The sequence below is a fragment of the Paenibacillus glucanolyticus genome, assembly GCF_037333485.1.
In the GTDB taxonomy this organism is placed as follows: Bacteria; Bacillota; Bacilli; order Paenibacillales; family Paenibacillaceae; genus Paenibacillus_AQ; species Paenibacillus_AQ glucanolyticus.
Window position 1 is genome coordinate 4,218,157 of the sequence record NZ_CP147845.1, and the last position, 114,342, is coordinate 4,332,498.

Below are 114,342 nucleotides of genomic sequence, written 5' to 3' on the forward strand. Positions count from 1 at the left end.
CAGTTCCCGAAAGGCTTCTTGCTCACCCTGCAGGATGCGCGTGATTAACGTTTCCGCATCAATAGCTCTCCCCTCCTTCCCAAATACAATAGACGTCAGCTTTGGCGGCTGCCCCTGCACTTTTTCAAAAAAATATTTATATCATCAAAAAACGAAGTCCAAATGGCTAAAGCTGGTCCGCTTAGTCTTCCCAAATTCTCCAAACAAAAAAGAACGCCCATCGACGCCCTTTTTTAGAATTGATGATATAGACCGCAACCAGAATGTACAACTTCAAGTTACAGGATCATGCCGCTAAGCACAAAATAAAACGTTCATAACAACGTGCATGACCGTTACGGGGATCATTCCCTGTGAACGGGTAAACACGCCACCCATCATAAAGGCCACGCTATGATTTTATCATACGCCTCTATCATGATGGGATCAACTGGACATTGATTGATTAGTCCACCGGCTGAACCACATTCAGCAAAAATGAACTCCCGTTCAAAAAAGCATGAATATAGGCTAAAGCATAGATCTGCTCACCCTTCAAGCCATCCGTCTCCCTTGGATTGGAGGCGTGATGGCTATAATTCTCCATCATAATCATAATGAAAAAACATTCCAAAGTCCGAATGAAATCTGACTCCAGCTTCCGCACGCTCTTATAACCTTCAATCACCTTATATCGCTGCTTCGGAACTAGTGACAGCATAACCGCCGCCAGATCATAAAGAAAATAACCGAAGCCACATCTGCCAAAATCAATCGGTTGTGGACACTGTCCTGCAAACACGATATTCCCCAAATGTAAATCGGCATGAATGAGACCATAACTTCCATCATGAGCGGTCATAGCGTTAAGCTCTGATAAAACCTTCTCAGCGGCACGCTGATACAGTGCCCAAGAAACTTCTGACATAAAGGTTTCTGCGTATCGCTCCAGCTTGGCAACAGCTGTTCTATAGCTGTCTATCCCCCATGTGGGCCTAGTAAAAGCAGAAGGCCAATCAAAACCGATGGCTGCTTCGTGTAGTCCCGCAATCATGGCCCCAACCTGAAAAGCTTGAACCTCTGTAAGTTTATCGATGACATGCTCACCATCCATCCACCTCATGATAGTGACATAGGGAGATCGGAATCCTCGGTCCGTGTCGATCTTCATCACTCTTAACCCATTGGAAGCGACTACACCTGTCGGTACTGTGATTCCTGTTGCAATAAGGACATCCAGAAATTGAAGTTCCGATTCGATTTCATTCCTGCTCCATCGGTCTGAATGAATCCGCAACAAATATGTTTCTTCCAAGTTAGTCCGGATTTGATATGTAATGGTATCCGATAGGCCGATAAATCTAATGCCAACCCATTGCAAGTTATAGGACTGAAGTGCAGACATGGCAACCTTCTCAGCTCTTGCAAGCAGTCTACCCCGCTGCTCTTCGTTTTCAAATCGAAAAAAATCATCCACGGTCTCACCTCTCCTTGATTCGTTACAACGTTCCTGACTTATTATACTGGCGCAGTCCTGCCAAGCCTATATAACAAATGGATTGAAAAGATTTTTATTGGCATAGCAAAAAGCCACATCAGAATCGAGTCCAATGTGACTTGTCATTACTTGTTTTTGGTATATACGATTTTTTTGATCGAATCGCAGGATAGACAAAATTGAGAAGAAAGCTCATCGATCGTGGTACCCGAAGCAAACTTTTGCCGGATTTCCAGGTTTCTCGTTTTCAGATATACCCGGCTGCCGGAATTTTCTCCCCATTTCTTGCGCAATCCTTCAGGTTTCGGGATGTACACCATCCCGCCCTGTACATATTTCTGAACTTCCTTTAGCAATTCTTCTGGAAGTATAATATCCGCGTTTATATATTTCATGGTAAGCTCTGCTCCTTAAAATTAAAATAAAGGTTTTAAGGATGCAAAGTCCATTAGATAAACGGCCTCTCTACACGAGGTAATCAGGCGGCAACTTTCTTATCGCTCCATGCAAACAACCGCCGTTGTTCATCAAATAGACTTTGCATAGAGCTCATCTGCAATCTTCCCTTCATAATCATGCCCCTCCCTTCAAAATAATGACATTCCGACTGGTTATGACCATTATAACCGATCATACGCCGAAATCGAAATGAAGTTGTTCAAACCACTATACGTGTAAAAGATTGCATCAGCTCTTTCACCGTTTTGACATAATGGGTTGGCTGGCATGCCGTCAGCTTGTCCTCTGATCCATATCCATAACCAACAGCCATACTGTGTACCCCGCAGTTAAAGGCACCAGTCAGATCATGCTTCCGGTCTCCAATCATCACGGCGTCCGAGGTTTGGATATGGCATGTATCCAGAACGTACTGGATAACCTCGGTTCTGTCGGATCGGGTTCCGTCAAGCTCAAGTCAAATCCTTGATCTGCAGAAGATCACTGATGATATAAGAAGGACGATGATGATCATGCAAAACTTTGCCTCGACGATTATAATAGCAAAAATCAATGCCGGCACGCACAGCTCCTTCATAATCATCCGTGAGTGAATCCCCTATGTACAATACCTCACTCGGACTTAACGCCAATTCCCTCAAGGCCATCTCAAAAATCAACGGATCCGGCTTCCAGCACTTCACCTCGTCCGAGATGATAAAGGAGTCAAAATAATGAAACAAGCCCCCTGTCGTAAGACGCTGGCGCTGTGCTTCACCTATGCCATTGGAAATCACTCCAAGCGCAAATTTTCCATGCAGATGCTCCAGAATCAAATCGGCGTTAGGCTCCTTATGATCAGAACCGCAAAAGAATCCCCAGTATGTTTCCGAGATCTCCCTGAACTGATTGAAATCCCGCTTCAAACCCAGAAAGGTGTCCGTGAACGAATGCTCCAGCACCTGTCTGATGTCGTGATTATTCCGGGTGCGGTTCATCCAGTATTGGAAGTTAATCGGACCAAAGACACTCCAGAACTCATCCCAAGTCAGATCCTCATGCAGTCGGTAATGTTCAAGCGCTTGCTGCATACACGTCTGCTCGCTCTGATTGTAATCCAGCAGCGTGTTATCCAGATCAAAAATAATGGCTTTATATTTCATGTCTCTCTCTCCTCACATCCGGTTGCAGTAAATAGATGAATTCGCTGATGCAGGAATATTCTCCTGCTTCTGATAGCTCCTGTCTGCACATCCCATTTTCAACTATATAAAAAAACAGCCATCAATCCAATCAAATAGCGGATAACAAAAAAAGCACGTCCATATGGACGTGCTTCATCTATCTTCCGATATTCCTGAATTTCTGCGTATAAGCTTTGGCATCCTGCGCGGTGCGTACACGATTGCGGCTCCATTCGAGCAAGATACGGTCGATATAGCGGAAATGAAGCTTGCCCGCAAATACCGCTTCCTTCAGAGCTAACAATATCAACTCGTCCGGATATCGGTCCGCATCGACCCAACCGGAGATGGTCTCCAGCTCCATGGGCGATAAGGGACGGCCGAACTCTTTTTCGAATATCGAGAACAAATTTCGTTCTTCCTTCTCAGGCGTTGACTTCTCCGAGTCCGTTCCTTTGCCCGAAACCGGACGGGCATTTAATAGCGGGGACGCAAACGTGGTTCCATCAGCGCTCATCTCCTTGCCCTCTTCAGCCAGGCAAGAAGCGAGCCTCTCATACAATCCATTCAGATTGTAGCGCTCATAATGAATCCCCTGTGTCTCGTCCACATACTCATCAATGCCGAGCAGCCCTTCCTTCATCAAGCGCTGCAGGCTTGTGGCGATGAAAGAAGCCGGAGCTCCCGTTACGTCCGAAAGCTCCTCCAGCGAAGGAAACGTCTTGAACTCCACCTGCTGATATCCGATCAGATGTATGAGAAGCATTGCTTCACGGTCGCTTAAACCGATGGAACGATAATACCGAAGCAACGCGTAAGGGATAAGGGTCATCCCTTGGCTCATGCCGGCAGCTGCGCCCGCTGTCCACCCTTTCACGCCGGTGTCAGCGTTGCCGTGGTCCATAGACTCACCTCTCACAGCTTACGGATACAACCGGTACAAGGTCCGTGGGAACGGAATAGTCTCACGTACATGATCCAAACCGCAAATCCAGGCAACGGTACGCTCCAGACCTAAGCCAAAACCGGAATGAGGGACTGTACCGTATTTACGCAGATCCATGTACCATTGATACGTTTCCATCGACAGCTCATGCTCCTTGAAGCGCTCTTCAAGCAGCTGCGGATCGTCTATCCGCTGCGAGCCGCCGATAATCTCGCCATAGCCTTCCGGTGCGATCATATCCGCACACAGCACCACTTCAGGACGATTCGGATCCGGCTTCATGTAGAATGCTTTGATCCCTGCCGGATAGTGTGTTATAAAGACCGGCTTATCATATTTCTCCGCGATAGCCGTTTCGTGTGGTGCTCCGAAGTCCTCACCCCAAGGGATATCGAAACCTTGCGTATGCAGGAATTCAATTGCCTCGTCGTACGTAATTCGAGGGAATGGTGCCTGTATCGCCTCAAGCTTGGAAATGTCGCGACCGATTGCCTCAAGCTCCTGACGGCAGTTCTTAACTACGGATTGCACCACATAACTAATGAACTGCTCTTGTACCTGAAGGCTCTCCTCATGGTCTGTGAAGGCCATCTCAGGCTCAATCATCCAGAACTCAATCAGGTGACGACGGGTTTTGGATTTCTCGGCACGGAACGTAGGACCGAAGGAGTATACCTTACCGAGTGCCATAGCAGCGGCCTCCATGTACAGCTGTCCGCTTTGCGTCAAATAAGCATCCTCTTCAAAATACTTCGTATGGAACAGGTTTGTTGTCCCCTCCGCCGAAGTTGGTGTCAAAATCGGAGGATCCACAAGGGTAAATCCGTTCGTGTCAAAATATGCTTGAACCGCACGGATGATTTCGGCGCGGATCACCATAATTGCCCGTTGTTTCTGTGTGCGAAGCCACAGATGACGATGGTCCATCAAATAATCGACACCATGCTCTTTAGGGGTAATCGGATAGTTTTCCGTAAGATGAATAATTTCAATGCCGGTAACCGTCATCTCGTAACCCGACTGACTGCGCGGCTCTTCACGTATCACACCCGTCACATACAAAGAGCTCTCTTGTGTCAGGCTTTTCGCGTCATCCCATACCTGCTCGGATACTTCGCTCTTCACAACAACACCCTGGATATATCCCGATCCATCGCGAAGCTGCAGGAACTGAATCTTCCCGCTGGAACGCTTGTTGTTAATCCAGGCGCCGATCGTGACGGTCTCACCGACATGCTGGTTGACGTTACGAATCACACTTTTGGTGGCCATGCTTAAATCTCTCCCTTATATCACTACTATTTAACGGTTAGAAGCTTGTACGATACGATGCGTATCCCGAGCAATAACCAATTCCTCGTTGGTAGGAACCACGAGAACCACTACCTTGGAATTCGCCGTTGAAATACGACGCGGCTCGCCGGAACGAATGCTGTTCAGCTCCTCATCCAATTCTACTCCGAGATAGGTAAGCTGCTCAAGCACTCTTTGACGAAGAACGATCGAATTCTCGCCAACTCCCGCGGTAAACACGATAACGTCCACACCGTTCATTGCCGCAGCATAAGAGCCGATGTATTTACGAACACGATATTCATACATATCAAAAGCCAATGTCGAATTCGGATCGCCCTTCTCCATGCCTTCCGTGATCTCGCGCATATCGCTGCTGATTCCGGAAATCGCCAGCAGTCCGCTGTGCTTGTTCAGCATCGAGTTTACTTCATTGACCGTCAATTCTTCCTTGTTCATGACAAACGGAACGATTGCAGGGTCCAAATCACCGCTGCGGGTACCCATCATCAGACCTTCCAGCGGGGTCATGCCCATGGAGGTATCGATAGATTTTCCGCCTTGAACAGCTGTCAGGGAAGCGCCGTTGCCGATATGACAGGTAATGATCTTCAAATCCTCGAGCGGGCGGTCCAGGAACTCTGCTGCTGCCTGGCTGACATAAGCATGGGATGTTCCGTGCGCACCGTAACGACGTACTTTGTATTTATTATAAAGAACTCTCGGAATAGCGTATAGATACGATTTTTCCGGCATGGTTTGGTGGAATGCCGTATCAAATACAACCACCTGCGGCACGCCCGGCATATTCGTTTCTGCAGCCTTAATTCCCATCATGGACGCCGGATTATGAAGCGGAGCCAAGTCAAACAAACGGCGAATCTCGGCTTTTGCATCGCTATCTACAAGCGCGGACGCTTTGAAAGATTCACCGCCATGGACCACGCGGTGACCGACAGCCTGAATGTTCTCGATGGAGTCAATAACACCATGTTCTTCATTAGTCAGCATGCCAAGCACCTTGCGGATGGCCGTTGTATGCTCCAGAATTTCGCTAACCTCGGTTACGTCCTGTTTTCCGGTCGGCTTATGGGTCAAAATGGAGGAATCCATACCGATCCGCTCAACGAGCCCTTTGGCCAGTACGGATTCATCTGTCATGTTGTACAATTGATACTTCAGTGAAGAGCTGCCTGCGTTGATTACGAGAATATTCATACCCGGTCACCATCCTTGTCGTACTTGAAAAAGCCTTCTCCGGTTTTGACGCCCAGTTGTCCTGCGCGAACCATTTTCTTCAAGACAATCGATGGACGGTATTTCAGCTCGCCATACTCGCGGAACATCCGCTCCAGCGCCGCAAGAATGGAATCGAGACCAAAGCGGTCTGCCATCTCCAGCGGCCCGTGCTGGAAGTTATAACCGATTCTCATCGCATCGTCGATATCTTCTGCCGAAGCCACACCTTCTTGAAGCAGATGCATCGCTTCATTGATGAGGAGCGTGATCATGCGTGTTGTAACGAAGCCTGGGGATTCATAAACCATGATGCCTTTTTTATCGGACACTTCCTCGACAAAGCGTTTCGTTTCCGTGAACGTATGATCGGAAGTTTTCAGACCGCGGATAATTTCAACCAGATCTACCTTGGAAACAGGATGTATGAAGTGCATGCCAATAACACGCTCAGGATATTTGGTAGAGCTGGCGAGCTCCGTCAAACTAAGCGTGGATGTATTACTTGCTAATATCACATGGCTGGGACATACTTGATCCAGCTGTGTAAACACTTCTTTTTTCGCTTCCAAGTCCTCTATAATGGTCTCAATCACCATATCGCAGGTGCTAAGCTCGGCAAAATGAGTTACTTTTTGAATCCGGTTCAGTATCAGTTTCTTCTCTGCTTGGGTAATTCCCCACTTCTCCAGCTGTTTATCTAGACTGGTCTCAATCATTCGGTATGAATAGTCCAGTTTCTCTGGAGTTTTCTCTACGAGCAGTACGTCAAGACCCTTTGCAGCCAGCATCTCCGCAATGCCCTGCCCCATAGTCCCGCCGCCTACAACGCCGATTTTTTTGAAGTACATGGTTTCTACTCCACCCTTTCCTTATCTCTATACTTTATTGTACCCCATTTGTCGAAAAATACAGTTTAGAGCACAAAGTATAATAATATCTTAGCACGACAAAAAAGTAAAAAAAAATAACCAGCATAACAATTTATGCTGGTAAAAGCGCGTTTTCACGAAATTGACAACGAAATTGTTCTCCCGAGAGGATTTCTTCCTTCAACAGGATGTCAAGAGAATTGTCGAATATTGGCCGATTCTGTTCCAAGAGGCTTTTCGTTCGGTTCATTAACTCTTCCAGAATCATATTATTCTCTTTCATTAACTCTTCCGTAGTTACCATATTCATATTGATGATGCCGAGCGCCGTCAGTCCTGACTTCATCATCGTCTCTACGATGTTAAGCGATTGCTCAAAGTCATTGCTGGAGCCCGTGCTTCGGCCCCCGTAATAAATCTCCTCGGCGGCGGCACCGCCAAGCGCTATCATAATCTGCTCTTCCAGGAACGCCTTGGTATACAGGTATTGTTCCTGTTGCGGATTATGCCTAACATAACCAAGTGCTTTACCACGCGGACTCAATGCTACTTGCTTGACACTGCCGGGACGCACAAGCTCTGCCATAATAGCATGTCCCAATTCATGGATGGCAACGCGCTTCTTCTCTTCGAAATTCGATTCTCGGTCCGAGCGTTCACCCATCATCACTTTGTCAATCGCCATGGATAAATGGCGCTGATGGATAAACTGCTCATTCTCACGCATCGTATAGATTGCAGCTTCATTCATGACACTCTCCAGCTGTGCGCCGGAAAAGCCATAGGCTTCCTCCGCGATTTTGTCCAAGTCGACATCCTCATGCAGCGGCTTGTTACCCGCATGGAGATTCAAGATATGTGTACGCCCCTTCTTATCGGGCAGATCCACCTGAATATGGCGGTCAAATCGTCCTGGACGCAGCAGTGCACTATCCAGCATTTCTTTGCGGTTCGTAGCAGCTATAACCAGTATACGCGGAGTATCCTGAGAATAAATGCCGTCCATTTCAGTTAACAGTTGATTCAGTGTCTGGTCATATTCACGCTGCTGGCCGCCTTCACGCTTGCCGCCAATCACATCAATCTCATCTATGAAAATGATCGCATTTTGTTTGTTTTCTTTTGCAGCGCGGCTTCTGGCATCCTTAAACAGATCCCGGACACGACCGGCACCAACCCCGACATACATTTCAACAAACTCACTGCCGGATGCAGCAACAAAGATAGAATCCGTATAATGGGCAGCGGCTTTGGCCATCAGGGTCTTCCCTGTTCCCGGAGGCCCGGTAAGAAGAATGCCCTTCAACGGACGAATGCCAAATTTCTTGATATCTTCATGACGAATGAGAAAATCCAGAGCCTCGCGGAGTTCTTGCTTGGCATTATCCTGCCCGCCGATTTCTTCGAACGTCAGTTTGGCCGGTCCGCTCTTCTTTCGCTTGCGTTCATTACCAGCCCCCACCGCGATGCCGCCCTTCATCTTTGCAATAAACAGCAGCGTACCCACGAGTGCCGCAGCAATAAACAGAGGCACAACGTTGACGCCTACAAACACGAGGAATACCAACAAAACCGGGATAAAACCCAGCATGATCTCTTTAGCCAGTTTAGGCATGGTTCCAAACCCCCATTTTACCCGGTTGACGCGGCAAGATAATAAATTTACCAGACTTCCCATCCGACAAGCTGACATAAACATTGGTGTCATCAATGGTTGCTTTCGCTTTTAAGTTTGTGGACTCGCCAGCCAATTGCTCAAGCGAAGATTGGATATCGGTGTACTGCTTGTTGTCCATCGCTTCTGCAACGGATAACATCGCCTGCTCCCACCATTGGTCCAGCGCTTCCGAGGAATGCTCCTCCACCTGGATTTTCAGCTCACGCTGCCCAATTACAGATTTGCCTTCTTGCTTTATATGCTGCACAAGCCCCTGCAAATTCGTTTCCGGAGCCAGATCAAGTTTCAAAGTAACCGTATCCTGTTTAATATCTATATGAGAACTCTTCACACCATCATACTGCGAAACAACATTTGCTAGCGGGTTATGCTGTGCCATCTGCCGATACAGAAACCATCCACCAAAGAGGACCGATGCTGAGATCACGACAGTCAGCACGATAGGTACAATGCGTAGTTTCATGAAGTTCCTCCTTAAAATCTTATATAGTTTTTGTCTATCATTTTCTTTGTATATAATGACATGTAATAACGATATAATACGATGCATGTAGTTTGTATGCTTAATTTGTACAAATATGAGTATATCACATTTTATATACTTTTTCATGCGTATCTGTGAAAATATTTAGAACAGTTTTTCCATTTTATTTATTGTAAACGTTGTCAATTGATGTGAAAAAAAGAGGCATCCCGAAATTGATAGGGATGTCTCTCTTTACTTTTCTACTATTGATTTGGAAGAATAATGTCATTGCCGATCGGATTTCCATCTTGGAAACGATAGAATCGATAGCCCCGCTGACCATTGCTTTCGTACTGGAGCTGCCATACAAACTCATTTTCATACATACCCGGCAGCAATCTCTTAATGGTTGCTCCTGGCAAATCATTGTGAATCTGATCCAGTATCTGTGCTTCTGACATTCCGGAACTCAATAAGACTGACTGCACCGCATCGGCACCATCAACCGGTACATTATCATCGGTGAATTTCACCCAGACCATTCGGTCCTGATTGTCTTTATCCTTGCCGCTGACAACCCAGTAATTGTTGTCCTCGCCCCACACCGATTTATAGGTCTTTCCTGTCGAAACCAAACCGCCATGCTGTTTGGAAGCGTTGATTGCCATTCTCTCTTCATTCCAAGTGTCCTTCATGACATGCGAATAGTAGAGCTGCAGACCTAGCAGCAAGAGCAGCACTCCGGATACACTTAGCAATATCCACTTCGTTTTTTTCTTCAATCCGTCTTCCTCGCTCCCCTTGATTATTCCCTAGAGGGTTGTAAGACGCTCAAATGCAGACTGGGCTTCCCGGCGAATACGTTCCTCGTCGAGGGTAAGGCTGGCGCCATTTTTCACTACCTGCTTGCCGTCAACCCATACATGCTCTACATCCTTTGCACTGGCTGAATAGATCGCATGGGACACATAATCGGTTCGAGGAAGGAAGTGCGCCTGATCTGTATTCAACGCGATCATATCCGCCTTCATGCCGACGGCAAGTGTGCCTATATCTTCAATGAAAGCCGATTTGGCTCCATTCTCCGTACCCATCCGCAGTGCTTCGGCTGCTGGAATGGCCGTAGGATCACCGCTTACCCCTTTATGGATCAATGCAGCCAGACGCATCTCTTCAAACATATCCAGATTGTTATTGCTCGCTGGTCCGTCGGTACCCAGGGACACGGTAACGCCGGCTTTCAGGAGTGCAGGCACGCGCGCTATACCACTGGCAAGCTTCAGATTACTGCCTGGATTATGAGAGACCGCGACTTGATATTTAGCCAAAATCTCGATCTCTTCATCAGTCAAATGGACGGCGTGCGCCAGAAGTGTAGGACGAGAGAACATGCCCAGCTTCTCCAGATGCGCAACGGGACGGAGTCCGTAGTCATTCACATTCTGGGCCACTTCCGTGTCCGTTTCCGACATATGTGTATGCAGCGGCAGATTCAAATCATGGGATGCTTGGACGAATTTTTCAATTAGATCCGGTGGACACGTATACGGTGCATGCGGCGAGAGCATCGTTGTGATTCTGCCATCGGCTTTGCCGTGCCAGTCCTTCGCAAATGCAACCGCCTCATCCAGTTTTTGCTGCTGAACCTCAGGCGGACATAATCCGATAACGCCACGGGTCAGGACACCGCGCATTCCTGAATCCTCTACCACTTTAGCAACCTGGTCCATGTGATCATACATATCCACAAAAGTTGTGGTTCCGCCCTTGATCATCTCCAGCACGGAAAGAGAGGCTCCCCAGTAAACATCATCGGCCGTGAATTTGGCTTCCATCGGCCACATTTTTTCCTGCAGCCATACTTGCAGCGCCAAATCGTCTCCATAACCGCGGAGCAGTGACATGGCAGCATGTCCATGGGTATTTACCAAACCAGGCAGGAACAACAGATGTGTGCCGTCGATAATCTCGGTTCCTTCCTCTACCGGCGGCTGTTCCTCACCAAGATAGGTAATGCGGTCATTCTCAACAACCATGTATCCACGAAGAACGGATCTTCCATCCTCAAGCACAGCAAAAGTACCGTTCTTAACCATCCACTTCGTTGTCGTCATGTGAAGCTTCCTCCTTACCGTTGTCCAAATAATAAGCCAAGCTCTGCAAATCGGTTGTAAAATCGGCCGTATGAATACGGATATGAGGTGGAGCTTTCAGGATGGTTGGCGCAAAATTCAGAATCGCTTCGATGCCTGCTGCAATAAGCTGATTAGCTACGTTTTGCGCCTCAAAATCCGGAACGGTAATAATCCCGATACGAATGCCGTATTCATGTACGGTTTTCTCAAGCTCTTCCATCGGCTGAACCGTCAAGTTGTTGATTTTCATACCAACTTTGGGGGAATATGAATCGAAAATAGCCACAATCTTCATATTATCCTTCAGGAATGCATTGTAATTGGATAATGCATGTCCAAGATTACCGGCTCCAACCAATGCTACATTAATCTTCTGGTCCAGCTTCAGAATCTGGCGAATCTTCTCAATCAAATAGGAAACATCATATCCGATCCCTTTCCGTCCAAAATCACCGAAATACGCCAGGTCCTTACGAATTTGAGCAGGATTCAGATCCAGTTTCTGCCCCAGCTCCTGGGATGAAACAGTTGAGACCTCCCGCTTCTGAAGCTCATTCAAATAGCGCAAATATACAGGTAATCTGCGGACCACGGCTTCCGAAATTTTTTCCGATTTCATGCATGCTCCCCCTAGTAAAGGTTAATAACTACATCTCTTGCATTTTCATTCTTCGTTTAGCTATCATTCATCGGATTGGTTATCTGCCCCAACCTCGACCTCTTCCTGAAGCCATTCCGAGATGCGTGGAACAATTCCCTCTGTCGGCATATGCTCCATCTTAGGTCCTGGCAAGGAATATAAGAAATATTTCCCGTAATAGGATTCAATCACCCGGGTATCGTATACAATCACGATCCCTTTATCCTGTGCCGTCCGGACCAGGCGGCCAAACCCTTGCTTGAACCGAATAACCGCTTGCGGAACGGAAAGCTTCATGAAGGGGTTCTTTTTCTGCTGCTGCAGCAGTTCACTCTTGGCTTCCACCAGCGGATGATTCGGCGGCTGGAAAGGCAGCCGTACAATAGCAAGACAGGTCAACGCCTCGCCCGGAATGTCGACCCCTTCCCAGAAGGAGCTGGTGCCAAGGAGCACCGATGCGCTGCTCTCCTGGAAGCGTCGAATCAACTTGGTTCGACTGGTCCCGTCCATTCCTTGCCCCAGCACCGCAATGTCGCTTAATGCCAATGCTTCCTTCAGTGGCTCATGCACCTGACGCAGCATCCGGTAAGAGGTGAACAGAACGAGCATCCTTCCATGGGTAGCGATCGCCGTTTCGGCCAGTGACTGCACAAGTGTGTTCACAAAGAGGGCATCCCCGACCGATCCCTTCACGCTCGGAAAATCACGCGGAACGACAAGCAGCGCTTGTTCTCTGTAATTAAACGGAGACGGCAGCTGAACCGTGTTCAGATTACCGGCGTCAGCCGCTTCCTGAAGACCCAGATTCTCGATCATGAACTGGAACGATTTATCCACCGACAAGGTAGCCGATGTCAGAATGACGCTTTGTTTTTTATCAAAAAACAATTCCTTTAAATGAGTGCTTACATCAACAGGCACTGCATAGAGCTGCAGCGATTTACTGCGGAAATTGCCATTAGCCTCCATCCAGTATACCGTACCCTCATCATTAAGAGCCATGAAGGAGCGCAAGTCCTCACGGTGAGCGGCCAGGTCTTTAAACAGTCCGGACAGATCCGTAAGCAAGCTGTCTGCACTGTAATCATCCAGATCTTCCTTCATTTCAGCAATCAGCTTGTCACCCTTGCGCACAACGTCACCCAGGGTCACATGAATCTGATGCTCCAGCTCCGCCAGCGATTGCCAATCCTTCGGTTTCTTGAGAGGCGATAACCGAAGTGAGAATTGGCCCGCGTCTCCTGGAGATGCATCCCCGCGTTCCGGCAGCAGTGCAAACAGCTGATCGCTAAGACGATCCCAATTTTCTTTGGCCGTGATGAGATCTGGATACATACGGTCAATGACAGAAGACCATTCTACGGCCTTCTCATGCGGTGAAGCCTGAAGCAGCTGGCGAAGCGCGGGAAGCTGTCCGCTGCGGCTGTCCTTGTACATCCGGGTCAACGTATGCACAACCGTAAAATATTTCATTTGCAAGCCAAGGTGCTTGCCCGCAACGTCCTCAAGATGATGTGCTTCGTCAATGACGAGGCGTTCATAACTCGGCAGCAGCTGATGATTGGCTTTAACGTCAGTGAACAGCTTCGAATGGTTCGTAATGACCACGTCGGCAACGCTCGCTTCATGTTTGGCCCTGTGGTAGTAGCATTTGCGGAACCATGGGCAGGCACGTCCAAGACAGGAATCCGAATCGCTGGAGATCGTCTCCCAGAAATCTCCGCCACGGCCGCCGAGGTTCAGCTCTTCATCGTCGCCGTTTTCTGTCTGTGTCAGCCAGACCAGCATCTGTGCTGCAATGATCACATCTTCCTTCGGCGAATGAAAATCTCTTCTATTTATTTTATGTTCAAATTTTCTCAAACACAAATAATGTCCTCTCCCCTTAAAAATAGCTGCTTTAAAGGGAAAAGGAACAACCTGAGTGAGCAGCGGTATATCCCGGTCACGCAGCTGTTCTTGAAGATTGATTGTATGCGTGCTGACCATGACCTTCTGTTCCTGCTTCACACTTTGATAGATCGAAGGCAGCAAATAGCCGAGGGACTTCCCTGTTCCCGTGCCTGCTTCAATCAACAGATGTTTATTATCATCCAGTGCCTGCATCACTTCTTGGAACATCATATCCTGAGCGTCTCTGCTCTCGTAATGAGGCAGCGTTTCCTTCAGACGGTCCCGGACATCGCTCATGTACTGTTCGAAGCTCACATCAGCCAGTGGGTTCGGCTCCGATTCGTCCCTTGCGGGTGCAATATCGTTCCAATCATCAACAGCCAGCGCAAACTGGCGATAATACGTATGGGTATCTCCGCCCTGTACAGCTTGGAATTCCCGTTCCGCCCGGATTCCGTCAAAGAACCAGGCCAAATCGCTATCCTCATCAGCAAAAAGATCACTTAACCGTTGAATGGTCAAGAGCGGAAGCTCATCGATCTCCTCCAGACATTTCAGCAGCGCATAGGCCGTTGCAAGTGCATCGCTGTCCGCTTGATGCGGACGGTCATGCTCCAGGCCGAAATGGGAAGACACCATTCCAAGCTGATATGAAGAAAGCGAAGGGAAGCATATTTTCAAGAAGTGCATCGTATCTAGAATCCGACCGCTGAACGGTAAATAGCCACAGCGATCGAGTGCATTTTGCAAAAAATTAAAATCAAAAGCTACGTTATGCCCAACCAATACCACATCGTCGAGCATGGGCACAAGTTCCATCATCATTTCCTCTAGGGATGGAGCGTCCGCTACATCGCTGTCAGAAATACCGGTCAAACCGGTGATAAACGGAGGGATTGGAATCCCGGGATTGACATAAGTGCCGTACACGCGGGATATACTTCGATCCTCTTCGATGATGGCCAGTCCGACCTGAATAATCTCATCTGCAGACTGGTTGCCCGTGGTTTCAAAATCCAATACGGCAAATTTCATTCGACTAAATCCCTTTCCTCCAGACTAATTAACAGCATACCAGAAGTTGCGGGTTTTGAACATTCCGGGTAAAAAATCCCCTCACCCTCCCCTTCCTGCTTCACACGGCAAAAAGCGATGCCAAAGTCTCTTTAGAATGAGCTCTGGCATCGCTTCTTGTTAGGCTTTTTCTTCTACAGCAAAGAGATCAGTTGGCTGCCGTACTGAAGTTCACCGCGGTTCTTCTTGCAGACCTCCAGATTAATAATGGGATCGGGCAGAGTCGGATCGCTGTGAATTGCCAGTGCGAAATTTTCTTCGGCCTTCCCTTGTTGTCCATTCAATACCTCGATGCATCCAAGTGCATTGTAGATCATCGCCCGGAGCTTCTTGTTATCTGCCAGCGGCAGAATGGACATCAATACATCAGATGCCTGAGCTGTCTGCCCCATATAAAGATGGGACATCGCAATGTACAGCTTGATCAGAAGGCTCTCCGGAAATACCACAGCGGCAGCCCCAAACTGCTGTATTGCCGGCTGGAACATCAACAACTTGTAATAACCTTGGCCACGGATAAAAGCATCAAGCTGCAATTCAGGCGCTTCGGTCGGCGGAAAAACCGGGGGTGATACGGCATTTTCGCGGAAAATGGCCATCTTCTCTTCAAATTGGAGCCACTCCTCGATAATTGCTTCACTCATGCTTTTGAGCATGTTCCAGTTTTGTACCAGCGCCTGTTTTTGGGGACCTTGTGCAGAAGGGTAATGCTTCACAATTTCATCTAACATGTTGTTCATTTCAGCGAATACATGTTGAAACATAGCTGCATCCCACCCTTAGCGGAAAAATGAGATCAGTGCATCGACCTGAACTCATTTTCTGTAGAAGTCGGTCTTTTCATCCCTTTGGGCTTCCGTCACATTTTGGCTCTTAGAGAACCGCCGCGTGGACTTCGCGATACTCCGTCGTAACCGGCTTATTCATTTCGTCGACAATCACAACCGTAGGCGTATGATGGTCGTATTCCTCTTTGGACATCATGGCATAAGAAATGATAATTACATTGTCTCCAGGTTGAACAAGCCTTGCTGCGGCGCCGTTCAGGCATATAACCCCGCTACCGCGTTCGCCTTTGATAACGTACGTTTCCAAACGGGCGCCATTGTTATTGTTCACGATTTGAACTTTTTCATTCTCCAGCAAGTCTGCAGCCTCCATTAAATTTTCATCAATGGTAATGCTGCCCACATAATTCAGATTGGCTTCCGTCACCGTAGCCCGGTGGATTTTGGATTTCATCATCGTTCTAAACATGGGATCCCCCTACTTTTGGTTGGATTAGCGCATTGTCAATGAGACGAGTTCTGCCGAAGCGCACAGCCAGCGCCATAATTACCGGGCTGTCTCCATCAACCATACGATAAGAATCTTCCACTGGAACAAGTTCCGGGAATGTGAGTAATTCTGCATATTCAATATCGGCCAGTGGGGAACGGGATATATATTCTCGAAGATGTGCACGGATCTCTCCTGCCGTTGCCGCCTGCCCTTGCTGGATTGCCTCCTGAGCCGTCCGCAGTGAACCTGACAGCACAAGAGCCTGTTCCCGCTCTTCCGGCTTCAAATACACGTTCCGCGAGCTCAGGGCCAGACCGTCGGCTTCACGGATGATGGGACAGGGCACGATGGTGACATCCATGTTCAAATCCCGTACCATTTGTTCAATGACAGCCACCTGCTGCGCGTCCTTCATCCCGAAAAAGGCGTAATCCGGTTTTATGATATTGAACAGTTTACTGACAACGGTGGTTACGCCGTCAAAATGCCCGGGGCGGGATGCTCCGCACAATAAAGACGTTATTTCCGCTACGGAAATCTTGGTTTTTGTTGGCTGCGGATACATTTCCTGTACAGCTGGAATGAACACCACGTCTACGCCTTCCGATTCCGCCAATGCCACATCACGCGCTTCATCTCGCGGGTAGGTTTCGAAATCTTCACCGGGACCGAACTGTATCGGATTGACGAAGATGCTGATGACCACCGTTCCTGACATTTCACGTGCTTTACGCATCAGACTGGCGTGTCCTTCATGCAAATAGCCCATCGTCGGCACAAGACCTACCGGTCCGTAACCGGATTGCTGGCGATCCTGAATTTCGGATCTCAATTCCGCAATTGTGCGAATCACTTTCATGAAGTCGTGCCCACCTTTTCCTTGGTACCGCCATATAATGTCGTTTCTACCACTGCTTTAGTCTCTGTTTTGAACACATGCTCTTCGGCCGGGAATGAGCGGTCCTTCACTTCCCTAACATACTGTGAAATGCCATCGCGGATGATGGTTCCGACATCAGCGTAGGTTTTAACGAAGCGTTTGTCCCGATAAGGGGACGCATATTTCAATATATCATGGTATACCAGTACTTGACCGTCACAATAACGACCGGCACCAATGCCAATGGTTGGTATGCTCAGCGCTTTGGAAATTTCAGCTGCTGTTTCTTCCGTCACCAGCTCCAATACAACTGCAAATGCACCTGCGGCTTCAAGTGCCTTCGCGTCATTCATGAGCCGCTCGGCATCACGAGCATCCTTGCCTTGTATGCGATAGCCGCCAATCTGATTCACGGATTGAGGCGTCAGCCCGATGTGCCCAAGTACCGGAACACCGGATTGTACAATACGTTTGACGGTATCGGCGATTTCTTCGCCACCCTCCATTTTCACGGCATGCGCATGGCCTTCCTGCATCAACCTCCGAACGCCTCGCAAGCTTTCATCAATGCCCCCATGGTAGGTCATAAACGGCATGTCGGCTACGATAAAGGTCTCTTCCGCCCCCCGAGCAACCGCGCGAGTATGGTATACCATATCATCCAGCGTTACAGGAATCGTTGAATTGTAGCCCAGCACTACGTTGCCAAGCGAATCGCCTACCAATATCATATCGATATCTGCTTCCTCCGCCAGCTTGGCAGAAGGATAATCGTACGCGGTCAGCATCGTAATCGGTACGCCCTTCTTCTTCATGTTTTTCATTTTTACAATGTTTAGTGCTTGTTTGCCTGCCATTGTGACACAGCCTCCCTGTGTAATTTAGTTAAACACAATAAAAAAAACCTTTTAGCACGACCGCTAAAAAGTCCGAAAGGCAAAAAAGAGTCACTCGCGATCGTCCCTTCTGTCTCGGTCCTTTCGGCTCAGAGCAGAATCCAACGTAACCGGCATAACAGTTATGAAGGTGTTCTATAACATGTTTCTTGCAAAACTTGCGCAGAGTGCAATTCGCTGTTCACGATACCGCCTCTGGCTATAGTATAACAAAATGCCGCTGCAATTTCACCATGTTTGATTTACCTGGTATTAAAAAGAATATCTCCAGAATAAACAGGTATCGTCTCATTCTCGTTATTCCGCACCAGCAATGCGCCGTCCTTATTGAGGCCTGTGGCGATTCCAATGAAACTGTCTCGCATCGTCTGGACACGCACCTCCCGACCGATTGAGCCTGACAATGCTTCCCAGAGCGATGAAATCGGTTCAAATCCCTGCTCGTTGTACAGTTCATACAGAACTTCCATCTCCGCCATGATGGTTTGAATCAATTCGGTTCGATTGATGGTTTTACCGCCAGCCATTCGAATCGAGGTTGCAACGTCACGCAGCTCTTCCGGAAAATCCGTCTCCTTCAGATTGGCGCTAATTCCGATTCCTGCCACGCAGTAACGGACTCTTTCATCTTCCGTAGCAGACTCCAGCAGAATCCCGCAAACCTTCTTACCCTGAAACAAAATATCGTTAGGCCACTTGATATCCGTCTTTATTCCAGCGGATTTCATGATGGCTCGGCAAACCGCCACGCCCGTCAGCAAGGTCAGCTGCTGGGTTAAATGCAGCGGCTGTTTCGGCCGTAGTACGAGGCTCATCCATATTCCCTTGCCCCGCGGGGAATGAAATCTCCGCCCCATTCGGCCGCGCCCGCCCGTTTGTTCTTCCGAGATGACTAAAGTGCCTTCCGGTGCTCCCTCTTCAGCCAACTGCCGGGCGTCCTCTTGAGTAGAGGTCGTTCTGTCCAATAACGTTACTTGCTTGCCTAGGATTTTACTGGTCATCCCCGCTTCCAGTTGATCCACACTCAGCTTGTCCGGCGATTCCATCATGCGATAGCCGAGTCTCGGGAGAGCTTCAAAATCATAACCCAAACTTCGCAGTTTATTGATCTGCTTCCATACAGCCGTCCGACTTATGGACAGCTTGCGGCTTATTTCTTCTCCTGACAAAAATTGACCGGAATACTCCTGAAACATACTCAGCAGCGAATTGTCTTGATCATGATCCTTCATTATTAATTACCACCCGCTTTGCTTCATTAATCAACGATTCCTTATCGTTGTTAATTAGACCTGCCGCCGCCTTCTCCAGCAGTTCCCCGAGAAGTTCGCCAAGCCAGGCTCCACCGCGCTTGTCCAGCGCCAGCAGCAGCTCGCTTCCCGTAATATTCAGATCCTTCAGATTTCGAATCTGAAGCTCCTGCAGCCAGCCCTCAAGCTGCTCCATCACGGCCGGCGATACGGTCGCCGCTCCGGTCCATTCCATAGCCGTCTGCATCTGCAGCCAGCTATGAGCCGCTTCCGCCCCGTGAGCAAGAACAAGCTTGATCCACGTCAGCCTGCCGCTCTGTTTTTCTTTTTCTTTTTCTTTTTCTTTTTCTTCATTGACCTGTGCATATGATTCGTGAAGCGCCAGCAATTTCACAATCGCTTCCCGCTGTTTATTGGAAAATGTCCATGATCTCAGCAGTCTCTCAGCTTCCTGGGCCGAAATGCCGCAGGCAAGCAGCAGCAGCGACCAACGGATGGACGAATGCTCCGGGGCCGTCCGATGGATGGCTTCCATGATAGGAACATCATGCCCCGTGTACGGAAAAGGGGCTTTCATTCGTGAGTAAAGTCCGCTGCGGAGAAACATTTCCAATCCCCGTAATGGGGATGGTCCGGTCATGATTTTCTCAAATTCACTGCGAATTCGCTCCATGGCAATCCAGCTTAGGGTATCTCTCTCCGATAGAATTCCCTTCCAGGTATGCAGGGCAATGGAGAAACCAAACACCGAAGCGAAGCGAATACAGCGAACCATACGCAGCGCATCTTCACGAAAGCGAAGACGGGCATCGCCGACACAGCGAATCACTTGTTTATCAATATCCTCTCGTCCGCCAAACGGATCCACCCAGGAACCGTCGATGCCTCTGGCCATGGCATTCATCGTAAAATCGCGCCGCGTCAAATCTTCCTTCACATCTCGGACAAAAGCGACCTCGGTCGGATGCCGATGATCCTCATACCCGCTCTCCACCCGATAAGTGGTCACTTCGAAAGCCTGACCTTCCATCAGCACTGTAACGGTTCCGTGCTTGATGCCTGTAGGAACCACTTTCGGAAAGACAGAGCAGGTCACTTCCGGCAAGGCCGAGGTCGTAATATCCATATCGCTGACCCTGCGCCCCATGTATTCGTCACGGACACAGCCTCCGACCCAGTATGCTTCATATCCATGCTGAAGCAGAGTGCGGATCACGTCCGCACTCCGCTCAGCCATATTCGGGTCTGCGTTGCGCCATTGTACTGAATTAAACATCTCTGCCATAGTATTCCCGTTCCTTCACCCGAAAAACAACGAGAGGGTAAGCTTAGCCACAGACCGGCTTCAGCTTGCCTACCTCCCGTCCCAACACTCGGTAATATATTTCTTCATATTTGCCGCGGATTAACTCATTACAGAACATTTTGCTGGATCGCTGCAAACATGCTTTCCGCAGACGTTCGCTCAGTGCTTCATCCTTAAATATCTCAAGCACATGCTGAGCCATTGAATGCGTATCTCCGATCGGAGCCAAATATCCTGTCTCACCATGCGTAACCAATTCAGGGATTCCGCCTGCTGTGGAACCCACGGTGGGTACCCCACAAGCCATCGCTTCCAGGGCAACCAGACCGAAACTTTCCTTTTCCGAAGGAAGCAGCAGTACGTCGGCCATGGATATTACGTGGGCAATCTCATCTTGCTTGCCAAGAAAATGGACCTTGCTGCTGAGTCCCAGCTCATTAATCCGGCATTGGATCTTCGGCAGCTCAGGCCCTTCACCGACAAGCAGCAGCTTACTTGGGACCTGTTCCTGTACCTGTGCGAATATCTCCAACACGTCGCCTACTCGCTTCACTGGCCGGAAATTAGAGATATGCATCACAATCTTTTCATCCGGATCGGCATAGTCTCTGCGCAGCGACTCCGAATCCCGAGGATAATACACCCTAGGATCAACGAAGTTGTAGGTCAGGTCAACATCCCGGCTTATATCAAGCAGTTCCCGAGTCTCTCGGATCAGATCCTGAGAAACAGCCGTAACCGCATCACTCTCATTAATCGCGAGCCGAATTAGATCCTTCAGCGATTCATCCTGTGCCAGCACGGTAATATCCGTCCCATGCAAGGTGGTCACGACTTTAAGCTGATCCCCGACCATCTGCTTCGCCAAGAAAGCACATACCGCATGCGGCACCGCATAGTGGACATGAAGGACGTCAAGCTGCTGCATTTTTGCCACCTGCGCCATTTTGGTTGCTAGCGATAGATCATAAGGCGGGTACCTAAACACATAATAATCGTTCACTTCAACTTCATGATAAAAAATATTTTTATGAAAAGTCCCTAACCGGAACGGGATGCTATGTGCTATAAAATGAACCTGGTGACCTTGCTCGGCCAGAAGCTTTCCAAGCTCCGTCGCCACCACCCCGGACCCGCCCAATGAAGGATAACAGGTAATTCCGATTTTTAATGGTTGTTGATTCATGTCAGGCCTCCTTTACCTACGCCTCTATATATTATGCCTGCTTGGAGCCGAATAGATGAACAACATATGGACTTTTACAAGCAAAACCTTCTGCATAAGGAATAAGCCTGCGCGCTCCAAGCAACGAATCCCTGGCCCGCACACGCTCTATGTATCCCTCTGTCAAAGGGGTAGAGACTGCATCCTCTTCAGCCTTCTGGAATTGGGAACGGTAACAAGACAAGGCTTGCTCTTTAACTCCGTAATAATCCGTAACGTCAACGACCAAATCCGCTCTTCCTATGTCATTGATGAAATAAAAATAAAGCTCGTCCACTTTGACCGGTGAGTGCTCCGGCATATAGCGTCGAAGTTTTGCATTGAACACCGCTTCTTCTACCAAACGACTGCAGGCCACATGATCGGGATGACGATCTTCCCAATAGGGTGCAAACACAACCGAAGGAGCAAACCTGCGGATTTCTGCTGTCACCAGCTCAATATGCTCAGGTGTGACGAATAAACCTCGATCCGGCAATCCCAGATTCGTACGGACCTTGAGATCCAGCACACTGGCAGCATGATCTGCCTCTGCTTTGCGAATGGAGACCGTTCCATTGGATGACATCTCTGCCTGCGTCAGGTCACAAATCCCGATAGACAGTCCTGCCGCCGCATGCTTCGCAATCGTTCCTGCCATTCCAATCTCGGCATCGTCTGCGTGTGCCCCGAAGATTAAAATATCCAGCTTGCTGTTCATTAGCTGTCCACGCCCGGTTTGTATTTATGCACAAGCTCTCTCCATGCAAAATCCCCGCGGTCCAGCGCTTTGACGAGAATTTCTGCAGTGGCTACATTGGTTGCAAGCGGAATTCCCTGCACGTCGCATAAACGAAGCAGTGCGTTAATGTCCGGCTCATGAGGCTGTGCCATCAAGGGATCGCGTAGAAAAATAATTAAATCCATTTCATTATCCGCTACGAGCGCTCCAATCTGCTGGTCGCCGCCAAGCGGGCCCGAAGCAAAGCGATGTATGCTGAGCTGGGTTTGTTCCATAATACGGGTACCTGTCGTGCCTGTGGAGTACAGTTTATGATCTTCAAATACACTTTCATATGCAATAACGAAATTGACCATTTCCTCTTTTTTACGGTCATGAGCGATAAATGCAATATTCATAGTCATTTCTCCCCTATGTTAGTCAATAAAATGATCAAATCCATAGACCAAGCCGGTATAACTCATTACCTTCTCCATTGCCATCTTTACACCTGGCATATAAGCTGCACGCTCATAGGAATCATGACGGATCTTCAGACTTTGACCGTATCCTCCAAAAATAACTTCCTGCTGCGCGAATACACCCGGCAAACGGACGCTGTGTATGCGGAAGCCGTTATAATAACCGCCTCTGGCACCTTCAATTACTTCCTCTTCCTTCGGATTGCCTTGGCGAATTTCCTCACGGTTCTGTGCAATCATTTCTGCTGTTTTTATCGAGGTGCCGGACGGAGCATCCAGCTTCTGGTCGCCATGGGTTTCAATAATCTCAACATGTGGCAAATATTTTGCCGCTTGGGCAGCAAACTTCATCATGAGGATGGCTCCAATGGAGAAGTTCGGGGCAATTAAACCGCCGATATTCTGCTCCGCACACTGCTTGTCCAACTCTTCGATTTGCTCCGGAGTGAAACCGGTTGTGCCTATAATCGGACGCACACCATGCTTAATAGCCAGCGCCGTGTTGCTGTAAGCAAATTGCGGAGTTGTAAAATCAACCATAACATCCGGTCTGTATTCAACCAGCGCCATTTCCAAATCGGATGTTACGCGGATGCCGCAGGCTGGCAGACCAACAAGTGTCCCTGCGTCTGCGCCTGCATCAGATTTTCCTACGGCTGCTACCAGTTCCAGTTCCTCATCACCTAGCACCAGCTTCACAACTTCTTTACCCATACGGCCGCCGGCACCGACGACCGCTACTTTCATTTTATTTGCCATCTACATTTCCTCACTTTCAATCCGATGCTGAATCCTGCAAATATGATCTCAAGCGCTGTTTAAGCTCCTCCATAATATACTGAAGACCACTTTCCTGAGGATACAGCGCAATGACTTCTTTAAGCGTGGATATGGCAAGCGCGTGCTCGTCGAGTTCACTATAGACAAGGGCCAGCCATACATACGCCTGAGCATATAAAGGGTCCATCGCTACGGCTGATTTCAGATGCGATATGGCCTGATACAGCTCCGTCTTGGTGACATCCTTGCGGTTCTCCACCATTTTTCGGGCTCGCTGCACCAGTTCTGCAGCCTTAATATGCTGTAAATGAACACCATACTCCGGTTTGTCAGGCTGCAATCTTACGGCTTCTTCCGCGTGAATGATCGCCATATCCAGCTTGTTGCTTCTGCCATAGGTGATGGAGCATCGGTAGTGGACTTCAGCATCTCCGGGATTAGCGGCAATCGCTTGCTCAAACCAACGCAACGCCTCGTCGAAATCATTTTGAAGGATGCATCGATATGCTTTTTGTATATAGCTTTCAGGTTTCACTGGCTGTCCCTCCCCACAGCGGGTTTGGTACAGCATATGTAGCAGCAGCCTAATCGGTGTTTATTTTCGTCCAACGATCGGCATCACGCGTCGAAAATTTATGCATGACTTTATTATGGGCCTCCGCCAGATCAATGCCAAGCGAATTGGCAAAACAGATGGTGATAAACAGGATATCTCCAAGTTCCATTTCAATGGAATTATCCGCTTCATCCGCTTTCTTCGGCTTCTCGCCAAACTGATGATTAACCTCTCTGGCAAGCTCGCCGACCTCTTCCGACATCCGGGCCATCATGGATAAAGGACTGAAATAACCTTCCTTGAACTGTGATATATATCGATCGACTTCCTGCTGCATTTCAGCCATTGATTTTTCCAAGATTCCGATAACTCCCTTCACTGCGCAGTAAGCTTCCAACATGAAGTCTTCAGCAGCTTTCACTTGTCGTCACGGCGACAGGTTTTAAACCTATGTTATCGTAAAGCCCATTTGAAAACAAATAATTTTTTATTGCTGCAACATTATCGGCACATACTAGTTAGGGATACGAGTTAACCAGACATACGGATACAGTCCACTACAGGAAATTCAGGAGGTCTTATGAGAACATCCATGTTGATGCATCAGCTTCGAACGATGATTCCAATCATCATCGGTTCTGCCATATACGCATTCGGTCTGCTCTATTTCATCATTCCGAATGAACTCATGGAAGGTGGAGTCACCGGTATTACCGTCCTTCTCAATTACGCCTTCAACATTTCCCCGTCCATCTCGACCATGGTATTAAATATTCCGCTATTTTTGGTTGGAATGAAAATCCTCGGAAAGCGCCAGTCCATCTATACGGGTCTCGGTATCGCCTCACTAACCCTGTTCCTCTGGTTATTCGAGATGCTGATCAATCGGGGATATATTGTGCCGTTTCGGACAGAGCATGATTATATTCTCGCGTCTCTCTATGCAGGCGTAACGCTTGGGGCTGGGCTCGGCATTGTGTTTCGATTCGGCGGAACCACCGGCGGCTCCGATATTATCGCCAGAATCATTAATCGCAAGTTCGGCTTCAGCATGGGTCAGATCATACTGTCACTTGATATTTTGATTATCGGGCTTTCGTTATTCTTTATCCCGCTCGAACGGATTTTATATACCCTGGTTGCCGTGTTCATTGCTTCGAAGGTCATCGATTTTATACAGGAGGGTGCCTATGCTGCCAGAGCTTTTACCATCATTAGTGATCATGCCCCCGAGATCGCCGAACGCATCACCATCGATATGGAACGCGGGGTTACGCTTATTCCCGCCATCGGTGTCTACTCCAAACAAGCCAAACATATGGTTTACTGCGTAGTGTCCAGACAGGAGATCCGCCGACTGACCGAAATAGTCAAATCCATTGATCCTCGTGCGTTCATGATCATTAACGATGTCAATGATGTCCATGGGGAAGGATTTAAAGAGGAATAGCCCGGTTTGCACCGGGCTGTCTTCGAACTCATATCATATGTTGCTTACAGTTTACGCGGAAACATCGGTTTAGAGCTATACTGCTGACCGCGATATTTGCGATAGCCTACAAACGTTAAAGCTGCCAGGATGAAGGCACCGATGACCAGCTGCCATGTCCAAGGCTCCCTAACCTCTGCCAGAGGAGCAAGGGCCGGCTCATCCTTCTTCTTGCCAAACAGCATATTCATCATTTCCTCGCCCTGCGGCAGCACTCTTTGTACTTCGGATGTTTCTCCAGAGGTCACCAGACCACCCGCATAGGAAATCCAGGATTCAATCATGTTCACATCCTCAGGCTTTCGCTGAATAACGATGGACGGGCGTATGAGCTCATAATGTTCTTCCAGGCTGTCGTAAGCCCTTTTCATGCCGGGTTTATCCTGCTGCGCGGCATACTGCCCCATTACTCTAAGATCTTCACGAATCACCTTGAAGTACTGGAGCCATAATGCATCCCTCGAATGAATCAAGCTGTCTGATGCCATGCGGAGTTTACCTGCAGACCTCATCCAGTGCTGAGGTTCCTGCACGGCTCTTGCAGTAGCTTCTTTCATCTCCAAAATGCTCTCGGCCAGTGCATGAATACCTTCAACTCCGGTCAATCCCTGAAATGAGGAAGCTTCAAAAAGGCTGGATACCCGGCGGGTATCCTCAAGCACGGCTTGTACATTGCCTTCCTCCACATGACGGTACAGCTGCTCTACTTCCTTATTCAGCGCTTTGGCCTGAATGGAAGCAGCGGGCGAGGTTTCCGTATCTCCACTCGCGGGATCAGCCCATATAGGATCACTGATGCTGATGGCATGCAGCAGCAATAGTGCAGACAGGACTAGCAGGAACTTGCGAAAGGTTCGAAACATGGGACATCCCTCCTACCGTATATGTATGGCAGAAGGGATGTGCATAGAACTGTATTGCCGAATTGGCTATAGTCGTTTGGAATTACCGTATCTCATGAATATCCAGGCAGCAAAGCCGCTAGAAAGAGTCAGGAGGTAGGTAAAGAGCTCTACAGCGGAAAGATCATCATATAACTCCCCCGGCAGCCAAGGAAACACTCCATAAGTATAATCCACTGTATCATTCAATAGAGTCCATGCGATGGGCCCGGTAAGCGCTGTCCAGCGGTAATGAAACAACCGGACAAACAGCAGCGCCTCCACCGCCATCGCCGTATGCGAGGCAACCAGCATCCAATCCTGCCATGCCAGCACATCCCCTTGGGCTTGTCCTGCAAATATAATGGCAACTGCCCATACCCCGTACTTCACTGAGGTAACAACGGCCAATGCCTCAATGAACTGCTGAAACAAGGCACTGCCCAATCGCTTAGGCGGGTATAGAAGCAGCAGTAGTGCCAAACAGAAGAACAAACTCGCCGTCGGACTGTCCGGTACAAATATGACCTGCCATATGTAGCCGTGGTTCACCGTGTCAACCATTTGACCACCGTACCATATGTAGCCATAAATCGTTCCAAGTGCATTGCATATGAACAATAACCACAGAATCGATCGCTTACTTAAAAATTCCCGGCTCCACAGATGTGAAATTGACAAACTCCGTCCTCCTTGTCTCATATGACTGTATTCTAATTACATAGCTACAGCCGATTATACCTAAACGCCCGATACATTTCATCTAAACCCTTCCTATTTAAAAAAACCTGACCGCATCAGCGGTCAGGTTCCTCTGTGTATCATTACTCTCCAGCAGCTTCTGCTTTCTGGCTTGCAAGCCATTCAGCCAACTGATCAAGCTCTGCTTCGGTTACACCAGCACTTAAAGCCTGGTCTTTCATTGGAGGCATAGTACCTTGGCCATTTTCAATGATAGCCATGATCTCTTCCTTGGTGTGGGTATCTCCAACACCGCGAAGCGATGGACCGGATGCCCCTTTCAAATCTGCAGCATGACAGGAGATGCATGTAGCTGTCTTAAAGGTTTCCATTGCCGGATTATCCTTATCCACAATCGCTACAATACTATCTTCCGACTGCTTGCCGCTGGTCGTCGGGAGTCCCGCTGCATGTTTCTCTTCTGCTTCTTCTTCCCGCTGAATATGCTCAGGCTTCTGTCCCGTAGCTTCCAACTCATGCACATAGTGCGTCCATGCTGCATTCGTCAGATAAATGACGGCAAACAACGACAGAATCATAAGTGCCGAAGTAATCGGCCTTTTGTAGAAGCGCCGTTCTTTCCCTGTATCAAGGAAAGGAACCAGCAGCAATGCACCGAAGGCGACCCCTGAAACCCCAATTGTACCTAGAACGACATAATCACCGGAAGCGTAAGGAAGCTTCAAGTATTCATACAAGAACAGGAAGTACCAGTCCGGCATCGGGATTACAGAAGCCCCCGGATCTGCCGGATAACCAAGCGGAGCCGGTTCCGAGATGGTCAGCACAAGAAATCCGACCAACACAACGACCCCAACCATCCATTCCTTCAGCAAGAAGTTAGGAATGAACGCTTCTGATTTACCGGGATAAGCGGTGTAATCCGGCGGAGTAACCCATCCGCTGCCTTTTTTCACACGCGAATCGCCGACAAAAACTACTTTCTCATCAGATTTATGACCATGTGCCATAAATATGCGCCTCCCTTCTTCTTATAGTGGACCGGAAATACCTTGTCGGCGGATCATAATAAAGTGTCCTACCAATAGGGCAAGAAGGACAGCCGGAAGGAAGAATACGTGAATAGCGAAGAAACGTGTTAGCGTTTCGGCACCAACAATCGTACCGCCCTGCAGCAATTCTTTAATGATTGGTCCAAGCCAAGGTACGGAGTTCGCAATCTCCAATGTAACTTTTGTAGCGAAGTAAGCTTTGTTATCCCATGGCAGCAGGTAACCTGTCAGACCAAGACCGAGCATAACAAAGAAAATGAGCATGCCGACTACCCAGTTCATTTCACGCGGCGCTTTGTAAGAGCCTGTGAAGAACACGCGCATCGTATGCAGGAACATCATTACGATTACCAAGCTTGCGCCCCAGTGATGCATACCGCGGACAATCTGTCCAAAAGCAACCTGTGTTTGCAGGTACTCGACACTGTTGTAAGCGTTTATGATATCGGGCACATAATACATCGTCAGGAACATCCCCGACAGAATCTGGATGACTGTGATAAAAAACGTCAAGCCGCCGAAACAGTACACAAACGCGGAGAAATGATGCGCCGGGTTTACGTGTTCCGGTACCTCGTGGTCTGCAACGTCTCTCCAAATCGGCGTGATATCGAGACGTTCATCAATCCAGTTGTAGACATTCTTCAACATCTGAATCTACGCCTCCTATTTAACTACGGTATTTGGCACGATGGCGCCGAGGTAAATCCAGCCGTTATCAATTTTCGTCTCGTACTGGTCAAGCGGCTTCGGCGCAACTGCAAGATTCTTACCGTCCGGTGTATAACGTGCACCGTGGCAAGGGCAGTGGTACTCATCCGGGAAATTCTTGTTGTTATTCCATCCAACAAGGCATCCCAAATGCTTACAAATTGGTGAAAGCGCTACAATCTCACCTTGATCGTTCTTACGAATCCACGCCGTCAAAGTGGCTGTACTGTTGTACCAGCCGTCCTGCTGTTTGAGTTCAAAATGGAATTCTTGTGGATCGTTGGTAATTTTGCTCTCTTCCGCTACCTTTACAAAAGATCCTTCTTCTTTATTCTGAAGAATCGGATCAACGGCAAAGCGAAGCATTGGCAAAACTACCCCAGCAGCCATATAAGCTGTGGCACCGCCCAACGTGTATGTAAGAAATTGTCTGCGGGACATCTCTTTCAGACGGGGTGGATTGTGCGATTCTTCATGCTCGTCATTGTGGTTGCTGCTCATTCTGTGTTCAACCCCCTTTGTCAACCGTTCTTAAGTGTCATCAATGATCAAAATCACACGACTTACTAGGACATACTAATAATATATTAGGCACCCAAGACCGTCAAGAATTTGAACCCCAAATTTGGGTTCGCTTCCAATAGCCCTTTCATAAATTGTTGGTTTTTTGTCACATTTCGATACGGCTTTCCTGCTGCCACATTTCACTGATTTGTTCGGCAACAACGGCCGCCAAGGGGGTATCTCCATTGCCTTCAAACCTGCGCCGGGACAGCACCAGCGAACTTTCAGGCACATCCTCTTCAGAAAGCTCACGATCGGCTGTCATGACAACAACGTATTTGAACCCGATGGATTTGACATTGTGACAAACTTCATTTAGAAGCTTTATATCTTCAGTCTTTCCATATTGTATGGCTGGATATGTAACCAATCTGCCCTTAAACGGAATTTCTGCCAAATCCATAAAATCCCGAAGCCGCTCCAGTGCAGCAGTCACTTCCCACGGCGACTCCAAACCTGATAATCCGGTATACGGAATGAGGCAGGTATCATAGAAAGGCTTCAGTTCCTCCCAAGTTTGCTCGTCCACTTCACTAAATTTCATGCAGGGTACATCCTTTCTGCTCACTCATTATGATTTTTCTTCATTATAAGAGTGATTCTGCAGTAAGGCAAAAAAAAGAAGAAATGCGATAAAGCATTTCTTCAATTCAAAGTCCTCAGTTCATCCGTCAGGTTTCGGAAAGCCACTTCGTCGCCGGAAGCCAGCGCTTCGTCAATTTCTTTATACAGCTCTTCACTCCGATGCTTGCGCAATGCTTCGTCCCACACCATCTCGGCCGCCAGACCTAACATAACCTCGTAAGTAACCTTCATCTTATCCATTAGGATGCACCTCCAAACTAAATTTGCATATAGCTTATATTCTTTCCCATTAATTGCTTTACTCTCATAAAATCATTTTGGCTGTTTCGACTACCTAACCATGCTAGAGGATCAAATCGTTCGAATCGCTGATATGTATACTGGCTTCCGCAGCCTTTAAGCCAAGCGCGGTCATTTTGTACGAAGTTCCCATCGTTTGGCTCTCCCCTATACGGACCATCCCTAAATGCATCAGCATACGGATAATCCGATGCTCGAGCATATTTTGCGGGCTATCATAATAGAAAGGACGGATTAGCCAACCCAGCGATTCATAAAGAGATGCAGCTGTAACCCAATCTCTTGCACATTGACTGATCCAGTACACAAGAGAAGTGATATTGGGAATTGCGCCCTTATACAGTCTTAACCAAAAGCGGAATATCTGTATCACGCTAACTTGATTTCCTTCCTCAATAAACGAAGTTCCGCTTTCCGTCAAGATTAACCGTGCATTGCTTTCGGTGATCCATTTTCTTGCGTAAGCATAATCGTACAGCAGTGCAAATCGATCGGGATATTCAATGCAGGATCGGCCGTACCCAAAGCGCCATGCACCTTTCGTGATCAGCGGCTCCGTAATATGCAGCGTGCTCATCAGCTGCTGCTGGTTCCGCCTGTACATAAACCCTTCCTGATTCAATTCAATATCATGTCCACCGACATACTTAAGAATCAGCATCAAATCTTCCGCGGCCAGTCCCTGCTCGTCCCGATATACTTCCGGATCATCCGTCAATCGCTGCAGGTTTTCATGGAGACGTTCACGAAGCACGTCCCGAAAGCGCTCCTTCAAATCCGAAGGTACTTGAAACAAATATTTGGTGGAGTGGGTAAAACCGTTAAACAGCCACCCGCTTCGGCGATAGCGTGCAACAGCCTCACGCGGACTTTCCGTTTTCTCGGAAGCCTTCTTTTTCACAGGGGCCTTTGCACCCTTCTCTTCCACATCCGCCGTAAGGCGTATCGCAGCAGTCAATTCTTCCAGGCTGTAGCCTGTTCGAGTGTCAAAGACCAGGTTGTTCAGGAAACGCAAATCGCTTGGTGTCAAGCTGCTAACCTGCTCCTCGAAGAACTCTCTTCTTCCGAGCTTGGACAGGATGCTCTGAATCAACTCATGCTTCGAATTTCTCTTGGCGTCACAATCGTAATGATTCGCTATATTGCTAAGCTGTCCAATATCGGCATATGTGAGCATATCCGCTAGATTCATCTTCCATCGCCTCGCCGTTTTACAACCATTATGGGAAGGTTTTGAACATTTGATACCTGTTTGCTTCAGTTTACGAAATTATTTTTTTGTATATAAAAATGACTATGCTCTCTTATATAATGATAGAATGCCTATAGAGTCAAAATATAACATTTATGAAGCGCTCATCTAATAAAATGAAATGCACGTTGATATGAAAGTGATTTTCAAAATTCAGGAAGGGGAATTATTGTGAGAACACCAGAGCATGAAATATAACTTGGCACCCATAGAATTCGAGGGCCTCCATATCCAAAGCAATTTCAGATGCAGTTACAACTCATTATAAATTGTTATGGAGGTTGTCAAACCATGATTAAAGACAGACAGTTTATGGCCTATATCCAAGAAGTGGATCAGCATTTTTCTGGATGGGACTTTTCACATATCACGGCTTCAGGACGCATGCAGTCGCAGCTTCTTCCCTGGTCCTTGGGCAGTTTGGTCATTCCCTTGTTGCGGAATGCCAATACGCTGCTGGACATGGGTACGGGCGGTGGGGAGTTCTTATCCTCTCTTCAGCCCTTGCCACAGTCCGTCTACGCAACTGAAGGATATAAGCCTAATGTACCGGTGGCGAAGAAGCAGCTCGAGCCGCTGGGGGCAAAGGTTGTGTATTTCGAAGACGATGCTTCCCTTCCTTTGGAAGATCATTATTTTGATCTGATCATCAATCAGCATGAATCCTATTCCGTCTCGGAGCTGCGGAGAATTTTGAACGATCGCGGTATATTCATAACCCAGCAATCCGGGGGAACAGATTGCGCAGGAATCAACGAAATGTTTGGAGTCCCGCTGAATGAAGAGTTTGCTCATTGGAATCTGGAAACGGCGATGGAAGAGCTGCTCGATCATCGTTTCAACATCACTCTCAGCCGGGAAGACTTCCCGCTGCAGCGATTTTATGACATCGGTGCGGTGGTGTATTACCTGAAAGCCATTCCGTGGCAGATCCCTGATTTCACTGTGGAACGCTACCTGGAGCCGCTGCATCGAATCTATCTTGTCATCCAGTCCAAGGGCTACTTCGAGGTTCAGCAGCATCGATTCATCGTGAAAGCAGAAGTTTAAACGACAGTCCTTATAATAAAGAGGAGCCTCCCCCGGGGAAGGCTCCTCTTTATTATAATTCAATGTACTTACGACTGCTTTGTCAGCAAATGCTTGGTACAGTTAAAGAGAAGGGGCGACCAATCATCGTCTTTTCTCTCCAGGACGGTGAGCGACAAATTGCCAATGCGTTCACTCAGAACACCACGACATACCAGTTTGTACAATTGCGCCAAAAAACCGCCATGACTGACAACCAGAATGTTTGCATCCGGATGCTTATGCCACATATCGTCAAGGAAAACAAGCCCCCTCGACTGCAGCTCAATGTCTGATTCCTGCCCTAAATCCTGCAGATGCCAGTCGGCACCGAACCTGGATTCACGTTCTTCCGCTGTTAAACCCTCCACCTGTCCGTATCTGCGCTCACGCAAACGGTTATCCGGTGGTGCCAATGGAATATTCAGCATGGATGAGATGATCTTCGCCGTCTCCTCGGCACGGGAGAGACCGCTGCTAATCGCAAAATCCCATCGATAGGACTCCTGCAGGAGTCTTTCCCCTAGCAAACGCGCTTGATTACGACCTTCCTCGTTAAGTGGAATGTCCGTTTGGCCTTGTATTTTGCCTACAGCATTCCAATCTGTTAAACCGTGACGAACCAAGCCGATCTGCATGCCACATCTCCTCCATCCTCATGTATTTTATCTTCTCACCCGATTTAATCTCTTCAGGAAAAACAAGGCGAAGCCGATTCCCAGCAGGGACAGGATCATCCAGTATTCTGGCTGAGTTGGGCTCATATCAACCACAAAAGGATCAATAATTCCGCTGTTGGTTTTCGGAATGTTGTAATCGTCCTGAGCAGCCAGGCCTTGGGCTGTGTCAGCCACTCCCGTAGGCATTATTCCTGTAGTTACCGCTTCCGGTACGGGCTCCGGCTGATTGCCCATCGTTGCAAAATAGACAAAGCTGCAAACAAACAATGCCAGAAACCCTGCAATCATTAGAGTCAACCGTTTACGAGAAACCCGGCTTACCGCGCGGCTCTTGGATGTTTCCTCCACCAGCCACGGGAAATCACGATAGATCCGGTCCATTACATTGCGGTTGATTTGGTCAGCGTCCATATCCGGAATTTCATGCTCCAACGCATGGACCAGATCTTGACTCTCCACCCACATTTCGTACTCCTCTGCACATGAACTGCAGGTTTGAACATGTGCTTTCAGCCGTTGTCGCCGCAGATCATTGTCAGGCAAATCCCAGACACTTTCCATCAGCTCTTGGGCTTCATCGCAAGTCATCTGCTCTTCATCCCTCTCAGATCCTCAAAAACCGGCTCATGAAAATAAGGTTCGAGCTGAATTTTGACACTGCCACGGGCTCTGAACAACAACGATTTGACCGAGCTGACACTCTGACCCAAAATATCCGCGATTTCTTGATAATCCAGTTGATCGTACTCCCGAAGAATCAGTGCCGATCTTTGTTTCTCCGGCAAATTATTAATGGCTTCTCTTACCATATGTACTCGTTCGCTTCGCAGAATCGCCTGTTCCGGAGCAACCTCCAGCGGAGCCACCGGAACGACTCCACTCTCCTCAAGCGGCAATGTGCCGCTGCGATGCTTGCGGAGCTCGCTGAGCACGGTGTTCCGTGCAATGGTGTAGAGCCATGTTGAGAAGGATGCATCTACTTCTCGGAATGAATGCAAGCTTCGGAAAGCCTTGTAAAATGTTTCCGAGCATAAATCCTCAGCCATAAGCTCCATGTGCGAGCTTTTTAACATATGATAGACAAATGCTAATATTTTCCTCTGATAACGTCGCATTAATTCGGAATAAAGTTCGGTATTGCCTTGCTTGATTTCCTGGATCAATTGGGAATCCGTCATATGATTTTTCGTTCCTCCTTCACCCACCGGTGCCTCTTCCTTGTCCTGTACTTGTTCAAGGATGCAAAATCAAGGATTTGCAAAAGTACCGTCAAACCATATATAGTTACGCCTCATGTTGTCTGACTATTCTATGTATTTGGCAATTTCCCCAAATCTTCTACACTAGTACTCTAGCATTATAGCACAATTTGGAGAAAAGTTCAGGTTTGTGCCAGGAGGTTTACCACGGTTAGGAAAATAGACAAAAAAAATCCGCCTTCAAATTTGAAGGCGGTTGCACAAAGTGCAATATTTTGGATAGGAGTGGAGACTCTTATCCCGAGACTGTGTTTTTTTTTATGTTAATTGTCTAAGTTCTTTTATGAGTTTCAGGGCATCTTCGAAACCGAAATTATATGCGGTATATAATGAAGAATTTTTTTGTAAAAAAATATCTTCAAGCATATTTAGATCATCAACCATATGTAACGGAACATGTTTCTTTAACTTATTCAGAACCACGTTAAAGCGATCATAATATTCCTTATGCTCTTCTTCACAATGTTCAACGACTTCCCAAATTCGTCTTTCTTTTGCCGGTTCGATCCATTCGATTAACATGTCGTTCCCCCTCCAGAATCTAGATGATAAGTGACCAAGAGTGCTATAATGGTGAATATTCACATCAGAGAAGGTGATTAATTGACTCCCCGGATAGGGAAGAGTCGCCTACCCGAATGGTTTGCAAGGACTTCTACAAAACAAGTTGACCTGGCAAGATACCTGTCGGTCTCAGAGTCGTACATATCCCAAGTCATCAAAGGCGATGCTCAGCTGTCAGTCATTAAAATGAAAATGACTGCTGACTTCTTTGAATGCCATATGGATGAGCTTGTACATTGGATATATGACTAAGGCGACAAAGAGCATTTCAATATGCTCTTCCCATCCGGCTAAACTTAAGTCATGAGTTAAGTTTAGTTGTAAAAATCCGCTCACCCTCTAAAGTCGGAAAGTGAGCGGATACATCCTCTTCCTGAATAACTCAAATATGGGATATATTATCTCAGCAGTCAATCCGTAAAATTTGGTATTAACTTGCATAAAATTCCTTTCCTTAAACACTCCCTCAACTCCATGCTGTTTGTCGTATTGGCATAATGTTACTACGAACATTTGTTCCTATCAAGTCTTGTTTTCGTTTTTGTGTAATAGTAATATGGAATATATGTTCGTATGTGTATGGAGGCGTGTTAAATGAGAATGGCAGAAGCAATTACAAGCGAGGATATCTTTTATGTCAAACATGCTGTGATCCTTCCCCTTGTCATTACAGCCTTTGAACGAGATTGCCGATATTTGGGGTCAAATCTAAAAACACCAGGACCATATGTAGATACAATAAAACTTGCCATAGATAGAGCTTGGGTCGATTTAAGGAAGATAAAGAAACATTTATGGAAAAAGGGTTTGAAGGTATACGAGGAGAACCATACCAAGCAAGGCATTAAGGCTAAGTTTAAGTGTCGGGGATACACATCAGAGCTAGACTTACACTGGGAGTTTATAACAGCAGAAGCTTCTATTTTAATGAGGAAGTATTTGGGGCTAGATGTTACGATATATGAGGATCCAACAATACCAGAGCATTTAAGGGAGCGATATTAATTGTTGAGGGAAATTAAGATTGCCATCAACATGCAGCAGTCAGTATACATACGATTAACTGATGGAGAAGCAATTCAAGGTGTACCAGAATCTATATCCGACCGAGTAAAGATTAGACAGGACCAGGGGACAGTGTGGATCCCTATATCAGATATTGATCATGTCAGCCGAATAGTGCCATTACGTAAAAAAGACCCTACCAGCACTTAGCCTGTAGGGTCTTCAGTATTATCACGACTTTGTTAGTGTAGCTGTCTTCGTATCTTTATTCCAATCCACTTTAGCTCCGAGAGCATCACCAACTGCTCGAAGGGGCACATAGGTAACACCATTCTCAAGCTTCCCATCTGCGATTTGTTTACCATTTACGATGACATTCACCTTATCAATCACAACGGCAGCAGCCTCTTTCCTCTTCAACCCCAAATATTTAACGATCCCCATGACGTGCCCCGCGATTAAAGCATTAATAACTTCCTGGCGCTTCAGCTTAGCTGCATCAGCTGCCACATCGATAAATAGGTTTTCGGTCAGGACGGCAGGCATCTTAGATTCGCGGCACATGTGCAGGTTCGCCGCTTTCTGCCCACGATCGGTAACCCCAAATGACTTAAGCGCCGACATGATTTCGGAATGAAGCACATTTTGCAGGGTCCTTGAAGCAGCAGAGGCATTAGTATACCGGAACGACTCAAATCCACCAGCCCCGCCTCCTGCATTGCAGTGGATGGAAACTAGGAGATCCGCAACGGCTTTGTTAACTGCAGCGGTCCGATCTTTGAGCTCGTGAAACACATCTGTGCTCCTGGTCAACAAGACCTGCGCGCCTTCGTAATCTGACTCCAGACGTTGCTTGATACCTTGGGAGATCGTTAAGACAACATCCTTTTCCTGCAGCCCGTTCCCGACAGCTCCAGGATCCTTACCGCCATGACCCGCATCAATCCATATTTTCTTCATTTTCGGTCCTCCTCCTGATTCGACTCAACCTCAGGCAAACCAGCCAAACTCGTCAAAAAGCTAGTGAGAGTGGCCAGTAAAACCGTACCCCCTACAACATACCAATCAACTTCATTGAAAACCGATGTAGCTCCGATTACGCCGATCGCTGTTTGTGCTGCCGTCTTAATTGCTCTGATGCCTGCTGCTTTAAACCATTTCATTTATAATCATCTCCTATTCTTTCATCTCATCAATTCGTTTGTGTGCTTGCTTGGCCGACTCCTCGACTCGTGTCAAACGTTCAGCAAAACCTTCCATGCGCTGTCCATGGATACGGACATCCACTTTAATATCATCGATTCCGCGCTTGATGTAAGATACATCGGTATGAAGCGATGCATCTGCGGTTGCTTCCTGTACAACCTCTGCTTTAAAGGCCTTTGTCTTCCCAACCCATCCGAGCACAATGCCGCTGATGGCAGCGGCCACTGTGATAATTGCCATGATCACGCTCCAGTCCACCCTTCTTCCCCCTATCTGTATTCGAATAAAGAAAAGCCCTCAGGACCACCCAAGGGCAAAATAAAAACGCCTTACGGCGCAAAGTAAATGAGTTCAGCGAGTTACATTGGACACCACCTCCTATTTGTACGGTACCTTCCCACGAGCAAACTCGTTCCCTCTCTCAGCTATGGTGTTAATCTTCTCCTGGAGCTCTCGCAACTTATCACGCTTCGTCTTGTTACCCAGGCTCTTATCCTCCTGGACAGCGCGGATCTCTTTGCGAACCTCAGACATACTCTTGCTGAGCCGGCCCATCTCTTTCCGGAGCGGGTCACTATACCATGCTGGCACTTCTCGCAGATCACGGTCGGTGTAAGCCTGGTCCAGTTTCTCCTTGTAACGATAAAACTCTGTCGAGATGTCATTACTGAATACCGGATCTGCCGTTATCTGTTGAGTTAATGTGCTTCCAACATCCCCGCCTGGAGACAACAACGGCTGGCCAAGTTGACCGAGTACCCCGGTGTACTGCTTCACGAGGTAATCAAGCTTCTTCGGGCTCTGTTCAAATGGCGTCCCATACGTCTTATCACCAATCCATCGGGCAATATCTGTAGTCTTCGTGTCAGCCTGTAAGCCTGGAGACAGATTCTCTAGGTAACCCGGAACAATCGGCGCTCCTGAGAATGTTTGATTTGCAGCAAGGTCTGCAATTGGTCCGAGAATGGTATCTCCCATTGCTCCTAGCATACGATCGGTGAATCCTCCTTCTTTAAGCGCACCGGAAATACCCGGCGGAACAAATCTGGTTCGAAGCTGTTCTGCAAAATCTCGGAACGCAGCGGGATCATCCTTAGCGAATTTCTGCATCAAGCGTTCAGGCAGATCAATGAATAGCGTTCCGAGTTCCATTGGTTTAGCAATCCGGAAGAACGTTCCGTCACCTTTCGGGATTAACAAGAAGTTGTCCTTTATCCTGTTGCTCACCTTCTGGTAATTGGAATCGTCATGGTTCACTGCATACATCACAGCACCCGGAACAGTTAGAGCTAGGAAAGCTTTGGTTATTGCCTTTACAGGATTGTTTTTATATAGCCGAGCAATTTGGTCAACACCTTGAATCGCAGCGTTCATATAAGGAAAAATCTTATCGAGTTCATGAATCATTTTCCCTCGCCGCTTAAAGTTGACGGTTAAATCCTGTGCTTCAAACAAGGCACTTCTCAGATCGTCAGATAACCCACTCTTGGATGCCCGCTTAAACTCAGCCAAGCGCGGTGCAGACTCCACCGCATTCATAGCGTTTTCCAAACCGTAGAACAATCGTGGGCCTAAATCCTTCAGTAAACTTTTAGGCAATACGGACCGCTTACTCTGCGCTAACAGATTTCGATTTGCCGCTATTGAGGATGAGTGGCCGCCACCAATCCGCTTGTATTGCTTGTATAGCTCTCCATCGCGCATGATCTGGAAAGCCGCATCAGCCATATCTGCTACAAAGCGCAGCGGGTTATTGGTTGTCTTGGACGCAACGTAGGCGTGCGGAATATCCCGAAACAGGTTCCTGGTGATACTAAACACAGGGTTCGCACCCGTGGTCAGTGTCTTCATTTTGTTTGTCACCCATCCGATGGCATCCATGACCAGATTGCCGGCCTTAGGACCCAGCGCTGTAATGGCTTCCAGCAGCTGTGGATCATTTACTTTCAGGTGCGTCTGTTCACCATCAATCAGCACTCGAACGATGTTGTCCTTATCAAGCGCTGTCTTGCGCATCGCCTTATCAAAGTCATCCGAGAACCGGGCCAACACTTCATCGAGCCCGTCACCGTCAAGTGACAGCTTGGTCAGATCATCCACCCGTTCAGGTTGTTTAACGATCTCCAAATAATCAGCGAATGCTTCGGGATCTTTTTCGATATGCTTAACGGCCTGCTGCATTACCTGATTCCGCTTGGCTGTTTTCACGAACGAATCTACGTTCTCGATAATCGCCTCGATCGGGGAAATGATCTTCCGCTGGGATCCCGCCTTCTCATACTTTTTAACAGGTACAGACTGATTACCAAAACCTTTCTTGGCACGTCCCGTCCCGCCACTTCGCTTCTCCAGCGGTGTGAAATAACGCTTATTCGGAACATAGTAAGGGTTAGCGTCAAACCAAGCTTTGGCCTGCCCCGGTGAAATGATTCCGGTATCGACAAGCCAACTGTTCACCATCTGCTTATTAAAGGCATACAGTCTCTCTGCTGTCTCCTTAAACTCCGGAAACATAGCTTCATATTCAGCTGCCTTTTGTGCACCATATTCAGGTGTCCAGTTTAGCTTCTGATCAAAAACCATCTCGCCCCGATCGGCACGAGTAACCGCATGCTTATTAATTAGATAGTCTTCAAAATCCACATAGATGTCACTGCTTACTTTTCGGATCTGCGATTTCGTAGAGCTGTCTACGCCACCACGGACCGTCTTCGGCAAGCCTGAGAGAATCTCTTTCAAAGATTCGCCTACCACTTTACCATCGCTATCCACCAAAGCATCCGTTACTATTTGGCGCGCAGTCATGTCTGATCCACGAGTAGCCAAAGCGCGCTTATGAATACTTTCAGCGGCACTGAGCGGCTTCTCTAAAACATCCTCTACCAGCTTGTCAAACTGGTTCAGTGGATGAAGATCATCCACCAGATTCGTATAGAGCCGATCAGCAGCACCAGCTAAGTTAACCGGCTCCCGATCCAGACGAGTCACCAGTTGGGAGCGGGTGTCATTGCTCAGAGATTCGTAAGGCTTCGTTTTAGCGAATGCGGATATCCCAAGACCGCTGTTCTCTTCAAACTGGCCTGGCCGCAGAATAGGATCTGCGTTCGGATCAACTTTAACCGGAGTAGGTTCTGCAGGTGCGGTTGTCCGCTTAGCAGCTTGTCTTCTGAGCAGGAACTCCGGGATGTCCGAAGTGTCAATATTTCCTTTGCTTCCCGTTGGTGCGGTTTCTTGTACAGCTCTCTTGGGTTTAGTAGGAGTTCCTTCACGCCGTAAATCCTTTAAACGCTCTGCTACAATCGGTCCTTCAGTTACATTCAAAGCTGGGTCAATCCCTCTGAGACTACTCTGCAGGTTATCCTTTACACCTTGATAGGCTTGTAACTGTTCATCATACCCGACCTCTTGCTTCCATGAATGGACAAATCCACTCTCATCCTGGAACCCGTTATCCACTCGATCCCTGGCCAACTGGTATAAATCCTTGTTGCTAGGGACCTTACCATTTGCTTTGTAGAACTCCTGATACCAAAGTGGGTTATTGGACATGCGTCCGGTTCTGCCAACCACTTCACCTGCTGCGTCTCTTTTCAGAGCTCCCTGTTCGACGCCTTTTCGTGAGTCACGAGATTCCTTCAGGTACTTATATTCTTCGATGACTCGTTGCTCATACTGGCTTTCCAGTTCACTAAGAGTCTGGTTAATTTGCTTAACCTCAGCCCGTCCTGTTTGAGCGTTAACCATTTGGGATCTGAGTCCTGGTGAAGCCTCTGGAAGATCAAACGAGTATGGATTGACAATCGGATCTGCCCCATAGGTGTTCTGTGACCGTGCTTCTGCTCCCCGCATTCTGGTCTGTGATCGAGGTTCTGGAAGGGCAAGAATCTCAGCCACTTCCTTTTCAGGAATCCCGTTTCGCTTAAACAGGTTTGATAATGAACCTATCGCCATATCCCCCACAGCACCAAGACCGACACCAAGTGCAGCGTTCCGGACGATCTCCCCGCCGCTGTCCTGTCCTTGAACAAGCCCAGCTGCAACGCCGCCAATACCGCCTGTAATCGCACCTTCCATTCCTGTTCTAGCTAAACGGTCAGCGGTGGCGACCGACATCCGAGGTGCAGCAGAGTTAATTGCTCCTGATGCCGCTCTCTGAATTTTTTGCCCAGCATTAGTCCCCATCACTTTACGAGCAACTTCAAGTGGTCCACTTACTAGGTTCTGTCCTTTAACCCCCGCGGCCGCCGGGTTAAAGGCTAACCCAGCTACCCCGCCGATGGTTCCTGCAATGTCTGCTGCTCTGTCCGCAGTTGGATTGCCGGTTGTTGCTGGTCGGGCTGATGGAGATCCAAGGACCATACTGCCACCGGCTCCCACGGCCCGGGTTGTAAACTGACCAGCAGGATTGCCATACCAAAGCCAGTTGTTTGCTTTTGCGAATGGGGAAACAGTGAAGTCATAGACGCCTCCCCAGAATCCCTCCGGACGCTTCGCTTGAATCTCCTGCAGGCCCTTTTCGTATTCTGATAACTGTGGAGGTACTGGCGGACCTTGAACAGGCGCGAATTTCATGCCACTATTCTGCTCCCAAGTCGTCTGAGCTGCCTTATCTCCAAAGACCCCTCTCGTGAGCGACGAGTTTAATGGATTAAGATCCGAAGGCTTGATATCAAGTGTCGATACCGCAGACTCCGGTATTTCAGATTCAAGGGAACGATTGCGGATAGCGTCGAAGACAGACGTTGAGGATTTCTGATCTTCTATTTTTGGAGAATACACACGATCCAAGACACGCTGCTTTGCCTCCTCGCCTTGTCTTCTACGGTTACGTATCGAATCGAATTGACTTGCCATCATTCCACCACCTTAATACCATTTCTTCTTGTCCCAATGTTCGAGCGCTTTAACCGGATCCTTATAGCGATTCTTAATATATTTCAGTCCTGCCACAGCCTGCTCGTATGGATCGTCCCAGTTCACACTGCTTCCCCCGTAATCCTTCCTGGTCATGTCCAAAAATTGAAATAACCCAGCAGCGGATGATTTAGAATTCTTCGCGGCTGGGTTAAAGCTGGACTCACGAGCAATGAGCTCCAGCGTTGGCTGTAGCCAGCTATTCGGAAGGCCTAAATCACGAATCGCCTTGCTAACAGCTGTACTGGCCGTATTGTAGTTTTTCGGGTTGGCTTTGGCATCGCGCTCGGCCTTGTAGTAATTCTTGTATGCCCCAACACCATTCGATGCGGTGGTGGGGCTACTCAGTTTCCCGAGGAAGCCCCAAACTTTTTCATATACTTATCGATCTCAGCCTTGGTCATGCCGAGTGAGTTAAGGATCTGGTTCGTCTCCAAATCACTAACACCTGAATCAACCACATTCAAGAACATCTGTTCTCGCTTAGCAGGATCACTAGTGATTTGCGTTCCTGACTTGGTTTGATTGCCGAACTCATCAGTAGAGAACACAGGCTCCGTGTAAAGACTCTGCATGCTTTGAAGCACCTGATTAGCAGACAATCCTCTGTAGCTTTCTGGGGATGGGTTCGCCATTTGATAATCAAGCTGCGCCCAAGCACGGGCGCTATCGTCTTGACTCAGACCGATCTGCGCTTCTCGGTATGCTTGCTGGTTCTGTTCAGACAGCGATTGGAGAGCATAGTTCAGGCCGAATTGATTTACATCCTGGTCGAACTTCAGTTGCCATTGTTGATCGCTGATGGCGTCGCGTGCTTTCTGATAAGCAAACTGTTCCAGATTGAATTGGTTGTTGAATGCCTGCTGCTGCGCTGCCATCGTCAACGGAGCTTTGCCCGTTTGTGTTTGTCGGATTAGACCAGACCAATCTGATTGCGGACTGACCATTCGGCCTGTTGCATCCCATACGCTTCGAGCCGCATCCCAATTCGCTGTTTGACGCTGCATGTCCATTTGCTGGCCTTGCAGTGTTCTCAATGCCGGATTATTCTGGCTAGCTTTCGAGGAGTGGACATCGGCTCCGTAGAAGCTAGGATCAATCCCTAATGCCTGAAGCTGTGAACGAATACCATCAGCTTGTTGGCTGAGAGCTGCTCGATCTTCGCGGGACATCCCCTTAGTCTCCGCCTGGCGTTTCAATTCCAAAAGATTACTAATAGCCTGCTTCGCTTCATTTGGCAAATAGTTCCCGGTAAGCTGCGCCTCCTGGATCGGATTCTGGAAATACTCCTGATGCTCCAGGCCATATAGGTTCCCAAGATTCGCAAGCGTGTCCTGCTGAGTACTATAATTCATCTGCTGCACCTGCAAGGATCGGTTGGCATCATCGTTATAACGCTGATAGGCTTGGCTCATCAGCTGCGGAACCAATGTATCCGCTAAGCTGGCTAACGTCTTATCACCGATCTGATTCTGAACGAGCTCACTATATGAAGACTTGCCCTGCCCCTGCACCCGGAGTACAGCGTTCGTATCCACCTGCTGGTCTGCGATATTCCGCTTGGCTTCGGCAAGCTGAGAAAGATATGCAGGATCCGATTGTGGGTCATAGGTGAACGGATCCGGAGCTTTAAATTGAAAACCACTGTTATTATTAATGAAGTCCTTCATCCGGTTCAGCGTATTTTCTGTTGGGCTGGTGTATGGCGTAGGCGTATTGGTAGGCTGCGGGCTGCTCTTTACATTCGCCGCGGCCTGAACAAACGGACTCGTTGTCTTTTGCATATTCATGTTTCCTGCCGGACTGAAGCTGTTCCAGGCGTTATTGAAATTCTGCTGATTGGAGTAAGTTGTTCCCTTGTTGTTGTAATCAGCTTGCATGAATTTTTTGCCGTCTACCGTAACGTAACCATTGGAATAACCGATCCTACCATTATCTATGCCCTTGCTATTCAGCCCTTGCCTGATGCCGTAATCATAGGTTGCCATAACACACCTCCATTTCTTTGCATGAGAAAAGGACCCTCATGTGAGAGCCCTTCGAATAGTATTATTTATTTCTGCAGCTCAGTCAGCTGGGCTTCGAGATCGGCAAGTTCATTTTCTTTTGTGCTCAATTTTTCTTCAGTTTTTATCAACTGGTTGGCTATTACTTCATAATTGGTATTCGCCACACCGATAACACCCTGTTCATTATTTCGGTCTACCCTTTCTTTAAGTTCAACCGCCTGCTTATCCAATCCTGCAACTTCCGATTTAGCACGTTCTATTTCGTATTTCTTATCATCTATTTTCTTTATTAAAACATCGACGGAAGGATCAGATGGATCTTCCGGAACAGATGATTCTTCTGGGGTATTGTTTGTATCGGTCGGAGTCGTCAAAAAAATGTCCCCACCTTTCTGAATTTCTATTTTACTTCCGTAACCATCAGCGATCTCACGAACTGGCAAATAACTTTTGCCTTGGATTATTACCGCTTGCCCGATTGAGTTCTCATTTAAACTAACATTTTTAACACCTTCAACCTTTTCTCCAATTAAGTTACTAACTTCACTGGCTAATGCTGTGGTTGATAAAGTGAGAAATGCTCCTATTAAAATACCGAAAAATATTTTCTTCATTGATATCTTCCTCTCGCCAATTTTCTCCAATCTAACACAGCCATTCGTTAAAGTTAACTAACCACCCAATTTTCTCAGTCTTTGATCTAAAGCATCCAATTCTTGCTTCAATGTTTTGGATTCCCCATTACTCCATAAAGAGTTCCATCCAGATAGTCTTACCGAGTTTGCGTATAATTGAATATCGTTCTGAGTAGATATATCAATATTCGCGTAATTGCTAGTAATACTGAAGGTATTGTCTGCTGGATCATAAAATAAAAACGAATTAATCCCATTGGCTGTGAAAAGAACGATTGGGGATAGGCGTTCAACCGGACTGTAAATTTTAATCGCATTATTGGCATTCTTATACGCCCCGATCATATCATCCGTATCGCTCATTTCGACCTTCGGATATCCGTATCGGTTGGTAGATATATATGACCCGTATATCGCTATAGACTCAATGAGTCCTGAGATGATGTGTCCTAGGTTTGCCGTAATTGCAGAGAGTTCGTTAACAGTAATCTTATCTGCCGTAACAGCACCGGCTTGGAGTTTATCAGTTGTAACCGAATCGGATTTCAGGTTCTTCGTCTCAATGCTTTGAGCCCGGATATTGTTCGCATCCAGATTACCATTCACTAGGAACTCTAAATCCTTCGCCATCTTTGCAACCGTATTAGCCAAGTCTTTCACATACCCGAGTATCACGCCGATGTCCTGGGTATCCGGCGGTCCGCTTATCCGTGGAGTATCGCTCCAAATCGACACGCTATCAACCTCCTAATAAAGCGGCAGCTGCCGCGTTTGTCTTGTGAACTCATGAATCCTTGCCCAGCCGGTACCGGAGAATCTTACACGGATCCAATTTTCTCGAGCGAACTTGGATACCGGTATGATGACTCTGCGTACTTGCGGTGAGCTGCTGCCGGCAATCGACTGGACCAGCGTCCAATCCTCTCCGCCGATAGAAGAAGAGAGATGGATGTCCATGCTCCCTGTCAGCTCCACAACCATCCAAAGTTTATACCAACGCATCTTTTGAGCTATGGAGCCTCCATTGAAGGGCTTCGTAGTAGCCGACCAGCGAATCGGATCCCCACCATCGGTAGAGCCCTCCATACGTAAAATACGGCCGTGTGCATCACCGATATAGAGCTGATTTTGCATGGACGCAAACTGCGCGGCGTGAATACCTCTCCATAAACTCCAAGCTTGTACACCAGGCCGAGGATCATAGACCAGCATTCTGTCAGGGGTTAGGTTGAAATACAACTTCGTACCGTCAGAGCCGGCGACACTCGTATCCGTGACCCCTGTCACGAATTTCCCGATCACATCTGAAAACGATTTGTTCGGTAACACCCCGCCGCCATATTCGAAGATCCCAACCTTGTGGATGAAGCGCATAAACCCTTCCTGAGTAATAGCACTTTTATGATTGGCTACACCCATGTCTTCAGTGATCAGCTTGGTTGTAAAGTCTTCTGGCAAGGCGCCATAGAGCTCATGCAGGCTGTTCGGCATGCCGATCGTCAGCTTGGTCAGGCTCCCGGTCAGCATATTGATTTGCTCGCCTCTCGTGGACTCCATCTGACGCCGGTAGCTATCATCTTTATTCCCCGTAAACTTATCCCATCGATCGGGTTGATCCAGAGCACAAGCCCATAACTCATTATCCACCGCACACCAAAGCCGGTTCTGGTATGTGGTCATGTACTTCCCGTTGGAAGGGGCCCCGCTCAAGTTTGACACTGTGCTGCCGTCATACTTCTTCACAGGATCAACGCCGTTACAGCCAATCAGGTTCACGTCTGATAAGTTTCCCTGGAAGTTTGTGAAGGACCAATCCGCCCATGTACTCAGTCCGCTTGCCAGTGTAGTCCAAGACCCTCCGTTCCAGCGTCTCCATGTCCCATCGTTAAATACAGCATGCAGCTCCCGGTCTTTCCATACGCCCATCCCGAGCACCCTTGAACCAAATGATCCGAGAACAGAAAAACCCGGTCGCGTCGAAACGGCCGGGTAATCGTCACTTGTCATATTTTCAATATCCGTAAAAAAGTTATCCGGAATAGATAGAGCATCAAACGAATTCAAGCCCTTAAAATCACGGATCGGGATCGGCTGTGATAACCCGGGTAGAGCTTGGTAATTAGGCTGGTTATATTGAACTGGCTTCATCCTGAATCACCTGCTTGATAATTCTGTGCTGCCACATTCCACGCTGCCTTATACTGGCTCTCATAGTTGGCTGCCTTTACACTGTCGTCCTGGGTATGAGCCAGATAGGCAGCCAGTGCAGGAACATATGTCCAGTGATATTCTTCAGGTGCGTCTGGAACCGCAGCTAGATTGGCCGGAACAAAAACACTCACCCCAATCCGGCGATATCGCAAAAATCCCTGCAGATCCGTATAGGGTGCAGGGAATAAAGAAAGCGTATGGGTTTGGTCATCGAAGGAGTAAGCATTCTGCGCAGGCGTAACATCCTCCCGATCCAGGCTTTGATATTGGAACATCCCCACCAAGAGCTTATCGATATTCTTCAGCCGAACATCTGGTGGAAGTGTGTACTCCGATTGGGCCGCTGCACAGGAGAACTGAGCAATTTGGGGTATCTTCACCACATTGAAGAAATCCTGGTTGATGGCGTTCAGCTGCAAAACCTTATCTGCAGATGAGACCTCATTCGGAACAAGAATATCTGCCTGTTTGACGATTTCTCCTATATTCATGTTTAACCTCCAGTCATAAAGACACTCCTTAAATGTGCATTTTCACAAGTACATCCATTTTTTTTCATCAAGATGCCACCTTCTTCAGACTGTTATAAAAACAAAAACCATACATTTTGTGTTACTTTAAGTGTATGATTAATAAAAAAAAACATCCAGCTAAGGAAGGTATCAATGAAATTACTAGCCCCAGTCATAAACAAAAATAATGTTTATCTAAACGATATCGAAGCATTTCGTGGCATTGCAGCATTACTTGTATTTTACTTTCATGCTAACATGCATTACTTCCATTACTTTGACAGGCTTACAGATTACAACTTGTTATTGACATTATTTTTTGAAGGACATACCGGTGTATCATTGTTCTTTGTTATAAGCGGATTCCTACTATCTATGAGTTGGGTTAATAAGCGTGAAATCAACCTAAAACAGTATTATATAAATCGATTGATTAGAATATTGCCGTTGTATTACATATCTCTTGTGTTTTTCATAACAGTTCAAAAAGTGGGAGAATTAAGTGGTGTCATCCCCTACTTTCTGTTTTTGCACAACACCGGTATAACGAAAGCTGATCTTGGAGATGCAGCAGGGATATACTGGTCATTAGGTCCAGAAGTTCATTTTTATATCATCCTTCCTTTTTTGATGCTTTATTTCAACAACAAAAAGATTTTGTACGGCTTGATATTAATTTCGTTAATAATTAAATCCGTCTTCCCACTGGGGGACTCTATTTTCGGTAGAATTGATCAGTTTTTAATTGGAGTCTTGGCTTGCGATATTTACTTTAACAAGTTCAAAAAAATAACCATCCAACAATGGAAAGCGTGGACGGCATTTTTATTAGCGAGTATAGGTTTGATTATACTGTTAAAGTATTTAAGTTCATTAGGTGGTTACAAAGCTATACCAGCTTCTACTACGCTCTATACATTCTATAGAACGGGCGAAGCACTACTGTGGGCAACGATATTGGTGTCCTTCATGCTAATAAAATCCAAACTCAAGATTATTGTCACAAACCCTATGACGACTGTAATAGGATTATGTTCATATAGCGTATACATTTGGCATTATCTTATAATTTTCGTTTTAAAAGATTACCGAATGAATTTTCATTTGGTATTTCAAAATCTGTTTGGTGAACACCTGAATATAGAGTTCCTGGTGTACTCGACCTTTATTATTCTTCCTGTTGTCCTATTAGTTGCTTTTGCAAGTTATTTATACATTGAGCGTCCATTTTTGCTTTTGAAAAAAGGTCACTCAAAAAAAGTAAAAGATTCAAATTCCACAACACCAATTGCTCCAGAAAAGCCTGTCACATTCTAATGATTCGACCTAGCCACACTTTAAAATGGCTAGGTCTTTTTTTAATTTATCACCGCAAGCTTTCTACTTACTCCGTTAGAATCCTTGATTGTAATATACCCCACAACAGGCGCATCCGATCCAGATGTGAAAGACCCCATTCTTATTGAACCTGTTCCTTTAGGTAATAATGAAAGATCAATATCGTTTGATACGCCTTTAGCCTCTATTGATACACGTCCAGCAGTCAGGAAATTCAGCGATATAAAGTCCCTTCCAAAATCACACCCTGCCGTTAGTTGGGAAGGTGCAGCAGCAACTGCTGTTGAGATAGTTGAGGTTACGTCAACGGCACTACAACCAATAAATAAGGTATTATTACCTTCATTTCTAAAGCCTACATTTGAACTTTTAGCAATGCATCCTATATATCTAACGTTATTTGATCCTGTGCTATTACGATAAGCATAGTTTTTACTATTGATTACAACTAATTGAGAAACAGAAACATTATCAGCATTACCTTCCGTGTTTCCTCCTATGTTAACACCTGTGTAACACCCCTCAATAACTCCGCCTGTGATAGATATATCAGGGCTACCACAATCAACGCCTAGAACTCCTGTGTTGTCAGGGACATTGGAAGAAACATAAATCTCGGATAGTGAACTCCTTCTTGCCCATGCATTAGGTCCATCTGCTAGATTCTGGGCTCTAAATCTAATACCTGTTTGGTTAGCTCCTGTGCGTCCAACATTAACCACTTGAATACTGTTTGCTTTTACGATACCTCTCATATCTAAGCCGGTTTGGGAATCAAGACGTAGACCGAAGGTGTCTATAAAAATCCCTTTAACAGTGATACCTTTACTATCCACTCCAGATGTACTTCTGTTTTTAATGTCAATTCCATCTGCTCCAGTTCTGAAAGTGTGAATTTTTTCAATTACAACGTCAGAGTGTACACCGTTTTGTATGCCAATTCCGTAGCTACCAACATGATGGATGTACAGGTTTTTTAGCCGCGTTCCACTTACGAAAATATCTTTGTTATTTTCTGTTAAACACTGAAATATACCATGTCCTCCCCCTACGTCAACCCATCCTCCGTCAATCTCCAAATTGGCGATAGTTGAGTTTTTCCCATCTGCTAGGTATACACAAACATAATGCGGTGAAGACGGCTTCAAAACCGTAACTCCAATTCCCGACCCCACAAGCGATACACCATTACGCAACACTAAACATCCAGTATTGGTATCGATCGACACCCCGTAATTCCATAGTGTCATTCCTAAGGTGGATGCGTCTAATTTATAGGTTCCAGGGGGCAATGATACAATCCCTCTACCATTATTAAAAGCATCGTCTATAGCTGTTTGAATTGCGGTTGTGCTGTTGTTGACTCCGGTTGGGTCAGCTCCGTATTCTATGACATTATAGACTCGTGGTGTATGCACCTCAAGGGTAGCAAGACCCTCTACAGTCGCATCTAGAGAAATCTTATCGGCAGCGCTCATCAACCCACTCACGCTCACTGTTGCGTCGGGGATCGGATCACTTCCGTCTCCTGTATGCTCACTTCCATGAGGTCCCGGAGTAGTGGTTCCAGTAGCTGTAACCCTTACTTTCTTGTTTACTGGATCTGGTGTGATCGTAATGCCAACTCCGCCCTCGATATTTAAAGCATCTTCCTTCTCAGAAGCGGGTATGCCGTTTATTTTCGAATAGGCGTTTTGATTGACTTCAGCCCCAGGTTTAATACTGTTCAACTTAGCCTGGTCACTTCCGGATATAAAACCAGCATTTACGTTCGGTACCGCAAGAGCGTGTGCTGAACCGCCTGTTCCGATGTGAGCCGATAACTTAGAATCGGAATACTCCTTCGCGTTCTTCTCTGCCTTATCCGCTTTTTGCTGTGCCCCACCTGGCGTTTCCCATTGTGGATGTCCTTGCTTAGCAATATCTTCACTCGTGTCACGCCAAGGGAATCTACTTCTCATGATCTCACCATCTTTCCTTTACCTCGTATCGCTCCCAGCCAGAATTAGCTGATTGGTAACCGCTCAGGAGCTCCTGATACTTAGCGTCATATTCCTGTGCATCTCTACCACTTGTGATTTCACGAAGCACCCCGAAAACAAGCACCATGTCGTAATCAGGATCGAAGCCGGTTGGTCCGTTCATATCCGTTAATCTCAATTCAGGCAGCACCGGGATATGAAATATTTTCAAGCCCATTACACAGTCGTCTTCTGGAGTTGGAACCAGCCCCAACTCACCTGCTTGGAAATAGTAATACGGCTTAATTGACCGCTGATGGAACTGCCGAAGCGGGATCCTCCGCCACTCTTCGTCCCATATCATATCTACATCCACCACATTGCCAGGAGGGCAAGGAAGTACATACCGCGACTGACCCGCAGTTAAGTCAATAGCGGTACACACCGTATCAGCTTGCTGCTGAGCTCCGCCTGATTGACGAAGTAACCGATCCCGGACCTGTGTTACCTTCCGAACAATGGAAGCGGGAGACAGGAAGTTAGGAGCCTTTTCCGCGATCTCCTCCACTACGTCCTTTAGCAGCATTGCCGGCAGCCTCCTTTCCGGGCTTCGTTTGCCCTTGAAGCAAAGAGACCAGATTCCCCAATAACTCATTGGTTTTCTGCTGCTCCCGATTTATCGCGTTCATTGCTTCCAGTTCATCCCGATACACAAGTATCACCGCTTGTCTGTTCTGGATAATCGATATACTTCACCTGGATCCACGGAATAAAAGTCTGCTTGCCCTGATAGTTGGATATCACAACACCAAACTCATCCACGGTGTGCAGGGTTCTATTCTCAGCCGCGTTACCGTCTTTCGTCCATACAGTTACCTTACTTCCGATATGGTCAACTATATTTGCGTTCATTTCATCATCACCTTTCCTTCTTTTAAAAACTCGAACTCGAATGCTTAAAACAAGGAAAGGGAGCCGAAGCCCCCTCTGCTTGTTGCTATGTCCTACTGGACGTTATGGCCATAGATAAATGAGTAGTTTGTAAACCCATAACCCCAGCGACCGATTGCTTTGTGTTTAGTGGCTTCGGTATCGAAATCTGTCATCGTACCGTTCTCGACCTTTCGTCTCCACTGCCAAATGTTGAATTCCTTCATGCGGGCTGAGTCAGCTGCAAACCAGTTTTTGCGGTGACTAGCTTTAATAAATGTATCGACGATAACTTTGATATTACCCATGTACATATTGGCATCAAAGTTATTGCTTCCAGGTTCATACTTTGGCAGCTCTGAATCCGGCAAGCCTGCAATCTTAAATGCTGCACGAGCATTGTATGGTGCTACGATAAGCGTATCCGGAATGACGGCCATGGTGTTACCTTTATCGTCAACCCACTCCTGCATAGCGACCGCAGTCTCGTCCCACGAGTCGATGGTCAAAGGCTTGTCACCGAGGTTAGACTGAACATCCGTGCTGTTTTCAGGACTGTATGGGTGATCCGCAGCGCAAAGCGGTTTGCCATCTGGGCCTAAGTAGCTCTCGTTCCGACCGCGCCAGTTCGGACCAACTGCCGAAAAGGCATTCACCAAGAACTCGACAGCTTGAAGTTGCTGGGTTTTGTAAACAGAATCAGCAAGGGAAGCAATACGACGCTTGATTTCTGTCAACTGCAGATCATCAATGAAATCGCGTTCGATGATACGACCATCGGAGAACTTACGGTTTTTGATGATCTTCTGCCAGAGCTCATCGATATCTTCATAGTAGACCTGGTTATTCGAGCGGCTCCATTCTTCCATCAGGCCCTCGCCACCGATTCCTTCATAGGATTCCATTAACTTATTGGAAGTTGTTACGTTATACAGGAGTGGAATGAAGTCCTTTTTATCTTTCATCGCGAGTGAATAGAGTTCCTTAAATACAGGCTCCAATACTCGCGGATCCCAACGAAGTGCTGTTTGCATATGGTTTATGCCTCCTTATTTCAAATGGTTATATTAGTTGTTTAAGAAAATTGCCGGTTCTTGACTTTGACTCGTGCCGTTTTACGCTCGGTGTTCACCTCGAAAATAGCCAGTGGTCCACCGACAATTGTGGCGGCATCGGCCGAGAGCCCATCTGCAGCCAGTGCGACTTCTGAAGCACCGGAAACAAAGCCAGCATCTGCAATTCCCGTATAGGCTGCTTCGTACCAGTCACCCTCTCGGGCGAGAACGTACTCAGCTGGCTTGTCCTTTCCAGCTGTAACATTTGTCGTCAAGAAGCCGGCAATCGGATCTGTAGGCTCAGCTTTGGTTATTCGACCGCCAACAATTTTAATAGCTTGATTGGCAAAGCCCGCCTCTCCATCTGTCATCAATTGCTCAGTAATCCGTGTCGGATCCTTACCGTAATCGTTGTATACGTACTTAAATCCTTGAGGCATGCTAACCCCTCCTATTTATTTTCAAAGTTTTTAGCGTACTTCTGGGCGTTTTTCGGGTCAATTCCGAATGCTGCAAAAGCAGAAGACAGCTCTGCCGGAACTTCTGGCTGCCGTTCCCCGTTACCCTGTCCAACTACTTGCGCGCGCTTATTCAGCCGTTGATTCTTCAAAACGGACTGCTCTGTTCGCTTGCGTTCATCGGCCATGATGCTGTCACGGTGGACAAGTTCATAGGCGTCAATCGGATCATATCCGCGCTCAAGCCTTGAATGCATTTCTGGTGTCAACCAAGGTGCTGATCCACCATCCGGGTTCACCTGATCGGCCAGATGCGGGTATTTGCGGAAGAGGTCTTCCCACCCCTGCAGAAGCTGCTGCTGGCTTTGTTCCTGCTGCTTGAGCTGCTGTTCTTGCTCACTGCGCTGAATGACATCCTTGGCCTGTTTGATCAGCGGATGGTTATCCAGGTATCTCTCCATGGAATCCGGATCGATGCCAGCATCCTCAGCCTCTTGACGCAAATGAGCTTTAAGCTGATCGAATTGATTTTGCTGTTGCTGTACGGCTTCCTGCTCGATCTTGTCCAGGTTCGCAATCAGATCGGCGTGATCCTTGTACCCTTGCTGACGGGCAAGGCGATCCAGTGCGGTTTCATATTGCTTCGCCCGGCCTTCGATCTTGTCGTAATTCAGACCCTTACGGGCATGGGCCTCGACTTCTGTTTCCGGGATGAAGACATCCTGACCGTTATACTTGACCGTAATCCCTTTTCGTTGTTCTGGATCGACCGGTTCGCCGTCTATGGGTGGAGCAGCTGTCCTATCGTCCAGTTCATCTTCAGGATCATTATGGTCGTCTTCGTCTGTTGGATAATGAAGATCGAACGCCTCATAAACACTTCTCATTTCCTGTTGTTGCTCGTCAGCCTGTGGGTGGGTTGACTCGACTTGCTCACCTGGGTTGGTGGATGGGTCATTTACATCAAACATGGTAGTTCCTCCTATTCCGCTATGGGTGGCGGCAGATAATAAAAGGCCAGATGGATTCTCACCACTGGCCAGGTAGAACAGGTGAAACCGGCTGCTGACTCTTCATAATCTCATTTGCCGTCTTCGCTGCTTCAAGATTCATCTTCTGTTGTTTCAAAGACTGTTCAAATTCACGCTGTTGCGTCTCCTGCTGTACCCTCTGATCCATGAGCTGGGCCGTGGCTTGCTGGAGTTCCTGATTCTGCTGTGTGAGCTGCTGGACCTGCATTTGAAGTTGTTGCATCTGCTGTTGAGTACCTGCCTCTTGCTCAATCCGGCGCTTGATGACATCCATCGGCTCCATACGCCCTGTGCTGATGACATAGCGGACGCCCTCAGCATCGATCATCGGCAGCTGCGTAACCGGATCAATCGTTTGCAGCAGGTTAAAGGCAAGCTGTAGCCAATACTCTCGATCCTGTGGCTTGTCTACTCCGATATGAACAAGAATATCGAATTCTGGTACATACTCTTCCTGGACCGACCTTATGTCAGGCACAGGCTCCCCGGTAGAAGGATCCGGAACTTGCTCACCGGTATCGTACTCAGATGGCACCTTAGAGACGATCGTATCCCGGCTGATACTCAGCTTGCGGCCTGTGATACGGGCAATGCGTTCCGTTGTGTAAAACTGTGCGATCAGCTCCACATACTGGCTAAACACTTCTTCCAACGCATCCTGTATAAGATCAGAAGTTGTATTCAGCCTAGTACCTGCAGCGGCCATGAGTGCTTTAGCCTGCTCTCCCGATGTGACGTTGCTATTCGCTTGGCCGTTCGAACTATCAAACTGACCGGGAATCTTCTGCAGCATCTCATCATAATAAGACAGCATGTTAAATAAGCTCCCTGGGATGTTGATCCCCTGAAGCTCCTTAACGTCATTCATCCGACCTTGCGCAACCGGAAGCATAGCTCCAGGGAGACTACGACGTTCCTGCCATGTATTAGGTTTGGTGATTGCACCATCCTCATACATGATCCCGCCGTTACCTTGTTTAGCCATGGTTTCGATCGCAATCTCTGCATACTTGTTTTTCATGATCTGCGGCTTAATCATGTCACGCATGAAGCCCTTACCGAACACATTACCTTCATCCGGATACAACGTCCGTGCTGTAAATGGGTATTGGCCATGATCATACACATAAGCCTTGTGCTCCAAGAACACACCATCAGAGGAAATATAGATGCAGTGAACACCCTCCATATTGCCTTCTGCCTTGGCGATCAGCTCAGAAGGATCAACTCCCTGCAGCAGCTTTTCCTCGGCCAGATCCCGGAACAATTCCCGATCTTCTCGGGTAACCACCTTAGGCAATCCGCGATACCAGTATTCGATCAGTCCGGACGACTTCTGCCTAGCGTTAAGGTCTATTGGACCTGAGATGCTGTCGATGGAATCACCATAATTCCAGTCATCCCCGACTGACCGATCCGGCTGCACCTTCTCACCTTGTTTAGGCCAGCGCTTTTTGAAATACTCCAGTGTCTTTGGGTACCTCGTAATGATGGCGCCCATCTCCTGAAGATGAATGAAATCGGAAACTCGCGGATCCGGAAAGAAGCTGAATAGATCAACTGGCAAAATATCATTCCGGCCTGTATACCTGTTCTGACCTCGTCCACCTTCCACCGTTGGGTCAAACACCGTTTTATAGATAAGCGGCCCGTGAATAACCATCCGGCGTATCGCCCGAGCATGCTTCTGCTTGAACTTGATCTGCCTTAGCTCATACGGCATGAAGTCGTTAAGATCCCGGGCTTTCTGTTCGTCATTCTCTTCCTGGGCATCGTAATCCGGATATGGCATCCAACCGGTCAGCTTACCGACAATGCTCTCGATCTGCGAAAAAGCCACATTCTCCACGGCATCTGGTCGGAGCTTGGACACTGCTTCTGTCCGCAGGCCGTACCAGTGATCGCCCATGTAAAAGCGTTGCTCTTGTCGCCATATGCTGTCCATCTTCTGACGCGGCTCCTTGAATACCTCGAAGTCAGTCATAACTTCATCCACGATACTTTGTTGTTCTGGTGTGTTGGGGTTAACCGTTTGATCGTCACCAGATGAACCACCGAAGATGCCATTCACCTTATCGAGTAACCTCATTCATCATCACCGTCCATGATATCCGGATCATCGTACCAGCTGAGGGGCTTTCGACTCTTTACCTCTGGAGGCGGGTCTTCCCTTGCACGACTAGAAGCATACTCCGTAAAATTCCGAGCCATGAGCCGATCGTTCAGATCCTTAATGGTCCTCTGCTGAACAGTCAGCTGCACACCCTGGTATGTGATCACCATTAACAAAATAAATGCACAAAAATAGAACATGATCAGTCACACTCCTTCATGTATAGATGATGTATATCGTAACGAATACGATTAAACCAAAATCCCTCAACCATGCGGCTTCTCGGCTTCTTGCATACGCTATGCATAAACCATTTTCCACACAAAACAAATAAACCCTTATACATCAAGGGTTTGCGGTAACAGACTATTTCACAAAACCTTGTATTTTGTGCACATGTCTTGCATAAACAGTGAATAATCGGACTTACCAGAAACCTTGCACTATGGGTATGTCATCATCGTCATCGTCCTGGTCAAAGTCGTCATGGGATTCCCGGATCTCGTCGGGATTAGCAGACCAGGCATCCTTCACCTTGCCTGCGGTTGGTCGGCTCATTACCCAATAACGCAATGCATCTGGTATATGATCCAGCGCATGAGAGGCAACGTCCTCTACCTTGTTTGGATCATGCATTAAGGCCGGAATGGCTTCAATAGCTTTTACGCATGTGCTGAAGATCTTGAGCCTCGTATCTTTGTAAAGATTGCCTGTCACATGGTCAATCGCATCGTATACATGAAGCCATTCCCTCAGCCGTTTCCATCCGTTTACGCGTTCCTTCTTGGCCTGGATCAGATGTACACCCTTCTGGGCAAATATCTCAGCCGGAGTGATGTTCTCCGTCTTGGCCTTGTTCCAGAATGACGTATCTGCCACGTTGTATTCGTACCGTTCAGACACTGGACTGTTTAGCTTCGTGAGCTCTACCTGTTCTGAGGTGAGCAGCTTACTCTGTGCCAGTTCCCGATACAGATAACCGGTACCATCGGGAGCCAGTGCAATCCAGATACAGACGAACGGATCTGTATACCCTTCGTCAAACGCCCGATATCTTTTCCATTCCCTCGGAATGTCAAACGGCTCAACAACATGAATAGACCGAGTAAATTCACTGAAGTATTGACCTGCAAATACATCCCAATCCCCTTCGAGCAGCTGCTTCCGCTCGATATCAGGAAGAGCTAGCAAACGCGCCAAATAGCCCGGATCCGTTTGGACCAGAGCCTGATTGTCGTGAACGTTAGCGGGAATGAAGATCCGGCTGCGGATGATGGGTTCGCCTGCATTGGGTGTTCCATCAGGCCAGTACAATGTATTTCCATCGTCATCCGTCTCCATGATCTGGTGGACAGTCTCAGCCGGGCCAATCGATACGAAACGCTTCTTCGCCCAGGTGTGACCCACGCCTCCCGGGTTCGTTGTGCTCTTAACTGAACGAGGGAAGGGCTTGCTACCACGCAGACGAGAGAGCATATATAGATACCACTTCTCTTCGAACTGCGTCAGTTCTTCCCAGCGGATGACATCATACTCCGCCCCCTGGTAATTTGTATAGTTGGCATCATTGTCCCAGTAAGCTAGTTCAATTATGGAGCCATTCACGAATACCCATTCATGCTTAGCCTTGTTGTACTTGCCAAGTTCTTTCGGGTATACCTGCATCGTACGGGAAATGATAGAGCGCTGCAGATCGGGGTATGTACGCCGGAAGATGATCTGACGGCTGCCTGCATACTGCATAGCATATTTCAACGCGTCCCAGATCGTCGCCTCCGACTTACCTCCGCCAGCTGCGCCTCCATACAGGATCTCATCTGCCTCAGTCTGGTGATACACCTGCTGCCGGGGCTGGGGCTTGTAGGGAATAACAACCTGATTACTCATCGTTCGTCATCCCCTTATCGAAAACCACCTGCAGAGCACCGCCGCCTTTGCCTGTAAGCTCCATTTTGTCGTTGAACATACCAAGATGCCTAGCCACATTCTCCAAGGCCTTATCCTGGTCTCTCATCTTGATTTCAAAACCAGATTGGGTCTGTTTGACCCCGGCATACAACATGCGGGCCTGGGGGCTAAGATCTCTAGTATCCGTTGCGTGGATCTCTCCGAATCCTTCCCCTTGGCAGCGAGGGCATTTAGGATGCGGGCGAAGTGTCGAATCGAAGCCGTACCCCCCGTTGTTTTCAGGAAGCGGTTTCTCCATTTGACGGGCGATCTGTACCGCATTTAGATACTCTTCCTTATCAACCCACTGATATGCATGATCCAAGCCGAAACAATATCTGCAGCAGACCCGGCGATGATAGATAAGATCGTTCGGATCTGCATTGGCAATCGTCCACCAACGTTCCAGGACCATATCGGCGGTGATCTCAGTGCGCTCAGACCGTTTATCCATGGCCTCTTTTACAGCAGCGGCAATCTTAGGGTTCCTTAGTAACCGATGACCCTCCACACCGGCTGCGTTATCGCTCTTTACGCTATAGCCAGCGGCCTTGTATGCTCGCGTGGCATTGAGGTCAATCAGGTACTCTTCGACAAAGCGTTGCTGTTTGGCCGTCAATGCCATCGCTGTCAGCTCCTTTTTCAGAAAATCAAAATAGCACCCGTTAAGGTGCTATTTTAAAAAAACTATTATAAAAATGAAGATAATGAAAAACATTGACAATATTGATGCTATTAAGAGAGCTAGCCATATATTTAAAAGTAATGTTGTTGCAATTCCCGTACCATCTATGAAAAAGAGAGCTAACAAACTTGTAGCAGATAAAAGAAACATATAGAAAATAGATGTCATTAGCCATCCTAATATTTTCTTGTCTGTCCCTAATTGCACCAACTTATCGTAAAACTTGCTCAAATTAGAAGTTTGAAGAATAGAAACCCCTGCAATAAAAAAACCTAGTGAGGATGAACTGAGTGCAATTGATCCCATTAGTATATTGGGCAGTTGAATAAATTGTGAATAATTAACCTTAAAGGTTGTCAATAACAGTATCAACGGCGCAAGAAATAGAGATAGTTTAAGAATTATCTTTACCAAATAGACCATCTCCTTTCCTTATTTATTCGTCAGATCCGTCTGATAAATACATTTTTTTCAGTAATGCCTCTTGCCTTAAGAAAATAGTTTTAGTAGCATCCATGATTACGTCCACTGTTTCTTTTTTCCCTTTTTTCAAGTTTACATCTTCGTAATCACTAAACTTCTCAGTAAGTAGATCTAACGGTTCTTCGATCCCATTATGTTCTGTAGTCGCTCGTAGTGACGATAAATAATCTCCACCTAGTTTTAGGAGTTCATTAACCTTTTGGTTAACTTTCGATACGTCTAATGAATCTGCACGTACCACTACTCTCATAGTATTCCCGCCAAGGGTATTTGCTAAAAACATATCTCCCAAAATTGATCGCTTTCCAGACTGTAATGATTGCAGGTTTTCCGGCATTTTGAAAGAGTATTCTAATTGCTTAATTCTAGCTGCATTCTTAAAACGATTAATTTTGGTCAAATCCGGAAGAATGCTCAATTTGAATTGTGTAAACCCTTCAGAAACTATGTTAGTTTGCCTAATTAACTTCCGAATAAATATCCCTAACTTATCATCATTTACCCCACCAATTTTCCTGTGCAGAACAAACGTATTGGTAAGTGGGTAATATGCGAATCCCGTGTTTACGATTGGTCCTTCATCTACTCCTGTGGCATATACCATTCTTGTACCGTCTAAGTTAGATGCTTCACCTTGTAACGTTGTATCTAACCTTTCAATAACTCCTATCCAGTAATTGTTCTGATTAACGGATTCCTTTCTCAGAAAGCTGATTCTAAGATATACTCCAGCAACCTCAACATTATGAACTTTTTTGGATTGAATTAAAGCATACTGATTTTCTAATAATTCATTTATCTTCCCCTTTAGTTTACTTGGCTCGGAAATACTAAAAAATGTACATGTTACTCTCTTCGTAGGCAAATAGACCCCTCCTGAAATGTGTCTTTATGACACCATTCTACAAAAAGGGTACATTTTCCTGCAAAAGAAATGCCGACTCGATCCGAGACGGCAAGTAAGGGGGAGATGAAAAAGCTACGAATAATCCGAACGGCAGGATTTGAACCCACACTACTTGCGCCCAAGGCAAGCGTGCTACCCAGCTACACTACATCCGGTTATAAAAAGAGACGGCCGCCTAACGGCTCGTTTGGTCCATTGCCGACCGTCTCCTTACATGAAGGGCACAATATCATTTTAGCAGGGGTTGACACGGAAAACAAGAACAAACGTTCGACATTTTAAAGTCATTTTACTGACATTATCGTGCCAAATTAATGTACTCGCTTTCTGCGACTCTTCGTCTACGGCTAATTGTCCGTTCTGTTAGCTGTAATTTATCCGCGATAACTGGGATCTCAACGCCATCTGCGTATATCAATCTTAACAGCTCCGCATCATTAGGCCGGTACTCTTCAAGTGTAGTTAAAAGAAAATCGATCCGCTCAACCTCAGCCTGCAGATCCTGCAACTCAGTTAGTCGCTCAATAATCGCTTCAATTCCATCCCGTACGTCATATCCTCTCGCAGCGATCACCTTCTGAACCTTTCTCCGCAGCTCCTGCAGCAGCTCCGTGTCTTCCGGATCCATCACTTGGGCTGGGACAGCTTGCTTCTGGGCTTTAACCCCAGCTGGGTAACTGGACATGTAGGCGTGAGCCACTGTTTCTAGCTCCTGTTCTCGTTTCGACAAATACATGTATGTCGGCAACCCGCGTAACCTCCCGTGCAGCTCCTGCAGTTGGTCATCCTCATTCAATCGGGAAACGGTGATTCCGGCACCAACGCTATACGTCGATAGTGCCTGTATGCGGGCTTTCTTCTGACGATATTGGGAAAGTTGCTCTATCACCTGCTGTTCTATTGTCATGATGCCTTCATCCTTTCTATTCTGGCTTTAACGGCTTCCATCAGGGCATCTTGCCCGGCAGCCTTACGTTCCAGGGCTGCCACAGCGTCCTCGTCCATTGTCCCTTCAGCTACCAGGCGGATAACTACGATGTTGTGCCGTACACCTTGTCGGTGGACCCTTGCATTAGCCTGTTGGTCTTCTTCCAGGCTCCATATCTGATCAAACCAGACAACCGTCCGACAGCTTGAATCTTGGAGATTAAGGCCGTGACCTGCTGACTTCGGATGTAAAAGCAATAGGGGGATCTCGTCGTTATTCCAAGCCCGGATATCCTCATTCCCATCCTTACCTTTCCGCAAGATCCGTGCTTGTGGGAATCGCTCCTGGATCCGTGACAGGCTATGCTTGAAATTGTAAAACACCATAACCGGCTTGCCGTTGGCTGCCTCGATCACATCCTCCAAGGCATCCAGTTTTGCCTCATGGATCAACTTAACACCCTTTTCCTCGTCATACACTGCGCCACTGGCCATCTGAAGCAGCTTATTCGACAGGACAGCCGCGGTATTAGCCACGACATCAGCGTCCAAAAACGGAAGCAGCAGCTCCTTCTCTAGTTTGATGTATTGCTCTCTTGCTTTAGGGCTTAAAGGAATCTGGATCGTCCGATCAATCCGTTCAGGCAGCTCCAGCCAATCCTCGGCTTTCATGCTGACAGCAATATCTGAAATGGCCTCGTATACCCGTTCCTCTGCTTCCTGCTTGGCCTTCCATTCGTAGACCACATGGCCGCTGCGGCTACCCGGTGTAAAATAACGATCGCGATAACCGGTTATCGTCTTACCAAGTCGTTCCCCTTGATCGATCAGATACATCGGCGCCCATAGATCCATAAGGCTGTTCGGGGCTGGTGTTCCGGTTAGACCGATCACACGCTTCATCATGGGCCGGACCCTGCGAAGTGCCTTGAAGCGTTTAGCCTGTGGATTCTTGAAACTGGAAAGCTCATCGATCACTACGGTATCAAACGGCCACTGGCTGCCGTACTCGCTGACAAGCCACTCGACATTTTCACGATTGATCACGTAGATATCAGCCTCAGCCTTCAAGGCTTTCCGACGTACAGCTGCACTGCCCAAAACCTTACTAATTCGGAGATGTTTCAGGTGGTCCCACTTCTCAATCTCTCGGGCCCAAGTGTCATCTGCTACTCGTAATGGGGCAATCACCAATACCTTTCCTGCCTCAAAGTAATCGTTCAGCAATAAATCCATGGCTGTCAGGGTACTAACGGTTTTGCCTAGTCCCATCTCAAGCAGTAATGCGATGTATGGTGTGTCCAGGATCCGCTGGGTAGCATACTCCTGATACTGATGCGGTTTAAACTTCATTTGGCTCTCACCTCGTCTATGAACCGGTCAATATCTTCGTTCGAATCAAGTTTATAATGCCGGTGTCCCAGCTTTAGCAGCTTTCTCTTCCAGCGTTCCTGTAACGGGGTTAGCTGCTCTCCTGGTGCTTTCATTTCCACGTATACCGTTTGGCCGTTAGGGAGAAGCACAATCCGATCAGGGACACCTCGCTCTCCAGGGCTGACCCACTTAGGTGCTTCACCTCCGATCTTTTTGACTTCACGGACCAGACGGCGTTCCAGTGCAGACTCTCTCATATTTACTCCTTTCAGCCTGTTGCTAGAGTTGCTCTCACATACGCGTACTGCGTTTTTTTAGCGTTTAAGTCATATATGGGCCTTACGCTTACGGGTTAATTTATATTTTTACTATTTTTATAGATTTCACGGCAACATCGGCAACAGAAACATGATAAGCCTTGATATTATTGGGTTTTCAGTGTTGCCGAAGGTCTGATTTTCACGGCAACATCACGGCAACATTGGCAACGTTTAGTGTTGCCGTGAAAACTTACAGCAACGCTCTCAGCAACACTTCTCAGCAACGTTCAAATACAAGTTGAACCCCGTATCCTGGAACTCTTGCTTTGCCTTTGCGCTCCCTCCACCCTGGAATGCGGCGTATAATATCAGCAAGTTCTTTCGACTCCCACGCTCTCATATCGCCTCGCTTCTTTCCAAGGCATTCGGTCCATATTTGGGCTGCACACACTCGATCCCGAAGGTCATCGGTAGGTCGCCCCATCTCATCCTCTAACGGCATATCAAGCCATTCCTGAATAATGCCTTCTCGTGGATCCGTCTCCATATGCGCAGCTTGTTGTCTTTCCGCCTCCATGCGGGCTTCGCTGTCAAGCTCCAAGGTTTCCCCCGCCTTAAACCAGCTCAAAACCTCAGCCCATATTTGGCTCACTTCTTCCTCGGTCAATTCCTCCCAATGGCTTCTTGTCGCCCGATCGGGGAATATCTCAATGGGCCAAAAACGACGGTTTCCGGTCGCATCCCTGAGGAAATCCCGTGTATTCGTCGTCCCGAAGAAAACACATTTCCGTGGGAACTCAGATACCTGGCGATCATATGCCACCCGATAGCGGTCTTCTGTCTTGGATAAAAACGCCTTAACCTCTTCAACCTCGGTCTTTTTCATGGCCGACAGCTCGCCGATCTCAAAGATCCAGCCACTCTGTAGGTGTTCCCCGGCTTCCTTGTTCTCAAATGTCCGTAAAGAGTCAGAGAACCATTCACGGCCAAGCTTCGCCAAGAGGGAGCTCTTCCCGGCACCCTGTGGCCCGACAAGGACCAGCATCTGGTCAAACTTACACCCTGGACGATACAGCCTAGCAACGGCAGCCAGCAGCATCTTCCGTGTCGCCTGTCTGGTGTAATGGATGTCTGGTGCGCCCAAGTAATCGATAAATATCCGTTCTGCACGTGGTAGGCCGTCCCATACGGCGCTTTCGACATAGGACTTGATCGGGTGAAACGTATTTCGATGGACTACCTCCGTGAATGCATTCTGTATGGTCTTGGCTGAATTGATGCCGTGTACCTTGGCAAACCAATGCTGAAGGCGTTTATCATCAGCACCCAACCACGGCTCATAGGAGCGTCCCAGACGTTCCTGTTCACGCCACGGGAGCGACCGCCGAATAACCTCCGTGTTCCCAAAAGCGTCATAAGCCAGAACGTTCTTCCACGACCCATGTGACAGCATGAGCTCTACATTTCCCGCCGTGGGCAGTGGCTCCCCTGTCTTATGATGGATTTCTAGTTGATCCTCCCAATCCATTTCATCCGGGTCGTCCTCGTCAGCGGGAAACTCATCTGCCATTTCAGCGAAATCTGCTTGGCGCTCAGCGAAGACGAGCTTCTTTACCTCCGGCCGCTGTGCTGCCCACTGCTCCATAGCCAGGTGACTCGGCTTCTTCGCATCTGGTGTATGATCTTTCACTCGCTCGTCCAGATGACCGAATTTATGAACTCGTACAAGGTCAAAAAGATTATAAGTGCGCCCGTCTGCGATCGGATCGCTGTCCTGATGGGAGAATGCGAGATCCTGATCCGGATAGACTTCCAGCCCGTTACCGCTGGAGCCCTTGGTGTATGTGTACCGATCCGGCATTGAGCCCTTTTCGTATACATCCGATAAGAAGGTTTCGATCCCTTCTTCAATGGTGAATGCCCTACAGAAAAAACCGATCATCCCGAACTTCTCCCGAGGATCCTGTGCTCTCTTGGCTGCCAACTGAGCAGGAGATTTATCCTCTGGATGCCGCGGCCAAGCCATGACGTCATGCCAATCAGCATACTCGTCCAGGATCCGATCTATAGCAAGCGGTTCCCCTTCGAAAACTTCCAGGACCGGATCTGCGTCCTTGCTGCAGCTCGGTAGGTACATAAGCCGGTGGACATCAAACGTGGTCTTGTCGAAATACTCCATACCGATATGCTCCGACAGTTTGCGGCTAACTGCTGCATATTCATCCGGGCTCATATTACGATCCCCCGGAATGATCAGACGGTATTTCGGTTTCTCCGGCCGATGACTGTGTGTAGAATAAATAACGTAAGCCGACCCACCTAGAACAAGCTCAGCTGAGAATAAGAAATCATCGTCTCCGCGATCGACATCCAAGGTAATCAAGCTCCGACTATCGACATTCTCCTTTTTCCGCCGCCCTGTCCGGACAAGCCCGCCAACAAAAGCGGGCCCATCCTTCAATTTACCGCGGGCGTTGTTGTTCATCTTGTCGTACTGGGCCATCGTCTCTGCCGTCCGCCGGACCTTCCGCAGCCGGTCCACGAACTCATCCCAGGTCAAGTATTCAGTTTTCCAGTTCGTATCAGCCCGGTGCTTGCCGAAGCTAATGTCCAGTTCCTGCATGATGCCACCTCAATTACGTTCTATTTCAATAACCGGTAATTCCGTCAGTAGTTCCTTTTGATACGCGGGCAAGTCATAGAGCTCGATGTAACCCCGATCTTTGCTCCATAAATCGATATGATGTGAAATGACGAGTACAGAGGATCCTGTCGAGATATCCAGGCTCATATTCCAATGCCGGTTCTTTAGCGACCGAATGAACCGGCGAAGCATCTCATAATTAAGCGTGATAGAACGACCCTCGATTTCCAGAATGACCGGTTCTCCCTTTACGTCTCTGATCCGCACGCCGATCTTACGCCGCTGAGCCTGTAGCTGTTTATTCGCCCGTTGCTTGGCTGCTTTACTTAGAGCTTTTTCATCCAGGGTAAGAGGCCTCATGTTACGCTCTCCGGAATATGAATAACCGCATAATGAGATACACCAGATATCATTTCAGCGCTATCACTGTTCAGCCAAAGCATTGCCCCCGTTTCATCAACGTCCAAGAAAGCAGTCACTGGACGTATCCCAGTGGACACGAGACAAGTTACATTCAGCTCTGGCGGATTCTCGGGATCATACTTTTTCCAAGGGATTTTAGTCTCTAGCAGTTTCTTCAGAACCTGTGTCGGGGTTTCCACTTCAGCCAGTTTCTTGACATGGTCTCTAAATCGTTGCCGATCTGCGTAATAGTTACAGTTGATACGGGCTATTTCTTCTTGGGCTGCTTTAACTTCACGCCAAAGGTCAATCACATTTTGATCGCTGTACTCACCAGCATCCACAAACTTTTCAAAATCCTTTTGTGAGAATTTCAGCAGGTAATCTACGTCTCTACTCATTCCATTACTCCCAGCGGCTTTCCCGAAAATCTTTTCTGAACATTCCGCTGAACATAACGGTGGTTCAATCGGCAATCCCATACAGCCGCAGGGCGTATCCATACTAATGTATGTGCAACAGTATTCTGGTTCATAGTTAGTAACATCAGAGCCGCAGACTAAGCATTTCCATGTGTCGGGGCAGAATTTATCCGATTCGATTTGATTAATGATATCCGTCAGAACCGTCTCACGTCCTAAGTAGAATCGGGTGTTCTTTTCGTTGAACTTTTCCTTGATGCAAAATTCCAATTCCTTTTTCAAGCATCCCATCAGCTTTGTCTGGTCTATTAGCTTTACTCGGTTAATCAAACTTAGCCCTCCTCCACAAATCGTCTTGCAAACCTTAACTGCTGTTCGATATAAGGGTCCCTAGACTCTCCGCCCATCGCCAGCCAGTCGCCTATTCGCTTATTAATATCCTCCAGGACAACCATAGGCAACTGATCTGAAATTTTCAGAATCTCGTCCATTGGATTTTCCATTGAGTTAACCCCTTTTCTCCACGATTTCCACTTCTACTGGCCCGCAATAATAACCGCCGCATCCTGGGCATAAAGGTTCTTCAATCTCATCGTCAGGTTTCTGTTCAAGCGCAAAGCGTTGTTTACAGTCATCACACTCAAAAGCTTCCCACTTCATAATGCTTTCCTCCTCGGTGGTGGATCTGGCAAGATCACGTAGACCTCGCCGATCAGCTCACCACTATCGTCATATATCAAATCCCAAGGGATATCCTGAAAATACGGATCTTGTTCAAACATGATCATCCACCAATCAACCTATGCCAGGCTGCCTTTCTTTCTTATTGGCCGCCCAAGTTCATACTTGAGGTAAATCTCTTGAATTTTCCTCATTCTATTCCAGATTGCCTGATGGCTTACTCCTGCCATGTTACCAATCTGCCGATAGTTAAATCCTTTCATTACTAGCTCCACCACTTCACGATCACGAGGCTTGATTGAGCTAAGAAACTCTTCAACAAATACCAATGAATTATCATCCTTGGATATTACTAAGAAATGAGAGTTTGATTTTTCATCCTCCGTACCTGACATATAGTTAGTTTGGGGTCTATCAATTTCATAAATATTTAATGATGCCAGATACTCCATTGCTGTCTGAACGTAAGAAACGGGCTTCCCAAGCAATTTTGCAATTTTCTCCAAGGGTTCTATCTCTAAACCTTCGCGATATATTTTGTTAGCTAATGTAACGGCATGGGCTGGAAATCTAATCCGAGTCCCCCGCCGAGCTAGAAAATTTTGTAGATATCCTGCTACAGTAGCAAATGCGAAAGTTGAGAAAGCATAGCCTGTTACTGGATCAAATCCCTCATAAGCTTTCATGAGGCCTATTTGGGCTTCTGCAACAAGATCTTCATAACCGATAGCAGGATCTAGGATTTGCCTATGGTATCTCCCAGCCAGCCTGTGAACCATACCATTATGTTTTTCAATATCTTCATTAGTGAGAGCGTGTTTCATTAAGCTCAATCCTTCTTATAAAAGTCCGTCTCGAATGCTTCGGCACGAAGTGGAAGGCCAGGCGCCCATTCGATCGGCTGCCCCATAATTTCAGTTATCTCATTTAAGGAGTCTCTACCATTGTCATAAGGTTCATCGACAATGACCTCATCATGGACGTGCATCCGAGTCTCAAAGCCAGCTTCGTCCAAGCGAAGCATGCTCACGGCCAGACAGTCCCGACTGATCGCCTGCACAATGTTCTCGACCAGCTTAGGGCCGTAAGTATCGATCTTGCCCCATGTCTTCTTTGTCTGGTCCACTCCGTCATAAACCAAGGCCGGTTTATCAAACTTCCCGTCAACGATCCGAGGGTTTACGTAGGACAAACGCCGACCAGAAGGTAACCGGATAAATAGATAGCCGCCTTCGCAGTAAAATGTCAGACCATACTGTAGCTTGATCGTTCTTCGCTCTTGGACGGCTGTCATGGCTGCCCTGTCCACGTCCCACCAAAGCTTTGTTATCTTCGGATTAGCTGCACGCCATGTCTTAACCAGAGGCGGCAGCTCGTCCGGAGCTAGGCCCATTTTGAGGGCCCCCATTTGCTCCAGTGCTCCAACTGCACCACCGTAACCCAGTGCAAGCTCTGCGATCTTCCCTTTTTGTCGTAAGTCCTTCGTGATCTCTTCAAGAATAAGATTGAACATCTGCGCCGCCGAAGCTTCATAAATCATGCCATGAGTCTTGAATACCTCCAGCCGCCAGGTCTCTCCAGCCAGCCAAGCTATCACCCGCGCCTCGATCGCTGAGAAGTCTGAAACGATAAAGCGACATCCCGGCGAAGGAATGAAGGCCGTCCGGATCAGCTGAGACAGAACAAATGGCGGAGCGCCGAACAACATTTCAAGCAGTTCATAATCTCCAGAAAGCAGGAGATTTCTTGCAAGCTCCAAATCCGGCAGTTTGTTCTGCGGAAGGTTCTGCACCTGCACCAGTCTTCCCGCCCAGCGGCCCGTCCGGTTAGCCCCGTAGAATTGCAGCAGGCCCCGAACTCGTCCATCTTGGCAGCGTGCGCGCTGCATGGCTTCGAACTTCTTCACGGATGTTTTAGCCAGCTGCTGCCGGAGCTTCAGCATCGTCTTAACCTTTTCTCTCTTTGCTTCCTTGATCAGTCCTGGAATTGTGTCTTTGGTTAAGCCTTCGATCTGGATCCCTTCCTCTTCCTCCAGCCAGGCTTTCAACTGCGCCGGACTATTCGGATTGTCCAGACCAGTTAGCTCCTTGGCCTCCTGAACCGTTCGAATCTTAAAGGCTTCATCGCATTCGATGGCCCGAGTATCTAGCTCCGGATGAAGCTGTATCCCGTTATCATTGATCTTCTGATCTAAAGCCCAGAGCTTATGTTCAAATTCGGAAATCTCATATTTCTCGATCATCTTTCGTACAGCCCGTTCTGCCTCCACGTCCTGCCGGTTATATTCCTTGTACTGCTGCCACTTCTCAGGATCATGGTACGGAAGGTTTCGTGTGCGCCCACCGTTTACCTTGGTCGGCTTGCAAGGCATAGAGAAGTATTTAATCAGAGCCTTACCTGCGCTGTCCTTCTGTTCATCCACTTTCAGCACCTTGGCAACTCCGTCCAGATCTCCAGGTAACCCCAAAGTAAGGGCATGAACGCTTGAGCAGCGCCATTGTTCAGGCGGCATCGGTACACCCAGATGTTTCGCCAGCGCAGTTCGTTCAAAATTGGCATTGAAGGCCGTTTTGATGACGTCCATTTTGAGGGCCTTGATTACATCTCCGGGCAAGGCTTCATAATCCATCAGATCGATAACAGTCACTGGATCGTCATCGAAGGCAAATCCAAATAGCAGGATTTCAAAATCTGGAGCCTCAACGTAGGGATAAACGCCCGATTTTTTGATGTCTACACTGCTGAATGTTTCAAGGTCGATCTGCAATAGGGTCATATCACTTTCTCCCATTAGAATTTTGCGGTTATAAAAAGGGGCCTGATATCAAGCCCCTTCAAAGAAGTCAAATTAGTTCATGAAATCATCATCGTCACTGATGTCTACAATGATCTCAAAATCCTCATCGGCAAAATCAGCGTTCACGCTACTTCTGCCACCACCAAGTGGCTCACCATCCTGCACTTTTACAATGTTGTTCAGACCTGCGGCAATCCCCTTATTTCCCTTCGTATCGAAAAGATAGAAGTTAACCGACACTTTGGCATAGCAGCCGCTATACACTTCTGTTGTATCCGTAATTTCCTCAAATTTGGTTTTTCCGTTGGTGTCCCTTCCGATTGGCTTCGCGATACCGGGTTTATTCTTGCTGGAAGCGTTGAAGAAATAATGCCCCGCGTAAGCCTCATCGTCCGGACGCTCCTCGTCACCATCACGTAAAGGCGTATGGAATTTAGCAGGCAGTTTCCCATTGTACTTAGCTTTCGCTTGCTCTTTCAGACCATCAACGACCGCTTTGATCTTACGAAGAGTGTCCTTATCGTCCTTGGGAATAAGAATAGAAGTACCGTACTTCAAATCACCGCTATCGTTCTCTTGAGGCTCCCACACGTTTGCATAAGACAGACGCACCGTCCCTGTGATAACTTTTGTATTGATTTCGTTCGCCATATTTTCATTTCTCCTTTTATTTGAATTAGTTCTTCCAACTGACCAAGCACCGGACGACATTCGTTCTATGTGGTAATCAGCTATTTCACCCATGACTACACCTCAAATTCCTCTCCAGCAAAGTCCTGGTCCACACTGTTAAGCTCCGGCCGCTTGTCCGTCTCCGGCACCAGCACTGGCTTACCTGGCGGCTTCACGATCAGACCGTCCAACAAGGAAGCAAGCTCTTTCTTTCCGATCTTCTTCTCCAGATCACCAATGCCAAGCAGCTCCTGCGGCTTGAGAAACTTATCCGCCTCAAACTCGGCAGACTCCAAGGCCTTACGAGCAGCAGCCTTATCGGTAATGGTCCGGTTACTCCGACCCTCCACAAGTTTCCACGATGGGATCCTTGCACCTGATTTAGCCTGCTCGAAGGCATATTCTTCAACGTCCTTGGCCCAGACTTTCAACTGCTCGGCTACGAATAGAACTGAACCAATCTCATCCATGGATAGAAGAGCAGGATCCTGAAACTCATACGCCAAGGCCTTCATATTCTCATCAGCCCGAGCACGACAGTTCCCTTTAACTTTGCACCAACGGCAGTGACTACCAGGCTTATATTCACCTTCGCCAGCGTCTGCCAGTGCAGCTGCAGGTGTAACAACGTCCAAGGCCCATTCGAGTAGTTCATCAAGCAGAAGCGTATCAGTACTGACGCTATCCAGACGGGGCTGGACGATCGTCATGCTGACCTCATTGATCGAGTATAGGTAATTCCAGTTAGCCCAGGCCCCTAGACCATACAACCGGAGCTGAGGGTTACCGATCGCGCTGACCGGCACACCCTTGCCGTACTTTAGATCAATGACATCAAGCATCCAGTCCGAGATGATTACAACGTCTCCGGTCCCATAACCATCAGGGACCCATTCTGAGAAATCCACACGCTCCTCAAAAAGTATCACCGCGTCCTTCGATCGAGCCTTGGCCGCCATGAAGCGTTCTTCTACCACATCGACATAGGCAGCCACAGCGTCTTCCATTTCTGGACCGTAATAAGAGTTGGTTTTCTTGAAATCTGCGATTGCCTTATCAAGCTTTTTTCGCTCAGCTGCATTACAAGGTGTTAGCCTCCGGCGAAGGATCAGCTCGGACAGTTCATGCGCTGAGGTCCCCTCATCTGAAAACTCGCTACGCTTATCCGGAATACTCTCCTGTTGTCGAGCACTAGGCGGACAGTTTATCCACTGATCCGCCTTGGACGCACCCAATAAGGCATGAGCCCGTTCAGCATGTGCTGGCTGTGTCATAGAGCCTCCAATGCGACCATGAAGGCTTTCCGTTTCTCTTCTGGGACATCCGAGATCGCCGCACTTTCAAACTCGCCAAGCAGTTTCTTGATTTCCGGCTTCCTCTTTGGATCTTTGCCCACTTCCTGAGCCTTAGCACGAAGCTCAACGACAGTTGGAATGTCCTCATCTTCATTCGGCTGGCTATCCACAGCCCCCTCATCTGGAGCAGAGTCTTGTTCTGTTTCAACCTTCGATTCTTCTTTTTTAGTTTCGTGAGCCTTCCGCTGACGTGGCTTAACTTCTTCCTTAACAGGTGCATCTGAGGGAGTGGCTCCGCCGAATGCGGCCGAAAGGGTAACAAACTCCTCTATAGCTTGAGCGGCGTTTTCGCCGTTGATCGTGATTTGTACTGGCATGTATAAGTCCTCCTAAGAATTAATTGGTTTGTCCAGCTTGTCGAAAGTATCGACGATTGATTTAATGCAGTCCTCGCAGATCAGCTTTGAATGAAAAGATCTTAGCTTGGACTTGTCAGTCTCAGGACAGATGAAACACCCTGGAGCATATCTAGCGAGAATGATCTTGTCGCCTTCCGTATAAAATTCGAGTGGATCTCCCTCAGCGATTCCGAATGCTCGACGAAGCTCCCTCGGAACCACTACTCGGCCAAGATCGTCTATACGACGAACGATTCCAGTAGTTTTCATATTGCAATCCCCTTCCAGTCAGTGTTAAACTGACCTTAATATGCTGATTGTTTGATTTGCGGCTTGACGGCTCCTACCCCGTTCAAGCTGCATTTTTCTTTTTCATCCTTGATGCCAAGCTGATATATTGCTTGCGGTAAATCTCGCGAAGCTCCTTGGACTTTGTCATCTCGATCAGTTGCTGCAGATTCCCACAAGTCCAGACCCTTAACCTCTTGTTCACCTTCTTGTTTCATCTCCCTTCAATTGTTTCGGTACGAATTTACAAGTACTCGTTAATTGACTTCATTCCGCCCACCAGTTCGAAATTGTCCATCACGAAATTTTCGATTTCCTCTCTACTGAATCCACCGTATTCTGTTAACCTGCTGTAGCAATATAATTTCTCTAATGCCTCATGCTTTTCAGAATAACTATCCCTCACAATGTCACGTATCGTCTGCCAATGCTGGGCCATGCCGCATTCATAAAACAATCCCGAATGACGATCATAAACCCCTAAACCGGTATTCCCACACCCCTTCCTCATGAACGACACTTCCAAGGCTTTATAATCGTTACGTTCAAAGATGATGTCGAAGATCAAACGGGCATCTTCGCGCCAATCCAGTAGCGTTATCGCTTCAAGGTTGTGACGTTTGACGAACTCAGAAAGAATTTCGTTTAGTAGATCGTCAGTCAAGTTTTTATCCAAATACTCATAACATGCGAATTGTTTCGCCCGATAATATTGCCCTTGAATGTTCTCTTCGACGAAGCGCTGTAGAACGATACGGATAAGAGTAAGCGGATCGCAAGTAAAACTAAGGGTTTCCACTTACTAGACTCCTCCCTTCCCAGCAATAATGGTTACGGCGCCGATCTTCTCTACCAAGCATTTTCCTGAACAAACTAGCTCATGGCCGATCTTTGTAACGAGCTGCCCGAAGTAGATCTCCTTGCCACATGTCTCGTTAGCGCAGTAGTCTAAGACTTCATCTTCAGCAGCCAAGTTTAGAACTCTACTCATGTTGCAAACTCCTTTCTATCCTCTTTAGATGGTTAATTATTTTTTAATGACGCCTTCTCTCTGTTTCTGTTTACGAATTTTGATGCCTTTTGCAAGAATCTTTATAAACTCCCGTTCGTACGGTTCGAGTTGCCGGATTGACATTTCGCTCCCTCCTCATTTAAGAAAGTGCTAATTTCATACTCCAATTGCTCGATCTCTGAGTTTAGATCTGTCGGGTCTATCCCCATCCTTTTAATACGTCCAATGACATCCTCAAAGCTTTTCATGTTGGCCTCCTTCATGTTCGGATGCTATCGCCTTAAGCACTTCATCCGGAATTATTTCTTTGTACTTTGCAAGTGCTAATCTTTCGTAGGTCAAGGAAGTAACGGGAGACAATACATTTGCAAGAGCTTTATTGACTTCGTCAGATGGAGGAGGCATAAAACCTCTAGATATCTTACTTAGATAAGAGCGAGAAACGTTTTTGTTGTGAACTTTACAGCGCTCAACAACTTGGGAATAAGACCAACCACTTTCTACGAGTGCACTACGTAGTAATTCTGAATATTTCAACTTCTTCACCTCCAGTCTTTATCGTTTACTAAATGGTGAACGATATCGTTAAGTAGATAGTAAACGGTATGATCGTTCCAGTCAATAGTAAAAATTAAATTCTGACTGTTGACTTTTTACTGAAACGAAAATACAATTGATATCAAATGAAAGGAGTGTCTCAATTGAATTACTATGAGTTGCTGAGAAGTTATATAAAAGAATCCGGGTTATCTCTTTCCGCGATATCCGAAAAGCTCGAACAATACGGCTATAAAGTAAGTAAGGGGTATATTAGTCAGTTGCAGAACGGTAAAACGGAGAACCCAGCAACCGAGGAATTGAATAGAGCACTCGCAGCAGTAACTGGCGGTGATGTTGAACAATTACTAACTGCCGCATTGATTGAAAAAGCACCAATTGAAATAAAAGAGAAAATCACAAAACTGAGTATGCTAAAGGAGTTAAAAAAAGATCTGAATAAAGCTCTTATCGTTGAAGAAACTCCTGCACAATATATTGCTGAAAGTCTTATAAAAGTTCCTGTCCTCGGATCGATCGCGGCGGGCCAGCCAATAGATCGGATTGAATTAATAGAAGACATTGAATACATAAATAAGTCTGTAGTCAGAGGAAAAGAAGCCTTCTGCTTGCGCGTGAAAGGCGACAGCATGATAGGTGACAACATTGCTGAGGGCGATATCGTAGTCTGCGTAAAACAGAATGAAGTCTCTTCTACAGACATAGCTGTTGTAGCTATCGAAGGGGAAACGGCCACTGTGAAAAGAATTAAATGTGAAGGCAATATCTGCATCTTAATGCCATCTAACCCTAGGTTGCAGCCTACTATTGTTGATTCGTCAAAAGTTGAGATTATTGGAAAGGTCGTTGAATTACGAAGAAGATTCTAACAGTAGATCCATAGAGCTACTTCCTGGAAAGGGGGTGAACACTAAAATGGTCCTAAGAAAAAAAGAAGAAGATCAGATTGAGGCTGTTGGCTACATCCGCCAAAGTGATGAACGAGAAGATAAGGAGGATATTTCGGAGCAAACTCAGCTGAGAAAAATTGAGTCGTTTTGTGACTTTCACGGATTCAAGCTAGTCAAAGTTTTTAAAGATATCGACTACTCGGGATTCCGTATAAAATACACGAAACGACCTGGGCTTATGGAAGCACTGGAGTATGTTGAGAACAGGCCCACCGTCAAGAAGTTTGTATTCTTTAACCTCTCCCGTCTCACACGTTTAAGAAAAGACTACCAGGCTATCCGTGAAACATTAGAAGGCTTAAGCATCGATATTTGTTCGGCTTCTGAACTCCTGGACTTCAGTACAGCAAACGGCCGTTTCATAGCCGGCGTCTTGGTAGATATGAACGAGTATTATAGCGATAGCTTGAGCGACACAATGAATGAAACTAAAAGAACCAACGCCGAAAAAGGACGTTGGAATGGTGGGCCAGCTCCGTATGGTTTGAAAAAGAATAAAGATGGATTCGGATTCATTGAGGATTTTGAGGTAAGTTATTTCATCAGAAAATCCTTTGAGATGGCGAAAGATGGAAAAGGGCCTTACCTAATTTCAAAATGGTTAAATAACCAAGGCTTTAAAACAAAGACTGGAAGAGAATGGGCTCCTAGACGTGTTAGGTACATGCTAAAAAATCCGACCTATGCTGCTATGCAAAAATGGAAGGATAAATACTATCCTTTATCAGAGTGTCCGGAGTTGGTCTCTTGGGATGACTTCTCCTACATCCAATCAACTCTGTTTGGTGAGAGTAAAGTCTGGAAAGGGAGACAACGACAAATGCTCTCCTCAATCTTGATTTGTCCAATATGTGGAGCGAGAATGCACTCAAGATATTTTAACGACAGAAGTAACCGAAAATATGTATGTAGTCGTAAAATTGAAACAGGTGATTGTAAAAGTCCAAACCTTGATCAGGCTTCGCTGAACGCAGCTGTCATTAAGCTTCTAGGCGGGATTGCAGAAGAAAAATTCGAACCGGCTCATATTATACCTGAACTTGTTGGAACTGAAGACAAAAGTCTGAATTCAGTTCGTAAACTTCAAGATGAACTCTCCAATATCGAGCGTGCGGAACAACAAGTATTTGATGACTACTATCTTCATCAGAAGATAAATGAGGAACAATACAACAATATCATCAGGAGATACGAGAAGAGAAAAATAGAAATTCATCAGTTGCTCGATAAAATCCCGTTACCAGTATCTAAATCATTTGGTGACTATGATGACGTATTGAAGGACTTAGCAGGAGCAATTGACGATCTTGAAGATGATGACAAAAGAAGATCCGTCGAGCTTCTAGTCGAGAAAATTGTACCTGGCGAGCCAACGCTGGTACATTTTAAGTGGGGCGAAGTTAAAGAAATTGTACCCACAGAAACAAAGAAATACAAGTCTAAATTGATAATCTATTAAAAAAAAAGACCGCGAAAGTCGCGGCCCGTCGCCCATTTTGGAGCAACACAGTTTTTGGATAGGAGTGGAGAGAAACCATACTGTACTTTTATTATATGTATACGTTTACATTTTGTCAACACATTAAACACATTTATTTCCGGTTGTTTTAAACAACCGGAAATATCACTGGTAAACCGAATGTCCTTGCGATATCAGCAGCTCTTTAGCACGCTCCTGTTCCATTTCATTGCGGAAGGAAAGTCTCATAACACCCGGAACATCTTCCCGGCTCTCGATAATCTGCATGTTGCTGAGGTTAATGCGGTTTGTTCCCAAATCAGTTGCGATTCGACCGATGATCCCTGGATGGTCAGGTACGTCAAGATACAAATCGTACCGGGATACAATCATACCCTTACGTCTCTCAGGAAGCACACTGCGGAACTCCCCCGCTCTGCGGAAAGCCTCTTCGATAGCAGGTCCGTCTTGATTCTCCAGCATATCCATAAACCGCTGAATTCCTTCATTCCAGTCCCGAAGTAAAGGAAGCATTACATTGCGATTGTTTAATAAAATGTCCCGCCAAACCACGGGATCACTGGATGCAATTCGGGTAATATCCCGGAAGCCACCTGCAGCAAGTGTGCGGTACAGCGGATTCTCCTCATTATAGGAGCTGATTTGGTTCACCAAAGCCACTGCGATCACATGGGGCAGGTGACTGATCGCCCCTACAATCTCATCATGCAGTCTCGGCTCTACCTTCACAATATGCGCCCGTGTATGAGCAAGAAGCTCCACAAGAGTATCCAGCTTCTCCTGAGGCACTTGATCTGGAGGGGTGAGGACATAATAAGCATTCTCGAACAAAACCGTCGAAGCAGCACCTACACCTGATCGCTCCGACCCAGCCATTGGGTGTCCTCCGATAAAGCAAGCTTCCTTAAGTGTTAGCTGTGCTGCACATTCCGCAATGCTGGCTTTTGTACTGCCTACATCTGTGATAATGCACCCGGGTTTAAGCGGCAATTCGCTTAAACGCTTTATATATGTCTCCAGGCTGCCTACAGGAACGCACAGGAATATCACATCCGCATCCTGGGCTGCTTCTTCTACCGATAGGGTAACCTTGTCAACAACGGACTTGGCCGTAACCTGATCGGCATATTCCTGGGTGTGGGCATAACCCGTAACGGTTATGCCTGGTTTTCCTTTGAAGCATAATGCTAACGAACCGCCGATCAAGCCGACGCCAAAAATAGAAATGTGCATTGTCATGTTCTCTCTCTCACTCGTTTCAAGCTGCGATTATTTGTGGTGTCATTCGATCAGGCTGGAGAATTCACTTCGTGGAGAACTTGCTCCAAAGCGCCGATAAAAGCCTTGTTCTGTTCCTCGGAACCTACGGTTACGCGAATGTAGCTCGGGTAGACCTCAAATCCCGGTCGCACGATAATGCCTTTGCTAAGCAGTGATTTGAACACTTCGGTACCCGGATTCTGTACATCCACCATGATGAAATTACCGTTCGCAGGGAAGTAGGACAGCCCGAGGCGATCGAATTGCTGCTGAATATACGTAATGCCTTCGGCATTCCGCTGGCGGCATTTGGCAACAAACTCCTGATCCTTCAGAGCAGCTTTCGCGGCTACTTGGGCAAGGCGACCTGTGTTAAATGGCTCGCGTACCCGGTTAATCAGGGAGATAACTTCCTGTTGACCGATGCCGTAACCGATGCGAAGCGCTGCCAATCCGTATATTTTGGAGAAGGTACGCAGAATAACCAGATTAGGATAGCGTTCCATCAGCTTGATGCTGGCTGGATAAGAAGCGTCCGTAACATATTCATAATAAGCTTCATCCAGTACAACCATTACGTGGGCAGGAACCTCATCCAGGAAGGATACCAGTTCACTCTCGGATACGATGGTTCCCGTAGGGTTATTCGGGTTGCACACCCATATTATTTTCGTTTTGTCCGTAATGACATTGACCATGCCCGGAAGATCATGCTTCCCGTTGATCAGCGGTACCTCAATGCTCACGGCACCTTCAATGTCTGCATTGGTTTTATACACGGAGAAGGTCTGATCCGCCATAATGGTCTCATCCCCCGGCTCCAGGAACGCTCGAATAATGAGAGCAATAATCTCGTCGGATCCGCATCCGAAAATAATTTGACTGCGTTCAATTGCCAGCTGGTCAGCAAGCTCTGCCGTTAAATCAGCCGCGCTTCCGTCCGGATACAAGCTGAGTGTTCCCAGTTCAGCGGTGATCGCTTCGGTTGCCCGCGGCGAGCAGCCATAAGGGTTCTCATTGGAAGCCAATTTAATGACAACATCAAGTCCTAATTCTTTTTTCACCTCTTCAATCGGCTTGCCCGGTTGATATACAGGAAGATTTACAATTTGCGCTTTTGGTTTCATTCGATATTCGCCTCACCTTTCATAACTGCTGTACACAACGCTAACCTTTTAATTGTGCCACAAACTCTCTAATTTGCAAAAGTCCCTGCTGACGCGTCTCTTCTTTTTCCAAGAGAGGTATATTGGATTCAATCTGGCGTACAATCGCGCTTCCGACAACCACACCGTCACAGATTTTCGAGAATCTGGCCACTTGCTCGCCGGACGATATGCCAAAACCAATCGCAATCGGAACATGGCTGTATTGCTTCACCGTTTCAAGGAAGGACTCAATTCCCGAATAAAAATCGGAGCGCTCTCCCGTCACACCAAGCGAGGATACGCAATAGACAAAGCCGGTCGCCTCTGAAGCAATGCTCGCAATCCGTTCATGCGAGGTTGGTGCCACCAGCGGAATCAGGTGGACGCCTGCAGCATGTGCCCGGCTCCTGATCTCTTCGGATTCCTCCACCGGAAGATCGGGAATGATCAACCCGCTGATATCATTCTTCAGCACTTCCTCAAAAAATGTATCCAGCCCGGTTTGCAGAACCGGATTGTAATAGGTAAAGAGAATGAACGGCAGCTTGCTTCCGCGGTCTCTAGCCAGACGCGCAGTTTCCATGCAAGTTCGGATCGTTACCTTGCTCTTCAGTGCACGCTCGGAAGCGCGCTGGATGACCGGGCCGTCGGCAAGAGGATCCGAATAAGGAACGCCGAGTTCAATAATATCGGCTCCTGCAAGTTCAAGCTCGTGAATGATATCCAGCGTCGACTTCACATCGGGATCGCCGACAGTAAGATAAGGAATCAGGGCGGTTTTGTGTTGCTGTTTCAACGATGCAAAGGTCTCATCAATACGGTTCATTCTGTTATCCCTCCCGTGTAAGCCATGATGGACTCCACGTCCTTGTCACCGCGACCAGATAAATTAATCACCACGATATCGTCCTCAGACCATGTTGACGCCATCTTCACCGCTTGTGCCACGGCGTGGGCGGATTCCAGAGCCGGAATGATGCCTTCCGTGCGGCATAACAGCTGCAGGGCATCCAGTGCCTCTTGGTCCGTTATCGGCACGTACTGCACACGCTCAATATCTTTCAGGTATGAATGCTCCGGGCCAACACCCGGATAATCGAGGCCGGCAGAAATGGAATGCGCCTCCTGAACCTGACCGTATTCATCCTGGAGCAAATAACTCATCGATCCCTGGAACACACCATGTGTTCCTTTGGACATGGTAGCCGCATGAAAATTGGTATCCACACCTTTACCTGCCGCTTCAACGCCGATCAGGCCCACTTCCTTATCTTCGAGGAACGGGTAGAACATCCCGATGGCATTGCTCCCTCCCCCAATCGGAGCGAGAATCACGTTCGGAAGGCGTCCTTCCGTCTCCAAAATCTGCTTGCGGGTCTCATCCCCGATAATTCGCTGGAAGTTCCGCACCATCATCGGATAAGGATGCGGACCTACGGCAGATCCCAGAACGTAGAAGGTATCCTCCACGTTGCTGACCCAGTAGCGAAGCGCTTCGTTGCCCGCATCTTTCAGGGTACGGCTTCCCGAAGTCACCGGAATCACTTCTGCCCCGAGCATTTTCATACGGAACACATTCAACTGCTGCCGCTTGGTATCTTCCTCGCCCATGAACACTTTGCATTCAAGACCCAGGAGAGCAGCTACCGTTGCAGTTGCGACGCCATGCTGTCCGGCACCTGTCTCGGCAATCACCTTGCCCTTGCCCATGCGCTTGGCTAATACGCCCTGAGCGATGGCGTTGTTGATTTTGTGGGCGCCTGTATGATTCAAATCCTCGCGCTTGAGATAGATTTTGGCCTTGCCCAGTTGCTGGCTTAACCGTTCTGCATAATACAGAGGCGTTTCCCGCCCGGAGTACTGCTTAAGCAAATAAGCGATTTCTTCCTTGAATTCAGAATCCTCCGAAAAGCGATTATATTCCTGTTCAAGCTCTATTAAAGCGTTCATGAGTGTTTCCGGCACAAACCGGCCTCCAAACACCCCGAAACGTCCATTACGGTCCGGAAGCTGTGTCATTTCCCCTTCACCCTTTCTACGAATGCAGTCACTTTGTTTATATCCTTCACGCCAGGTTCACTCTCTACACCGCTGGATACATCCACGCCGTATGGAGCATATTGGCCGATTAAATGCGATACATTATCCGAATCGAGCCCGCCTGCTATAAACAAGGGGATTCCTTGCTGTGAGGCCCACCGCTGGTAAGGTGGAATCAGGTCCCAGGCAAATGTCTTGCCAGATCCACCGCCGTACACCGGATCGTAGGTGTCCAGCAGCAATCCGTCGATGCAGCCAGCGTACGCATCCAGTGAGGACAGACGATCCGCTTCCGAACGGTCACTCTCGATAGATACAGCCTTAAAAACGGAAACCGGGAAGCGCTCCTTCACTTCCCGGCAAAATTGCGGCGATTCCTGACCGTGCAGCTGCACGACATCGAGCGCCGCTTCTTGAAGGAGCTCTTCCAGCTCATTCAGATCAGGGTTAACCAAGACGCCGACGGCGGCAGGAGTCTTGCCCGTATCCCATTGCCGCAATACTTGAATCAGCTGTGCAGCTTGCTTGGGCGATACGTTTCGCCGACTCTTCGCAAATACAAATCCGATATAATCCACAGGTAAGTTTATCATAGATTTTAGCACTTCAACGCTTTGAAGTCCACATATTTTTAGAACCGTACTCATCAGCGAATGCTCCCCTTTATTCTGTGTCTGCAGCAATCGGCAAGGGTCCCATCAGATCATTAACCGCCCGGAATACATCCTGCTGACGCATGAAATGCTCTCCTACCAGAACACCATGTGCCCCGACATAATGCAGGTAAGATATATCTGCGGGTCCTGAGATTCCACTCTCGCTGATCAAGGTGATTCCGTGAGGAACTTGCGCTGCGATATCAGCCGTTGTCTGAAGCGAAGTTTCGAACGTACGGAGGTTTCGATTGTTAATCCCGATAAGCTGAGCGGTGCCCAGCCCAAGAACCGTTTCCAGCTCCTTCTGATCGTGGACCTCGATCAAACAATCCAGACCAATGGAGCCCGCGGTCTCAATGAACTCCGCGATTTGCTGCGGCTCCAGGATGCTTGCAATCAACAGAACCGCATCCGCCCCCAGGAGGCGTGCTTCGTAAATCTGGGCCTCATCAATCAAGAAGTCCTTGCGAAGCAAGGGAATATGAACAGCTGCTCTAACCGCTTTTAAATATTCACCGCTACCTTGAAAATAGTCTCTGTCTGTCAGCACGGAGAGGCAATCCGCATCGGCCGCCTCATACGCTTTAGCGATCATAACCGGATCAAAATCCGGCCGGATCAAACCTTTGGAAGGAGATGCCTTCTTCACTTCGGCAATGAGTCCCATGCTGCGTTTTCGTCCTGTGGACAATGCCTTCTCGAATCCCAATGTGGGCGGTAATTCCGCGATCTGTCTCAGCGCCTCCGAGACGCTGAATGTTTCGCGCAGCTGAGCAACCTCTTTGCGTTTCGTTTCTACAATTCGATCAAGATACATAACTCATTTCCCCCGTTCTTGAGATCAACTGCTCCAGCTTGGACTGAGCCAATCCCGTGTCGATTGCTCCCGCTGCCCGCTGTACGCCTTCTTTCAAACTGTCCGCCAGCCCCGATACGTAGATGCATGCTCCGGCATTGGCAAGCACAATATCCCGGTAAGCGCTCCGTTCACCGCGCAGCACTGAACCGATAATCGCTGCATTTTCCTTTGCGTCTCCGCCCAGGATGTCGCTCATCGGATGAACCGACAGTCCCAAATCATGAGGGTGAATATCGTAAGTATGGACTTCACCGCCGCGAAGCTCAGATACACGTGTAGGCGCCGATATGCTGATCTCGTCCAAACCATCATGGCTGGTTACCACCATTGCGCGTTTTAGGCCGAGTTCTTTCAGCACTTGAGCAATAGTTTCCGTTTTATTCATATCGTAAATGCCGAGCATCTGCCGATCGGCGCCGGCAGGGTTCGTCAAAGGTCCAAGCATATTAAATACGGTCCGGATACCCAGCTCTTTTCGCGGTGCAGCGGCATATTTCATGGACGGGTGATAGATTTGTGCAAACAAGAAGCAAATACCGATATCATCCAGACATGCAGTTGCCTGCTCGGCAGTGAGGTGAATATTGACACCCAATGCCTCCAGCACGTCTGCGCTTCCCGCCCGGCCTGAAGCCGAACGGTTGCCGTGTTTTGCCACTCTGACCGATACCGAGGAGGAGATGATCGCGGATACGGTAGAAATGTTGAACTTGTGAATGCCGGATCCTCCGGTACCGCACGTATCCAGCAGTTGATTCCGCTCGGTAACAACGCGCCCGCCCGCTCCTCTCATCGCTTCGGCAAAACCCGTTATCTCCTCTACCGTCTCCCCCTTCATTCTCAAGGCAGTGAGCAGTGCGCCAATCTGCGAATGTGTTGCTTGGCCTTCCATGATGGACTGCATCACCCCACGGGCTTCATCCCGATTCAGGTCTTGACCCGCAATCAACTTCGTAAGACTGGATTGTACCGGTTCCATAACGTTCATAACGTTCTCCTCCTTCAGTTTAGGGTGTGTATTGATACAGATAATCCTGATTGATCAAATCGTTAGCGCCTGTGCTGGTCGGAAACATCGCCTCCGCTACGCGGATCGCCTTGAGCATGCCCTTGGCTTTATTGACGGTCTCCTCGTACTCCTTCTCCGGAACCGAGTCCCATACGATACCGGCACCTGCCTGCACATAAGCCTTGCCCTGACGAAAAATAATCGTGCGGATCGTAATGCAGGAGTCCATATTGCCGCCAAATCCCAGATAGCCGATGGCTCCGGCATAAGCCCCCCGGGCTTCCCGCTCCAGCTCGGCAATGATTTCCATAGCTCGGAGTTTCGGAGCCCCTGATACCGTTCCCGCCGGAAGACAGGATAGGAAAGCGTCAAAGAAATCTTTGTCCTCGCTCAGCTGTCCGGATACGCTGGATACCATGTGCATTACGTGAGAGTATTTTTCAATCTCCATAAACGTGTCGCATTTCACCGATCCAAATTCCGATACACGCCCCAAGTCGTTCCGGCCCAGATCCACAAGCATCAAATGCTCCGCCCGTTCCTTCTCATCGCTCAGAAGCTCTTCCGCCAATGCCTTATCCTCAGCCTCGTCGACGCCTCTTGGCCTTGTACCCGCAATCGGCCTTGTCTCGAGCCTCCGTCCATCCACCTTCACCAAGGCTTCAGGGGAGGTTCCAACAATAATGTCATCATCCATTTTGAGATAATACATATACGGCGAAGGGTTCAGCGTTCTCAGCACACGATAGACGTGGAGCGGCGATACTTCCGTCTCAATATGGAAGCGCTGGGACAATACGACCTGAAATATGTCTCCTGCTCGGATATACTCCTGGGCTTGCTTCACATTGGCCATGTACTTCTCCTTGGTCATGTTGGATTTGATATCCCCCATGTCAACGTCTGCCGGAATGCCTCTGGAATTTACATTCTCACGCGGTCCCTGTCCTTGCAGCTGCTCAGCTGCCGCTTCCAGTTCACGGCATACGTCGATATAGCTTTGACGGATGGTTTCATCCGTATCTCCGGGCTTGACGTGTACATTGCCAATCAGCATGATCTGCTGCTTCACATGATCGAACACGATGACCTGGTCACAGAACATAAAGCGAATATCATCCATTCCCAGATCATCCATGGCATGCGCCGGGAGCTTTTCATAATATTGAAGCAGGTCATATCCGAAAAACCCGATAGCCCCTCCGGTAAAAGGAGGCATATCCTTCAGCTGCGGGCTGCGGTACGTTCGCAGCAGCGCCTTCAGCTCCTCAATCGGCTTGCCTTCGAGCAAAGTTCGTTCCCCGTTCACTTCGATTTCGATCTTGCCTTTCTTACCCGTTATCATTAAGAAGGGGTCTGTTCCGATAAACGAATACCGTGCCCACTGTACACCGCCCTCAACGCTCTCAAGTAAAAATGCCCGCTTCCGCTCCGCATACCGCTGAAAAATGCGAATCGGGGTCTCCATATCGGCTAACAGTCTGATCGCTACCGGAATCAGGTTGTATTCACCTGCCATTGCCACCACTTGCTCCATTGATGGATTCGCCATATCAATCCCTCCTTAATGAGTGTAAACAACAAAAAAACCTCTACCGAAGTAGAGGTTAACGTTCAGAAAAAGTCTATGAAAAAAGAGCGTGGTCAAGAGAAAGTCAAATCAGTCACAATGACAAACTACAGCGGCTGCGTTCCATTGCCAGGTTCACAAATCCTACTTGTAACCCAACGTACGAACAAGCTGTACTATTCGTCATGAATACTAATCATTCTCTAACCCGATTGTGTTGTTACCTAAATGCCTCAGCTCTTCTCAACTCAACTCATCTGTAAAACCTAACTCTACTCAGCTATTCTGATTTCACTATACAGGATAATACCCTTATTCTGCAACCCAAAAATTTTAGTCATCAGGCGTTCGAGCCCGATAAATCCGGGCGCAGCCGCTTGGCTTCGTTCAAATACACATGCTTAATCTCGCTTTGGCTTTTGTCCGTGTTGACCTGCACCATAAACCGAATGCAGCGCGGAAGACTGCCCTGAACCGGTATTTCAACCGAACACATCAAAGGGACGAGATCCCAACCCTCCAGCTGGCGTATCGCTTTGGCAGGGAACGCCGCGTCGAGATCCTGAGTCATTGTAATCCATATATTGCTAATATATTCCGGTTGAAGCTCATTACGTCGTACCATCTCTTCAAGCAGTCGCAATGTCTCCTGCACTATTTCCTGTTCATCATTCCGAGTGACGGTTGTCGCCCCCCGGATTCCCCGATTCATCATGAACTATCCCTCTCCCTTCAACTGTTCAACCACGGATCGAACAGCTTCTACCGGCACATCCTTGACAATGGCTACAGAACCGACAGCTTCCGGTACAATAAAGACCATTTGCCCTTCGGTGAACTTTTTATCGTGCTGCATGGCTTCCATAATTCGTTCAACCGAGACATCCTCCGGCAAGGTTACAGGCAGGTTCACTGCCTTCAACATGCTCACGGTCTCGTGATGGAGATCGGCACTTCTGCCCAGCAGCTCTGCGAGGCGAGCCGATCCGGCCATGCCGATCGCTATGGCCTCACCGTGCAAAAAGCGTCCGTACCCTCCGACGGCTTCAATCGCATGTCCAATGGTGTGTCCCAGATTTAGAATGGCGCGCAGGCCGCCTTCCCGCTCATCCTGGGATACAACATTTGCCTTAATGGCGCAGCCGCGCTCGAGTCCATAGATCAAGGTCTCCGGATCCAAGCTCAGCAGCTTCTCCCCATTGTCCCGGCACCAATAGGCAAAATCACGATCCAGAATCAGGCCATGCTTCACCATTTCGGCCAGACCCGAAGACACTTCGCGCGGAGGCAGTGACGCCAGCGTATTCACATCGTAAACCACCATCACCGGTTGATGGAAGGCGCCGATCATATTTTTGGCTAACGGATGGTTGACCGCTACCTTGCCGCCAACACTGCTATCATGCGCCAGTATGGTGGTTGGAATTTGAACAAATGTCACCCCGCGCATGTAAGTAGCCGCTACAAACCCCGCCAAGTCACCAACAACGCCCCCGCCTAGCGCAAATACAGCAGAGCTCCGGTCCAGTTTGCCGTTGATGGCTGTGGTCATAACCTCTTCATAAACTTGAAGCGATTTGGAGGATTCACCAGAAGGTACGATATGAGAAATGACCGTGTACCCTTCTGATTTTAACTGCTCCTCAACTTGAGACAGATAATGAGGCGCAACTTTATCATCCGTTACGATCAGATGCGGACTCTTCCGGCTAATCCCATGCTTTGCACTAAGCGTATCGATGGAATCCAGAATTCCTGCTCCGATATAGATCGGATACGAACGCTCTCCCAGTTCCACCTGCAGTGTTCTCATATTAGTAGTTCTCCAGCTGCTTCAGGTAGTTTTGGTAGTTCGCATGGATTTCTTCCATTGAGTCACCGCCGAACTTCTCAAGAAACGCTTTGGCTACCTCCCAAGTGACAACATGCTCCATCACAACGCTGGCCGCTGGAACCGCACAAGCATCCGAACGTTCAACCTGTGCCGTAAAAGCTTCCTTCGTATCGATATCTACACTCTGAAGCGGCTTGTATAACGTCGGAATCGGCTTCATGACACCGCGAACGACGATCGGCATGCCATTGGTCATTCCGCCTTCAAATCCGCCCAGGCGGTTAGTTGCACGGTAGTACCCCCGTTCCTCGCTGTACATGATCTCATCATGCACTTGGGAACCGCGCAGCTCGCCTGCTTCAAACCCGATGCCTACCTCGACGCCCTTGAACGCATTGATCGACATTACGCCTTGTGCGATGCGGCCATCCAGCTTGCGATCATATTGGACGTGGCTGCCAAGACCAACCGGCAAACCTTCGATGATGCATTCAACAATACCGCCTATGGAGTCGCCTTCTTTTTTGATCAGGTCTATGTAGGCTTCCATCTTCTTCTCCGTCTCTTCATCCACAACCCGGACCGAAGACGCTTCCGTACGCTCAATCAGCTCATCAATCGAAAGGTTATGCGGAGGAGCTTCAATCTCACCGATCCGGATCACCTGGCCTGCCACCTTGACACCGAACTGTGCCAGGAATTGTCTGGCAATTGCGCCAACCGCTACGCGGACCGTCGTCTCACGTGCGCTGGAGCGCTCCAGCACGTTGCGCAGATCCTTCAGGTTGTATTTCAAGCCGCCGTTCAGATCGGCATGTCCCGGTCGTGGACGGTGCATCCGTCTCTTCGCCTCGTCATTGCCTTCAATCGGCTCCACATTCATAATGTTCTGCCAATGCTTCCAGTCGTTATTCTGAACGACCAATGCAACCGGGGCTCCCGTGGTATATCCGTGCCGAACACCGCCAAGAATTTGAGCCGTATCCTTCTCGATTTGCATGCGGCGTCCCCGGCCATATCCCTTTTGTCTGCGATGCAGTTGAAAGTTAAGTGCTTCAAAATCAAGCTCCAAATTGCTCGGTAGCCCTTCGATTATAGTTGTCAGCTGAGGACCATGTGTTTCCCCAGCAGTTAAAAAACGTAAACTCATGATGCTTTTCCCCCTTTAAACTTTTAAGCGTTAAACCGCTAAACTCCGTAAACATCTTCTGCTCATTATAGTATAGGTCCAACGCTTTGACAAGAATGTTGCCAGACAAGCAAAAGCGCCTCTCATCCTCAGGATAGAAAAGCGCTTTATGCGTTAATTATTGCCATCTCTATTGAACTTTGCGGTAGAAAAAGGTTTCATTGCTCTCCAGGCCGTATTGCCCCGGATTAAATATCTGCTCGGTGCTGCCCACAAACAGAAAGCCGCCCGGTTTCAGGCTATTGGCAAATTTCGTATACAGCTTATGCTTAGCCCCTTCCGTGAAATAAATCATCACGTTCCGGCAGACAATCAGATCATAACCGCCTTCAAACCGGTCGGTCAGCAGGTTCTGTTTATGAAAGGCAACTTCCTTCTTCAAGTTCTCATTGAAACGATACAGAGAACCTTCTTCCTTGAAGTAGCGAAGGACGATATCCGGAGGCACATCCTTCAATGACCTCTCGACATACAAGCCTTCCGCCGCTTTATGTAATGCGCCATCATCGATATCTGTGGCCACGATGCGTGCACGGTTCAGCATCTTCTGCTCAGCCAGAATCATGGCAAGTGTATAGGGCTCTTCGCCTGTGGAACAGGCAGCACTCCAGATCTTCAGCACACCCGGATTCTGATGCGACAATTCAGGCAAAATCTTATCCCGGAAAACTTCCCAGCGGTTCGGATTACGCCAAAACTCTGAGACGTTAATTGTCATCCGGTCCAAAAATTCATGGAAAAGTGGCTTGTCCTTCATCATCGCGTCATAAAAGGCCGAGAATGTTCCGAAGCCCTTCTTCATGCGCAGCGTTGTCAATCTTCGCTTCATTTGCGTTTCTTTATAATCTGCCAGATTGATCCCTGTGCTTCGTTCGATGCTTCGAACAAAGCTGATATAATCCGGATCATCCAGCACGGGTTCTTGTTCTGTCATCCGTATCATCCTGTTAATCAGATTATTCGCTCCCGCGCTTACTCAATACGTCTACAGCCAAGGGGATAGCGTCTTGTTATACTCCACCAACTCATTCTCTTCAAAAAAATTGGAAATCTCACGTTGTGCACTCTCCGGGGAATCTGATCCATGGATCAAGTTATGCGGCGTATGCGCTGCAAAATCACCACGAATTGTTCCAGGCAATGCTTCCTTCACGTTTGTTTTGCCGATGACTTGGCGAGACAAGGCAATAATGTCGTCCCCTTCCCAAACCATGGCAAATACCGGTCCGGATGTTATAAATCCTACGAGGCTGGCAAAAAAGTCTTTCCCTTCATGCTCAGCATAATGGCTCCTCGCCTGCTCGTCCGAAATCTGCACAAACTTGCCTGCAACCAGCTTAAATCCTTTATCCTCCAAACGGCCGACGATTCGGCCGATCAGTCCACGCTGTACACCATCCGGTTTAATCATTAAAAAAGTACGTTCCATAGGCCTCATCACTCTTCCCCTCACTCTAGGATATTGAACAATCATTCCATGCTCATGTGATGTTACATGTTTGTACCCGTATTTTAACAGAAAGCTTCCTAATGGTTAAGGCTAATATGACCGTTTCGTAATAAAATTTGCAATATCTCTAAGCTGTTTCTTGCTCCTGATGTCAGGCAGCGTATCCAATGCAGCCAGTGCTTTACCGATGTAGCGATCGGCAAGGGCTTCAGCTCTTGCGATCCCTTCACTCGAGGTTACAAGCTTCACGGCATCCGACACGTCGCATTGGCCGTTCAGCGCATGAATTCGATCCAGCTCCGCAAGCAGTGCTTCCCTCCGCTCGCTATCCTTCAAGGCAAATATAACAGGCAGGGTAATGTTCCCCTGACGCATATCGCTGCCCGGCGGCTTGCCGATCTGTTTCTCCGTTCCGCACAGATCCAGAAGATCGTCCTGGATCTGAAACGCCATCCCCACGTTGTATCCGAACCGATACAGGCTGTTGGCCACCTGGCGATCCGCATCCGCGGCAAGCGCTCCGAGCTGGCAGCTGACCGCAATCAAAAGCGATGTCTTGCGGCGAATGCGGAGAAGGTATCTTCTTACATCCTGCTCCGTATTAAAGAAATCACGAATCTGTTCCATTTCGCCAATGGACATTTCAACCATCGCTTTGGCCAGAATCTGATGAATTTCGGGCTGCTTCAGGTGAGTCGTCAGTTCGAGCGCTTTGCCGTATATGTAGTCGCCGGTATACATGGCGATCCGATTGTCCCATTTTGCCTTAACAGTTGGCTTCCCGCGTCTTGTATCGGCATCGTCAATCACGTCGTCATGAACAAGGGATGCGCTGTGAATCAGCTCAAGCGGCACTGCCACATGCTTCAGCTTATCGATATCATAGTCGCCGAACTTGCCGCCCATCAGCACAAAGACCGGCCGGAGACGCTTGCCGCCTGCTCTCAGCAGATGCAAGGATGTTTCCGTCAGCTCAGGGCTGTCGCCCTCCACACTGAGATAAAGCTCCTTCTCAATGACATCCATATCTTTTTTTAATGTTCCGAATATATCAAATCGTTTCATTTGTTCACCCGTATGCTTAGTTTCTCGTTCCATAACTCCGGCACCACTTCACGCTCCAGCAGGCCAAGTTCATATGCGAACTTGAAATATAAGCGTAACCCTTCCTGTTGTCGTTCGTCAAAATGGTAGCACAGGTTCGAAAAGTATTTCATCCAGTAGCCGCCAGTACCTCCAATACGCCGAACCGCTTCATCGACAATAGGGGAGAGGTCGCTCACACTCCGCTGCTTGCTCTCGAGGAACATGGCGGCAATCTCAGCCATGCCTTCGGGATTCTGCTTCACAGCATGCCTGTTCACCGCCCAGACGGCAAACGTCATGCTGCAGCCGGTCCATTCTTTCCACCATTGGCCGAGATCCGTCTTATAATAATCCGAATGGCTCCATGAAGCCCGAATCGCATGGTCCCCAATCAGAAGCGCGGCATCCGCTTCAGCCATCATCTCGCTTAACACCGGTTCACAAGTGCGATAGGAATAAGTGCCCCCCAGTGATTTTTCCAGAAGAATCTTCAGCAAGTTGACGGAGGTTGCCGACGTATTGGTTAGCGCAATGGTTGCGTTCTTCAAGGCATCCAGCGGCTTTTTCGAAAACAGGAAGATGGAGTTAACCGCCCCATCTGCGCTCACGGATAAATCCGGCAGCAGCAGGAGCCGGTCCGACATTTCAGCATAGGCAAACGAAGAAAGCGCCCCGATATGGATTTCACCACTGTGCATCCCGCGGTTCAACGCGGCCGGGACTGCCGTTATCATCTCTGCAGGAGTATCCAGTATTGACGGATGTACGTAATGAAATACCGGCCAAGCGTTGGTGTAACTGATTTTGCCGATGATAGTCTTGCTGTCTGCTCCCGGCATGTCAGTCACCCCATCTTTTGTACAATTGATGTTCAATACGTAGGCTGTCCAGCACCTTGCCTACCAGAAAATTCACAATATCATCGATGGTTTTCGGACCATAGTAGAACGCCGGCATCGCAGGAATGATTTTGACGCCAAGCCTGGCCAGCTTCAGCATATTCTCTAAGTGGATCGCATGCAGGGGCGTTTCCCTCGGAACGAGCACCAGCGCGCGGCCTTCCTTCATCATCACATCGGCTGCCCGCCCCATCAGATTATCGGAGGACCCGTGTGCCACCGAGGATAATGTACCCATGGAACAAGGCATAATGATCATGCCTTCAACGAGATAGGATCCACTCGCAATCGTAGCTCCGATATCAGCGATCGGGTGATAAATCACCTTCCCCTCATATCCACCGAATTTTTCGGACAGCATCTCCTCGCGGTTGCCTGCCTGAAAATCCATTTCCTCCTTCAGGACACGCCAGCCTGCATTCGAAATGATCAGGTGCACATCATAGCCCAGCGAGAGCAGGCTTTCGGTAAGGCGTACACCGTATATGCTGCCGCTGGCCCCCGTAATCCCGACAACCCAGCTTTTTCTGCGCGTGGCTTCCATCAGATATACCGCACCACCAAATCAATCAAAGTAAACACAAACAAGATGATGCTGAGCGTACTGTTCATGGTAAAGAAAGCTGTTTGCAGCCGGCTCATGTCGTTTGGCGATAAAATGTAATGCTGATAGAACAAGATTCCGCAGGCAATGAGCATGCCAATCAGGTACCACCAGCCGAGCGGGGTGACAAAGAATAGAATAATAAAGCCAGCCGCGGTCACTACATGGAATCCCCGGGCAAACCATAACGCTTTATGCAATCCGAATCGGGAAGGAATCGAGTACAGCTTCTCCTTCGCATCAAACTTCTCGTCTTGGCAAGCGTAGACAATATCAAATCCTGCAGTCCAGAACGCCAGCGCAATATAAAACACGATCGCTTTCCAGTCGATCTGACCGGTTACCGCAACCCATCCGCCAAGCGGAGCCAATGCGGTTGTAAGTCCGAGAACCAAATGGCACAGCCATGTAAAGCGTTTCGTAAAGGAATAAATAATAAGCATAAAAATTGCAATAGGCAGCAATCGAAAAGCAAACGGGTCCAGCATAAACGTCGCCCAGAAAAATACTGCAAAAGACAAAATAATAAATAAAATCACTTCAAGCGGCTTGAGCAGTCCTGCCGGAATGGCCCGGTTTGCGGTGCGAGGGTTCTTGGCGTCAATGTGTTGATCTGTCAGCCGATTCAGTCCGAACGCGGCGCTGCGAGCCCCGAACATGGCCAGAAAGATCCAACCGATATCTCCCCAGGAAGGCAGCTCGTCAAACACAACAGCCGATCCCACTAAAGCCCCCATAAAAGCGAAAGGCAGAGCAAACAGTGTATGCTCCACTTTGATCATTTCAAGATACGTTCCTATTTTCTTAAACATCCAGATTCTCCTTGATCCCAATATGTAAGGCTGCGATGCCACCAGTCAAGGGATAGGCCTGAACCTGTTTAAGTCCGGTCTGACGGAAAGCTTCGGCAAGCTCCTCTCTTCCGGGGAATAATGCCAACGATTCCGGCAGCCACTTATACTGCTCATATCGCTTGGCTACCAGTTTCCCCATCCGAGGCAGCACTTGTTGAAAGTAGAAATAATAAATGCCTTTGAACGGCTGCCAGGTGGGCTTGGACAGTTCCAGGCATACAACCATCCCTCCAGGCTTAACCACGCGTTTCATCTCTTGCAATACCTGCATATAATCCGGTACGTTGCGAAGACCGAAACCAATCGTTGCGTAGTCGAATTGACCATCTTCGAACGGAAGGCTCATCGCGTTGCCTTGAACCAGATTGATCTGCTGTTCCAAACCCTCTTTGGCCACCTTCTGCCGGCCGACGTTCAGCATCCCCTCGCTGAAATCAAGTCCGACTATGTGTCCGGATTCACTTGCCTGGGCCATACTGATCGTCCAGTCGCAAGTTCCGCAGCATAGGTCGATGGCCGTATCGCCTTGACGCATATTCATTTTCCTCATCGTATACTTGCGCCAGGCTTTATGTCTTCGAAAGCTGAGAATGTCATTCATCAAATCATATTTCCCTGAGATGCTTTCGAAGACGGAATGAACATACTGCTCTTTCGGATTTTTGCCGTCATGCTTATTCATGTCCAGCTTGTTCGTTTGATTATCCACTGCATCCCCCTACCCTTCACTTACGACGGACCGGAACGTGCTGAGCCGTTTCAGGAAAGGGTCCAATATGCCGGCGTAAGGGCTCTCTTCTACGCGGCTTGCCAGCTGCTGCTGAATGGCACTTACCGATTCCCGGAGCTTATCCAGCAGCTTCTCTGATGCCTTGTGCTTCAGAATCAGCTTCTTCCAATCCTTCATATCCGTCCTCTTACCGACCAGCATTTTCCGTTCCTCATCGCTTCCCGCCTCGATCAGATGCCAATAGGCGTAACCCCATCTGCCGAATTCAGGCGTTGCACAGCGTTCCATCTCCTGCACAAGTGTTTCACATTCCGTGATTTCCCTGAGCAGCTTCTCCCAAGTCTCTTGCACGGATTCCTCAAGCAGCGGAGTAAAAGAAAGAAACAGCTGCATGTTCAGCTGTACCGTTAGACTTAAATAATCTTCCGAAGGCAGCAGTGCTTCTTTCATTTTGCCGTACAAATTCATCTTCATCACGTTAACATCGCTCACAGCCTTGCTAAGAAGTGAGATAACAGCGATTTCGCCCTTCAGGGCAAGAAGTTGGTAAAATCGGCTGCTGAAGTAATCCCCTGCGAGAACTTTTAACTGCCGGGATCTCATCAGCGCCTCTCCTTGATTGCCCTCCGTAACATCGATGCTCTCATGCGTATCGAGTCCCACTTGAACCAGTGAGGTAACCAGCGCGTACAATTCTTCGTGTCCGGAAATATTTCGTCCCGAATCCTTTAAAAATATGTATAGCAAATGAACACGGGCATCCGGGAATTCCGGAAGATCCGTGTGGTTCTTAATCATATCATAATTCATATATTTCTCTGCCAGTTCTGGTACGCGATACGATTTCATTCTCAGCCTCCGTGCACTTGATGTTCTTTTGTCCAATTGAGCCCACAATCCAATCTATTATAACACATGTTCAAGGCACGTACATGCCCTGTCATCTACTAATTTACCCGTTTCAAGGGCTGCTGAATTGCTTCAGCCAAAGATTCGTAAATGTTATGTTGAGGGAGCTTGTTAAGGCCGGCGGCATATCGCCGTTCTCAAGTTGGGTGAGTGCTTCTGCATACCGAGGATCCCATGTTTCTCTGCTCATGTTCGATGCCAACAGCATGTAACGCTTCCCGCCCCAGCGATCAATGGCTATCACTCTCAAATACAACTGCTGTACATTATCGGTACCCTCAAACGAGAAGGACATAACACTTGCAACATCCTCATAGACGTCGGTTACGGTATCTGATTGATCGTTTAATTTGATATCCAGAGTCAGAGCGCCGTCATCATAATCCGCACGGCTAATCCTAAGATGGAGAGGGAGCTCCATCAGCGCATCCACTAATCCGGCATCGTTTAACTCCCGGGAATGATAAGGGATTGCAGCGGTCACAGCTCCGACCTTATAACGCGTTTGTGACTGCACGCTAATAAGCAGCGCAAGTATCATGCAGGCGATAGCCGCCGGCACAAGAACAGCTCGTACGGATGGCCAATGCTTCATATTATCTACCTCCTCTGTCCATAGTTTCCTCCGCTCCCATTAAGTCCATACCTCATTGTATAAAGAAAAAAAGCAGGCTATGCCTGCTTTAAGATATAACGATTAGTTTTCGGACTAGAGGATCGATAGAGCTGTTAGCGTCACTGCCACCCCGAGGGCAGCAATTCGGGCCATATTCATCAGAACAAAATTTTGTACCGCGATCACGAATGTCTTCTCTTTAGAAGGACGAGCCGTAAATTGCACCCCTTTTTTATAAACCGGAATAATCGTTACAAACACCAGAAGAACAAGCACGGGGTGCACCTTCAACATAAGAAGGGCCAGCAGATCAAGGTATGCGAGAACGTAGAAAATACGGAACAGCGATAAGGAATGCTTGAACCCGATGTATACCGGCAGCGTGTACCGCTTGTTCTCCATATCCTCATCCATATCACAGATGTTGTTTGCCAGCATGATGTTAGCAATTCCGAGAATGGCCGGAAGGGACACGACAAGCAGCAGCAGAACTTCGGGAAGATTCACCTGAAGCGAGAGCATCCCTCCATGTATATCAAGAACCGCCAGTCTGTCCTTATCCACGTGGATCCAAACCGAGATAAAAATGATGACAAATCCCATAAACAATCCCGAGAACAGCTCTCCAAGCGGCATTCTTGAGATCGGAATCGGACCGAACGAATATAAGATCCCTACCGCAAAGGACAATCCTCCAAGCAGCAGGATCAGCCAGCCCGTGGAGAGAAAGAGCGCGATGCCGGAGCCGACTGCCGTCAGCAAAAGCACCACAATCACACACAGGACTGCCGTCTCCTTTAGTTTATAACGCACAATCGCATTATGCTGCTCATAACCGAAACCATTCGTCTTGATCGCTTTTTTGTAATCATAGTAGTTATTGATCGCTGTCGTTGCCATATCAAACGACAATAATGAAGCCAGCATAAGGACAAAATGATACCCTTCAAACTGCTGAAAGCGAAATAGTGCGTACAAGGTTCCTAACAGGAACGGGATCATGCTGGCTACCTTTGTCTGAATTTCGACCAGTTTAAAAAAAGATCGGACTCCCATCTTCATCACCCTTTATCATAAAAGTATCTAACTCCAGATTAAAGGATGTGAAAACAGGAGGCTGTTCGAATTGTACTTGACAAAACAGCTTCAAAAGTGACGAATGTTACTTTCTAGAGGCAAACACCAACCTAGTCGGATGTATCCTTGTCTATTCTTCTACGGCTCCACGGTGTTCCCAGCAGCGGCAGTGCCCAGCGGTCCAGGCCATACCAGCCTGCTAGTATATCCATCGTAAGTTAACTCGACAATAGGACTTTTAACAATGTGTTTACGCACTTCCACGTCAAAAAAACGTTCCATACAAAAAAAGCCGCCACCGATCATGGTGGGGCTTCTCAATAATGCCAAGTGAAATTAACTGCCAGATTCGATTTTCCCGTGTTTCGTCATGACTTCCGCTTTACCGCGTATTTTCACTGCCGATGTATGATCCGTAAACTGTGCGATGATGACTTCGCCTTTATCCAGCTTCTCGGTATGATGAAACCGGGTGTCCTGTCCGCGGGTAAGACCGATGACTTGAACCCCGTGGTCAAGTGCTTTGACAACAAAATAATCTCCGTTCTGAACGTTCTCCATTTCCAGACCTCCTGACCGTAAGTCTAAAAGAAAAGGCCGTGAACGAATTCACGACCTGTGCTCTTAGGTAATATGTAGAAATCTTTATTTGATTCCGTCTTTGAGCGCTTTACCAGGTTTAAATGCAGGAATTTTGCTCGCAGGGATTTCGATTTCTTCACCTGTCTGCGGGTTGCGGCCTTTCCGTGCGGAACGCTCGCGAACCTCGAAGTTGCCAAAGCCAACCAGTTGAACCTTGTCTCCACTTTGCAGTGCTTCAGAGATCGCATCGAAAACGGCATCAACCGCTTTAGTTGCATCTTTCTTCGACAGCTCAGTAGATTCAGCTACTTGTGTGATCAGATCCGATTTATTCATTCTTTCACCTCCCTAACAAGGATGTGCTCCACTTGCTATTCACTGTTTCCGTTTTACCGCAAATTATACGTGCAATCGGGTATTTTACCCCTATCTCGCGTTTAGAATGCATGACGCGGAACAAATTTATAGTAATACAGCCATCTCATAATTTCAAGCGTTTTGCTTTATTGGACCAAAGAAAACACGAAAAACAGCCGCTAATCGGGACTTTTGACCCGCTAGCGACTGCTTTTTTCCGCTTCCTATCAACGCCTGGATTAGAGAATAATGGCGATCAAACCGCCGGAACCCTCGTTAATAATGCGACCCAACGTTTCCTGTAATTTGTATCTTGCATTGTCTGGCATCATGGCAATTTTGCCCTGAATTCCTTCGCGGACGATCGAGTGCAGCGAGCGTCCAAATATATCGGATTCCCAAATTTTGATCGGATCGTTCTCGAAATCCTGCATCAGATAGCGGACAAGCTCCTCACTCTGCTTCTCTGTTCCGATAATCGGCGAGAACTCGGATTCCACATCGACTCGAATCATATGGATGGAAGGCGCCGTCGCTTTCAATCTTACCCCAAAGCGGGTGCCCTGGCGGATAAGCTCAGGCTCATCGAGAGCCATCTCAGCCAGCGAAGGAGCTGCAATACCGTAACCTGTTGTTTTGACCATCTCAAGAGCTTCAGCGAAGCGGTCATACTCCCGTTTGGCATGGGAGAACTCCTGCATCAGCTGCAGCAGATGATCTTTGCCACGAATCTCAACACCAACGACCTCCATCAAGATCCGATCATACAATTCGTCAGGAGCGAAGAGATCGATCTCTGCGACGCCCTGCCCCATATTCATACCGCTAAGACCAGCGTGGTTAATAAAGTCATACTCCATGAACTGGCTGACAACACGATCCACATCGCGCAGGCGACGGATATCTTTTACGGTGTCTCTAACCGAGTTCTCGTAGTTGCTGCGCAGCCAGTGGTTCTCGTTAAGCACCATAACCCAGCTAGGCAGGTTGACATTCACCTCATGTACAGGGAACTCATACAATACTTCGCGAAGAACGCCGGTTACATCATCTTCGGTCATTGTAGCCGCGCTCAGTGTCATTACCGGAATGTCGTACTTCTCTGCCAGCTCATTACGCAGTTGAAGGGTTTCTTCACTGCGTGGACGCGTGGAGTTAATCACAACCACGAATGGCTTGCCAACTTCCTTCAGTTCCTCAATGACTCGCTCTTCCGCTTCAACGTAAGAACTGCGCGGGATCTCAGCGATGCTGCCGTCTGTCGTTACAACAACACCAAGTGTTGAGTGCTCCTGAATGACTTTGCGTGTTCCGATTTCAGCCGCTTCCTGGAACGGAATCGGTTCTTCGAACCATGGTGTCGAGATCATTCTAGGGCCGTTCTCGTCCTCGTATCCCTTGGCGCCTTCAACAGCGTAGCCTACGCAATCCACCAGTCGTACGTTGACCTCAAGACCATCCGTAACCTTAATCTGCACCGCATTGTTTGGCACAAATTTCGGCTCGGTTGTCATGATCGTTTTCCCTGCAGCACTTTGAGGCAGCTCATCGACAGCTCTTACTCGATCCGCCTCGTTCGTAATGTTCGGGAGAACAATCGTCTCCATAAACCGCTTAATGAAGGTTGATTTTCCCGTACGGACGGCACCGACAACACCTAAGTAAATGTCCCCTCCGGTCCGTTCGGCAATGTCCTTAAAAATGTCCACTTTTTCCAAAAGAGATCCCCTCCTCAAATTACTCCGAAGGAAAAATGCTTTAAGAGCATCCGCTTCGTGTTCCACTCATAGCCAAAGCCATTGCAACAGATGAGCAGCCTTTACAATGTCGCCAGCATCCCGCCGCCGGTATTCCATGAGTTTTGATGGAAACGGCAAAGCGGCGTAACTCGTACATGCATTTGGACTAGTAACATCATATGTACCGGGTTCAAAAATATGACGGTTGCCCCTTAAAGTCCGTCCAGTTTTTTTTAAGATATCGAAGATGTCTAAACAAACTAGACACGAAAAATCAAATATCCCAAGAAAAAACCACCGCATGGAGCGGTCTGTTCTCATGATGCGTCCCCGGACGTTGCCCTAAACCTCATGATGTGGGCAACCGACTCTTGCCCGCACTACTCTTTCAGATTATGAATATGCGCGCACTTTAATAGATATTCCAAATAGATTCATTCAATTTCAAAAAATCATCAAAAGGAGTGCATGGCCGATCCTTTGCTGCTAAAACAAAAAAATACCCGCCGGGCTCGACGGGTATTACAGATAGGAGTCAGGATTGCGGCTGGGCCACGGGCTGCCCGTCCTTCCACGTGTAAGCGACTGATTTTACGGGGACATAGTAGGATTCTTCCTCCAAAAACACCCGTAAATCTTGTCCTTCTTGGGGATCGGCCCCATTTTTCTGGATGGCCTGCATAATATCGAAGGCGTAATCCGCATAAACGGTACCCTCTTCATCCATGATGAAGGTCATCTCCTGACCTGAATACACACTCATCAGTTTCAGGGACTTGGCATCGGTCTTGGACAAGTCCACCGCCGTATAACCCGGATAGAGGGCTTCGCCTGCCGGCAGGGCGTTGTCATGGGACATTTTATACAGATTCACTGCTCTTTGAACGTCATTCACCTTCTGGGTCGTGGTCAAGTCCATGACCTTCACGGTCGGCTTCGTTTCTTCATTAATAATAAGAAAGTAACCGCTGCCACCCTGCTCGAAAGCCGTGTTCGGAATCTCATCGAGGTATCCTCTGCCCTTGAGTTGATCCAGATCGACCCGGTACTTCTCATACCGCGGAATCTCCTGGCCAGCCGTTATAATCGGCAGTATTCCCTGCTCCTTGTAAAAATCGTCCACTGCCGATTGTATTCTCTTGATACTCTCCCTGTATGAAACCTGGTTCTCCTGTAATTTCTCATCAGGGTACAGGCAGCCGGTAAGCAGCATCGGTAAAAGTACCAGGATCAAGACGGCAGACATCCGCTTTGAACGGCCCCCTGCTTGGGTCATCCCATTGACTATACTCAACTAACATCATCCTTCACTTTAAATAAAATCATCCAAATCTCGGCTCCTCGCAGCCTCCAACTGCTTGCGTACCGCAGCTTTGAGCGGATCCTCCGGAATCATGACCGTTACATGGTTTGTTATTCTTGTTTGACAGGATAACCGGTAGCCTTGCTCGATAAGGGTTGAACCCAGCTTTCGAATTTCCTTGGATTCAGGGGGCAAGCAGTGCCCACGCTCCTCCTTCGGTATGATAACCTTGCACATCAAACAGCCGGCTTTTCCTCCACAACGGGTCGGAATACGTACACCAGCCCGACGAGAGGCATCCAGAACATTCGTATGTTGACGAACCTTGGCTTTTTTCTGATCTGGCAAAAACAACACCTCGTAGTCCACCGGTAAACGCACCCCCTTTTCTTCCTTATGTACACAAACCTTCGTAATTGCATCTACATATGCTGTGCTAAAGCTGCAGTCCCATTAAACGATTCAATATCTCAAGATGCTCCACGCTCAGACGATTACGGCTTATTAACTGCTGGAGAAGCGGAATGTGATTGTCCTTGTCCTTCAGGATAGCCTCCCCAATAGCTTCATAACGATCCTGCCTGTCCCGCAGCACGTTGAACACCAGTTCATGGGATAACGGCATCAGCCGTACCGCAGCGTCCCGTATACGGCTCTCTGGCGCTGCTTGGTACAAGAGTGACTCAATCTCTACCCTATAGGAGGATCCTGAAGAATTGATCTGAAAGCTGCCCACCAGCTCGATAGGGACTTCGTTAATGACATAGTGGCTCAGAATCGAGGAATACATTCCTTCCTGATCAAGGCGGGGAGCATCAACTGCCGCTGAAGCCAGCGTCTCATGTAATGGGTGAACACCCTCCGCATCGGTATATAAATCGATATCCCTCGGCGGTTTATCCAGCTTCACGTCCTGTAGAAGCAAGCTGCAGCTCCCGCCAAGCAGCCATGCGGTATAAGCCCGATTCAGTCTGTGAATGGCGGCAGCTAGTACCTTCTCCAATTCCGGCAGATCATTCAGCGTCATGCTGCACCCCTTTTACCTTATCATCCCTGACGGCTTCCTTTGTTATATGATGGAGGCCAGTCCAATAATAAAACCAAAAATCATCATCATAAAGGCCACAAACGACAAAGTGCCGCGCAGGAAACCCTTCGTCTTGCTTCGCGCAAGTGTAACCACGATGACAGACAGCGCCATAATCAATAATGCGACAAGGGACAGCCACATCTTTTGCATTGGATCCATGTCACGAAACTCTCCAATCTCTCATCAAATTATTCAACCTATTATATCACGAAAACGGTACCTCCTCACCCCAGGTTTGTCGAAAAAAAGAACAAAAGCCGCCGCCCAGCCGGACGTGGCTTTTGTTCATCATTGCTGCAACTTATTTGTTCATCATCATTTTCATCAAGGCTTCCATATTGCTTGGATTCATGCCGCTCTTCTTCACGGCTCCGACAATCTCCTGGATTGTATCCTCACTAACCGGTATGTTCGCCATGGAAGACACCTGTTTGATCAGTTGACGGAGCTGGGCTTCATTTTGCATTGTAGACGGCTTAACCGTGCTAGCCAGCTTATTGACAGCCCCTGAAGAAATTTTCTTGCCGCTTTTCTTGTTGATCGCATTCAGTACATCCTTGTGAAAGCTTTTGCTCATTTCCACCCCTCCTCCGACATCCTCACAACAATATATGAGAGAGCTATCGGAATGGTGAATAAGCTAGGTGTGCCACTGTTCCCAAGTTTCAAGCGGCATCAATTCCATCTCGGTCTTGGGATCCCGGCCCATTAAAGCTTCCACAGCAGTACGGGGATTGCGATCCTGGAAGAGCACATGATACAGCTGATCGGCAATCGGCATCTGCACGCCATATTTCTCAGAAATGGCATGTGCCGCTTTGGTCGTCCGAATTCCTTCCACAACCATCCCCATGGAGCCCAGAACTTCGTCCAGCTTCTTGCCTTGGCCCAGCATAGAGCCTGCTCGCCAGTTCCGGCTGTGTTGACTCGTAGCGGTAACCACAAGGTCCCCGATGCCGGCAAGCCCGGCAAACGTAAGCGGATTTGCTCCCATCTCCATACCGATTCGCAATATTTCCGCCAACCCTCTGGTGATGAGCGCTGCCTTGGCGTTGTCACCAAAGCCCAAGCCATCTGACATCCCGGCACCTAGTGCAATGATATTCTTCAAAGCCCCGGCAAGTTCCACACCAATCATATCCCGGTTCGTATATACTCTGAAATACGTGTTCATAAACAAATCCTGGGCAGCTGTGGCGGCCGCAGCATCCGATGATGCTACAACAACGGTAGTAGGACAGCGTCTAACTACTTCTTCCGCGTGGCTTGGTCCGGATAATACCACCACACGTCCTTCCTCACAGCCAAGCTCCTCGGAAATGACGGTAGACATCCGCTTCAAGGATTCAGTCTCGAACCCCTTCGTCGCATGGATGACCAGCATATCCTCAGTCCAATATGGCTTCAATTGGCCCGTGACCTCCCGCATAGCGGATGAAGGTGCAACAATGACCACAGCAACAGCCGAAGAAACCGCTTCTTCCATATGGGTTGTAGCGCGGATATTCGATGATAACTCCACACCGGGCAAATAACGGTTATTGGTATGAGACTCGTTAATTTCACGAGTCTGTTCCTCCGTTCTTGTCCAGACTACAACATTCAGATGATTCGAAGCGAGAACACTTGCCAAAGCGGTTCCCCAACTACCTGCCACCAGAACAGCGACTTTGTCAGACAACACGCTTCCCTCCTTTGTCTTTTCCTTTTCCCGAACCCAACTTATTCTCACGACCCTGTACAAGCTTCACAATATTCGTACGATGCCGCCAGAAGGCGAACACACATATAATCAAGCTTGTCCAAAAAATCGGCCAAGAATATCCTGCAATTAAAAGAAAAACAGGGGTGAGAAGCACAAAAATAAGGGAACCCAAAGATACATAACGGGTAAAAACAATCGATAGAATTGCAATAATGCCTGCTATAAACGCCGGTAAAAAGCAAAGTGTGGCCAGCACACCAATGGCGGTTGCAATCCCTTTGCCGCCTCGAAAACGGAAATAGAGCGGCCAATTATGACCGATTATGGCCGCAATTCCGCATAAACCAGGCAGCCACTCATTGTCTCCCCCGAGCCATCGTCCGATCCAAACCGCAGCGATGCCCTTCATTACATCCAATGCCAACACAAGTATGGCAGGCCCCTTCCCCAAGACGCGGAGGGTATTGGTTGCCCCGGCGTTGCCGCTGCCATGCTGGCGAATGTCGATCCCTTTGAGGATTTTGGCAAATAGTACGCTAAAGCTCACCGAACCAAGTAAATAACACACTACAATCGCTACGATCTCCAGAATCAAGCTATTCTCCCCTAACTCTCATCAGACTTTCTTCGTGTAAATATCCTGATGGGTGTACCTTCAAAATCAAACGCTGCCCGAATCTTGTTCTCGAGATAACGCTCATACGAGAAGTGCATCAATTCAGGATCGTTGACAAATACAACCATGGTTGGCGGTTTAACCGCAACCTGTGTTGAGTAGTTAATGCGCAATCTTCTTCCTTTATCCGTTGGAGGCGGATTGATGGCAATCGCATCCGATATCACATCGTTAAGCAGATGTGTCTGGACGCGAAGTGAATGCTGATCGGCCACATGTTTAACCACGGGGAGCAGCTTCTGCAATCTCTGCTTTGTTTTGGCGGACAGGAATACGATCGGTGCGTAGGTCATGAACAAGAAATGATCCCGGATCTTCTTCTCGAACTGCTGCATCGTCTTATCTTCCTTCTCAACCATATCCCATTTGTTGACAACGAACAAAGAAGCTTTACCAGCCTCGTATGCATACCCTGCAATATGCTTGTCCTGCTCGATGATGCCTTCCTCGCCATTAATGAGCACGAGCACCACATCTGCACGCTCGATGGCACGCATCGCACGCATGACACTGTATTTCTCTGTCGTCTCGTAGACCTTGCCCCGCTTACGCATACCTGCGGTATCGATGAGCACATAACGCTGCCCGTCTTTCTCGAACGGTGTATCAATTGCATCACGCGTAGTCCCGGCAACGTCGCTGACAATAACACGTTCTTCTCCCAATATCGCATTAACGAGGGAAGACTTGCCGACATTCGGTCTGCCAATCAAAGCGACACGAATAACATCCTCGTCATATCCGTCATCCTCAAGCTCCGGCAAGTTCTCCACGACAACGTCAAGCAGATCCCCGATTCCGGTCCCGTGGCTTCCCGATATACCCACAGGATCGCCAAATCCTAAGGAATAGAATTCGTAGATATCATCAACACGCTTCAAATTATCCACTTTGTTTACGCTTAGAATAACCGGCTTGCCGGATCGGAACAGAATTTGTGCAACTTCCTCGTCCGATTGAGTAACCCCCGCTTTAGCATCGCACATAAATACGATGACATCCGCTTCTTCAATCGCAAGCTCTGCCTGCATGCGTATGGATTTCAATATCATGTCGTCACCGTCGATTTCGATACCCCCGGTATCGATGACGCTGAACGCTTTGCCGTTCCATTCGGCACTTCCGTAAATCCGGTCACGGGTAATGCCCGGTTTATCTTCAACGATGGCTAATCTGTCGCCAATCAGTCGGTTAAATATGGTGGATTTACCGACGTTAGGTCGTCCAACGATAGCCACTACGGGTCTTGCCATAGTCACTCCTCCTGTCAATTCTTACGATTATCATCATAGCAAAAAACGTTACAATTGGCTAACCTTTCATCTTATTTCTATTATGCTCTACCCCATGTTACAACATCCGTTCACGTTCGTCCCCTAAAAAAACAAATGGCGAACCCAGATTTCTGGGTTCGCCGACTTCGTTATGATAGGTCAATAGACCGAACAAAACTGTTCCCGGGCTTACTTGAATTTGCTCAGCTTATCGCCAAAACGCTCTCCAAGCGTAACACTCATGCCTTGATTGTTCAAAGAAACGTTAGGGTTGTCTTTCAGATCGATTTTAGGACCTTTGGACGGTTTTTCAGCTCGTGGAGCTTGAGCTGGTGCCTCTTCAGTTTCTTTGATGCTCAGGCTTACACGCTGCTCGGAAGTGTTGATATCAAGCACTTTAACCTGAACTTCCTGGCCTTCTTTCAATACTTCTTGCGGAGTACCGATATGCTTGTGGGAGATTTGGGAGATATGAACCAAACCTTCAACACCTGGAGCCAGCTCAACGAATGCGCCAAAAGTAACCAGACGTTTTACAACCCCTGTCACGATGTCGCCAGTGTTGAATTGCTCTCCAGCTGTTTCCCATGGACCAGGAGCTGCTGCTTTGATACTGAGGCTGATTTTGCCTTTTTCAGGATCAACTTTCAGCACTTTCACGCGAACTTGGTCGCCTTCGGACAATACATCGGCAGGCTTCTCAACATGGCTCCAAGCAATCTCGGATACATGAACCAAACCGTCAACGCCGCCCACGTCAACAAATGCGCCGAATTGGGTAAGACGTTGTACTGTACCTTCCAGCACTTGACCGTCTTGAAGCTCGGACATTACTTTTTGTTTGTTGGATTCGAACTCTTCTTCCAGAACATCCTTCTGGGAAAGAATCACTTTGTTGTTCTCGCGGTCCAGTTCTTTCACTTTTACGCGAAGTGTGCGGCCTTTGTAGTCGCTGAAATCTTCAACAAAATGACGTTCTACCATAGACGCAGGAATAAAGCCGCGTGCACCAACATCGGCTACAAGTCCGCCTTTCACCACGTCAGCCACCGTTACTTCGAATACGTCTTGATCTGCAAAATGTTTCTCAAGCTCTTCCCATGAATTCTCGGTGTCGATCGCGCGCTTGGAAAGAACCAGGCTTTCCTTGTCGTCGTTAATGCTAACGACTTTGCATTCTACCTCTTGGCCAACCTGAACCGCATCAGATGCATTATCAAGTTGTACAGAAGACAGTTCGCGAACAGGAATTACGCCGTCATATTTATATCCAATGCTTACGTAAGCTTGGTTGTCCTCCAGTTTGACGATCGTCCCTTTCACGGTGTCCCCTTTTTTCAAGGATACGATTTGGTCCAGCTGCTCTTGGTTTTCAGCAGCCTCTTGATTTCTTGTTTCTTCCGACATGTCAAATAACCTCCTCAATTCAAACCCCATTTATTTAAACTCGCATTCGCGAAGTTCAAAACATAATTGCTGTAGTATCTTCCCAACTTTCCCATGCTTTTTATGCATGGAGCGAATAAATCAGTTCACGGTTGGTTTGCCGCTTGCACGCATTTCATGAATCTTCGCCATGATCATTCCAGTTGCCGCATCCAGTGCCTCTGGTGATTTATCCCCCTCAAACTGGGACAGATCCACAGGTGCGCCGTAGATGATCTTCACTTTTCTAAAAAGCTTGTAATCACCGATAATCGCAGCTGGTATGACCGTTGCCCCGCTGCGGAGAGCAAAACTTGCTGCACCCCGTTTCGCTGCGGTAGCATCCGAGTTGCGTGTCCCTTCGGGAAAGATGCCCATGATCTCGCCGGAACGCAAGATGGTAAGGGCCATCTTGATGGAATCTTTGCTCACTCCACCGCGCTTCACCGGAAAAGCTCCAAGCTGGCGGACCAGCCATCCGAACACCGGAATTTTGAACAGTTCCGCCTTCGCCATGAATTTCACCTGGCGTTTGACGTGGATCCCGACAGATATTGGATCTCTTATGCTAATATGATTGCTGCAGATTAGCACGCCGCCTTCTGAAGGTATGTTATGTACGCCGACAGATTCAAATCTGTAGAGAATAGCGAACAAACCGCGGACCACCGCTCTGCAAAAAAGATAAATCATTGCTTTTTCTCCCCATCCCACTTAAGTTTCGCAATATGAAAGAATCGCTTCAACAACCTGGTTGATATCCATATGTGTCGTGTCCAGAATGATGGCATCCTCTGCGCATCGGAGCGGCGACACTTCACGTTCCTGGTCAAGCCTGTCACGTTCTGCGATATCTTTTTCCAGTTGTTCCAGCGTGATGCCTTCATCACTCAACTCATTGAAGCGGCGGAGAGCACGTTCCTTGACACTGGCCGTCATGAAAATCTTCACCTCAGCATCCGGCAAAACCGTCGTGCCAATGTCACGCCCATCCATGACAACGCCTTTCTCCAGCGCCATTTGCTGCTGCAAACGGACAAGCTTTATCCGTACGCCCTCGATTCGTGCATATTTGGATACCACTGCACTAACCTGGTGTGAACGAATATAGGGTGTGACATCTTCCCCGTTCAGCAAAACCATTTGACCATTTTCATGCGGTTTTAATTCAATCACCATGTTTTGTGCATGTTGAAGCACTTTTTCGGGATCTTCCGGAGAAATCCCTTGGTTCAGCATGAACCAGGTGACTGCCCTGTACATGGCTCCGGTATCCACATAGATGTACTGCAGCCTGCTGGCCACCATACGTGCTACTGTGCTTTTACCCGCGCCTGCCGGACCGTCAATGGCAATATTGATTCTGTCGCGATAACCTGTCCCCTGCATAACCAACGGGGCATTCCTCCTCAAACATATACCTCGAAATCGAAAGGGCTTACCATCCAGATAGGACGGAATCACACTTCCTGAGAAAAAATATACAAGAAAGCGCGAGATGAATTCTGCACCATTCTTATATTTCAAGAAAAAAGCAGGCGCCCGCCTGCGACGTGAAAATTATACCACACTAGCTAGAGTGATGCAAAAGAGAAGGGGTGTTTTCCCCCATCCAATCGTTTACATTTGGCTCGTTGACGGGAACGCCCTCCATTTGCTGAACCGGCGAAATATAAGGTCTGCTGGGCTCATAATGCAGCAAGAGCTGGGTAATGACCAAAGAGACTACAAGTCCGATCAGCAGCTTAAACAGCGCTTTTCCGTAACGGTCATGAAGGGCTTGTCCATTCTCATGGAGCGCAGCATTAAGTTCTGTTTCTTCATTCAACGGGTCTTGATGAGGCTTTGCTTCTGTCATGGCAAACGGTCCCTCCGGTACAAATTTCGGGTAGTGTACCACCGTTATACCATTTTTATGCATCATCGATTGCGAAAATCGAACTGTCTTTCGAAACAGTACCGGATCAGCTTTTGACGTTCCATATCTACGATATGATTGAATTTCAGCATAACGATGCTTCGATTCGTGGGCAGCTGCTTAACCCGCACCACCTCGCCTTCAAAAGGGACGTGCTCCACCGCACCATTCTTGTACGGTATCAGAACCCAGCAAGTCAGCAAGCTTCCTTCCGAAATGGATTGGCCCGGTTTTAGATGAAAGGATACGCCGCCGCCGCCGACATCATCGGTTTTGGTTAAGAACTGTGTGCCGTCTTTAGCAATAACAGCAACTTCGAGCTCCGCCTGCACCCTCAGGAAACTTCTTCTCTGAACCTTCGTTATCTGATCGGGATCCGGCTTCTTAATACGAACCAGCCGTATAATGTCTTCGTGATGGCTCAAGACGTAGGAATTAAAGTAGTTCTTCACGCCGCCCTCACTTAAGAAATACGCTGACAGCTCGTCCCCAATGAAGAGCTTCTTCAGCCTCCCGGTGCCTTCCTGTAGCGGAACCTCCATATACATGGATTCATCATCCATGTCGGAAATGCGGGATTTATATACAATCTTGGCTTCCTTTTCATCCCCCGTATCCAACTGGATATAGAGGACATCATTGATCTTTGGATACAATGCGCTCACCCACTAATTCATGATAATCAATATTTACCATTATATCATGCGAGCCCTGGGTCTATGGGATAAAATCTTCGATTGAAAATGTAAACATGTCTCCCCTTCGCAAACAACGGTTTGTCTGAGGCACTATTCAAGCGCTGATTCCACTGCATCTGCACATTAAAAAAACCGGTCAAGGAGTCTCCTTAACCGGTTCATGCCACCATGTTTAGCGCCGTTATTTAATGCCTGCCTGTGCATCCTTCACGACTTCAACCGTTTCCTCAAGGCCGGTATCCGAATTAATATAGATCCGGTATTGCGAGCCGTTGATACGTCCGCCAAACTCGTAGCACAGCACATCCTCCGAACGGTCATTCTTAATTAATGCTTTGCGGTGATAAAGCACCTTGAATTCAGGGTTCAGCACTTTCTCCGCTTCTGCAAGACTCATCTTCGGCTGTGGAATTTGCCGCTTCATCTGGTGCTCATATACAAAGTCGCTGGCCTGAAAACCAATGACATCCCCGTTGTCCATCGCCGAACGAACGGTGATTTTCTCCGGATAGATCAGGACGCCGTCCTCTTCACGGACAAAAGAGAAGTTGGCGAGGTTGTCGTATTGGTCAGCTGAAACCACGGTCATGTCGGAGTAACCCTTTTTCGTCAGGAATTGCTGAGCTTTGTCGATGGCATCCTGGACCGATACTTTCTTCGCACCGACCTTGCGCTCATCCGTATAGGAGATCAATTGCCCTCCTTTTTCGGTAAAATCCAGGCTGAGCATATGACCGTTCGGGTGTTTTACCTTAGCTGTATAGGATACCCATTCCGTGCCGCTGCCGTTCTTCGTGACTTGGACTTTGGCCTGGTTGCCAGCATCCGAGAACTTCAGCGCTTTCCGCTTCACATCCTCTTCCGAAATCGGCATGCCTGCCAACTGCTTGACAGAGCGTCTGTCATAAATGCTGCTGACCGACGGACCCCAGTCCAGCTCAGGGTAAGACTCGACTTTTTTGTCTACCGTTTTGAAACCATCGATAATGGAGTTGTCTCCTACCTTGTTCGTGGCAAGTGCTGTTTCTACATCCATCCAGCGCAAGCTGTTGGTGATGACTTTGTTCTGCACATGCTGCAAATCCTTCGTAATTTCGCCGGAGTTGGCATATAGGGATTTCAGCGTTTTAACCTCATTGTCACTTAGCGGTTCCTTGGTGAAATCTCGGACACCTGTTTTATAGGCAAAATTCGATATCCGGGATAAGAATTCTTCGGTCTTGTTGAAGGGCAGCAGCGTAAGCGGCAGCTGGCTGATCTCATTCTGTGCCTCGCTGGTCAGACGCCATACATTCATCAAGCCCTTCCGGTGCATCCCCTGGGAAGTAGAACTGACCGCAAGTGTGTTGCCGAGCTCGGCATGGATCCTGTCCATATTGTAGGACAAGTCGTGGAATGCCCGTTGGTATTGGTTCTCGGCGTTAATCAATATTGCGTTTTTCTCTTTATTCTCTTGATATCCCCATACCAGAGCCCCGATCAATAAAATTGTGGCCACAGGAAACAGAATAGCACTTAATCGTTTGTACATGATGCGATAGTCTCCTTTCTTCTACTCACTGAGGTTAGTTTGACTAGAAGGAAGAAGTCTTATGCATATCTGTATAATTACTTCATCATTTAGAAATCTTCCTCAATATCGAAGTGATCCCGGTTGTTGCACAGGCATTGCTTAAACCCGGTTTCGATCCGGCCATCTTCCTTCTTCCCGCGCAGAATAAAGCGCTCACCACAATCTTTGCAAAGGATTTTCACTTTTATACGCAAAAAAAGACACCTCCCACTCTATATTTCCTTGGCTGACAGCCAAGGCCTATAGAATGAAGTGTGCCCTTATTTATTACGTGTTAACCTCTTCCTCCCGTTTTATGAAACGAAAAGGAGAACGGTTGTTAGCCCTTGAGATCTTACCCATGCCGCCATACCATAACAGCACCATCAGCGGCACGATGAACCATATCCATGAATGGGCCAGCAGATTCAGAATCAGGTCGTACAGACCGTGCCACATCCAAGGCAGGAGGAGGGACAAAGCTAGGAAAAATCTTCTCCGCTTTCCTTCCGTGAATCTCGCATGCCCCATGTAGTAACCCATGATGACACCGAACATCGCGTGCCCCGAAACGGGTAGCAGTGCCCGCAAGAACATGGGACCAAAAGCAGCCTGACTGTACCACGCGTAAAGCAAGTTCTCTACAGTAGCGAAACCCAGCGATATAGCCGCTGCATAAAGGATACCATCATAAGGCTCGTCAAATTCCTTGTGTTTGAAAATAATATGGTACATCATAAACCATTTCAGAAACTCCTCAACGCCCGCTGAAACGAACAGTGAGTTGACTACCGGATGATCGCCAAGCCATAGTATCATTCCCCGCTGCAAAATCATAATCGGGAAAACGATCAGAACCCCAAGCATAAACACCTTGATCACCATATGCAGGGGTTCTTGATCATACCTATCTTTCAGGTAAAAATACGTGAGCAATGCGAGTCCCGGCGCCAAAGCTGACGCAATTACCGAGAACACCAGCACTAAAAAATTCCCCTTCCGTTAGTTGCGGGCCTGAAGTCCGGCACGCACGCCCACATTGATTAACGCTGACGCTGGAAGTGTGTACAGATTACCTCAACTGCTTGCTGAGGCATCACTTTCTTCCCGTATTCCTCCAGCACAGCTTCCGTTACTGAGGAGGATTCGCCGAATTCAGCCAGCATGGCAATGACCGCCGGCAGCTTCTCGCTGTTCAGTTCCTCAGGATCGAAATACAAAAACCATTTATCCATATAGTGATAGAGCTTACCTGCTCCGTCTACAAGTTCCTTCAACATATGCGATGCTTCAATGAGCACTTCAAAATCTTGAAAAACATAGACGATGGTATCACTTTGATCCAGCGTTACTTCCATTTCATAAATCTCGTCCGGCATATCTTCTTCGGACAAGCTGCTAAAATGGTGATCGTATTTCCCTCTCGTCACAATAACCACCATGCCCTGGGCAGGCAGTGCAAACACCTCAACGGCAAGAGGTCCGGTGGCATCAAACCCGAGTTCACTGTAGGCCTGATCCATCATCTCCGTAAACAGGTCATAAACTTTCGGTATTTCCTGCCACATCTCTTCCTTCTGGATCCCACGCTCACTCAGATCGTCAAACGTGAGGAAAATCCGTATCTTATCTTGACTCAAACGCTCTATTTTCATGACAGGATCCTCCTTACGTAAACAAAAGTTTATAACAAATTATGATGTCTGGATTATGACGTGATAAAAATGGTTTTATATAATTGATTTTATCATTTAATACCCACAAATGCACGTAAATATGTAGCTGAAGAAAAAAGAATCATTCACAGGGATGTGAAGTCCACTCCCCGAGAATGATTCAAAAAGGTGCGTGTCGTTTACAAACCCGGTATGACGGTGTGAGTCTCTTTGAGAATCTGTTCGACTTCGTTCTTCACGTCTGGATTGTTGCGGATAAAGTCCTTTACTTGCTTCAGGTTGGCAGCTTTCGAATGGGTCGATGTCTGTCCACCAGAAGTTCTGTCGGAATGAGTGGAGCCGTTACGGCCTGAACTGGGAGACACGCTTTCATGGCTTGAGCCGTAGTTATGGCTTTTTGTGCCTTGAATTTTACTCATCGCGGTATCCGCAAAGCGGCCCAGGTTCACATCTTTCATCATGGAAGAGAAACCCATGTTTTTACGGGAAATCATCCGGCATGCAACGGCACCGATAATGACACCATATAGAAATGACGAAGTCTTCACAAATGATACCTCCTTCTATGTTAAACTCGAGATTATTGTTCTCGCACCGCCAGGAACTCATGCTACATAAATACAGGAAAGTGAGATGGAATCATGGTTAGAACACGAACAGTCCTTCTGCTGGCCTGCTGTCTTATGCTCAGTGCGTGCGGCAACAACGGCGCTGCTCAGAAGCAAGACGCGGCTGCGGAAGGCGGTAATGTGCCGACAACACAGCAAAATGAAACCGGGCAGGTTCCCCCTCCAAGCGGGAGTACCGACGCTGTAAACGAAACGGACAAGCCTGATCCGGAATTGAGTGCGAATGGATCTCAAGAACCGCCGACGGATGAACCGGATAAAAAGCCGGATGCAGTGGCTTCCGCCAAACCGCAATATCACATGAATAAAGTGTACCGGATTGTACCGAATGACGATTCTGTGCCAGACAAGGTGGTGCTGCTCACGTTTGACGACGGCCCCAAGGATGAGGACATGATTAACCAATTAATTGACACTCTCGACAAACATGAAGCCAAGGCCATCTTCTTCGTTAACGGATATCGAGTGAAAGAAAATCCCGAATTGCTGAAACTTATCCACGACCGCGGTCAAGTGATTGGGAATCATTCCTGGGATCATATCGATCTGAAAAAAGAGAGCAAACAGAACGTA

129 protein-coding genes and 1 tRNA gene (2 of these 130 cut by a window edge) are annotated in these 114,342 nt (G+C 47.9%); 8 read left to right on the top strand and 122 right to left on the bottom strand.

Annotated elements, in window-relative coordinates; all coding sequences use genetic code 11:
* The 27 genes from WDY75_RS19700 to WDY75_RS19830 all read right to left on the bottom strand — a co-directional run.
* A protein-coding gene (locus WDY75_RS19700; protein ID WP_006209537.1) for an RNA polymerase sigma factor crosses the window boundary here: on the bottom strand, window positions 1-120 show its start. It extends 492 nt beyond the left edge of the window; the window shows 120 of its 612 coding nt (coding positions 1-120); its start codon is at window positions 118-120; its stop codon lies off the left edge, out of view.
* A gap of 325 nt (window positions 121-445) precedes the next feature.
* On the bottom strand, window positions 446-1,456 hold the full coding sequence (locus WDY75_RS19705; protein ID WP_063479197.1) for a phosphotransferase enzyme family protein: 1,011 nt from the start codon (window positions 1,454-1,456) through the stop codon (window positions 446-448).
* 146 nt (window positions 1,457-1,602) lie between these two features.
* On the bottom strand, window positions 1,603-1,872 hold the full coding sequence (locus WDY75_RS19710; RefSeq protein ID WP_006209534.1) for a CD3324 family protein: 270 nt from the start codon (window positions 1,870-1,872) through the stop codon (window positions 1,603-1,605).
* 263 nt (window positions 1,873-2,135) lie between these two features.
* Window positions 2,136-2,306 carry an HAD hydrolase-like protein gene (locus WDY75_RS19715; protein WP_231888043.1) on the bottom strand — a complete coding sequence of 57 codons (171 nt, stop codon included), beginning with the start codon at window positions 2,304-2,306 and terminating at the stop codon, window positions 2,136-2,138.
* An 82-nt stretch (window positions 2,307-2,388) separates the two neighbouring features.
* Complete coding sequence (locus WDY75_RS19720; protein ID WP_036636909.1) at window positions 2,389-3,078, bottom strand: HAD family hydrolase; 690 nt, start codon at window positions 3,076-3,078, stop codon at window positions 2,389-2,391.
* A 178-nt stretch (window positions 3,079-3,256) separates the two neighbouring features.
* Window positions 3,257-4,003: a DnaD domain-containing protein gene (locus tag WDY75_RS19725; RefSeq protein WP_063479196.1), complete on the bottom strand. Its 747-nt coding sequence runs from the start codon at window positions 4,001-4,003 to the stop codon at window positions 3,257-3,259.
* A gap of 18 nt (window positions 4,004-4,021) precedes the next feature.
* On the bottom strand, window positions 4,022-5,317 hold the full coding sequence (asnS, locus tag WDY75_RS19730; RefSeq protein WP_006209529.1) for an asparagine--tRNA ligase: 1,296 nt from the start codon (window positions 5,315-5,317) through the stop codon (window positions 4,022-4,024).
* A gap of 30 nt (window positions 5,318-5,347) precedes the next feature.
* Window positions 5,348-6,556, bottom strand: a complete 1,209-nt coding sequence (locus WDY75_RS19735; RefSeq protein WP_063479195.1) for an acetate/propionate family kinase — start codon at window positions 6,554-6,556, stop codon at window positions 5,348-5,350.
* Window positions 6,553-7,425: a 3-hydroxyacyl-CoA dehydrogenase family protein gene (locus WDY75_RS19740; protein WP_006209527.1), complete on the bottom strand. Its 873-nt coding sequence runs from the start codon at window positions 7,423-7,425 to the stop codon at window positions 6,553-6,555. The genes WDY75_RS19735 and WDY75_RS19740 overlap by 4 nt, the downstream gene beginning before the upstream one ends.
* Before the next feature lie 133 nt (window positions 7,426-7,558).
* Window positions 7,559-9,061, bottom strand: coding sequence for an AAA family ATPase (locus WDY75_RS19745; protein WP_006209525.1), 1,503 nt, complete (start codon window positions 9,059-9,061; stop codon window positions 7,559-7,561).
* On the bottom strand, window positions 9,054-9,587 hold the full coding sequence (locus WDY75_RS19750; protein ID WP_006209523.1) for a hypothetical protein: 534 nt from the start codon (window positions 9,585-9,587) through the stop codon (window positions 9,054-9,056). Before WDY75_RS19750 ends, WDY75_RS19745 begins: the two co-directional genes overlap by 8 nt.
* 266 nt (window positions 9,588-9,853) lie before the next feature.
* Window positions 9,854-10,372, bottom strand: coding sequence for a DUF5590 domain-containing protein (locus WDY75_RS19755; RefSeq protein WP_006209522.1), 519 nt, complete (start codon window positions 10,370-10,372; stop codon window positions 9,854-9,856).
* A gap of 30 nt (window positions 10,373-10,402) precedes the next feature.
* Entirely contained in the window at window positions 10,403-11,704 is a 1,302-nt protein-coding gene (locus WDY75_RS19760; RefSeq protein WP_063479194.1) for an amidohydrolase, read from the bottom strand.
* Window positions 11,679-12,344, bottom strand: a complete 666-nt coding sequence (locus WDY75_RS19765; protein ID WP_006209520.1) for a redox-sensing transcriptional repressor Rex — start codon at window positions 12,342-12,344, stop codon at window positions 11,679-11,681. Before WDY75_RS19765 ends, WDY75_RS19760 begins: the two co-directional genes overlap by 26 nt.
* A 63-nt stretch (window positions 12,345-12,407) precedes the next feature.
* Complete coding sequence (gene dinG, locus WDY75_RS19770) at window positions 12,408-15,293, bottom strand: ATP-dependent DNA helicase DinG (protein WP_036636899.1); 2,886 nt, start codon at window positions 15,291-15,293, stop codon at window positions 12,408-12,410.
* 173 nt (window positions 15,294-15,466) lie between these two features.
* A complete protein-coding gene (locus WDY75_RS19775) occupies window positions 15,467-16,096 on the bottom strand; it encodes a hypothetical protein (protein WP_006209518.1) in 630 nt (209 codons plus the stop codon).
* 109 nt (window positions 16,097-16,205) lie between these two features.
* Window positions 16,206-16,589: an aspartate 1-decarboxylase gene (gene panD, locus WDY75_RS19780; protein WP_006209517.1), complete on the bottom strand. Its 384-nt coding sequence runs from the start codon at window positions 16,587-16,589 to the stop codon at window positions 16,206-16,208.
* On the bottom strand, window positions 16,582-17,472 hold the full coding sequence (panC, locus tag WDY75_RS19785; protein WP_036636896.1) for a pantoate--beta-alanine ligase: 891 nt from the start codon (window positions 17,470-17,472) through the stop codon (window positions 16,582-16,584). Before panC ends, panD begins: the two co-directional genes overlap by 8 nt.
* Window positions 17,469-18,350 (bottom strand): 3-methyl-2-oxobutanoate hydroxymethyltransferase, encoded by an 882-nt coding sequence (panB, locus tag WDY75_RS19790; RefSeq protein ID WP_063479193.1) that lies wholly within the window; start codon window positions 18,348-18,350, stop codon window positions 17,469-17,471. The genes panC and panB overlap by 4 nt, the downstream gene beginning before the upstream one ends.
* A gap of 281 nt (window positions 18,351-18,631) precedes the next feature.
* Window positions 18,632-19,621 (bottom strand): biotin--[acetyl-CoA-carboxylase] ligase, encoded by a 990-nt coding sequence (locus WDY75_RS19795; protein WP_063479192.1) that lies wholly within the window; start codon window positions 19,619-19,621, stop codon window positions 18,632-18,634.
* A complete protein-coding gene (locus WDY75_RS19800; RefSeq protein WP_063479191.1) occupies window positions 19,608-20,924 on the bottom strand; it encodes a CCA tRNA nucleotidyltransferase in 1,317 nt (438 codons plus the stop codon). Before WDY75_RS19800 ends, WDY75_RS19795 begins: the two co-directional genes overlap by 14 nt.
* Window positions 20,925-20,967: 43 nt before the next feature.
* Window positions 20,968-22,131, bottom strand: a complete 1,164-nt coding sequence (gene bshA, locus WDY75_RS19805) for an N-acetyl-alpha-D-glucosaminyl L-malate synthase BshA (RefSeq protein ID WP_006209510.1) — start codon at window positions 22,129-22,131, stop codon at window positions 20,968-20,970.
* A gap of 31 nt (window positions 22,132-22,162) precedes the next feature.
* Window positions 22,163-22,870 (bottom strand): bacillithiol biosynthesis deacetylase BshB1, encoded by a 708-nt coding sequence (gene bshB1 / locus WDY75_RS19810; protein WP_063479190.1) that lies wholly within the window; start codon window positions 22,868-22,870, stop codon window positions 22,163-22,165.
* Window positions 22,870-23,289 carry a methylglyoxal synthase gene (gene mgsA, locus WDY75_RS19815; RefSeq protein ID WP_006209508.1) on the bottom strand — a complete coding sequence of 140 codons (420 nt, stop codon included), beginning with the start codon at window positions 23,287-23,289 and terminating at the stop codon, window positions 22,870-22,872. Before mgsA ends, bshB1 begins: the two co-directional genes overlap by 1 nt.
* An 18-nt stretch (window positions 23,290-23,307) precedes the next feature.
* Entirely contained in the window at window positions 23,308-24,111 is an 804-nt protein-coding gene (gene dapB, locus WDY75_RS19820) for a 4-hydroxy-tetrahydrodipicolinate reductase (RefSeq protein ID WP_063479189.1), read from the bottom strand.
* Window positions 24,112-24,127: 16 nt separating this feature from the next.
* Window positions 24,128-24,667: a tetratricopeptide repeat protein gene (locus WDY75_RS19825; RefSeq protein ID WP_063479188.1), complete on the bottom strand. Its 540-nt coding sequence runs from the start codon at window positions 24,665-24,667 to the stop codon at window positions 24,128-24,130.
* 49 nt (window positions 24,668-24,716) lie between these two features.
* Window positions 24,717-25,046, bottom strand: a complete 330-nt coding sequence (locus tag WDY75_RS19830) for a nucleotide pyrophosphohydrolase (RefSeq protein WP_036637038.1) — start codon at window positions 25,044-25,046, stop codon at window positions 24,717-24,719.
* 222 nt (window positions 25,047-25,268) lie between these two features.
* Between WDY75_RS19830 and WDY75_RS19835 the strand changes: the two genes are divergently transcribed.
* Window positions 25,269-26,138, top strand: coding sequence for a YitT family protein (locus WDY75_RS19835; RefSeq protein ID WP_063479187.1), 870 nt, complete (start codon window positions 25,269-25,271; stop codon window positions 26,136-26,138).
* A gap of 44 nt (window positions 26,139-26,182) precedes the next feature.
* Here WDY75_RS19835 and WDY75_RS19840 read toward each other — a convergent pair whose 3' ends face one another.
* The 8 genes from WDY75_RS19840 to WDY75_RS19875 form a co-directional block, all read right to left on the bottom strand.
* Complete coding sequence (locus WDY75_RS19840) at window positions 26,183-27,040, bottom strand: sporulation protein YpjB (protein ID WP_006209503.1); 858 nt, start codon at window positions 27,038-27,040, stop codon at window positions 26,183-26,185.
* Window positions 27,041-27,106: 66 nt separating this feature from the next.
* Window positions 27,107-27,739, bottom strand: a complete 633-nt coding sequence (locus tag WDY75_RS19845) for a DUF1405 domain-containing protein (protein WP_063479186.1) — start codon at window positions 27,737-27,739, stop codon at window positions 27,107-27,109.
* A 143-nt stretch (window positions 27,740-27,882) separates the two neighbouring features.
* Window positions 27,883-28,770, bottom strand: a complete 888-nt coding sequence (locus tag WDY75_RS19850; RefSeq protein ID WP_006209501.1) for a menaquinol-cytochrome c reductase cytochrome b/c subunit — start codon at window positions 28,768-28,770, stop codon at window positions 27,883-27,885.
* A 21-nt stretch (window positions 28,771-28,791) separates the two neighbouring features.
* Window positions 28,792-29,463: a menaquinol-cytochrome c reductase cytochrome b subunit gene (gene qcrB, locus WDY75_RS19855; RefSeq protein ID WP_006209500.1), complete on the bottom strand. Its 672-nt coding sequence runs from the start codon at window positions 29,461-29,463 to the stop codon at window positions 28,792-28,794.
* Window positions 29,464-29,478: 15 nt separating this feature from the next.
* Window positions 29,479-30,024 carry a ubiquinol-cytochrome c reductase iron-sulfur subunit gene (locus tag WDY75_RS19860; protein WP_006209499.1) on the bottom strand — a complete coding sequence of 182 codons (546 nt, stop codon included), beginning with the start codon at window positions 30,022-30,024 and terminating at the stop codon, window positions 29,479-29,481.
* 169 nt (window positions 30,025-30,193) lie between these two features.
* The gene (locus tag WDY75_RS19865; protein ID WP_006209498.1) at window positions 30,194-30,631 is read right to left on the bottom strand and encodes a DUF2487 family protein; all 438 of its coding nucleotides are present in this window, start codon (window positions 30,629-30,631) and stop codon (window positions 30,194-30,196) included.
* A 101-nt stretch (window positions 30,632-30,732) separates the two neighbouring features.
* Window positions 30,733-30,912, bottom strand: coding sequence for an IDEAL domain-containing protein (locus tag WDY75_RS19870; RefSeq protein WP_006209497.1), 180 nt, complete (start codon window positions 30,910-30,912; stop codon window positions 30,733-30,735).
* Window positions 30,913-31,015: 103 nt separating this feature from the next.
* A complete protein-coding gene (locus WDY75_RS19875) occupies window positions 31,016-32,164 on the bottom strand; it encodes a hypothetical protein (protein WP_006209496.1) in 1,149 nt (382 codons plus the stop codon).
* A gap of 351 nt (window positions 32,165-32,515) precedes the next feature.
* Between WDY75_RS19875 and WDY75_RS19880 the strand changes: the two genes are divergently transcribed.
* Window positions 32,516-33,274: a class I SAM-dependent methyltransferase gene (locus tag WDY75_RS19880; protein ID WP_063479185.1), complete on the top strand. Its 759-nt coding sequence runs from the start codon at window positions 32,516-32,518 to the stop codon at window positions 33,272-33,274.
* A gap of 68 nt (window positions 33,275-33,342) precedes the next feature.
* Here WDY75_RS19880 and WDY75_RS19885 read toward each other — a convergent pair whose 3' ends face one another.
* The 4 genes from WDY75_RS19885 to WDY75_RS19900 form a co-directional block, all read right to left on the bottom strand.
* A complete protein-coding gene (locus tag WDY75_RS19885; protein WP_063479184.1) occupies window positions 33,343-33,930 on the bottom strand; it encodes a histidine phosphatase family protein in 588 nt (195 codons plus the stop codon).
* Window positions 33,931-33,957: 27 nt separating this feature from the next.
* Complete coding sequence (locus tag WDY75_RS19890) at window positions 33,958-34,560, bottom strand: anti-sigma factor family protein (protein WP_063479183.1); 603 nt, start codon at window positions 34,558-34,560, stop codon at window positions 33,958-33,960.
* A complete protein-coding gene (locus WDY75_RS19895; protein WP_006209491.1) occupies window positions 34,557-35,150 on the bottom strand; it encodes an RNA polymerase sigma factor in 594 nt (197 codons plus the stop codon). Before WDY75_RS19895 ends, WDY75_RS19890 begins: the two co-directional genes overlap by 4 nt.
* Before the next feature lie 339 nt (window positions 35,151-35,489).
* Window positions 35,490-35,753, bottom strand: a complete 264-nt coding sequence (locus WDY75_RS19900; RefSeq protein ID WP_063479182.1) for a hypothetical protein — start codon at window positions 35,751-35,753, stop codon at window positions 35,490-35,492.
* Between the two features lie 81 nt (window positions 35,754-35,834).
* Between WDY75_RS19900 and WDY75_RS30805 the strand changes: the two genes are divergently transcribed.
* Together WDY75_RS30805 and WDY75_RS19905 are read left to right on the top strand one after the other, a co-directional pair.
* Window positions 35,835-36,047, top strand: a complete 213-nt coding sequence (locus WDY75_RS30805) for a helix-turn-helix domain-containing protein (protein WP_063479181.1) — start codon at window positions 35,835-35,837, stop codon at window positions 36,045-36,047.
* A gap of 342 nt (window positions 36,048-36,389) precedes the next feature.
* Complete coding sequence (locus tag WDY75_RS19905) at window positions 36,390-36,800, top strand: hypothetical protein (protein ID WP_063479180.1); 411 nt, start codon at window positions 36,390-36,392, stop codon at window positions 36,798-36,800.
* A gap of 231 nt (window positions 36,801-37,031) precedes the next feature.
* Here WDY75_RS19905 and WDY75_RS19910 read toward each other — a convergent pair whose 3' ends face one another.
* The 10 genes from WDY75_RS19910 to WDY75_RS19955 all read right to left on the bottom strand — a co-directional run bounded on the left by WDY75_RS19910 (window position 37,032) and on the right by WDY75_RS19955 (window position 48,266).
* On the bottom strand, window positions 37,032-37,760 hold the full coding sequence (locus WDY75_RS19910) for an N-acetylmuramoyl-L-alanine amidase (RefSeq protein ID WP_063479178.1): 729 nt from the start codon (window positions 37,758-37,760) through the stop codon (window positions 37,032-37,034).
* A complete protein-coding gene (locus WDY75_RS19915) occupies window positions 37,757-37,963 on the bottom strand; it encodes a holin (RefSeq protein ID WP_063479177.1) in 207 nt (68 codons plus the stop codon). The genes WDY75_RS19910 and WDY75_RS19915 overlap by 4 nt, the downstream gene beginning before the upstream one ends.
* Before the next feature lie 13 nt (window positions 37,964-37,976).
* A complete protein-coding gene (locus WDY75_RS19920) occupies window positions 37,977-38,246 on the bottom strand; it encodes a hypothetical protein (protein ID WP_231888041.1) in 270 nt (89 codons plus the stop codon).
* A gap of 138 nt (window positions 38,247-38,384) precedes the next feature.
* Window positions 38,385-42,863 carry an LPD38 domain-containing protein gene (locus WDY75_RS19925; RefSeq protein WP_156515055.1) on the bottom strand — a complete coding sequence of 1,493 codons (4,479 nt, stop codon included), beginning with the start codon at window positions 42,861-42,863 and terminating at the stop codon, window positions 38,385-38,387.
* 9 nt (window positions 42,864-42,872) lie between these two features.
* A complete protein-coding gene (locus tag WDY75_RS19930; RefSeq protein WP_082834328.1) occupies window positions 42,873-43,268 on the bottom strand; it encodes a transglycosylase SLT domain-containing protein in 396 nt (131 codons plus the stop codon).
* The gene (locus WDY75_RS19935; protein ID WP_063479174.1) at window positions 43,265-44,908 is read right to left on the bottom strand and encodes a hypothetical protein; all 1,644 of its coding nucleotides are present in this window, start codon (window positions 44,906-44,908) and stop codon (window positions 43,265-43,267) included. The genes WDY75_RS19930 and WDY75_RS19935 overlap by 4 nt, the downstream gene beginning before the upstream one ends.
* A gap of 65 nt (window positions 44,909-44,973) precedes the next feature.
* The gene (locus WDY75_RS19940) at window positions 44,974-45,543 is read right to left on the bottom strand and encodes a hypothetical protein (RefSeq protein ID WP_063479173.1); all 570 of its coding nucleotides are present in this window, start codon (window positions 45,541-45,543) and stop codon (window positions 44,974-44,976) included.
* Window positions 45,544-45,600: 57 nt separating this feature from the next.
* Entirely contained in the window at window positions 45,601-46,299 is a 699-nt protein-coding gene (locus WDY75_RS19945) for a hypothetical protein (protein ID WP_063479172.1), read from the bottom strand.
* A 12-nt stretch (window positions 46,300-46,311) separates the two neighbouring features.
* On the bottom strand, window positions 46,312-47,712 hold the full coding sequence (locus WDY75_RS19950) for a hypothetical protein (protein ID WP_063479171.1): 1,401 nt from the start codon (window positions 47,710-47,712) through the stop codon (window positions 46,312-46,314).
* Window positions 47,709-48,266: a hypothetical protein gene (locus tag WDY75_RS19955; protein ID WP_063479170.1), complete on the bottom strand. Its 558-nt coding sequence runs from the start codon at window positions 48,264-48,266 to the stop codon at window positions 47,709-47,711. Before WDY75_RS19955 ends, WDY75_RS19950 begins: the two co-directional genes overlap by 4 nt.
* A gap of 174 nt (window positions 48,267-48,440) precedes the next feature.
* Here WDY75_RS19955 and WDY75_RS19960 point away from each other — a divergent pair, with 174 nt between their 5' ends.
* Window positions 48,441-49,604: an acyltransferase gene (locus WDY75_RS19960; RefSeq protein ID WP_063479169.1), complete on the top strand. Its 1,164-nt coding sequence runs from the start codon at window positions 48,441-48,443 to the stop codon at window positions 49,602-49,604.
* 41 nt (window positions 49,605-49,645) lie between these two features.
* Here WDY75_RS19960 and WDY75_RS19965 read toward each other — a convergent pair whose 3' ends face one another.
* From WDY75_RS19965 to WDY75_RS20115, 31 genes are all read right to left on the bottom strand, one after another.
* Window positions 49,646-51,586, bottom strand: coding sequence for a glycosyl hydrolase family 28-related protein (locus tag WDY75_RS19965; RefSeq protein WP_063479168.1), 1,941 nt, complete (start codon window positions 51,584-51,586; stop codon window positions 49,646-49,648).
* A 4-nt stretch (window positions 51,587-51,590) separates the two neighbouring features.
* Window positions 51,591-52,172 (bottom strand): hypothetical protein, encoded by a 582-nt coding sequence (locus tag WDY75_RS19970; RefSeq protein ID WP_063479167.1) that lies wholly within the window; start codon window positions 52,170-52,172, stop codon window positions 51,591-51,593.
* A 113-nt stretch (window positions 52,173-52,285) separates the two neighbouring features.
* Window positions 52,286-52,498, bottom strand: a complete 213-nt coding sequence (locus WDY75_RS19975; protein ID WP_063479166.1) for a hypothetical protein — start codon at window positions 52,496-52,498, stop codon at window positions 52,286-52,288.
* Between the two features lie 92 nt (window positions 52,499-52,590).
* A complete protein-coding gene (locus tag WDY75_RS19980; RefSeq protein WP_063479165.1) occupies window positions 52,591-53,550 on the bottom strand; it encodes a hypothetical protein in 960 nt (319 codons plus the stop codon).
* Between the two features lie 41 nt (window positions 53,551-53,591).
* Window positions 53,592-54,011, bottom strand: a complete 420-nt coding sequence (locus WDY75_RS19985) for a hypothetical protein (protein WP_063479164.1) — start codon at window positions 54,009-54,011, stop codon at window positions 53,592-53,594.
* A gap of 11 nt (window positions 54,012-54,022) precedes the next feature.
* Window positions 54,023-55,000, bottom strand: coding sequence for a hypothetical protein (locus WDY75_RS19990; RefSeq protein ID WP_063479163.1), 978 nt, complete (start codon window positions 54,998-55,000; stop codon window positions 54,023-54,025).
* 58 nt (window positions 55,001-55,058) lie between these two features.
* Window positions 55,059-57,149, bottom strand: a complete 2,091-nt coding sequence (locus WDY75_RS19995; protein WP_063479162.1) for a hypothetical protein — start codon at window positions 57,147-57,149, stop codon at window positions 55,059-55,061.
* Window positions 57,146-57,373, bottom strand: a complete 228-nt coding sequence (locus WDY75_RS20000; RefSeq protein ID WP_063479161.1) for a hypothetical protein — start codon at window positions 57,371-57,373, stop codon at window positions 57,146-57,148. The genes WDY75_RS19995 and WDY75_RS20000 overlap by 4 nt, the downstream gene beginning before the upstream one ends.
* 226 nt (window positions 57,374-57,599) lie before the next feature.
* Window positions 57,600-59,060 (bottom strand): terminase large subunit domain-containing protein, encoded by a 1,461-nt coding sequence (locus tag WDY75_RS20005; RefSeq protein WP_063479160.1) that lies wholly within the window; start codon window positions 59,058-59,060, stop codon window positions 57,600-57,602.
* On the bottom strand, window positions 59,053-59,745 hold the full coding sequence (locus WDY75_RS20010) for a terminase small subunit (RefSeq protein WP_063479159.1): 693 nt from the start codon (window positions 59,743-59,745) through the stop codon (window positions 59,053-59,055). Before WDY75_RS20010 ends, WDY75_RS20005 begins: the two co-directional genes overlap by 8 nt.
* A gap of 48 nt (window positions 59,746-59,793) precedes the next feature.
* Window positions 59,794-60,219 carry a hypothetical protein gene (locus WDY75_RS20015; RefSeq protein ID WP_063479158.1) on the bottom strand — a complete coding sequence of 142 codons (426 nt, stop codon included), beginning with the start codon at window positions 60,217-60,219 and terminating at the stop codon, window positions 59,794-59,796.
* 22 nt (window positions 60,220-60,241) lie between these two features.
* A complete protein-coding gene (locus WDY75_RS20020) occupies window positions 60,242-61,153 on the bottom strand; it encodes a hypothetical protein (protein WP_063479157.1) in 912 nt (303 codons plus the stop codon).
* A gap of 124 nt (window positions 61,154-61,277) precedes the next feature.
* Window positions 61,278-61,350, bottom strand: a tRNA-Pro gene (locus WDY75_RS20025).
* Window positions 61,351-61,493: 143 nt separating this feature from the next.
* Window positions 61,494-62,102: a hypothetical protein gene (locus tag WDY75_RS20030; RefSeq protein ID WP_063479156.1), complete on the bottom strand. Its 609-nt coding sequence runs from the start codon at window positions 62,100-62,102 to the stop codon at window positions 61,494-61,496.
* Window positions 62,099-63,475 carry a DEAD/DEAH box helicase gene (locus WDY75_RS20035; RefSeq protein WP_063479155.1) on the bottom strand — a complete coding sequence of 459 codons (1,377 nt, stop codon included), beginning with the start codon at window positions 63,473-63,475 and terminating at the stop codon, window positions 62,099-62,101. Before WDY75_RS20035 ends, WDY75_RS20030 begins: the two co-directional genes overlap by 4 nt.
* Window positions 63,472-63,753 carry a VRR-NUC domain-containing protein gene (locus tag WDY75_RS20040; protein ID WP_063479154.1) on the bottom strand — a complete coding sequence of 94 codons (282 nt, stop codon included), beginning with the start codon at window positions 63,751-63,753 and terminating at the stop codon, window positions 63,472-63,474. Before WDY75_RS20040 ends, WDY75_RS20035 begins: the two co-directional genes overlap by 4 nt.
* Window positions 63,754-64,033: 280 nt before the next feature.
* Complete coding sequence (locus WDY75_RS20045) at window positions 64,034-66,379, bottom strand: virulence-associated E family protein (protein WP_063479153.1); 2,346 nt, start codon at window positions 66,377-66,379, stop codon at window positions 64,034-64,036.
* A 9-nt stretch (window positions 66,380-66,388) separates the two neighbouring features.
* The gene (locus WDY75_RS20050; RefSeq protein ID WP_063479152.1) at window positions 66,389-66,760 is read right to left on the bottom strand and encodes a hypothetical protein; all 372 of its coding nucleotides are present in this window, start codon (window positions 66,758-66,760) and stop codon (window positions 66,389-66,391) included.
* Entirely contained in the window at window positions 66,757-67,554 is a 798-nt protein-coding gene (locus WDY75_RS20055; protein ID WP_063479151.1) for a hypothetical protein, read from the bottom strand. The genes WDY75_RS20050 and WDY75_RS20055 overlap by 4 nt, the downstream gene beginning before the upstream one ends.
* Window positions 67,555-67,556: 2 nt before the next feature.
* Window positions 67,557-67,727, bottom strand: a complete 171-nt coding sequence (locus WDY75_RS20060) for a DUF6877 family protein (RefSeq protein ID WP_197477110.1) — start codon at window positions 67,725-67,727, stop codon at window positions 67,557-67,559.
* A 4-nt stretch (window positions 67,728-67,731) separates the two neighbouring features.
* Entirely contained in the window at window positions 67,732-67,884 is a 153-nt protein-coding gene (locus tag WDY75_RS20065; protein ID WP_156515054.1) for a hypothetical protein, read from the bottom strand.
* 140 nt (window positions 67,885-68,024) lie between these two features.
* Entirely contained in the window at window positions 68,025-68,729 is a 705-nt protein-coding gene (locus tag WDY75_RS20070; RefSeq protein WP_063479150.1) for a sigma-70 family RNA polymerase sigma factor, read from the bottom strand.
* A 5-nt stretch (window positions 68,730-68,734) separates the two neighbouring features.
* Window positions 68,735-70,681: a DNA polymerase gene (locus tag WDY75_RS20075; protein ID WP_063479149.1), complete on the bottom strand. Its 1,947-nt coding sequence runs from the start codon at window positions 70,679-70,681 to the stop codon at window positions 68,735-68,737.
* A 72-nt stretch (window positions 70,682-70,753) separates the two neighbouring features.
* Window positions 70,754-71,353: a DUF2815 family protein gene (locus WDY75_RS20080; RefSeq protein WP_063479148.1), complete on the bottom strand. Its 600-nt coding sequence runs from the start codon at window positions 71,351-71,353 to the stop codon at window positions 70,754-70,756.
* 95 nt (window positions 71,354-71,448) lie between these two features.
* Window positions 71,449-72,648, bottom strand: coding sequence for a DUF2800 domain-containing protein (locus WDY75_RS20085; protein WP_063479147.1), 1,200 nt, complete (start codon window positions 72,646-72,648; stop codon window positions 71,449-71,451).
* On the bottom strand, window positions 72,645-73,046 hold the full coding sequence (locus WDY75_RS20090; protein ID WP_063479146.1) for a hypothetical protein: 402 nt from the start codon (window positions 73,044-73,046) through the stop codon (window positions 72,645-72,647). Before WDY75_RS20090 ends, WDY75_RS20085 begins: the two co-directional genes overlap by 4 nt.
* Before the next feature lie 12 nt (window positions 73,047-73,058).
* A complete protein-coding gene (locus WDY75_RS20095) occupies window positions 73,059-73,337 on the bottom strand; it encodes an AbrB/MazE/SpoVT family DNA-binding domain-containing protein (protein ID WP_063479145.1) in 279 nt (92 codons plus the stop codon).
* A 35-nt stretch (window positions 73,338-73,372) separates the two neighbouring features.
* Window positions 73,373-73,573 carry a hypothetical protein gene (locus WDY75_RS20100; RefSeq protein ID WP_063479144.1) on the bottom strand — a complete coding sequence of 67 codons (201 nt, stop codon included), beginning with the start codon at window positions 73,571-73,573 and terminating at the stop codon, window positions 73,373-73,375.
* A 26-nt stretch (window positions 73,574-73,599) separates the two neighbouring features.
* The gene (locus WDY75_RS20105; protein ID WP_063479143.1) at window positions 73,600-74,154 is read right to left on the bottom strand and encodes a hypothetical protein; all 555 of its coding nucleotides are present in this window, start codon (window positions 74,152-74,154) and stop codon (window positions 73,600-73,602) included.
* Window positions 74,155-74,157: 3 nt separating this feature from the next.
* Entirely contained in the window at window positions 74,158-74,346 is a 189-nt protein-coding gene (locus WDY75_RS20110; RefSeq protein ID WP_063479142.1) for a hypothetical protein, read from the bottom strand.
* A 255-nt stretch (window positions 74,347-74,601) separates the two neighbouring features.
* Entirely contained in the window at window positions 74,602-74,904 is a 303-nt protein-coding gene (locus WDY75_RS20115; RefSeq protein WP_063479141.1) for a helix-turn-helix domain-containing protein, read from the bottom strand.
* A 164-nt stretch (window positions 74,905-75,068) separates the two neighbouring features.
* Between WDY75_RS20115 and WDY75_RS20120 the strand changes: the two genes are divergently transcribed.
* On the top strand, window positions 75,069-75,794 hold the full coding sequence (locus WDY75_RS20120; protein ID WP_063479140.1) for a helix-turn-helix domain-containing protein: 726 nt from the start codon (window positions 75,069-75,071) through the stop codon (window positions 75,792-75,794).
* 46 nt (window positions 75,795-75,840) lie between these two features.
* Window positions 75,841-77,334, top strand: coding sequence for a recombinase family protein (locus WDY75_RS20125; protein WP_063479139.1), 1,494 nt, complete (start codon window positions 75,841-75,843; stop codon window positions 77,332-77,334).
* A 165-nt stretch (window positions 77,335-77,499) separates the two neighbouring features.
* On the opposite strand, the gene WDY75_RS20130 is transcribed toward WDY75_RS20125, so the two are convergent.
* The 42 genes from WDY75_RS20130 to WDY75_RS20335 form a co-directional block, all read right to left on the bottom strand.
* Entirely contained in the window at window positions 77,500-78,588 is a 1,089-nt protein-coding gene (locus tag WDY75_RS20130) for a prephenate dehydrogenase (RefSeq protein ID WP_006209490.1), read from the bottom strand.
* A 56-nt stretch (window positions 78,589-78,644) separates the two neighbouring features.
* Window positions 78,645-79,742 (bottom strand): histidinol-phosphate transaminase, encoded by a 1,098-nt coding sequence (gene hisC, locus WDY75_RS20135; protein ID WP_063479138.1) that lies wholly within the window; start codon window positions 79,740-79,742, stop codon window positions 78,645-78,647.
* Between the two features lie 40 nt (window positions 79,743-79,782).
* Window positions 79,783-80,589 carry a tryptophan synthase subunit alpha gene (gene trpA / locus WDY75_RS20140; protein WP_006209488.1) on the bottom strand — a complete coding sequence of 269 codons (807 nt, stop codon included), beginning with the start codon at window positions 80,587-80,589 and terminating at the stop codon, window positions 79,783-79,785.
* Window positions 80,586-81,782 (bottom strand): tryptophan synthase subunit beta, encoded by a 1,197-nt coding sequence (trpB, locus tag WDY75_RS20145; protein WP_063479137.1) that lies wholly within the window; start codon window positions 81,780-81,782, stop codon window positions 80,586-80,588. Before trpB ends, trpA begins: the two co-directional genes overlap by 4 nt.
* Window positions 81,779-82,396, bottom strand: a complete 618-nt coding sequence (locus WDY75_RS20150; RefSeq protein WP_006209485.1) for a phosphoribosylanthranilate isomerase — start codon at window positions 82,394-82,396, stop codon at window positions 81,779-81,781. The genes trpB and WDY75_RS20150 overlap by 4 nt, the downstream gene beginning before the upstream one ends.
* Window positions 82,397-82,466: 70 nt before the next feature.
* Complete coding sequence (gene trpC, locus WDY75_RS20155) at window positions 82,467-83,276, bottom strand: indole-3-glycerol phosphate synthase TrpC (RefSeq protein ID WP_063479136.1); 810 nt, start codon at window positions 83,274-83,276, stop codon at window positions 82,467-82,469.
* Window positions 83,266-84,306, bottom strand: a complete 1,041-nt coding sequence (gene trpD / locus WDY75_RS20160) for an anthranilate phosphoribosyltransferase (RefSeq protein ID WP_063479135.1) — start codon at window positions 84,304-84,306, stop codon at window positions 83,266-83,268. The genes trpC and trpD overlap by 11 nt, the downstream gene beginning before the upstream one ends.
* 19 nt (window positions 84,307-84,325) lie before the next feature.
* The gene (trpE, locus tag WDY75_RS20165; protein WP_063479134.1) at window positions 84,326-85,879 is read right to left on the bottom strand and encodes an anthranilate synthase component I; all 1,554 of its coding nucleotides are present in this window, start codon (window positions 85,877-85,879) and stop codon (window positions 84,326-84,328) included.
* A 358-nt stretch (window positions 85,880-86,237) separates the two neighbouring features.
* On the bottom strand, window positions 86,238-86,612 hold the full coding sequence (gene aroH, locus WDY75_RS20170; protein ID WP_006209479.1) for a chorismate mutase: 375 nt from the start codon (window positions 86,610-86,612) through the stop codon (window positions 86,238-86,240).
* A gap of 3 nt (window positions 86,613-86,615) precedes the next feature.
* Window positions 86,616-87,710, bottom strand: a complete 1,095-nt coding sequence (aroB, locus tag WDY75_RS20175; RefSeq protein ID WP_063479133.1) for a 3-dehydroquinate synthase — start codon at window positions 87,708-87,710, stop codon at window positions 86,616-86,618.
* 1 nt (window position 87,711) lies between these two features.
* Window positions 87,712-88,881 carry a chorismate synthase gene (gene aroC / locus WDY75_RS20180; protein ID WP_063479132.1) on the bottom strand — a complete coding sequence of 390 codons (1,170 nt, stop codon included), beginning with the start codon at window positions 88,879-88,881 and terminating at the stop codon, window positions 87,712-87,714.
* A gap of 169 nt (window positions 88,882-89,050) precedes the next feature.
* Complete coding sequence (locus tag WDY75_RS20185) at window positions 89,051-89,854, bottom strand: protein-glutamate O-methyltransferase CheR (protein WP_063479131.1); 804 nt, start codon at window positions 89,852-89,854, stop codon at window positions 89,051-89,053.
* 51 nt (window positions 89,855-89,905) lie between these two features.
* Window positions 89,906-90,349 carry a nucleoside-diphosphate kinase gene (gene ndk, locus WDY75_RS20190; protein WP_063479130.1) on the bottom strand — a complete coding sequence of 148 codons (444 nt, stop codon included), beginning with the start codon at window positions 90,347-90,349 and terminating at the stop codon, window positions 89,906-89,908.
* A gap of 111 nt (window positions 90,350-90,460) precedes the next feature.
* The gene (locus WDY75_RS20195) at window positions 90,461-91,435 is read right to left on the bottom strand and encodes a polyprenyl synthetase family protein (protein WP_006209473.1); all 975 of its coding nucleotides are present in this window, start codon (window positions 91,433-91,435) and stop codon (window positions 90,461-90,463) included.
* Window positions 91,432-92,295 carry a menaquinone biosynthesis protein gene (locus WDY75_RS20200; RefSeq protein WP_063479129.1) on the bottom strand — a complete coding sequence of 288 codons (864 nt, stop codon included), beginning with the start codon at window positions 92,293-92,295 and terminating at the stop codon, window positions 91,432-91,434. Before WDY75_RS20200 ends, WDY75_RS20195 begins: the two co-directional genes overlap by 4 nt.
* A 1-nt stretch (window position 92,296) precedes the next feature.
* Window positions 92,297-92,899, bottom strand: a complete 603-nt coding sequence (locus WDY75_RS20205; RefSeq protein ID WP_006209471.1) for a UbiX family flavin prenyltransferase — start codon at window positions 92,897-92,899, stop codon at window positions 92,297-92,299.
* Window positions 92,899-93,771, bottom strand: a complete 873-nt coding sequence (locus tag WDY75_RS20210; protein ID WP_063479128.1) for a UbiA-like polyprenyltransferase — start codon at window positions 93,769-93,771, stop codon at window positions 92,899-92,901. Before WDY75_RS20210 ends, WDY75_RS20205 begins: the two co-directional genes overlap by 1 nt.
* Window positions 93,764-94,495, bottom strand: coding sequence for a demethylmenaquinone methyltransferase (locus tag WDY75_RS20215; protein ID WP_036637031.1), 732 nt, complete (start codon window positions 94,493-94,495; stop codon window positions 93,764-93,766). Before WDY75_RS20215 ends, WDY75_RS20210 begins: the two co-directional genes overlap by 8 nt.
* Before the next feature lie 36 nt (window positions 94,496-94,531).
* On the bottom strand, window positions 94,532-95,392 hold the full coding sequence (locus WDY75_RS20220) for a heptaprenyl diphosphate synthase component 1 (protein WP_036636841.1): 861 nt from the start codon (window positions 95,390-95,392) through the stop codon (window positions 94,532-94,534).
* A gap of 112 nt (window positions 95,393-95,504) precedes the next feature.
* Window positions 95,505-96,047 (bottom strand): hypothetical protein, encoded by a 543-nt coding sequence (locus WDY75_RS20225; RefSeq protein WP_006209467.1) that lies wholly within the window; start codon window positions 96,045-96,047, stop codon window positions 95,505-95,507.
* Window positions 96,048-96,161: 114 nt separating this feature from the next.
* Window positions 96,162-97,124, bottom strand: coding sequence for a 1,4-dihydroxy-2-naphthoate polyprenyltransferase (locus WDY75_RS20230; protein ID WP_006209466.1), 963 nt, complete (start codon window positions 97,122-97,124; stop codon window positions 96,162-96,164).
* A 357-nt stretch (window positions 97,125-97,481) separates the two neighbouring features.
* Complete coding sequence (gene mtrB / locus WDY75_RS20235; protein WP_036636837.1) at window positions 97,482-97,706, bottom strand: trp RNA-binding attenuation protein MtrB; 225 nt, start codon at window positions 97,704-97,706, stop codon at window positions 97,482-97,484.
* Window positions 97,707-97,790: 84 nt separating this feature from the next.
* Window positions 97,791-98,063 (bottom strand): HU family DNA-binding protein, encoded by a 273-nt coding sequence (locus WDY75_RS20240; RefSeq protein WP_006209463.1) that lies wholly within the window; start codon window positions 98,061-98,063, stop codon window positions 97,791-97,793.
* A gap of 260 nt (window positions 98,064-98,323) precedes the next feature.
* Window positions 98,324-99,802 (bottom strand): stage IV sporulation protein A, encoded by a 1,479-nt coding sequence (gene spoIVA / locus WDY75_RS20245; RefSeq protein ID WP_006209462.1) that lies wholly within the window; start codon window positions 99,800-99,802, stop codon window positions 98,324-98,326.
* Window positions 99,803-100,358: 556 nt separating this feature from the next.
* A complete protein-coding gene (locus WDY75_RS20250) occupies window positions 100,359-101,099 on the bottom strand; it encodes a DUF3939 domain-containing protein (RefSeq protein WP_036636835.1) in 741 nt (246 codons plus the stop codon).
* 36 nt (window positions 101,100-101,135) lie between these two features.
* Window positions 101,136-101,495 carry a 2Fe-2S iron-sulfur cluster-binding protein gene (locus WDY75_RS20255; RefSeq protein ID WP_036636832.1) on the bottom strand — a complete coding sequence of 120 codons (360 nt, stop codon included), beginning with the start codon at window positions 101,493-101,495 and terminating at the stop codon, window positions 101,136-101,138.
* A 67-nt stretch (window positions 101,496-101,562) separates the two neighbouring features.
* Window positions 101,563-102,153, bottom strand: a complete 591-nt coding sequence (locus tag WDY75_RS20260) for a hypothetical protein (protein WP_006209458.1) — start codon at window positions 102,151-102,153, stop codon at window positions 101,563-101,565.
* A 42-nt stretch (window positions 102,154-102,195) separates the two neighbouring features.
* Window positions 102,196-102,375, bottom strand: coding sequence for a DUF2768 family protein (locus tag WDY75_RS20265; protein WP_006209457.1), 180 nt, complete (start codon window positions 102,373-102,375; stop codon window positions 102,196-102,198).
* A 142-nt stretch (window positions 102,376-102,517) separates the two neighbouring features.
* Window positions 102,518-102,793, bottom strand: coding sequence for a stage VI sporulation protein F (locus WDY75_RS20270; RefSeq protein WP_006209456.1), 276 nt, complete (start codon window positions 102,791-102,793; stop codon window positions 102,518-102,520).
* Window positions 102,794-102,856: 63 nt separating this feature from the next.
* Window positions 102,857-103,897 carry an NAD(P)H-dependent glycerol-3-phosphate dehydrogenase gene (locus tag WDY75_RS20275; protein ID WP_036636829.1) on the bottom strand — a complete coding sequence of 347 codons (1,041 nt, stop codon included), beginning with the start codon at window positions 103,895-103,897 and terminating at the stop codon, window positions 102,857-102,859.
* Window positions 103,890-104,516: a glycerol-3-phosphate 1-O-acyltransferase PlsY gene (plsY, locus tag WDY75_RS20280; protein WP_006209454.1), complete on the bottom strand. Its 627-nt coding sequence runs from the start codon at window positions 104,514-104,516 to the stop codon at window positions 103,890-103,892. Before plsY ends, WDY75_RS20275 begins: the two co-directional genes overlap by 8 nt.
* An 11-nt stretch (window positions 104,517-104,527) precedes the next feature.
* Window positions 104,528-105,850 carry a ribosome biogenesis GTPase Der gene (gene der / locus WDY75_RS20285; protein ID WP_006209453.1) on the bottom strand — a complete coding sequence of 441 codons (1,323 nt, stop codon included), beginning with the start codon at window positions 105,848-105,850 and terminating at the stop codon, window positions 104,528-104,530.
* 210 nt (window positions 105,851-106,060) lie between these two features.
* Window positions 106,061-107,278, bottom strand: coding sequence for a 30S ribosomal protein S1 (gene rpsA, locus WDY75_RS20290; protein ID WP_006209452.1), 1,218 nt, complete (start codon window positions 107,276-107,278; stop codon window positions 106,061-106,063).
* Between the two features lie 120 nt (window positions 107,279-107,398).
* Window positions 107,399-107,989 (bottom strand): lysophospholipid acyltransferase family protein, encoded by a 591-nt coding sequence (locus tag WDY75_RS20295; protein WP_006209451.1) that lies wholly within the window; start codon window positions 107,987-107,989, stop codon window positions 107,399-107,401.
* A 21-nt stretch (window positions 107,990-108,010) separates the two neighbouring features.
* Complete coding sequence (gene cmk, locus WDY75_RS20300; protein WP_063479127.1) at window positions 108,011-108,691, bottom strand: (d)CMP kinase; 681 nt, start codon at window positions 108,689-108,691, stop codon at window positions 108,011-108,013.
* A 175-nt stretch (window positions 108,692-108,866) separates the two neighbouring features.
* Window positions 108,867-109,154, bottom strand: a complete 288-nt coding sequence (locus WDY75_RS20305) for a DUF5359 family protein (RefSeq protein WP_063479126.1) — start codon at window positions 109,152-109,154, stop codon at window positions 108,867-108,869.
* A gap of 62 nt (window positions 109,155-109,216) precedes the next feature.
* Window positions 109,217-109,870, bottom strand: coding sequence for a flagellar brake protein (locus WDY75_RS20310; RefSeq protein WP_006209448.1), 654 nt, complete (start codon window positions 109,868-109,870; stop codon window positions 109,217-109,219).
* Between the two features lie 223 nt (window positions 109,871-110,093).
* Complete coding sequence (gene ypeB, locus WDY75_RS20315; protein ID WP_036636823.1) at window positions 110,094-111,443, bottom strand: germination protein YpeB; 1,350 nt, start codon at window positions 111,441-111,443, stop codon at window positions 110,094-110,096.
* Between the two features lie 89 nt (window positions 111,444-111,532).
* The gene (locus WDY75_RS20320; RefSeq protein ID WP_006209446.1) at window positions 111,533-111,679 is read right to left on the bottom strand and encodes a hypothetical protein; all 147 of its coding nucleotides are present in this window, start codon (window positions 111,677-111,679) and stop codon (window positions 111,533-111,535) included.
* 73 nt (window positions 111,680-111,752) lie between these two features.
* Window positions 111,753-112,448 carry a glutamic-type intramembrane protease PrsW gene (gene prsW, locus WDY75_RS20325; protein WP_006209445.1) on the bottom strand — a complete coding sequence of 232 codons (696 nt, stop codon included), beginning with the start codon at window positions 112,446-112,448 and terminating at the stop codon, window positions 111,753-111,755.
* A gap of 59 nt (window positions 112,449-112,507) precedes the next feature.
* The gene (locus WDY75_RS20330; RefSeq protein ID WP_006209444.1) at window positions 112,508-113,119 is read right to left on the bottom strand and encodes a genetic competence negative regulator; all 612 of its coding nucleotides are present in this window, start codon (window positions 113,117-113,119) and stop codon (window positions 112,508-112,510) included.
* A gap of 200 nt (window positions 113,120-113,319) precedes the next feature.
* Window positions 113,320-113,688 carry a hypothetical protein gene (locus WDY75_RS20335; protein WP_006209443.1) on the bottom strand — a complete coding sequence of 123 codons (369 nt, stop codon included), beginning with the start codon at window positions 113,686-113,688 and terminating at the stop codon, window positions 113,320-113,322.
* 93 nt (window positions 113,689-113,781) lie between these two features.
* On the opposite strand from WDY75_RS20335, the gene WDY75_RS20340 reads away from it, so the two are divergent.
* Window positions 113,782-114,342: the 5' portion of a polysaccharide deacetylase family protein gene (locus WDY75_RS20340; protein ID WP_063479125.1), read on the top strand. The gene runs 351 nt beyond the window's last position; the window shows 561 of its 912 coding nt (coding positions 1-561); its start codon is at window positions 113,782-113,784; the stop codon falls past the right edge of the window.

Excerpts from the sequence above, each read along its gene's own strand:
- WDY75_RS19710 (WP_006209534.1), bottom strand. The coding sequence starts at position 1,872 with ATGAAATATATAAACGCGGATATTATACTTCCAGAAGAATTGCTAAAG.
- WDY75_RS19715 (WP_231888043.1), bottom strand. The coding sequence starts at position 2,306 with ATGATTGGAGACCGGAAGCATGATCTGACTGGTGCCTTTAACTGCGGG.
- WDY75_RS19720 (WP_036636909.1), bottom strand. The coding sequence starts at position 3,078 with ATGAAATATAAAGCCATTATTTTTGATCTGGATAACACGCTGCTGGAT.
- WDY75_RS19725 (WP_063479196.1), bottom strand. The coding sequence starts at position 4,003 with ATGGACCACGGCAACGCTGACACCGGCGTGAAAGGGTGGACAGCGGGC.
- asnS (WP_006209529.1), bottom strand. The coding sequence starts at position 5,317 with ATGGCCACCAAAAGTGTGATTCGTAACGTCAACCAGCATGTCGGTGAG.
- WDY75_RS19735 (WP_063479195.1), bottom strand. The coding sequence starts at position 6,556 with ATGAATATTCTCGTAATCAACGCAGGCAGCTCTTCACTGAAGTATCAA.
- WDY75_RS19740 (WP_006209527.1), bottom strand. The coding sequence starts at position 7,425 with ATGTACTTCAAAAAAATCGGCGTTGTAGGCGGCGGGACTATGGGGCAG.
- WDY75_RS19745 (WP_006209525.1), bottom strand. The coding sequence starts at position 9,061 with ATGCCTAAACTGGCTAAAGAGATCATGCTGGGTTTTATCCCGGTTTTG.
- WDY75_RS19750 (WP_006209523.1), bottom strand. The coding sequence starts at position 9,587 with ATGAAACTACGCATTGTACCTATCGTGCTGACTGTCGTGATCTCAGCA.
- WDY75_RS19760 (WP_063479194.1), bottom strand. The coding sequence starts at position 11,704 with ATGACGACAACGAAGTGGATGGTTAAGAACGGTACTTTTGCTGTGCTT.
- WDY75_RS19765 (WP_006209520.1), bottom strand. The coding sequence starts at position 12,344 with ATGAAATCGGAAAAAATTTCGGAAGCCGTGGTCCGCAGATTACCTGTA.
- dinG (WP_036636899.1), bottom strand. The coding sequence starts at position 15,293 with ATGAAATTTGCCGTATTGGATTTTGAAACCACGGGCAACCAGTCTGCA.
- WDY75_RS19775 (WP_006209518.1), bottom strand. The coding sequence starts at position 16,096 with ATGTTTCAACATGTATTCGCTGAAATGAACAACATGTTAGATGAAATT.
- panD (WP_006209517.1), bottom strand. The coding sequence starts at position 16,589 with ATGTTTAGAACGATGATGAAATCCAAAATCCACCGGGCTACGGTGACG.
- panC (WP_036636896.1), bottom strand. The coding sequence starts at position 17,472 with ATGAAAGTGATTCGCACAATTGCGGAATTGAGATCCGAAATTCAGGAT.
- panB (WP_063479193.1), bottom strand. The coding sequence starts at position 18,350 with ATGGCAGGCAAACAAGCACTAAACATTGTAAAAATGAAAAACATGAAG.
- WDY75_RS19795 (WP_063479192.1), bottom strand. The coding sequence starts at position 19,621 with ATGAAGGATCATGATCAAGACAATTCGCTGCTGAGTATGTTTCAGGAG.
- WDY75_RS19800 (WP_063479191.1), bottom strand. The coding sequence starts at position 20,924 with ATGGCAGAGATGTTTAATTCAGTACAATGGCGCAACGCAGACCCGAAT.
- bshA (WP_006209510.1), bottom strand. The coding sequence starts at position 22,131 with ATGAATCAACAACCATTAAAAATCGGAATTACCTGTTATCCTTCATTG.
- bshB1 (WP_063479190.1), bottom strand. The coding sequence starts at position 22,870 with ATGAACAGCAAGCTGGATATTTTAATCTTCGGGGCACACGCAGACGAT.
- mgsA (WP_006209508.1), bottom strand. The coding sequence starts at position 23,289 with ATGAATATTGCATTTATCGCTCATGACCGTAAAAAAGAGGAAATGGTC.
- dapB (WP_063479189.1), bottom strand. The coding sequence starts at position 24,111 with ATGGCAAATAAAATGAAAGTAGCGGTCGTCGGTGCCGGCGGCCGTATG.
- WDY75_RS19835 (WP_063479187.1), top strand. The coding sequence starts at position 25,269 with ATGAGAACATCCATGTTGATGCATCAGCTTCGAACGATGATTCCAATC.
- WDY75_RS19840 (WP_006209503.1), bottom strand. The coding sequence starts at position 27,040 with ATGTTTCGAACCTTTCGCAAGTTCCTGCTAGTCCTGTCTGCACTATTG.
- WDY75_RS19850 (WP_006209501.1), bottom strand. The coding sequence starts at position 28,770 with ATGGCACATGGTCATAAATCTGATGAGAAAGTAGTTTTTGTCGGCGAT.
- qcrB (WP_006209500.1), bottom strand. The coding sequence starts at position 29,463 with ATGTTGAAGAATGTCTACAACTGGATTGATGAACGTCTCGATATCACG.
- WDY75_RS19860 (WP_006209499.1), bottom strand. The coding sequence starts at position 30,024 with ATGAGCAGCAACCACAATGACGAGCATGAAGAATCGCACAATCCACCC.
- WDY75_RS19865 (WP_006209498.1), bottom strand. The coding sequence starts at position 30,631 with ATGAAATTTAGTGAAGTGGACGAGCAAACTTGGGAGGAACTGAAGCCT.
- WDY75_RS19870 (WP_006209497.1), bottom strand. The coding sequence starts at position 30,912 with ATGGATAAGATGAAGGTTACTTACGAGGTTATGTTAGGTCTGGCGGCC.
- WDY75_RS19875 (WP_006209496.1), bottom strand. The coding sequence starts at position 32,164 with ATGAATCTAGCGGATATGCTCACATATGCCGATATTGGACAGCTTAGC.
- WDY75_RS19880 (WP_063479185.1), top strand. The coding sequence starts at position 32,516 with ATGATTAAAGACAGACAGTTTATGGCCTATATCCAAGAAGTGGATCAG.
- WDY75_RS19885 (WP_063479184.1), bottom strand. The coding sequence starts at position 33,930 with ATGCAGATCGGCTTGGTTCGTCACGGTTTAACAGATTGGAATGCTGTA.
- WDY75_RS19890 (WP_063479183.1), bottom strand. The coding sequence starts at position 34,560 with ATGACTTGCGATGAAGCCCAAGAGCTGATGGAAAGTGTCTGGGATTTG.
- WDY75_RS19895 (WP_006209491.1), bottom strand. The coding sequence starts at position 35,150 with ATGACGGATTCCCAATTGATCCAGGAAATCAAGCAAGGCAATACCGAA.
- WDY75_RS19900 (WP_063479182.1), bottom strand. The coding sequence starts at position 35,753 with ATGTTAATCGAATGGATCGAACCGGCAAAAGAAAGACGAATTTGGGAA.
- WDY75_RS19905 (WP_063479180.1), top strand. The coding sequence starts at position 36,390 with ATGAGAATGGCAGAAGCAATTACAAGCGAGGATATCTTTTATGTCAAA.
- WDY75_RS19910 (WP_063479178.1), bottom strand. The coding sequence starts at position 37,760 with ATGAAGAAAATATGGATTGATGCGGGTCATGGCGGTAAGGATCCTGGA.
- WDY75_RS19915 (WP_063479177.1), bottom strand. The coding sequence starts at position 37,963 with ATGAAATGGTTTAAAGCAGCAGGCATCAGAGCAATTAAGACGGCAGCA.
- WDY75_RS19920 (WP_231888041.1), bottom strand. The coding sequence starts at position 38,246 with ATGGCAATTATCACAGTGGCCGCTGCCATCAGCGGCATTGTGCTCGGA.
- WDY75_RS19925 (WP_156515055.1), bottom strand. The coding sequence starts at position 42,863 with ATGATGGCAAGTCAATTCGATTCGATACGTAACCGTAGAAGACAAGGC.
- WDY75_RS19935 (WP_063479174.1), bottom strand. The coding sequence starts at position 44,908 with ATGGCAACCTATGATTACGGCATCAGGCAAGGGCTGAATAGCAAGGGC.
- WDY75_RS19940 (WP_063479173.1), bottom strand. The coding sequence starts at position 45,543 with ATGAAGAAAATATTTTTCGGTATTTTAATAGGAGCATTTCTCACTTTA.
- WDY75_RS19950 (WP_063479171.1), bottom strand. The coding sequence starts at position 47,712 with ATGAAGCCAGTTCAATATAACCAGCCTAATTACCAAGCTCTACCCGGG.
- WDY75_RS19955 (WP_063479170.1), bottom strand. The coding sequence starts at position 48,266 with ATGAATATAGGAGAAATCGTCAAACAGGCAGATATTCTTGTTCCGAAT.
- WDY75_RS19960 (WP_063479169.1), top strand. The coding sequence starts at position 48,441 with ATGAAATTACTAGCCCCAGTCATAAACAAAAATAATGTTTATCTAAAC.
- WDY75_RS19965 (WP_063479168.1), bottom strand. The coding sequence starts at position 51,586 with ATGAGAAGTAGATTCCCTTGGCGTGACACGAGTGAAGATATTGCTAAG.
- WDY75_RS19970 (WP_063479167.1), bottom strand. The coding sequence starts at position 52,172 with ATGCTGCTAAAGGACGTAGTGGAGGAGATCGCGGAAAAGGCTCCTAAC.
- WDY75_RS19975 (WP_063479166.1), bottom strand. The coding sequence starts at position 52,498 with ATGAACGCAAATATAGTTGACCATATCGGAAGTAAGGTAACTGTATGG.
- WDY75_RS19980 (WP_063479165.1), bottom strand. The coding sequence starts at position 53,550 with ATGCAAACAGCACTTCGTTGGGATCCGCGAGTATTGGAGCCTGTATTT.
- WDY75_RS19985 (WP_063479164.1), bottom strand. The coding sequence starts at position 54,011 with ATGCCTCAAGGATTTAAGTACGTATACAACGATTACGGTAAGGATCCG.
- WDY75_RS19990 (WP_063479163.1), bottom strand. The coding sequence starts at position 55,000 with ATGTTTGATGTAAATGACCCATCCACCAACCCAGGTGAGCAAGTCGAG.
- WDY75_RS19995 (WP_063479162.1), bottom strand. The coding sequence starts at position 57,149 with ATGAGGTTACTCGATAAGGTGAATGGCATCTTCGGTGGTTCATCTGGT.
- WDY75_RS20000 (WP_063479161.1), bottom strand. The coding sequence starts at position 57,373 with ATGTTCTATTTTTGTGCATTTATTTTGTTAATGGTGATCACATACCAG.
- WDY75_RS20005 (WP_063479160.1), bottom strand. The coding sequence starts at position 59,060 with ATGAGTAATCAGGTTGTTATTCCCTACAAGCCCCAGCCCCGGCAGCAG.
- WDY75_RS20010 (WP_063479159.1), bottom strand. The coding sequence starts at position 59,745 with ATGGCATTGACGGCCAAACAGCAACGCTTTGTCGAAGAGTACCTGATT.
- WDY75_RS20030 (WP_063479156.1), bottom strand. The coding sequence starts at position 62,102 with ATGACAATAGAACAGCAGGTGATAGAGCAACTTTCCCAATATCGTCAG.
- WDY75_RS20035 (WP_063479155.1), bottom strand. The coding sequence starts at position 63,475 with ATGAAGTTTAAACCGCATCAGTATCAGGAGTATGCTACCCAGCGGATC.
- WDY75_RS20040 (WP_063479154.1), bottom strand. The coding sequence starts at position 63,753 with ATGAGAGAGTCTGCACTGGAACGCCGTCTGGTCCGTGAAGTCAAAAAG.
- WDY75_RS20045 (WP_063479153.1), bottom strand. The coding sequence starts at position 66,379 with ATGCAGGAACTGGACATTAGCTTCGGCAAGCACCGGGCTGATACGAAC.
- WDY75_RS20050 (WP_063479152.1), bottom strand. The coding sequence starts at position 66,760 with ATGAGGCCTCTTACCCTGGATGAAAAAGCTCTAAGTAAAGCAGCCAAG.
- WDY75_RS20060 (WP_197477110.1), bottom strand. The coding sequence starts at position 67,727 with ATGGAAAATCCAATGGACGAGATTCTGAAAATTTCAGATCAGTTGCCT.
- WDY75_RS20065 (WP_156515054.1), bottom strand. The coding sequence starts at position 67,884 with ATGAAGTGGGAAGCTTTTGAGTGTGATGACTGTAAACAACGCTTTGCG.
- WDY75_RS20070 (WP_063479150.1), bottom strand. The coding sequence starts at position 68,729 with ATGAAACACGCTCTCACTAATGAAGATATTGAAAAACATAATGGTATG.
- WDY75_RS20075 (WP_063479149.1), bottom strand. The coding sequence starts at position 70,681 with ATGACCCTATTGCAGATCGACCTTGAAACATTCAGCAGTGTAGACATC.
- WDY75_RS20080 (WP_063479148.1), bottom strand. The coding sequence starts at position 71,353 with ATGGCGAACGAAATCAATACAAAAGTTATCACAGGGACGGTGCGTCTG.
- WDY75_RS20085 (WP_063479147.1), bottom strand. The coding sequence starts at position 72,648 with ATGACACAGCCAGCACATGCTGAACGGGCTCATGCCTTATTGGGTGCG.
- WDY75_RS20090 (WP_063479146.1), bottom strand. The coding sequence starts at position 73,046 with ATGCCAGTACAAATCACGATCAACGGCGAAAACGCCGCTCAAGCTATA.
- WDY75_RS20095 (WP_063479145.1), bottom strand. The coding sequence starts at position 73,337 with ATGAAAACTACTGGAATCGTTCGTCGTATAGACGATCTTGGCCGAGTA.
- WDY75_RS20100 (WP_063479144.1), bottom strand. The coding sequence starts at position 73,573 with ATGAAACAAGAAGGTGAACAAGAGGTTAAGGGTCTGGACTTGTGGGAA.
- WDY75_RS20110 (WP_063479142.1), bottom strand. The coding sequence starts at position 74,346 with ATGAGTAGAGTTCTAAACTTGGCTGCTGAAGATGAAGTCTTAGACTAC.
- WDY75_RS20125 (WP_063479139.1), top strand. The coding sequence starts at position 75,841 with ATGGTCCTAAGAAAAAAAGAAGAAGATCAGATTGAGGCTGTTGGCTAC.
- WDY75_RS20130 (WP_006209490.1), bottom strand. The coding sequence starts at position 78,588 with ATGCACATTTCTATTTTTGGCGTCGGCTTGATCGGCGGTTCGTTAGCA.
- hisC (WP_063479138.1), bottom strand. The coding sequence starts at position 79,742 with ATGAAACCAAAAGCGCAAATTGTAAATCTTCCTGTATATCAACCGGGC.
- trpA (WP_006209488.1), bottom strand. The coding sequence starts at position 80,589 with ATGAACCGTATTGATGAGACCTTTGCATCGTTGAAACAGCAACACAAA.
- trpB (WP_063479137.1), bottom strand. The coding sequence starts at position 81,782 with ATGACACAGCTTCCGGACCGTAATGGACGTTTCGGGGTGTTTGGAGGC.
- WDY75_RS20150 (WP_006209485.1), bottom strand. The coding sequence starts at position 82,396 with ATGATAAACTTACCTGTGGATTATATCGGATTTGTATTTGCGAAGAGT.
- trpC (WP_063479136.1), bottom strand. The coding sequence starts at position 83,276 with ATGTATCTTGATCGAATTGTAGAAACGAAACGCAAAGAGGTTGCTCAG.
- trpD (WP_063479135.1), bottom strand. The coding sequence starts at position 84,306 with ATGAACGTTATGGAACCGGTACAATCCAGTCTTACGAAGTTGATTGCG.
- trpE (WP_063479134.1), bottom strand. The coding sequence starts at position 85,879 with ATGGCGAATCCATCAATGGAGCAAGTGGTGGCAATGGCAGGTGAATAC.
- aroH (WP_006209479.1), bottom strand. The coding sequence starts at position 86,612 with ATGATGAATCGGGGAATCCGGGGGGCGACAACCGTCACTCGGAATGAT.
- aroB (WP_063479133.1), bottom strand. The coding sequence starts at position 87,710 with ATGAGAACACTGCAGGTGGAACTGGGAGAGCGTTCGTATCCGATCTAT.
- aroC (WP_063479132.1), bottom strand. The coding sequence starts at position 88,881 with ATGAGTTTACGTTTTTTAACTGCTGGGGAAACACATGGTCCTCAGCTG.
- WDY75_RS20185 (WP_063479131.1), bottom strand. The coding sequence starts at position 89,854 with ATGACAGAACAAGAACCCGTGCTGGATGATCCGGATTATATCAGCTTT.
- ndk (WP_063479130.1), bottom strand. The coding sequence starts at position 90,349 with ATGGAACGTACTTTTTTAATGATTAAACCGGATGGTGTACAGCGTGGA.
- WDY75_RS20195 (WP_006209473.1), bottom strand. The coding sequence starts at position 91,435 with ATGAAACGATTTGATATATTCGGAACATTAAAAAAAGATATGGATGTC.
- WDY75_RS20200 (WP_063479129.1), bottom strand. The coding sequence starts at position 92,295 with ATGCCGGGAGCAGACAGCAAGACTATCATCGGCAAAATCAGTTACACC.
- WDY75_RS20205 (WP_006209471.1), bottom strand. The coding sequence starts at position 92,899 with ATGGAAGCCACGCGCAGAAAAAGCTGGGTTGTCGGGATTACGGGGGCC.
- WDY75_RS20210 (WP_063479128.1), bottom strand. The coding sequence starts at position 93,771 with ATGTTTAAGAAAATAGGAACGTATCTTGAAATGATCAAAGTGGAGCAT.
- WDY75_RS20215 (WP_036637031.1), bottom strand. The coding sequence starts at position 94,495 with ATGAATAAGCATGACGGCAAAAATCCGAAAGAGCAGTATGTTCATTCC.
- WDY75_RS20220 (WP_036636841.1), bottom strand. The coding sequence starts at position 95,392 with ATGAAATCGTATCGCGTACCAGAACTGGCAGAGAAATATATGAATTAT.
- WDY75_RS20225 (WP_006209467.1), bottom strand. The coding sequence starts at position 96,047 with ATGAAGCATTGGCCATCCGTACGAGCTGTTCTTGTGCCGGCGGCTATC.
- WDY75_RS20230 (WP_006209466.1), bottom strand. The coding sequence starts at position 97,124 with ATGGGAGTCCGATCTTTTTTTAAACTGGTCGAAATTCAGACAAAGGTA.
- mtrB (WP_036636837.1), bottom strand. The coding sequence starts at position 97,706 with ATGGAGAACGTTCAGAACGGAGATTATTTTGTTGTCAAAGCACTTGAC.
- WDY75_RS20240 (WP_006209463.1), bottom strand. The coding sequence starts at position 98,063 with ATGAATAAATCGGATCTGATCACACAAGTAGCTGAATCTACTGAGCTG.
- WDY75_RS20250 (WP_036636835.1), bottom strand. The coding sequence starts at position 101,099 with ATGACCCAAGCAGGGGGCCGTTCAAAGCGGATGTCTGCCGTCTTGATC.
- WDY75_RS20260 (WP_006209458.1), bottom strand. The coding sequence starts at position 102,153 with ATGACGCTGAATGATCTGCCGGAATTGGAGAAGGTACTAGCTGCCGCC.
- WDY75_RS20265 (WP_006209457.1), bottom strand. The coding sequence starts at position 102,375 with ATGGATCCAATGCAAAAGATGTGGCTGTCCCTTGTCGCATTATTGATT.
- WDY75_RS20270 (WP_006209456.1), bottom strand. The coding sequence starts at position 102,793 with ATGAGCAAAAGCTTTCACAAGGATGTACTGAATGCGATCAACAAGAAA.
- der (WP_006209453.1), bottom strand. The coding sequence starts at position 105,850 with ATGGCAAGACCCGTAGTGGCTATCGTTGGACGACCTAACGTCGGTAAA.
- rpsA (WP_006209452.1), bottom strand. The coding sequence starts at position 107,278 with ATGTCGGAAGAAACAAGAAATCAAGAGGCTGCTGAAAACCAAGAGCAG.
- WDY75_RS20295 (WP_006209451.1), bottom strand. The coding sequence starts at position 107,989 with ATGATTTATCTTTTTTGCAGAGCGGTGGTCCGCGGTTTGTTCGCTATT.
- WDY75_RS20305 (WP_063479126.1), bottom strand. The coding sequence starts at position 109,154 with ATGACAGAAGCAAAGCCTCATCAAGACCCGTTGAATGAAGAAACAGAA.
- ypeB (WP_036636823.1), bottom strand. The coding sequence starts at position 111,443 with ATGTACAAACGATTAAGTGCTATTCTGTTTCCTGTGGCCACAATTTTA.
- WDY75_RS20330 (WP_006209444.1), bottom strand. The coding sequence starts at position 113,119 with ATGAAAATAGAGCGTTTGAGTCAAGATAAGATACGGATTTTCCTCACG.